Genomic DNA, 114635 nt, shown 5'->3' with positions numbered 1-114635 from the left:
GATGCAGTGCGTGATAGTTGCTGCCCTTATAGACGTCGTAATAGCCGATCACGTCGGCTATGAAAATGCCATCGAAAATGCCCTTCTCGAGCAGCTTCGCGAGATCCGTCCAGTATTCGAGGTCCTTGTACTGCCACGAGCGGTCGCGCGGATGCGACCACAAACCGGGCGATTGATGCCCGACGCAATTCATTTCGAAAGCATTGAAGCGGATCGTCTTGCTCATGGGTCGATACCTTTAGTGATGCTTTAGCGGTTGCTTTAGTGGTGCTTTAGCGAGGCTTTAACGATTCGGCGCAGCGCTGTTGCCGATCTGCCAGACGTACGGCGGCTCAGTGCCGTTGATCGCCCAGTCGCCGACGATGCGCGCCTTGTAAACAAGCGGGTTGTGCGATGCGACCGTGCGCGCATTGCGCCAATGCCGGTCGAGACCTTTCGCGTTGCTGATGGCCGACGCGCCCAGTGCGTCAAACAGATGCGTCGCCGCGCGCAGCACGAGGTCGGACACCGTCAGCTGCGCCTGCGCCGATTCGAGTTCGGCGGCCACGTTCGCTTCGTGTTCGGCATGGGCGTCGCCGGCAACATGCGCGTAATAGGCACGCTGCAACGCATGCGCGGCATGCAATGCAATCGCTTCTGCCGCATAAGCAGAGGCCGCAAGTTCGCCGACTACCTGCTGGATCTGTGCGTCGTCGCGCGCGAGCGGCGCATTGCCGTGGCTGTAGACGCGCGTGCGCTCGCGCACCAGCGTGGCGGCGTCGCGCTGCACGGCACGGCCGATGCCGGCCAGCGTCGCGACATGGAACAACTGGTAGAACGCAGTCTGGTAGCGAAAGCGTTGCGTGAATTCGATCACGTTGTGCGCGTCGACGTGTGCGTGTTCGAAGCGCGCGGTGCCGCTCGCCGTACCGACCTGGCCGAAGCCGTCCCAGTCGTCGTCGATAAGCACGCCCGGCTGATGCCGGTTGACCACCGCGATCACATCGCTGCCGTCTTCGGTGCGCGCCAGCACGTCGATCCAGTCCGCAAACAGACTGCCGGTCGTGTAGTACTTGGTACCGTCGAGCAAGCGGTTCTGTCCGTGCGTCGATAGCGTCGTTCTAATGTCGCCGATCGTCACGTCGCCTACTTCGGTCCATGCGCCGCCTACCAGCTGACCACTCGCAAAGCGGTCGAACCACGCGTTCTGCGCGGCATCGGCCGGCGCATTCAGGCGGTCTTCGACGAACGCGAAATGCGAGCGCAACGCTTGCGGCAGATTCGAATCGGCCGCACCAAGCTCGACGATCAACTCGAACAGTTGCGGCAACGTTGCCCCGGCGCCGCCGCGTGCAACCGGCACACGCAATGCGCCGAAGCCGGCGTCCTTGAGCCAGCCGATTGCTTCGTAGGGCAATGCGCGGGTACGGTCGCGTTCGGCGCTGTGCTGCGCGATACGCTCGAACAACGGACCAAAGCGGGTGGAAAGCGGGCCGGCGCCCGTTGAAAGATCAGTAGCTCGTGGCAATGAAGTCATCGGCGCATCCCTGGCAAGGCGAAAAGAAGACGCCATGCCGCGCAGCCATCGCGCGGCGGCGGAACTTCGGCCATTAAACCAAGCCGAGTGTGCCGCGCCTACGATTGAATCTTCAGTTGCTAATCATGTTTTGTTGATTCGGCCACGCATGTGCCGCTTGTATCGTGCTGGTACGAACGCATGCGCCGGTGTCGTCGTATCGCCTAAAAAAACAGCAGCGCGCGCAACTCGATACTCGTGCGCGGCAGCGCATCCGCTGGCGACGACGGATCGTCGAATGCGGTATGCGCAGTCAGGCGCGCGATATCCACGCCGGCCGAATCGTAGATCTTGATCAGCACGAATTCGTCCGGCGTCATCAGCGGAAAGTAGTACCAGCGGTGACGCGGGTTGTGCACGAATGCATAGGTCTCGCCGACCTTGTCCCCGTAGACCAGGTCGGACGGCACCAGATCGCGCGGGTCGATGCTGCGCGAATCGCATAGCGCAAGCGGCGACGAAGCCGCCGTGTGATGAATGGGCCGCCACAGGTTGACGATCGCCACGCGGCCTTTCAGCAGCCGCCCGGCTTCGTCCGCGGGTAGATGGTCGCGCACGCGGCGCGGGCCCGACACGAAGGTCTGATCGTTGTGCACGTATTTGACCGGCTCGCGCACACCGGTTGCGCGCGTGTGCGAACCGTCGCGCACCGTATGGTCGAAAATCACCGCACGCGCGGCGCCGGTCCAGTGCCTGAGCAACCGTTCGGATTCCGGATAGTAGATCTGTTCGATCGCGGCATCCGACGAGAAATCGCGCAGCGCGCTCGCATGGCGATGCAATTCGAAGCCGTTACGGTCGAGCGACAGCCCGCCTGGCGGCGGCTCGAGCCGCGCATTGCGGATCGTCACCTCGTGCAGCCGGTATACGCCGCTGCGCTGCGGCACGCCCGGCGGCGGCTTGTGCGCATAGGTCACGGGCCGTTCGCCGTTGGGTACGAGGTAGTTCACGCCGGCCTGTACCGCCCGTTGCTGATCGATGACGATGTCGATGTCGCTCACACGCGCCCCTTCAGTTCGGATTATCCAAGGAAGGCGCGCGGCGCGCGCCGCCGCTACCGTCAATCCGGCATGATCTCGACGGGCATCTGCATCATGTCGAGTGTGGAGCTCATGTGGAAATAGCCGGCCTGCGCATAGCGTGCGATACGCGCGAGACGTTCCGCGGCGTCGCACGCAGCCGGCGCAGTCTTCGCAGCATCGCGCGGCGTACTGCTTTCGCCGCCATCTGCATGCACGAAACCCGCACGCATGAACCCCACAGGACGCAGCAGGCCGCGCCATGCCATTCTGGACAAGCGTGTCATGTCGCGCTCCGTCGCCGGGTTGGGTTCAGATCAATCTAGTCGCCGCGCGGCTGCAAGCCAAACAATCATTTATGCAATGCAATGCACACATCGACGCGTTGGCAACGCCGCCACATTAGCCGTGCGTCCAGCTGCCGGCCACTTCAATCACCGTCTTTACCGAATTCGCGAGATAGCACTCTTCGTGCGCACGATGGTGCAGATGCGCGAGCACCTCATCGTCCGGCCGCTTGTCGCCGCCGAACGCCACGGCGGGTTTCAGCAGCACATGCGTAACGACTTCCTTGCCCGCATCGTTTTTCGCCATCGTGCCTTCGGCTGCATCGCGGTACGCAGTCACCGCATACCCTTCTTCTGCGGCAATAGAAAGAAACCACAGCATGTGACAACTCGATAATGCCGCGACATAGGCCTCTTCCGGGTCGACGCCGGCCGGGTCGGAAAACGGCACGCGCACCACGTGCGGCGAGCTCGACGCCGGCACGACTGCGCCGCCGTCGAATTGCCATTGATGCGCGCGGCTATAGCGGTTGTCGGTGAACTTGCCGCCGTCGCCGGTCCACTCAATCTGTGCGGTGTACTTTGCCATCTTCGTTGTCTCCTCTGCCCGATCAGATCGGCGTCAATACCGGTTCGCCGGCAAAATGCCGCGTCGCATTTTCGATGAAATTGCTCACCGACGCGCCGATCGCTTCCGGCGACGTCCCCGCGACATGCGGCGTCAACACGACATTGCTGAGTGCAACCAACGCCTGTGGCGGCTTCGGCTCGCCTTCATACACGTCGAGCCCGGCGCCCGCGAGGGTGCCGGCCGTCAATGCTGCGGCAAGCGCGGCGGTATCGACCACGCTGCCGCGCGACACGTTGACCAGAAAACCGCGCGGCCCAAGCGCATCGAGTACCGCGCGGTCGATCAGATGCTGCGTCGCTGCGCCGCCCGGCGTCGCGATCACCAGGTAGTCGCTCCATTGTGCGAGGCTCAGCACGCTGTCGAAATAGCGCATCGTTTCGCCCGCGCGCGGCTTGCGGTTGTGATACCCGGTTTCGATATCGAAGCCGGCTGCGCGACGCGCCACCTTGCTGCCGATATTGCCAAGCCCGACGATGCCCAGGCGCTTGCCCGACACCGATGGCCGCATCGGCAGCGCGTCGCGCCACACGCCTTCGCGCGTCGCACGATCGCGCTGCGGAATATCGCGCACCACCGCGAGCAGCAGCGCGAACGCGTGATCGGCCACGCAATCGTCATTGGTGCCCGCGCCATTGCATAGCACGATGCCGCGTTTGCGCGCGTGATCCACGGCGATGTTCTCGTAGCCCGCGCCGAGCGCACTGACGAACTCGACGTTCGGCAGTTGATCGAGTTCGGCCGCGCTCAGCCCGTTGGTGCCGTTGGTCAGCACCGCGCGCACCGCCGCGCCATGCGCGGGGACGGCCGCGCTGCGTTCGGCAGGCGTGGGTGCATAGACTACGTCGAAACTTGCGCGAACTTGCGCAAGGCTATCGTCATGGAGAGGGATGAGAACCAGCAGCGAGGGTTGTGTCATGGCGTGGACAGGGATCGCAAAGCGTAGGAAACTGCAAGGAACTGGCGCACCCCGAAACATCGGGATACGCGAAACACGCGCAGTTTAGCAGCGCTGTACGCATGCATTCCCTCCATACCGTGCATTCTTGACATGCGCGTTAATACGCGAAGCACCGTCGCCATCATTCAGCCGTCAAACAATACTCACAAAATGACGTAGTCGGGATATTGACGCACGTACGTGTGGTCAAACGCTGCGCCACGCCGACCGACCGCGCGTCGGCGCCGGCGCTTTCGATCGATAAGGGTGTGTTGACATGGCTGACGAGATGGCTGACCAAGGCTCCGATACCGGCACCCCGCGCCAGCGTCTGCGCGCGCTTCTGGACGCGCATCGGCTGCCATTCACATCGGCCGACCCGGCCGCGTGCGTTGCCCAACCGGACTTCGACGCAATCTATATGGGCGGCGTCGACACGCCATCGGCACTGCTCGGCAATCCGGAGATCGCGCTGCTCGGCGAAACGGGCATGATCGAACACGCGCGGCGCATCGTCGAATCGGTCGGTCTTCCGGTGATTGCCGATGCCAATACGGACAAAAGCACCGGTTACGGCGGCGCACTCGACATTGTGCAAGACGTCGAGCGCATCGTGCGCGACTACGAGCAGGCTGGCATTGCTGCGTTGCAGTTGCACGATACTGCCAGCCCGGAAAGTGGCAGGCATATGTCAGGTAAAAGTCGACGCGTGATACCGGTGGACCAGATGCTGTCGAAACTGCAAGCCGCGGTTGCAACGCGTACCGATTGCGATCTGGTTCTGATCGCACGCACTGAAGCGCTTGCAGAGGAAGGGGTCGACGCAACCATCGAGCGCGCGCGACGCTATGTGGCAGCCGGTGCCGACGTATTGTGGGTCGAGGCACCCCGCAACGCGAGCGCTGCGGACGCGCGCATGCAGCTCGCACGCGTTGCGCTGGCGCTCGACACCCCTTTGCTGCTGAATCTGGCGCAACACGGCCACACGCCGGCACTCGATATCGAGCGCATCCACCGAATGAAATTTGCGCTTGTTTTGTTTCCACTCGGCGCAACGCTCGCACTCGCTGCACAACTGCGCGCCGAGGCTGCGGCGGCGCAGACCGCGTTGCCGCCCGCCACGCCGGCTGCACGCGGCGCAGTGCTGCAACCGCGGCCTCGCTTGCGTTTCGACAGCATTTCCAATGCAGGAGCCTTACGCGCACCAGGTACGCCAGTCACGCCCGGCATGCCCGACGCACCACCGCTGCCGCACCACTGAGCACCGACCGGGCACGCGCCATGCTGAATCGATAGCGCATGGTTCGCATGGTGGCTTTGGAGGCTGCGATGAATATCGTTCGTTCGCTCTGTCGCGTACAGATTCTCGCTTTATCGCAGCACGTCCCGCGCCGTTTCGCACTCGCCGCGCTCGGCGGCTTGTTATTTGCCACGTCGGTCGAAAGCCTTGCTCAGCGCGATAGTTCCGGCGGCGCGAATGCGCAGGACAATCGCAGTTCATCGATGGGTACCCAGCCGGATCCGGCAGCATCGGCAGTACACGAATCGCATGCGCCGCAGGCGAAAGAAGCGAAAGGCAAAAAACGCGGCCCGACCGCAAAGCAGGACAACAAGTCCGAAGGAGCCGGCGGCTTCGGCAATGGCTTGTACGGAACGGGTGCGGGCAGCAACAAATAACGGCACACGCTGCACGCGAATGCGCCTCTCGCGCCCCATCGCCGTGCAAGCCGCACCGCGCGATGACGTAACGATGCACCCTCATCAGGCGCGGCCTTTCAGGCAGCTTTTCAATGGCGCGCTGCCGCGCGCAACCCCTCCTCACAAACATTTTTGATCGGCTTGCCGGCTTATTTTGAGCCGTGCATTGTGCATTGTGCATCGCGTCATCGTAACCAACGTGGCCAACGCGGCCAACGATCACGCGCTGCGTTCCGCGATCGCGCATATGCGTTCGTGGAAATCGCTGAACCTTCATCCGATGCCGATGCCATGCCGATGCCTCCATCCTCTTTCCCGTCAGCGCGCGATGCCGCTGCGCCCGTTGCGCGGCTTTCCGTCACCGATCTCACGCACACGTTCGAAGCGGAACACGGCGGCGCGATACCGATTTTTGCCGGGCTCGACTTCAGCGTCGGCAGCGGCGAGATCGTGTCGATCGTCGGCCGTAGCGGCGCCGGCAAATCGACGCTGTTCAATCTGATTTCAGGCTTGCTGCCGCCACAAGCGGGCCGCATCGCAGTCGGCCCGCGCACGGACGGAACGCCCGGCCGCATCGCGTACATGTTGCAGAAAGACCTGCTGCTGCCGTGGCGCTCGGTGCTCGAAAACGCGGTGCTCGGCATCGAGTTGTTTCGCAAGGTCACCGCACACGATCTGGAACGCGCGCGCCACATGCTCGCGCGCTATGGCCTCGGTGCGGTCGCGCAAGCGTATCCCCACTCGCTGTCGGGCGGCATGCGCCAGCGTGTCGCGCTGACTCGCACGCTGCTGGTCGAGCCGACCCTGGTGCTGCTCGACGAGCCGTTCTCGGCACTCGATTACGAAACCCGCCTCGCCCTTGAAGACGACGTGATGGCGCTGCGCCAGAGCAACGGCACGAGCGTCGTGCTCGTCACGCACGACATCGAGGAAGCGATCGCGATGAGCGACCGCGTGATCATTCTCGGCGGGCGGCCGGCGCGCATCGAACAGGCGCTCGACATCAAGCTCACCGTCGAAGGCTCGCGCACCGCGATCAGCGCGCGCGAAGCGCCGGAATTCCGCATGTGGCACGCGCAGATCTGGGGCGCGTTGCGCGGCCACTCGACTCAACTCGGAGGACTTGCAGCATGAGCGACGTCACGCTTTCCAGCGCACCGCTGCCGCCGCGTGCGAAACGGCGCGCCCGACGCGATCTGACCAGCGTCGGCGCGGTCGCGGCAATCATGATCGTACTGGTCGCGCTGTGGCAGGTTGCCGCTGCGCGCGGCTGGATCAACGGCCAGTTGTTCGGCTCGCCGGCCGGCATCGTGAAGACCGCGCAAATCAGCCTTGCGCAAGGCACGCTGATACCCGATACGCTCACCACGCTCTATGAAACGGTGGTCGGCCTCGTGGTGGGCAGCGGTCTGGGCATCGGTCTCGGTCTGCTGCTGTGGTTCGTGCCGCGCGTGTCGGGCGTCGCCGAAGGTTTCTCGGTGCTGCTCAACAGCATCCCGAAGATCGCGCTCGGCCCGCTGATCGTGATCTGGTTCGGCTCCGACATGACCTCGAAAGTGTGGCTCGCCGCGATCTCGACCTTTGCGGTCGCGATGATCTCGTCGTGCGCCGCGGCCCGCGAAGTCGATCGCGATCTGCTGAACCTGTTCCGTTCGTTCAATGCACGGCCGTCGATGATCTTTCGCAAGCTGATCGTGCCCAGCGCGCTGCCGTGGATCTTCTCGACATTGCGCGTGAACATCGGCTTTGCGCTGATCGGCGCGGTAGTCGGCGAGTACATCGCATCGCAGGCCGGCCTCGGCCACGCGGTGTTCGTCGCCGGCTCGCTGTTCGACCTCAATACCGTCTGGCTCGGCATCATCGTGTTGACACTGATGGCTACGCTTCTCACCTGGATCGTTCAATTCGCCGAAAAAAGGATCGTCACATGGAAAACAAAACGGTAAAGCACCTGCGCGCGGCCTGCGCAGCGGCATTTGCTACGGGGCTCGTCGCGCACGGGGCATATGCCGCGCCGCCCGAGAAAGTCGTGGTCTACCAGGCGTTTCAGTCGATCCAGTATCTGCCGCTGTATGTCGGCATCGACAAGGGCATCTTCGCGAAGCACGGGCTCGATGTGCAGAAAGTCACCGCAGGCGGTGGCGCTGCCGGCGTGGCTGCGGTGATCGGCGGTCATGCGGACTTCTCGCTGCAAGACCCGATGACGGCGAGCCTCGCCAACCTGAAAGGCGCGACGCTCGTGAACGTCGCAAACGTGGTGGCCGGCGTGCCGGTATGGGTGATCGCACCGGGCAATTCGCCGCTGAAAAACGCGTCCGACCTCGCCGGCAAGAATGTCGCAACCGCGCTGCCGCCGACCACCAGCACGTACCTGCTGCAGCGTCTGCTCAAGGAACAGAACATCGGCGACGTGAAGCTCAACACCGTGCAGATCGGCACCGAGCTGTCGCCGGTCGGTGCGGGGCGCTCGGATGCAGCCGCGCTTTACGAACCGCAAGCCGATGAAGGCCTCGCACAAGGCTACAAGATCCTTTACGCGTTCCCGAAGGCGTACCCGGGCGGCTACGCGTTCTCGACCATCGATACGCTTGCCGCGACGATCAAGGCCAGGCCGCAGATGGTCAGCGAATTCGTCAAGGCGATCGGCGAAGCGGAAGCGTTGATCCAGAGTTCGCCGACCACCGCGAAGGCAGTAGCCGAAAGCGAATTCCCGACGCTGTCGAAGGCGGTGGTCGATAGCGCAGTGGACCGCTTGATCGGCCAGAAAATCTACGCGGAAACGCCGGAGATTTCCGAGCAGGCGTTTCGCAATGCGCTCGATCTGCAGGAATTCATCGGCAATATCAAGCCCGGCAGCGTGACGTACGCGAGCGCTGTCGACAATTCGTTTGCGAAGGCGGCGAGCGGCAAATAGCCAGCCGGCGACGTGTCGCGGCGCTCGTACCGCGCAGAACGTCGTAGACTGGGCGCCACGCGCGCTCGCGCAGCAGTGCGCGTGGCGTGCGTGGTCCAGGCTGCATCGTCCCTTCTTCCACTTCGAACACCGTCATGAACATCGAAAACCCGTCATGCGCTGCTGCGCTGATCGCGAGCCGCGGCGATACCGACGCGTGCGAAGCGCGCCTCGCGCAGGCCGTCGCGCGCGCCGCCGAACGCGAGCCGCAACTGAAGGCATTCTGCTTTCGCCCCGAACGTTATGCGCCGATCGATGCGGCGACCGCGGCCAAACCGCTCGCCGGTTTGCCGATCGCCGTCAAGGATCTGGTCGCCACCACCGACATGCCGACCACCTACGGCTCGCGCATCTATCAAGGCCATCTGCCGAAGGAAGACGCCGAGATCGTCAAGCAGTTGCGCTCATATGGCGGCACCGTATTCGGCAAGACGGTGACCACTGAATTCGCGTGGCGTGAGCCGGGCCCGACGGTCAACCCATGGAACACCGCGCATACGCCGGGCGGCTCGTCGAGCGGCTCGGCCGCCGCAGTGGGCGCGGGCATCGTGCCGCTTGCGATCGGCACGCAGACGCTCGGCTCGGTGATCCGCCCAGCCGCGTATTGCGGCGTAGTCGGCTTCAAGCCGACGCATGACCGCGTGCCGAATGCGGGCGTGCATCCGCTGTCGCAGTCGCTCGACCACGTCGGCTTCTTTGCCAGAAGTGTCGATGATATTGCGCTTGCCCATGCGCTGTTCGCCGATCGCAAACCCGAAGTGCTCGCGTCGGCCGCCGCATGGAGCGGTTATTTCGCGCCGCAACGGCCGCACTCGGTCGGCGTGATCCGCACCTCGCTCTGGCAACGCGCCGACGACGAGCAGCAAGCCAACTTCAATGCATCGCTTGAACGGCTGCAGGCTGCCGGCGTGCAGACGCTCGAACTCGATCTGCACGTCGACCTGCCGGTGCTGATCGATGCGCTCAACACGATTCTGCAAGTGGAAGCGCTGCGTAACATCGGGCCGCTCGCCGCCGAGCATCCGGACAAGGTCAGCGACGTGATGAAGGCGCTGCTTGCGGCAGGCGCGCAAGTATCGGCCGCGCAGTATGACGACGCGCGTGCGCTGCAGACGGAGCTGAGCGCGCAATCCGCCGCGTTTCTCGGCGGCTGCGACATCGCGGTGTCGCCGCCCGCTACCGGCGCTGCGCCGCTCGGGCTCGATTACACCGGCGATGCGACGTTCTGCGCGGCTTGGAGTTTTCTCGGCATGCCTGCCATCACGTTGCCGTCGGGACGCGCAGCGAATGGCTTACCGCTTGGCTTTCAGCTGATCGGCGCGCGCGGCGCGGATCTGCGATTGCTGCAAGCGGCCGCGTGGGCGCAAGCAGCACTGCCGGCGTTTCACTAGACGATCCCGTTCATCCGCATAGCAGAGGCGCGCCCTTGGCCAGACACTTCCAGACCGCACAGCAATACGTGCTCAGCACGTTGCGCGCGGAAATCCTGAGCGGTCTTTATCCGGCGAACACGCGGCTGCGCCAGGAGGAAGTGGCCACGCGGCTCAATGTGAGCACGACACCGGTGCGCGAGGCGTTTCGCGATCTGCGTGGCGAAGGGTTGGTGTCGATCGATCCGAATAAGGGCGTCGTCACGCGTGGGCTCACCGCCGGTGATGTCGACGAGATCTACGAACTGCGTATGGTGCTCGAGCCGATGCTCGCGCAGAAAGCCTGCAGGCATGCGACGGCGTCGCAACTCGACGCCGCACAGGCCTGCCATCGCACGATGAGCGCGACTGCCTCGCCGGAAGCGTGGGCCGTGCTCAATGTGACCTTTCACGAGCATCTGGTTGCGTGCGAAGCGCACACGCGGCTGTTCTCGATGGTCAGCGCGCTGTCGGGCGTCGCGCGGCCGTACGTCGCGCTTGCGATGCACGTGCAGCAGGACATCATGGCCAGCAATAACGATGAGCATGCGGCACTGCTCGCTGCGTATCGCACACGCGACGAACCGGCGGTGTATGCGCAAACGCGTGAGCATCTCGGCAATACGCGGGCAGCTGTGGTGCGCTGCGTTGGGCATTGGGCGGCGGCCGCGGCTGAGCAGGCGTCGAACGCTGCGTGAGCGACAGACATCCGCATGTTCGTGCGGATCGGCGCATCTTGCGCACAAATACTTCGCACGGGATGCCGCCGCTTCCGATTCCGAACTCGATGGCCGACGTGGTGCGCTTCAATAGCGCTGCCCCGATTACGTGCCTCAGTGCGAAATATTCATGAAGAACCGCCCAGTATTGCAACGCCACCTCGACGCGCAGCCCACCGACGTGCGCTGTACGCGCATTTTCCAAAGCGAATTTCAGAGTGCGTTCGCCGCAGGCCGGAAACTTGCCGGCCTCGCCTTGTGCGCGGCGCTGGCGGGTTTAAGCGGCGCAGCGCAGGCAGCACCCGAGGCCAACACGCTGGCCGACTACGCGGCACTCGACCAGGCGCTTGCACAAGGCAATGCGATCAGTGTGCAAGTCGATCTCAGTCGCTGCACGTCCAAAGAAGGCGACCATGGCCCCAACGTGCGCGGCGGCGTGCGCATCGATTCGTACTTCGTTGGCCCAGACCGCGTCATCGTGTTTATCGACGCGCATCGCACGCTCGACGCGCAAAACCACCCGTCGACCAACTACGTGCGCTATCGTGTCGCACCGGATCAGAGCGTAACGGTGATTGTCGCGCTCGCTGCGGATAGCGCCGCTACGGCGACGCCACGCGGCGAATATCGTTGCGCGATCAACCAGGGCGTCCGCTTTATCGCCGTTTCTTCGCGCTAAGGTTCGGGCGGAGTTTCACGCGCATGCTGCCAACGCTGCGCGCAGCCGCGAAGCGCCGCACGGCATGCCGATGCATGCTCGAAGAACAACTCAGGGCGCAAAGCGCGTGAACACATAATCGCGGCTTTTCACGCGCGCCTCGTGGCATGCAAAGCAGGTCTTGTGTTGCGCCTCGTCGACCGGCTTGCCGTCGATAAAGCGTCCGAATCCCCAGCCGCCGGTCGCGGCATAGCGACGCGAATCCTTCACCATCACCTGCACGGTGGTCGGCTGGCCCGGCACGGTGGCAGCCGGAAAATCCGCCGACTGCTTGCGCTTGTACGCGAGCTTCACGAGAATCGTGCCGTCCGGATATGGCAGCGTGCTTTTCTCGATCGCCTTGATCGCCTGTGGATTGCCTAGCACGACGCGCAGTTCATCCAGTGGCGGCGCCTCCTGAGATGGGGCGATCACCTCCCACTTCCGATACCCTGGCGCAATCGTCACACCGTAGATCGGCGATGCATTCGGATTCGCGGTGTTCGCTTTGGGCTCGTCCGCATACGCGTTGGATTGCGCAGCCGACCATAGAAGCGCGACTGCAAGCGTCGCGCACACGGTAGTGGTTCGTTGCATCAGCTATTCCTCCCTGGCTGATTCCTTGCCGAAGAATTCGCGTCGTACCGGCGCGCATGCGCCGGGGCTTCCGCGATCGCGGAAACCCCGTAAGCAGCTCGACGGGGGTTCAAGCGCGCGGCCGTCCGCCGCGCGCCGCATCACAGATGCGTGACGGCGAGAATCGCGTCGGCGAACGCCTTCGGCGCTTCCTGCGGCAGGTTGTGGCCGATACCGCCGCCCACATTGATATGCCGGTACTTGCCGGTGAACTTCTTCGCGTATGCAGCGGGCTCGGGATGCGGTGCGCCGTTCGCATCGCCTTCCATCGTGATGGTCGGTACACCGATGGTCGGCCCCGCGGCCAGACGCGTTTCGAGTTCGTCGTATTTCGCTTCGCCCTGCGCGAGCCCGAGGCGCCAGCGATAGTTGCTGATCACCACCGCCACATGATCCGGGTTCTGGAACGATGCGGCTGTGCGCGCGTAGGTCGCATCGTCGAACTTCCATTTCGGTGATGCCAGTTGCCAGATCAGCTTGTTGAATGCATCGCGGTTTTCAGCGTAGCCGAGTGCGCCGCGCTCGGTCGAGAAATAGTACTGATACCACCACTGCAGTTCGGCCTTCGGCGGCAGCGGCTTTTTGTTCGCCGCCTGGCTGCCGATCAGATAGCCGCTCACGGAGACCAGTGCCTTGCAGCGTTCGGGCCACAGCGCCGCGATCGAGTCGGCTGTGCGGCCGCCCCAGTCGTAGCCGCCGAGCACTGCCTGATCGATCTTCAGCGCGTCCATCAACGCCACCGCATCGACCGCGGTCGCCACTTGCTGGCCGTTGCGCGGCGTATCGGCCGACAGGAAGCGCGTCGAACCGTAACCGCGCAGATACGGCACGATCACGCGATAGCCGGCCGCCGTCAGATGCGGCGTGACTTCGGCGAAGCTGTAGATGTCATACGGCCAGCCGTGCAGCAGGATCACCACCGGGCCATTCTGCGGGCCCGCATCGACATAACCGATGTTGAGCGCGCCGGCGTCGATCTGTTTGATGTCGTTGAACGCCGCGTCGAGCTTCGCGGCTTTGGCGCTGTGGGTGGCATGGCCCGACTGGGCGTGCGCAACTCCGCTCAATCCCAGCTCCATCAGGCTGACACCGGCTAGCGCGGTACCGAGCAGACGGCGCCGCTGGGTGTTCACGGGACGTGGCATGCAACTTCCTCCTTGCGTTGAAAAAATCGATTCCAGTATGGTGTGACCTGTTGGCGAAAATCAGGGAAGCGAATAAACAAAGAAGCAAAGCTTCGTTAGGCGAATCGATTTCTACGCGACGCTAGCGCGCACGTGCCGAACTCACCGGCTTTTCTTATTGCGCTCTTTTTATGATGCAGCAGTCCATAGCGATCGATGTTGCCACATCGATTTGATATCTGCGTTTGCTAATCAAGAGTTTTTTTAAGCCTTGCACGAATAACGTGATCATTCGATGCATCGATTTTCCCCATGCGACGAATTTTTGGTCGGCTTGTCAATAATTGGGATTTTTCACGGAGACCTGGCGCTCGTCACAGGCCTCGAAACGAGCGAGCCTCGATCATTTGATATCTTTGAAGCCTGACGTGCCTCACGCGGCACGCAGCCATCGATCAAGGATCGCGTCATGCCGCTTCGTCTACCGCCGCTTTCTTCACTGCGCTTTTTCGAAGCCGCCGCCCGGCATCAAAGCTTCAAGCTCGCCGCGCAGGAACTGAACGTCACGCCGAGTGCGGTCAGCCATGGCATCGTTGGTCTCGAGCGGACGCTCGGCGTCGAACTGTTCGTACGCGAGACGCGCAAGCTTTCGCTGACCGCCGCAGGCGCGCTGTATCTGCCGTATATCGCCGAAGCGTTCGAGCTGATTGCGATCGGCACGCAGCGCCTGCCGGACCGGCGCGCAAACCGTACGATCGCGGTGAGCTGCGCGCCGACGCTCGCGTCGCGCTGGCTGGTGCCGCGTCTCGCGCAGTTTCGCGAGCACTGGCCGAATGTCAGCGTGCGGCTCGACACCTCGCGACGCCAGGTGGCGTTTCCACTCGACGGTTTCGATTTCGCGCTGCGCCTGATGCGCGGACCGCCGCCGGGCGCGACCTGCGAGCGGCTGTTCGGCGAGCGTCTCGTGCCGGTGTGCAGCCCCGCTTATCTCGAGACGCTGCGCGACGCACAAGGGCGCACCGATCTGCGCCGCGCCACACTGATTCATGTCGATACCGCCAGCACGGACTGGCAGGCGTGGATCGATGGCACTGGCGCTGACGCTGACGCTGGCACTGGCACTGGCACTGGCACTGGCACTGGCACTGGCACCGGCACCGGCACCGGCACCGGCACCGGCACCGGCAACAGCACCGACACCGACACCGACACCGACACCGACAACGACAACGACACCGACACCGACACCGACACCGACACCGACAACGACAACGACAACGACAACGACAACGACAACGACAACGACAACGACAACGACAACGACAACGACAACGACAACGGCAACGGCAACGGCAACAGCACCGGCGACGACACCCTCGACGCGTCCGGCGGCCTGCGCTTCGATACCATAGCGCTTGCGCTCGAAGCGGCCGTGAACGGCCTCGGCGTCGCACTCGCCCGTCTGCCGATGACAGCCGCCGAGTTGAGCGCGCGCACGCTGGTAGAAGCAAGCGACAAGGTATTGCAGGCAGAATCCGTGTACTGGCTGATCAGCGCACCAGGCGCCGACCAGCGGCCCGATCTGCTGGCGTTCAGGCAGTGGCTGCTTGCCGAGGCCGCGACCATCGAACCCGTTGCGCAGGCCACCGGCGATGCAGCGCTTGCGCTGCCCGCGGTAGCGTCGAAAGCGCCGGCCGCGGCCCGTTGAAGGCGCGGCCGCGGCGAAGTCCACAACCGCCACCCCGGCCGCTCGCTGCAGTTGGACGGGTGAAATTCTTTCACCCGTCGTCAAAAACTTTTCCTTTGTCGCCGCTCCCCGGCACTGCCACCATGAGCAGTCAGGAGGACGCACAACCATGTCGACAGCACAGCGCGGCGGCTCGCCCGCCGCAACCCGGTTTGCACGCAACCAGACGTTATGGGTCATCGTCGCGGCCGGGCTGATCATGAGCGCCGCGATGGGTATACGGCAGACCTTTGGCCTGTTCATCGGCCCATTCTCGTTCGATCGAGGCATGCCGGTCACGCAGATCGCATTCGCCATCGCACTGCACAACCTCGTGTGGGGTTTCGCACAGCCGTTCGCGGGCGCCGCCGCCGACCGGCACGGCGCCGCACCGGTGGTTGCGTTCGGCGCTGCGACCTTCGCGGCAGGTCTGGCGCTCGCGGCCTATGCATGGTCGAGCTGGACGCTGGTGCTTGGGCTCGGGGTGCTGGTCGGCATCGGCATCAGCTGCACCAGCTTCGGCGTGGTGCTGAGCGCCGTCGGCCGCGTCGCAACCGCCGAGCAGCGCAGCCTCGCGATGGGCATCGCCAGCGCCGGGGGCTCGCTCGGCCAGGTACTGATGGTGCCGCTCGCGCAAGTGGTGCGCGAACATGGCGGTGTCGCGACTTCGCTGATCGTGCTGGCGTTCGTGATGCTCGCCGCCGCGCCGCTGGGCATCGTTCTGGATCGACGCGGTGGCGCGGGTGCGGGTGCGGGTGCGGGTGCAGGTGCGGGTGCGGGTGCGGGTGCGGGTGCGGGTGCGGGTGCGGGTGCGGGTGCGGGTGCGGGTGCGGGTGCGGGTGCAGATGCGGCGCTGGCCGCGCGAGGCAACGTGTCGGCAGCAACGACACCCACGGCGGCGACAACGACGGCAGCATCATCATCGCCATCGCTGCGCGATGCGCTCTCGCAAGCTGCGCACCACCGCGGCTATCGCCTGCTGACCCTCGGCTTTTTCACCTGCGGCTTCCAGCTCGCGTTCATCGCAACGCATCTGCCGGGATACCTGTTTCTGTGCCACATGCCGCTCGGTCTGGGCGCCACGGCACTCGCATTGATCGGCCTGTTCAATATGGTGGGCAGCTGGGCCTGCGGCTGGCTCGGCGGGCGGTTTCGCCAGCAATTCGTGCTCGGCTGGCTGTATCTGATCCGCGGTGCGGCGATCGCGGCGTTCTTCGTGCTACCGAAATCGACCTTATCGGTCGTGTTGTTCGCCGCCGTGATGGGGCTCACGTGGCTCGGCACCGTACCGCTGACCAGCGGGCTGGTCGCAAAGGTATTCGGCACCCGTCATCTGGGCACGCTATTCGGCGTGTGCTTTCTGAGTCACCAGCTCGGCTCGTTCCTCGGCGCGTGGCTCGGCGGCTATGTATTCGACGTGACCGGCTCGTATTCGCTGGTGTGGGGCGCGACGGCCATCGCCAGCCTCGTTGCCGCGCTGCTGCACTTCCCGATCGACGATACCGTGGCGAGCGATGCCCGCATCGCCTCGTCAGCGGCCCGTGTGTGACGAAAACACGCGACGGGCGCCCGCACGACGCATCGACACATGCAGCAAACGCTGCGTACTGCAGGCGCCACGTATAGCAAACACCGCATGCTGCAAGCGCCGCGTGCAATACGAGGCCCCGCCGGCGTGCCGCTACTGCACGGCAATCATGCAGCAGCAAAACCACACTGACCCAGCCCTACTCCACACCGCACGGCATACGGCGCGCGCCGTATGCCGTGACCGCCCCATCAGGCAGCAGGCTTGATGTTCTGATTGATCGAGAAGAAATTCGTCGGATCGTATTTCGCCTTCACCTGTGCGAGCCGCGTGTAGTTGTCGCCGAACGCGGCCTTGGTGCGGTCCAGCACTTCCTCGCTGCTGAAGTTCAGCAGATAGTCGCCGTTCGAGTGAGGCTGCAGCGCATCGAACGTGCCACGCACCCAGCCGATATGCTGGTCGTTTTCCGCCGGATCGGGCCACTGCCCGGTGATGCCGACGTTGTACAGCCCACTGCGCTGCGCGAATGCGGTATCCGCGTGCCCGACGCGCGACGCCGCGCCACCGTAGTATTCGACCAGCAGCCCGGACAGCGGCGATTTCATCAGCTCGGCCTGCGCCACCAGCGTATCGATTGCGTCATCGGAAAGCGCCTTCAGAAAGGTCGATTTCCAGTAGTTCTGCATGTTGTCCGGAAACGAATTGCCGACGATGGCCTGCATCGCCGGAAACGGCATCGGTTCGATCGCGTCGAGCACCGGCGTGCCGAACTTGCGTAGCGGCTCGAGCACGCGCTCGCCCTCCGCGATATCGCCGCACCAGCACACGAGCAGCCCCGCGACCGGAACACCATCCGGCGTACTGACCATGCCTGCGTACGCAGTCAGTTCTTCCGGCGCGCCCGGAATGAAATCGCGGTACATGCGCAGCAGCGCGCCCGCTTCGCTGCGCGGCCACAGGATCAGCCCGCCGAGCACGGTCTTGACCGGCTGCGCGCGAAACGTGAACGCCGTGACGATGCCGAAGTTGCCGCCGCCGCCACGCAGCGCCCAGAACAGATCGGGGTTGGTGCCGGCGTCCGCGGTGACGATATCGCCTTGCGCCGTCACGACTTCGCAGCCCAGCAGGTTGTCGATGCTCATGCCGTACTTGCGCACCAGCCAGCCGACGCCGCCGCCCAGCGTGAGCCCCGCGATGCCGGTCTTCGGCACGACCCCGGCCGGCACGGCGAGGCCATGCGGATGCGTGGCGCGGTCGAGGTCGTCGAGCAGCGCGCCGCCTTGCACGTGGACCTTGCGCGCTTCGACTTCGACGCTCACGCGGTTCATCGCCGACAGGTCTATCACGATGCCGTCGTCGCACAGCGCGCGGCCGCCGACGTTGTGGCCGCCGCTGCGCACCGACGCGAGCACGTTGTGCGCGCGCGCGAACTTCACCGCGCGCGCCACGTCGTGGCGGTTCGCGCAGCGCGCGATCATGCCGGGATGCTTGTCGATGCTCGCGTTCCAGATGCGGCGCGCGGTGTCGTAAGCGTCGTCGCCGGCCATCAGCACCTGCCCTTCGAATTCGCGCCGGAAAGTGTCGATGACCGCCTGGTCGACGGGCTGGCCGTCGCGATGCTTCAGTGTTGCCGTGTTCATTGTTGCGTTCCTGGAAGGGTTGTGCGAAGAGAACCGGGCGCCCGCCCGTACGGTCTGCCGTTGCAGCTGCTGCGGCCAATTGCTGCCGTTGCTGCCGCGGCCACCGCGCAGCCGCCGATGTCGCCAATGCCGCCGCGGCGATACCAGCACAACACCCGAATGAGCGCTTTATTCCGTTCGCGCAAGCTACACGTAAGATGGGCCGTGCGCAGCGCCGTGCGGGCGCACAGGGCATCTCCAGCAGACACTGAACAGAAACTGAGCAGACACTGAGCAAACACTGAAGTGCAAGACTCTCGATGCAAGGCAATGCCGCACCGTGCCGCGCCGCATGCCACGCGGCAAATACACAAGCGTTCCTAAACATCCGCCACGTCGGCGACATCGGCCACGAGACGCCCCGACGGATTGGTGCAGCGCATCCCCTTCGCCTATCATCGTGCAAGCTGGCACGCGCCGACGATGCGTCGCGTCGCGCTACGCGCCATTGGGCTGCCGCCGCTTCGCTCCACGCAAGGAAAAACACCACACACGGAGGCCACCGGATCATGAAAGATTCCACCGATGTGCTGATTGCCGGCGCGGGGCCGGTCGGCTTGCTGCTTGCCGCCGAACTGCGCCGCGACGGCATCGCCGTGCATCTGGTCGACCAGATGGCCGAGCGCACGTTCTTCTGCAAGGCGCTCGGCGTAACCGCCCGCACGCTCGAAATCTTCGACACCCTCGGGCTGGCCGATGCGGCAATCGATGCGGGCGTGTGGGTCACCGGCGTAGAGAGCTGGCAAGACGGTGCGCCCGCCGACGCAATGAGCCTGCAGGAAAGCGGCTTGCACGAAAGCGGCCTGCCGTACGGCGCGCTGTCGCTCGCGCAATTCGAAACCGAGCGGCTGCTCGAAGGCGCGCTCGGGCAGCACGGCGGGCACGTCGAATACGGCACTGTGCTCGAGGGCTTCAGCGAGCAGTCCGACCATGTGCTCGCCCGCCTGCGCGGCGCGGATGGTGCACTGCGCGAGATGCGCTGCCGCTGGCTGGTCGGGTGCGACGGCGCGCGCAGCACGGTGCGCACGCAACTCGATCTGCCTTATGAAGGCGGCCGTTATGCGCAGACCTTCGCGCTCGCCGATCTCGACGTCGACTGGCGCTTGCCGCGTGGTCCGATGTATCGCTTCAGCTGGTCCGGCAGCGCACGCGCGGTGTCGTCGCTCGCCGCGGTGCCGGTGCGCGGCTCGGTGCGGCGCTACCGGCTGTCGGTGATCGTCGAGGCGGAAGAACTCGCGGCGCAGTTGCTCGCGGCCGGTGCGCCGGATTTCGAGCAGCTCAACGCGATGATGCTGCCGGTGCTGCCGCCAGACACGCAGCTGTCGTCGCTGCGCTGGTCGTCGGTGTATCGGGTCAGCCATCGGATCGCGCCTTCCTATGGCCGCGGCCGCGTGCTGATCGCAGGCGACGCGGCGCATATCCATCCGCCAGTCGGTGGCCAGGGGATGAACACCGGGCTGCAGGATGCGCACAATCTGGCGTGGAAACTGTCGCTCGCGGCGCGCGGGCTCGCACAGCCTGCGCTGGTCGACAGCTACTCGGCGGAGCGGCGGCCGGTCGGACTCGATGTCGTCGAGGCGACGACCCGCGCGATGAACGCCGTGCTCGCGCAACGCGCTGCGCTGCCGGGCATGCGCGAAACGCAATTGCTGGTCGGCTATCGCGACAGCCCGCTGGTGGCCGACGCCTGCCCGCAGTTCGACGCTGCGCTGCCCGCGCCGGGCGACCGCGTGCCGGACGTCGATGGGCTCACGCAACCGTTCGTCGGGCATGCGACGCGGCTTCAGCAGCGAGTGGGGCGCGGGCGGCATACGCTGCTTGGCTATGTCGATGCGACGGGTGGCGACGCGACGGGTGGCGACGCGACGGGTGGCGACTCGATCGGCGTCGATGCGGTGCGCGTCGATGCGATCGGCGGCAAAGCAGCGAGCGGCAATATGGCGCGTGCCGACGCGCTGCACGGCGACGCGGCGCCTCACGATGCGACGGATGACGATGCGATGAGCAGCGATGCCTTGAATGGCAACCCGGACAGCGGCATCGCAGCGAACGCCACTACACCCGCCGCGCAGCTCGAGGCTTGCATCGACGGCTTTCGCACGCTTGCCGCTGTGCTAGGCAGCGCGGCCGACGCACTCATCATCGCCTCGCCTGACAGCGGATTGCCGCGTGATGAACGCATCCCCGTGTTCACCGATAGTGCGCGCGAATTCGCCGCAGCGTTTCGCGCGCCGGGCGGCACAGTGTGGGTGATACGGCCCGATGGGCATATCGGCTGGCGCAGCAAGGGCTGCACGGAGGCCGCGCTGAGAAACTGGATGCGCCAGGCAGCGCTGATCGAATAGCAACACGGTACGCGGCATCGCATGCATGAACGGCGACGGCTATCGCCTGCGGATGCCGATGCCGATGCCGATGCCGATGCCAGTGCCAGTGCCAGTGCCAGTGCCAGTGCATGTGCATGTGCATGTGCATGTGCATGTGCATGTGCATGTGCAAGTCCAGTATCAGCCCCGTGCTAGTCCCGTGCTAGTGCCAACGCCAACACCAGCGCCACCGCCAGCACAGGAATAATCGAAGCCCCCGTGCGTTCTCCTCTGCAAGACCGCGTTGCGTGCCACGCGCAACCAAACCCACGAGACGCAAGGACCTTCCCATGCTCGCTTCCGCCGGCACCGCGCCGCCCCGCTCCCACTGGCTTGCCGACACCTCGCGGCCAGTTCTCGAGCGCACGGTCGGCGATGCGCTGCGCGCCGCGGCACGCAGTTATCCCGGCCGGATTGCGCTGGTTGAGGGTATTGCCGCGCGCCACGCGCGCCGCTCGTGGGCCTACGCCGACCTGCTGGATGCGGCCGAACGTCTCGCGCACGGGCTGCTGCGGCGCCTGCAGCCCGGCGAGCACATCGCCGTGTGGGGCAACAACAGCCCTGAATGGCTACTGCTCGAACTCGGCGCGGCACTCGCCGGGCTGGTGCTGGTCACCGTGAACCCGGCGTTTCAGGCGGCCGAACTCGCCTACGTGCTCAGGCAGTCGAAGGCAGCTGCCTGCTTCGCGCCGCGCCGCTATCGCGAGCGCGACATGCTCGCCATCATCGAAGCCGTGCGCCACGACCTGCCGCAACTGCGCGAGATCGTGCCGTTCGACGCACTGCCATTCGCCGCCGACGAAGAAAACCTGCCAGCCAGACTCCCGGAAGTCGCGCCCGATGCGGTCGCGCAGATCCAGTACACGTCGGGCACCACCGGCTTTCCGAAGGGCGCGATGCTGCGGCACCGCGGGCTGGTCAACAATGCGCGCTTTTACGCCGAAGCGAGCGGCGCGCGCGAAGGCGACGTCTGGATCAACCCGCTGCCGCTGTTTCACACTGCCGGTTGTGGCCTCGTCACGTTGGGCGCGCTGCAGACCGGCGGCACGCACGTGCTGCTGCCCGGCTTCGACGCGCCGCTGATGCTGGACCTGATCGAAGCCGAGCGCGGCTCGCTGACGCTATTGGTGCCGACCATGGCCGTCGCGTTGCTCGAACAGCCGGGCCTTGCCATGCGCAACCTGTCCGCGTGGCGCCTCGCCGCGCTCGGCGGCGCGCCGGTGCCGGAAGCACTCGCGCGGCGCATCGAGCAGTTGACGCCGGCCCGCGTGACGATCGGTTTCGGCCTCACCGAGCACTGCCCGTACATCACCCATACGCGTGCCGGCGAACCGTTCGAAACACGTGCGATGACAGTTGGCCGGCCGCTGCCGAATACCGAAGTGAAGATCGTCGACCCGCTGAGCGGCGCGACTGTGCCGCTCGATACGGTCGGCGAGATCTACGCGCGCAGCTACGCGGTGATGCACGGCTATTTCGATAACGCCGACGCCAGCGCGCGCACCCTCGACACGGAAGGCTGGCTGCACACCGGCGATCTCGGCAGCCTCGACGTGCACGGCTATCTGCGCGTGTGCGGCCGGCTCAAGGACATGATCATCCGTGGTGGCGAGAACATCTATCCGCGCGAAATCGAGGATGTGCTGGTCACCCATCCAGGGGTCGCGGACGCCGCGGTAATCGGCGTGCCCGACGCGCACTGGGGTGAAGTGGTGGTCGCCTACATTCGCCCGGCCGCCGGCGCGCGGCCCGATGAAGCGGCGCTGTTCGCGCATTGCCGCGCGCATCTGGCGCCGTACAAGACGCCGCGCCACTGGCGTTTCGTCGAGCACTTGCCGCAAACGCCGTCGGGCAAGATCCAGAAGTACGTGCTGCGCGAGCAGTTCGCAAGCGAAGACAAAGGCACAACCGAAGGCGCAGGCGAAAGCGAAAGCGCTACCCGTTGATCGCCCGCGCCGGCGCCGGCCCGACCGATGCGCGCATCGTCACCGACACCGGAAACGCCCGTTCGATGTCCCACGACGTGCGGTAGCAGTGATTGATCAGCCAGCGCACCGCATTGCGGGTCAGTTCAGCGGTTGGAATATGTACCGAGGTCAACGCGGGCGCCGCATAAGCGGATGCGTAGTCGTCGTCGTAGCCGATCACCGACACGTCGCGCGGCACCGAAATGCCCTGCTGCTGGAAGCGCGCCAGCACGCTGATTGCCATCGTGTCGTTCGCACAGAAGATGCCGGTGAATGGCCGCTTCATATCGAGCAGCGTCTGCGCTGCCTCGTAGCCGCCTTCCGGCGAAAAGTCCGATTCGACTAGCGTCACGGTTTCGCGGCCGATGCCGTGACGCGCCAGTTCGTCGAAAAAACCGTCGAGACGCGCGATATTGTCCGACGCGCTGAACGGCCCGGACACCACCGCGATCTGCCGGTGCCCATGCTCGATCAGCGTGGCCGCGGCCAGCTCGCCGCCGCGCCGGTGATCGGCGCAGAACGACGCGTCGGGCAGCGCATCGAACGCGCGGTTCAGGAACACGATGCGCGGATGCAGCTGATGCAGCGCATGCAGGTCTTCGTCGTACAGATCGTGGCTGATCACCACCACGCCGTCGCAGTCGCGGCCGATCAGAAAGCGCACCGCCTCCATTGCCTGCTCGCGCGGCGACGACTCGCCGCAGCCGGTCGCCACCACCACGTGACGATGCACCGCGCGCAGCTGCGTATCGGTTTCTTTCAGGATCGTGCCGTAGTAGGAGCCGAAGAAGGTCGGCACGAACAGGCCGATGATGCCGAGCGACTGCGTGGCCATCGCGCGGCCGATCGACGATGGGCGGAAGTTCAGCTCCGCGATCGCCGCCTGCACCCGCGCAGCCGCTTCGGCCGAGACCGGGCCTTTGCCGGACAGCGCGCGCGACGCTGTCGATAGCCCTACACCCGCGCGTTCTGCGACGTCTTTCAGGGTTGCCACTGTGCCGCCTCCCGTGCCTTCGTGAGCGTGCCGGTCAGAGGCGGGTGCCGCTTGCCTCGCCGAACAGCGAAATATGCGCATCGTCGATCGCGAACGCCACCGAGTCGCCCACCGCAACCGGCGTTTTATGCTGATCGATCGATGCGATCTGCGCGTCATGATAATCGAGCCAGATTACCCGGTGGTTGCCCATCGGCTCAACCAGTTCCACTTTGGCTCGCTGCGCTGCGTCGCTGCCCGGCCGCAGGTGCACATCCTCGGGCCGCACACCGAGCACGCAGGGCTCGCCCGCGGCCGGCACGGCGCGAAACGGGTAGCGCGACACGTCGAGTTCGATATGCGGCGCGTGAAACCGCACGCTGTCGCCTTGCCGCGCCAGTGTGCCGCGCAGCAGGTTCATCGCCGGCGAGCCGAGGAAGGTCGCGACGAACAGGTTTTCCGGCCGCGCATAGACTTCCGCCGGCGTGCCGAACTGCTGGATCACGCCGCTTTTCATCACCGCCATGCGGGTGGCGAGCGTCATCGCTTCGACCTGGTCGTGCGTCACGTAGATCATCGTCGCGCCGAGGCGCTGGTGCAGCTGTTTCAGTTCGCGGCGCAGTTCGGTGCGCAGCTTTGCGTCGAGATTCGATAGCGGTTCGTCGAACAGGAACACGTCGGCCTCGCGCACGATCGCGCGGCCGATCGCGACGCGCTGCCGCTGGCCGCCCGACAGTTGCGCCGGCTTGCGCTTGAGCAGCGGGCCGAGCTGCAGCATGTCGGCGGCGCGCGCCACGCGCCGCTCGATCTCCGCCTTCGGCGTGCCGTTGATGCGCAGCGCAAACGACAGGTTGCGCTCCACGCTCATGGTCGGGTAAAGCGCGTACGACTGGAACACCAGCGCGACGCCGCGATCTTTCGGGTCGGCCCACGTCATGTCCTCGCCGCCGATCTCGATGCTGCCGCCGGCCACGTCGATCAGCCCGGCGATGCTGTGCAGCAGGGTCGACTTGCCGCAGCCCGACGGCCCGAGCAGCACGACGAATTCGCCGCCGTGCACGTCGAGATCGAGCGCGTCGATCACGGTGTTCGAACCCAGCTCGATTCTGAGGTCGCGCACGGCGACGTTGGTGAGATTCGGTACGGTAGCCAAACGTTGTCTCCTGCGCTGCGTGATTGCCTTGCGTTGTTTTGCGGTCAGCCTTTTACCGCGCCCTGCGCGATGCCGCGCACGAACCAGCGGCCCGACACGAAGTACACCGCGAGCGGCACCAGCGAAGTGAGAATGGTCGCCGCCATGTTCACGTTGTACAGGCGCTCGCCGGTAGTCGTGTTGATGATGTTGTTCAGCTGCACCGTCATCGGCAGGTTCTGCGTGCCGGCAAACACGAGGCCGAGCAGGTAGTCGTTCCAGATGTTGGTGACCTGCATGATGGTCGCGACCACGATGATCGGCAGCGACATCGGCAACATCAGTTGCAGGAAGATGCGCCAGAAGCCGCCGCCGTCGATGCGCGCGGCCTTGAACAGCTCGACCGGGATGCCGGCGTAGTAGTTGCGGAACAGCAGCGTCATCACCGGCATGCCGAAGATCGCGTGGATCGCGACGATGCCCGGCAGCGAGCTGAACAGATGCACGCTCGCCAGCACGCGCACCATCGGGTAGATCATCACCTGGTACGGGATGAACGCGCCGAGCAGCAGCACGCCGAACAGCAGGCCCGCGCCGCGCGGCCGCCAGAACGATAGCGCATAGCCGTTCACCGCGCCCACCGCGATCGACAGCACGGTGCTCGGCACCACGATGCGCACCGAGTTCCAGAAGCCGACGCGAATGCCGTTGCAGTCGAGCCCGGTGCACGCGGCCTGCCATGCATCGACCCACGGCCGCAAGGTGGCCTGCGCGGGCCATGCGAGCAGATTGCCGAGACGGATCTCGGTCATCGGCTTGACCGACGTGACCAGCATCACGTACAGCGGCAGCAGGAAGAACAGCGCGGCGATCAGCAGAAAGCCGTACACGCCGGCGCGCGCCGGCGAGAAGCGCGTGCGCCGGCGTGGCGCGCCGCCGCGGCGTGGCGGCATCGGCGTGGGTTGCGCCGGTTGCGCGGATTGCTCAGAGGATGAAGCGCCGAGCGTGCTCATCAGACATCCTTTCGCACAGCGCTGCGACTGCGCGCGTAGAAAAACGGCGCGAGGATCGCCAGCACCGTCATCAGCATCACCACCGATGCCGCCGATGCCAGACCGATATTCGCGCGGCCGAACAGGTAGTCCATGATGAATTTCGCCGGTACTTCGCTCGCGGTGCCCGGGCCGCCCTGCGTCATCGCGACCACCGCGTCGTACAGCTTCACGACCATCACGAACAGCAGCACGAACGCGGTCGAGATCGATGGCCCGAGCATCGGGATCACGATGCTCACGTAGACCCGCCAGCGCGGAATGCCGTCCAGACGCGCGGCTTTCCACAATTCGTCGTCGATGCCGCGCAGGCCGGCGAGCAGAAGCGCCATCACGAGGCCGGACGCTTGCCACACGGTGGCGATCACGATCGTGTAGACCACCGAATCCTGATCGACGATCCAGTCGACACGCGCATGCGTGAAGCCGATCCGGTGCAGCAGCGCCTGCGCGCCGAGCTCCGGATTGAGGATCCACTGCCACACCAGCCCGGTCGCGACGAACGACATCGCGTACGGATACAGGAACACCGTGCGCAGCACGCCCTCGCCCGCCACGCGCTGATCGATAAAGATCGCGAGCAGCATGCCGATCACGAGGCACGCGACGATAAAGCACGCACCGTACAGCACAATGTGCTGCAGCGACACCAGCCAGCGGTCGTTATGGAATAGCCGCACGTATTGCGTGAAGCCCGCGAAGTCGCTCGATGGAAAGGTGTGCGAGTTGCTGAGCGATACGCGCGCGGTCCACAGCATCGTGCCGAGATACGCGAACACGACGGTCAGCAGCATCGGCAACAACGCGACCCACGCGGCGAAGTGCCAGCGCGCACGGCGCGGGCGGCCGCGACCGGCTCTCCCCGCCGCGGCGGCCGATGCCGCGGGCCGGGTGCGCGCCGAAAGCTCCGGCAGCGCCGGCTTGAGCGTGCCCATCGCGCGCTTAGCCCTTCAGCGCGCTGGCGAAAGCCTTTTGCGCGTCGTCGACCGACTGGTTCTTGTTCCAGAAATTGGTGATCACGTCGGTCAGTGCGCCCTGCACGTCCGGCGGAATCAGCATCTCCGGGTTCGGCAGCTGACGCGCTTTGTCCTTCATGATCGCAATGCCCTCTTTCGCACAGATATCGAGCGGGCCCGTATCGACGTCCGGGCGGATCGGAATCGAACCTTTCTTCGCGCTGAACGCGACCTGCGCGGCCGGCGAGGTCATCACCGTGGCGAGCAGATCCTGCGCCTTGATCGCGTTGGCGTTGTCGGTTTTCGGGAACACGAATACGTCGCCTGCCACCATGTACGGCGAGTGCGGCCCGAAGCCCGGGAAGCAGCCGAAGTCCTTGCCCGCTGTCTGGTTGGCCGCCGAGAATTCGCCCTTGGCCCAGTCGCCCATGATCTGCACGCCTGCGCGACCGGTGATCACCAGCGCGGTCGCGTCGTTCCAGTTGCGGCCCGGCGACGCGGTATCGACATAATCGTGCAGCTTCTTGAACGATGCGAGCACTTTCTTGAACGCCGCGGAGTTAACCGCGTTCGCGTCGCGCTCGCGATACACCTTCAGATAAAGGTCCGTGCCGCCGACGTCCGCCAGCAATGCGTCGAAGGTGATTTTTTCCTGCCACGGCTGGCCGCCCAATGCGAGCGGAATCACGCCGGCCTTCTTCAGCTTGTCGAGATCGCCGACGAACTCGTCGAAGGTCTGCGGCTCGGCGGCGATGCCCGCTTTCTGGAACACCGGCTTCGAATAGAAGAACCACGCCTGCATATGGATATCGACCGGCGCCGCGTAGTAATGGCCTTTTACCTTGATGCTGTCGAGGATCGACGCCGGAAAGATGGCCGCCCAGTTTTCCTTGTTGGCCACCGTGTCGACGTTGTTTAGCAGCCCCTGGTCGATCAGGTCGTGAAACTGTTTCGACGTGTTGAATTGTGCGGCGGTCGGCGGATCGCCGCCGACGATCCGGTTGATTGCCGTGGCACGCGCCTGGTCGGCGCCGGCCACCGCGTTGTCGACCCACTGGCCGCCCGCCTTGTTGTACGCATCGGCGAACTGACGGATCGCCGCCGATTCGCCGCCCGAGGTCCACCAGTGAATCACGTTCGCCTTCAGCGCCTGCGCTTGTACGAAGCTGCTGGCGCAGGCCAGTGCCAGCGCCGTTGCGCCAGTGGCCAACCACCGTCTGCTGCTCATTGCGTCTCCTTCAGGCTGTCAGCCTGCCTTCTTGTGCAAGTCGGCTGCGGGCCGCCGCGCACGGCGGCTCGCGTCCAGTTTGTAGTGGGTCGGACAAATCGGACAACACGCAGGATCAGGTACGCGCGGCGCGCTCCTGCAGGAACTTTGAGATCAGCTGCGCACTGTGCTTGATGGTGCGCTGCTGGGTGCGGTAGTCGACATGCACCACGCCGAAGCGCCGTTCATAGCCGAACGCCCACTCGAAGTTGTCGAGCAGCGACCACACGAAATAGCCGCGCACGTCCACGCCGGCCTTGATCGCCTGATCGACCGCCGCGAGGTGGCGCTTCAGGAACGAGATGCGCTGCGGATCGTCGACGCGGCCATCGCTGACTGCATCATCGGAGGCCATGCCATTTTCGGTGATGTAGATCGGCGGCAGGTTCGCGTAGGTGCGGTGAAAGCCGGTCAGCAGGTCGCGCAGGCCGTCCGGGTAGACCTCCCAGCCCATCTGCGTGCGCTCGACATCGGCCAGCGGCACTTCGGTGAAGCCGTGCGCGCCGTCGCTCGCGACGTTGGTGCGGAAGTAGTAATTGATGCCGAGAAAATCGAGCGGCGCGGCGATCGTCTTCAGGTCGCCTTCGAGCACCAGCGGCTCGGCGCCCGGCCATAGCGACCACAGGTCGGCCGGATATTCGCCCTTGAGCAGCGGGTCGAGAATCCATGCGTTGTGCTGCACTTCGAACAGTTGTGCGGCGCGCACGTCGGCCGGGCTCGGCGAGTTCGCCGAACTTTTGCCGACGTTCGCGACGATGCCCTTTTTCGAGCCCGGATCGTTTTCGTGCAGCACGCGCGTCGCATGCCCGTGCGCCAGCAGCAAATGATGCATCGCCTGGGTCGCGTAACGCAGCTGCGCGAGGCCCGGCGCGTGATGGCCGTTGCCATAGCCGAGAAACGCCGAGCACCACGGCTCGTTGAGCGTCATCCATGCGTCGACGTGGCCGGCCAGTTCGCGGCTCATCAGGTCTGCGTAGTCGGCGAAGCGGTACACGATGTCGCGGTTCAGCCAGCCGCCGCGGTCTTCCAGATGCTGCGGCAAGTCCCAGTGGTAAAGCGTCACATAGGTCTGCAGGCCCTTGTCCTTCAGCTTGCCTAGCAGGCGCTTGTAGAAATCGAGGCCCTTGCGGTTCGGCCGTCCCGCTTCGTCCATCACGCGTGGCCACGCGATCGACAGCCGGTATGCCTCGAAATTCAGCGAGGTGAGCAGATCGATGTCGCTGTCCCAGCGGTGGTAGTGGTCGCACGCAATGGCGCCCGTGTCGCCGCGCAGCACCTTGCCGGGCGTCGCCGAGAAGGTATCCCAGATGGAGGGCAGACGACCGTCTTCGTGTACCGCGCCTTCGATCTGATACGCCGCGGTGGCCGCGCCGAACAGGAATTCCTTGCGCCATAGCGCCGAGTCGGAGGACGGCGCAAATGCGTCGCCGCGCTGCACTTCGAGAGATTCCACTGCGTGTTGAGCCACGGATACTCCTGTCGCAAGGTTGAGAGCGCGGGTGGTTCGACTGGATGCTTGAATCACCCTGAATGGATGCGCGATGGAAGCGCTTCCACCCGACCAGCGCACGATAGCAGTGGCGCTTTTGTAGCAGCAATCCGGGTTTGTCTGGATCACCGCCGGACGCGCTGTACACCCGCATGCACAGTGCATCGCACGCCGCCGCGTGCACCGCATTTTGCACGTTTATGCGCGGCGCGCGACAGCCCATCTCGAGCCCGCCTGAAAGCCGCCTGACGTTGCGTGTTCTGGCTCGCTGCCCGCGCCCACTGCGGCCGGCTAACCGGACTGACAGCGGGAGTGACAGCCAGCTCCCAACTGGCTTCCAGCGGTGCCAAAACGGAATAAAAAGACGAATACGCTGTTAGCTGTATAACGGCGCCGCCGATCGTTAGCATGCTGGACGAATCGGCACGCCACACCGCTGCAACGTGCAGCCGCTCGGCCAGACTCGCGGGCGAACACACAGCTGCATGGTCTTTGACACAGGAGAGGCAATTCAGTGGACCCCGAACAAGACGTGCACATCTGGAACGGCGCGCCGCTGAACCGGCACGCGTGGATCGACACGATGTCGCAGCAAGGCATTCAGTGTCGCATCGACACGGAGCACACCGCCCGCTCCAACGTATCGATCGGCAGCGCAGGCCGCACAGATGTGATCCACGCCGAGCTCGCCTGGCAGGTGGTTTCGCCGGATACCCACGGCGGCGCGGGCTGGGACGACGACACGTTGTTCCTGAAAATCGTGCGCGACGGCAGCGTGACGATCGAGCAGAAGGGACAACGCATGTCGTTCGGCGACGGCGCGCTGTTCTTTGTCGATCCGCGTTTCGGCTTCGATGAAGTGTTTCGCGAGCCGACCCGGATGACGATCCTGAAGCTGTCCAAAACGGCGCTGCGCGAACGCGGCCTACGCCACCGCTTTCAGTCGCTGCACGCGCCGGCCCAGGACGCGCCGGACGTGCGCGCGGTGCGCGATTTCGTGCTCGGCCTGGGCGCCCACGTCGGCAAGGCAAGCACGCCGCTGCTCGAGCGTCTGGGCGACCAGTGTCTGGATCTGATGGACGTCGTGATCGGCCCGGGCGCGCAGCCGGCCTCGACGCATTCGAGCGCGGCCACCGCGTTGCGCGCGCGGCAGCTAATTGCGCGCCGCATCGGCGACCCGGAGCTGAGCCTCGCCGGCATGGCCAAAGAACTGAATCTGTCGACCAGCACGCTGACCCGCTCGCTGAAGGCCAGCGGCCTGTCGCCGATGCGCTACGCGTGGTCGTTGCGGCTCGAGCGGGCGGCGCGGCTGCTGGTGCAGACGCCGAAAGGCGCGATTCAGGAAATTGCGTTCCAGTGCGGCTTCGCGAGTGCTGCGCACTTCAGCCGCGCCTTCAAGGAGCGTTATGCGATGACGCCGCGCGAGTATGCGATGAGCGCGGAGGTGAACTCGCCTGAAGCCAGCGCAGCGCCGGTTCTCGAAACCGCAGGTTTTTGACGCCGCCGCGGCAGGTGCTTGCAGGACGCTTGCCGCACGCCAACTGCACGCTTGCCGCGCGGCCCGTCAGACCAGCCGCTCGATCAGCCACGCACGCATCGCGGCGATCTCTTCCCCGCACACCGAATGCGGCATCGGATACGCGTGCCACTCGATGCTGCCGCCCTGCGCCAGCACGTAGTCGCGCGCGGCTTCGCCCAGACGCAGCGGCAGCACGTCGTCGTGCGTGCCGTGCGCGGCGAAAATCGGCGTGTTGCGGTTCGCGTCGCTTGAATGGCTTTCGACGTAGCGCTGCGACGGCAGATAGCCGGACATCACGATCAAACCCGCCAGCGCATCCGGATGCGTGAGGCCGGCCGAGTACGTCATCGCGCCACCCTGCGAAAAGCCCGCCAGAAAGATCTTCGAAGTCGCGATGCCGCGCCGGTTTTGCGCGTCGATCAGTTGCCGCACGGTCGCGCACGACGCTTCGATGCCGGCCTCGTCGACCTGCCGGTTCAGCCCTTCGAACGACAGGATGTCGTACCAGGCGCGCGTCACATAGCCGTTGTTCGCGGTCACGGCGATCTGCGGCGCGTTCGGGAACACGAAGCGCACGCCGGGCGCGTTGGCAAGGCGTAGCTCGGGAATCAGCGGCACGAAATCGTTCGCGTCGGCACCCAGACCGTGCATCAGGATCACGGCGAATTCCGGGTTCGGCGCGGTTTCGATTTCAATGGTCGACGATGGGTCGTTCATGTCGGACGGCTCCAGTAAGCGCAACGAAATTCAGAAAAGGACAGCTCGCAAAACCAGCAGGATACCCGCAAGCGACACGACCCATGCCAGCGAGCGCACGTACGGAATGCCCGCCGCGTAGAGCGGCACGTAGACGATGCGCGCCAGCAGGTAGAGCCATGCGCCCCACAGCGTCAGCGGCCCTTCGCGGCCCGCGACGTGCGCGATCAGGATCGCCGCGGCGAACACCGGCAAGGTCTCGAACAGGTTGCGCTGCGCGCGCTGCATCCGGCCGGTCAGCTTGCCGGCCGGCACGCTGGGCGTATCGCGCGGGCTCGCATTGTAGGGGATGCCGGTTTCGCGGTTGCGCAGCATCGCGGGCAGCAGGACCTGGATCAGCGCCAGCACGAGGGCCCACGCGAGTAGCGTCAGTTCGGTCGTCATACGGTGTTGCCTCCTTGTGGGCCGTGCGTTGGGCGTGGTATGGCCCTGCATCATGCCATTGCGCGAGCGCAGTGTGCGCACCGGTCGCGACGTATTGCTGCGCAGCCTTGCGGGACGCCGGGCTGCGGGCGCGGATGCCAGTGCGCAGCGGCTATCGCTGGCGCTAGAGCGCGACGTCCAGCGCCGCTGCTGTTGGCGGGCCCGCGACCCGCCTTAAAATAGCGCCTTACGTCATTACGGATGCCTTATGCCGAATTCCGATCTTGCCCGCGCCGCGCAGCCCGACCTTGCCACGCCGACCGACGACGCCGACATGTTCGAGCTCGCCCCCGTTTCGCTGTGGCTCGAAGATTTCAGCGGCGTGCGCGCACTGTTCGAGCAATGGCGCGCGGCCGGCGTCACGGACCTGCGCGCGTATCTGCTCGAAGACCCGCAGCGGGTGGCGGCCTGCGCGAGCCGGATCCGCGTGATCAAGGTCAACCGCAAGACGCTGGCGCTGTTCGAAGCGGCGGATTCCAGCATGCTGACCGACAACCTCGCCGCCGTGTTCCGCGACGACATGCTGAAAACCCATCTCGAAGAGCTGTGCCAGCTGTGGGCCGGCCAGCCGCACTTCACGAGCCAGACGGTCAACTACACGCTGGGCGGCCGGCGTCTGAACGTGCTGCTCAAGGGCCAGTTGCTGCCGGGCCACGAGGCGCGCTGGGACCGCGTGCTGGTGTCGGTCGAGGACATCACCGAACTCGACAGCGCGCATCAGCGCATCACGCTGGCCGAGCAGTACGCGCGCGGGCTATTCGAGCATTCGCCGGTGTCGCTGTGGGTCGAGGATTTCAGCTCGATCAAGCGGCTGATCGACGATGCGCGCGCCGCCGGCATTGTCGATTTTCGCGTGTTTACCGACGTGCATCCGGAATTCGTCGAGCGCTGCATGCAGGAAATCCACGTGCTCGACGTGAACCAGCACACGCTCGACATGTTTGCCGCGCCTGACAAGAAAACGCTGTTTGCGCGCCTCGCCGACGTGTTTCGCGATGACATGCGGCCGCATTTCCGCGAGCAGTTGATCGACCTGTGGGACAACAAGCTATTCCAGCAGCGCGAAGTGCTGAACTATTCGCTCGACGGCGGCGAAGTACATGTGCATCTGCAATTCTCGGTGCTGCCGGGCCATGAAAGCACCTGGGATCTGGTGCTGGTCGCGCTGACCGACATCACCGCGCGCAAGAAGGCCGAGGCGTATCTGGAGTTTCTCGGCAAGCACGATGTGCTGACCAAGCTGCGCAACCGCTCGTTCTACGTCGACGAACTGAACCGGCTCGATCGCAAGGGCCCGCATCCGGTGACGGTGATCATGGCGGACCTGAACGGCCTGAAACGCGTCAACGACCAGTTGGGTCACGCGGCCGGCGACGCGCTGCTGCGCCGCGCCGGCGAGGTGCTCGCCAAGGCGATGGAAACGCCGTTCAACGCCGCGCGCATCGGCGGCGACGAGTTCGCGGTGCTGCTGCCCGGCACCGACGAGCGCGGCGGCGCGGCGATGATCGATACGATCCGGCAGTTGGTCGAGCTGAATAACCAGTTTTATCCGGGCGCGCTGCTCAGCTTCTCGATGGGCGCGGCCACCGTGCAGCACGGCGAGCGCATCGAAACCGCGGTGCAGAAGGCGGATTTGCTGATGTACGAGGAAAAACGCGCGCAGCACGCGAATCGCGATGAAGTGAAGCGGGACGAATGATGCGCGGCGTGGTGGTTCAGCCCGGCGACGAGCGAACCGGCACGCCGTACATCTCGACGATGCGCCGGTCCTGCTCGCTTGCCGGGAACAGCTCCCATTCGATGCCGTTGACATCGCGCGTGCTCGTGAAGCCTGCGGCGGCATCGTCTTCGAAGCCGAGGTGACGTAACTGGCCGGCGCGTTGCGGGTTCTCGTTGATCGAAAAATTCAGCAGATCGGTGCGCCACATTGCATAGTGGCCCGGCACCACCGCGGCGGGCGCTTGCCCGAGGCGCGCGGTGTAGTCGGCGATCGACGCGTCGAGGTTCGCTACCGCGAGCGCGATGTGAAAGCGTTTCATGCCGGTCTCCTTTGAGTGGATGTCAGGACCTACCGGCGCATCGTACGAAAGCCGCATCGGCTTAACCAGTCAAGCAGGCATGCTGGTATAGCGATTACCCGGCTTAGGCACCGGGCAGGCCCACCACCTCAGCGGGCCGCCACCAGATGCCGCGGCGGCGGCGCAATGCTGACCGGTGGCGCCTCGAGCGCTGCGCGCACACGGCGCACTTCGTCGGTGGGCGACAGGCCGAACAGCCGCTTGAACTCGCGGCTGAACTGCGACGCGCTCTCATACCCCACCCTTGCCGCAGCCAGCCCCGCGTTCAAACCGTCCTGCACCATCAGCAGCCGCGCATGGTGCAGCCGTGTGGTCTTCACGTACTGCATCGGCGATGTAGCCGTGACGGTCTTGAACTGCGCGTGGAACACCGCGAGGCTCATGCCGGCCTCGCGCGCCAGCGTATCCACGTCGAGCACGCTGTCGTAGTCGCTATGAATGCGCCGCAGCGCCTTCGCGATACGCCCGAAATGCTGCTGGTGTGTAAGCGCCGCACGCACCGCATGGCCCTGCTCGCCGGTCAGCACGCGGTAGCAGATCTCGCGCACGATCGACGGCGCGAGCACGCGCGCATCGAGCGGCGCGGCCAGCGCTTCGAGCAGCCGCTCGACCGCATCGGACAGCAGCGGATCGAGCGGTGTCGAATAGATGCCGCGCGGCTCGGCGCGAATGCCGGCGTGATTGTCGTCGAGCAGCATCAGCAGTTCGGCGACCATCGTCAGATCGAGATCGATGCCGATGCCGAGGAACGGTTCGATTTCGCTGGCCTCGGTCTCGCATTCGAACGGCAGCGGCACCGACAGCACGAGGTACTGCTGAGCGTCGTACGCGAACGACTGGCTGCCGAGAAAGCCGCGTTTGCGGCCCTGGCAGACAATCACGATGCTCGGCTCATACATCACCGGCCGGCGCGGCATCGGCCGGCTCGCGCGCAGCAGCTTGACACCGCGCACGCACGATTGCGTGAAGCCGTCCGTCGGCGCGAGCCGGCCGAACAGCTCGACCATGTGCCGCTGCGCGCGGCTCACCGGACGAGGTGCATCGAGAACAGGTGCATCGAGAATATCTGGGATGAACGTCATGGCGAAGGTTGGATCGAAACTGTGCAGCGCGTCTGGCTGCGCTACAGAATAAGGCTTGAAATCTAGCACCAAATGCTCGTCAGCGTTTGACGCGACGAGAAATAGGCAAATCTTCGAGACCTTCAGGTATTCCCGGGCATGCGCGCGATGCTTACTATGGGAACCCTGACGAAATACCGTTCTCAAGCGTTTCCCCAGCGTTTTAAAGGCCGCTCGCGCATTCGCTGCAACCTCGCGTTGCAACGCCGCGCACCCCGGCTCGACGCTACCCACTTCAACGCTACGGAGTTCAAGCTACTCATCCGCAGGCTTCGTTCGCAGGAATCCGGATCAACCTCGAGCGGGCGCATCTCGAACGCGCCGCGCACCGGACCTTCGCGCATCGCAAGCCATCGCGCAGCGGCGGGTCGTGAAGATCGTCACGACCGGCAGAAACAGCAAGAACGGTTTGAAGTCTCGCTCGCAGTATCGCTTCATCATCGTTTCGCTCAGGCAGTAACCGGGCAGCAGGACGCACGCTTTTCTCCCTCATATGCGCCGCATGCAGCGCAGCGGCACCCCTGCGTTTTGCGTTTGCTGTGCCGGCGCGCGTTTCCATTGGAAGCGCGCGCCGGCCGCTCAGCCGTTGCCGGTTCGCCGTGCGTTGCCTCGATGATTCATCGGCATTGTTTTGACAGGAGAAGTCACGTGATTGACCGTATCCAGGCTATGCGTACGTTTATCCGCATCGTCGACACCAACAGCTTCACACGCGCCGCGGAATCGCTCGGCATGCCGCGCGCCACCGCCACCACGATCGTCCAGAACCTCGAAGCGATGCTCGGCACCGCATTGCTGATCCGTACCACGCGGCGCCTGAGTCTCACGCCGGAAGGCGCCGCCTACTACGAGCGCTGCGCGCAGATTCTCGCGGACATCGACGAGATGGAAGCGAGCCTCAAGCAGAGCAATGCCAACCCAAGCGGACGCTTGCGCGTCGAGATGCCGGGCGCGGTCGCCACTGCGCTCGTGCTGCCGGCGCTCGACGACTTCCATGTGCGCTTCCCGAATATCGATCTGGCGATCGGCATCAGCAATCGCGCGGTGGATCTGGTCGGCGAAGCGGTGGACTGCAGCATCCAGTTGGGCGAACTGCCCGATTCAGGTCTCGCCGCGCGGCGCCTCGGCACGCTCGAACATGTGACCTGCGCGAGCCCCGCGTATCTGGAACGCCACGGCATGCCGGAGAGCCTCGACGATCTCGCACGGCACGTTGCGGTGAATTGCATCTCGCGGCACAACGGGCGCGTGGTCAACTTCGATTTCGACGTGGAGGGCAGCGTGCTCGCGGTGAAAGTGGATGGCTTTGTCAGCGTCAACGACGAGCAGGCTTACCTCACGTGTGGGCTGCAAGGGCATGGGCTGATTCAGCCTGCGCGCCTCGCCGCGCAGCCGTGGCTCGAGAGCGGCTTGTTGCGTGAAGTGCTGCCTGAGTGGAAGCCGGTGCCGATGAGCGTGTCCGTCGCGTATGTGAAGGGGCGGCGCGTGTCGCCGCGGGTGCGCGCGTTCGTCGACTGGTTGGCGGAGCTGTTCGAGCAGGCTGGGCATGTCGAAGCGGATATGTCGCGGGTGCGCGAGCTGATGCGCGGCGGGTTGCATACGGCTTGATGGGGTGCAGCGCGGTTGGGGTGCAGCTGAGGCTGACGGTGCGTGTCGGTGCGTGTCGGTGCGTGTCGGTCCGCGTCGGTCCGCGTCGGTCCGCGTCGGTCCGCGTCGGTCCGCGTCGGTCCGCGTTGGTCCGCGTCGGTCCGCGTCGGTCCGCGTCGGTCCGCGTCGGTCCGCGTCGGTCCGCGTCGGTCCGCGTCGGTCCGCGTCGGTCCGCGTCGGTCCGCGTCGGTCCGCGTCGGTCCGCGTTCAGCATGCCGGCAACGGCACGTTGGGCACACCGCGGAATGTTCCTACCCCGGCGCCGAAGAGCTGGAACGCAGCCCGTTCAGCCGGCGCTCAACAGCAGCGCCGCCGGCCTGCCCGGCCCGGCGGCGCGCTGCTGCGGCCAAATGCTTACGACTCTTCCGACCACACCATATTTTCCCGCGCCATCAGCGCGGTCGAGGCGCCCGGCCCGAAGGTGCCGGCCGTATAAGGACGCGGCCGGTCGCCGGCCTGCTTCCAGCCTTCGATGATCGGATCAGCCCAAGCCCACGCCGCTTCCAGTTCGTCGCGGCGCATGAAATGGGTCAGGCGGCCGCGCACCACGTCGATCAGCAAACGCTCGTACGCTTCCGCGCGACGCCCCGTGAAAGCCTGCTCGAGGTCCAGATTCAGGTTCACCGGCAACGTGCGCATGCCGCTGCCCGGCTCCTTCGCGAGCATCTGCAGCTGGATCGACTCAGCCGGCTGCAGCTGGATGACGAGCCGGTTGCCGCAATTGCGCGGGCCGCACGGGCTGTTCGGCATGATCGAGAACGGCAGATCGGCGAACTCGATGACGATTTCCGACTGCTTCTTCGCGAGGCGCTTGCCGGTGCGCAGGAAGAACGGCACGTGCGCCCAGCGCCAGTTGTTGATGTACGCGCGCAGCGCGACGAAGGTTTCCGCGCGGCTTTCCGGCGGCACGTTCGCCTCGTCGAGATAGCCCTTGACCGGCTCGCCGCCCACCGCGCCCGCCGTGTACTGGCCGCGCACCGTGTCGCGCGCGATGTCTTCCGCCGACATCGGCCGCAGCGAACGCAGCACCTTCAGCTTTTCGTCGCGCACCGCGTTCGGGTCGAGCGACACCGGCGGCTCCATCGCGACGATGCACAGCAGTTGCAGCAGGTGGTTCTGCACCATGTCGCGCATCGCGCCGGTCTGGTCGTAGAAGCCGGCGCGGCTGCCCACGCCCACCGTCTCCGCCACCGTGATCTGCACGCTGCGGATATACGGCGCCTGCCACAGCGGCCCGAAAATCGCATTGCCAAAGCGCAGCACCATCAGGTTCTGCACCGTTTCCTTGCCGAGGTAATGGTCGATCCGGTAGATCTGCGTTTCGTCGAAATGTTTGCCGACCGCGTTGTTGATCGCCTGCGCCGACGCGAGGTCGTGGCCGAGCGGCTTTTCAAGCACGACGCGCGAGCTCTTGTCCACCAGCTTGTGCGCGTCGAGGTTGTCGCAGATCGTCGTGAACAGTTCGGGCGAAGTCGCCAGATAGAAGATGCGCTGTGCGTTCGGCCGCGAGGCTTCGGCGAGACGGGCGTAATCGGCGGCCTCGTCAACGTTCACGCGCACGTATTCGAACAACGCGAGAAATTTGTCCCATGCGGCGGCGTCGAACGCCTTGCTCTCGATAAATGGGCGCGAATGCTCGTCCATGAACGACACATATTGTTCGCGCGACCACTCGCGCCGGCCGATCGCCAGGATGCGCGTGTCGGCCGGCAGATTGCCGTGCGAATGCGCCATGAACAGCGCGGGCAGCAGCTTGCGGGCGGACAGGTCGCCGGCGCCGCCGAAAATGATCATGTCCAGCGGAAGGTCAGGCGTGGCGGAAGCGTTGGAGGTCGTCATAGCGCAGTCGCGTCAAGGTAAGAAGAGCGGGGAGAGACTGAAACGGCAGGCAAACGCGCCGGCTGCAGTGGCGGACCCGGGTCCGGCCGCGGCGCTGCTTTGCGAGACGCCTATGGTGCAACGTTTTCGGCTTGTTTGCACGTAGAACGCTCGTGCTGCAGATAATGAGCGCCTCGCGCGCCGTCAGTTTGCAGACGCCAGCGACGCTCGCGCCACCCGCCCTGTCGCCAGATCCCACGCCGCGCAGCCTACCGTCTTGAAGACGCGCGGCGCGCTGTCGTCCGCCACGGGCGTGGCCGCTCCGGACGCCGCGTCGAGCGCCGTCGCCAACCCGCGCACCTGCGCCCAGTCCACCCCGGCCTGCAGCAGATCGCCCGCCTCGTGACGCGCGCCAGCCGGATCGTCGACGAAAATGGCGCTGCCGGCCAGCGTGCGCGCGCCGATTTCCGCCATCTCCGGCTTGAATGCGCCGACCCCGACCACGAGCCGTCCGGCCCGCGCCGCTTCGTCGTACACCGGCTGACGGCTGGTGGTCAGCGCGATCACCAGATCCACCGAATCCGGCACGTCGCTGCCGGCGAGCACCTCGAGATGGCGCGCGCTGCCCGCGTGCGCGTCGCAGAATGCCTGCGCGCGCCCCGGCGCGCTGCCGCGCACCCGGATGCGCGCCTGCGGATATAACTCGCCAAGCGCCTGCAGATGGTTCGCCGCCTGCGTGCCGGTGCCGATCAGCAGCACGTCGCGCGGCGCCGCGCGCCCGAGCGTGCGCACGCCGAGCAGCGTGATCGCCGCGGTGCGGCGGCCGGTCACCGTCGGCCCGTCGAGAATGAACAGCGTCGCGCCGGTATCCGGTTCGATCGCCATCACCTGGCCGTGAATCGTCGGGATGCCGCGCTCGCGGTTGCGCGGGCACACGTTGACCAGCTTGTGAATCGCCAGATCCTGCGCGGTAGCCGGCATCGACAGCAGCACGCCGTCGTCGTTGAGCGGCACCACGAGGCGCTCCGGGCTCGTGATGCGCTGCTGCGTGTAATCGAGCACCGCGCGCTGCAGCGCGTCGACCAGGGCCGGATAGGGCGTGAGCCGCGCGGTTTCGGCGGCATCGAAAATCGGTGTGTGGCTGGGGGTGCTGCCCGTCATGACGTCTCCCGCAAACGCGGTGCGCTCAGCGCACCAGGAACCCGTAGGTCAACGGATCGCGTTCATCGACGATCCAGTTCGCAAAGCCGCAAATAAACGCATCGCCTTCGATTTCAGGAATCACCGCGTCGAAGCGCTCGAGCTTCGTTTCGCGCAACACGCGGCCGCGAAAGATCGTGCCGATCACCGATTCGTTGACCAGCGTCTCGCCCGCTTTCAGCGCGCCGCGCGAGTAAAGCTGCGCGACGCGCCCCGCCGTGCCGGAGCCGGTCGGCGAACGGTCCACTTCGCGGTCCGCGAACACGCAGCAGTTCGCCTGGGTCGAGCCCGCGTGCCGCGGCGCGTTATCGATAATCGTGCCGTAAATATGGTCGATCTCGGGAATCAGCGGATGCCGTACCTTGAACGCGTCATTGGCGGCGCGCTTGACCTCCGCGCCGAAGCGGATCAGCCGCTCCACTTCGGTCTCGCGCACCGCGAGGTCGAATGGCACGCCCGACGTGTAGAAATAAAACGCGCCGCCGAACGCGATATCGCCGTGCACCGTGCCGAAGCTCGGCGTCTCGACGCTCACGTCGCGCTGCCAGACAAACGAAGGCACGTTCACGAAGCGCACGCTGCCCGCATGGTTGCCGTCCCATTTGACGAACGCTTCGATAAAGCCGCACGGCGCGTCGATGCCCACCCGCGTTTCCGGCTCGGTGCGCTCGACCCAGCCGAGCGACACGGCCGCGGTTGCCAGCGCGATCACGCCGTGTCCGCAATGGTCGCTATACCCTTCGTTGTGGACAAAAATGATGCCGAAATCCGCGTCGTCGCTGACGGGATCGGTCAGATAGCCGGCGTACATGTCCGCATGCCCGCGCGGCTCGAAAATCAGCGCGCGGCGGATCGGCTCGGCATGCTCTTTCAACCACGCGCGGCGCTCGACGATCGTCTTGCCGGGAATCTTCGGCAGCCCGCTCGTGACGATCCGGAACGGCTCGCCGCCGGTATGCACTTCGACCGTGCTGATCACGCGATTCAGTTTCATGAATGCGGTGCTCCGATGGCTCCCGCAGCACGGGTGGCTTCGATGGCTGCGCTTGTTCTGCTTGCTGCCCACGTCGCTCGTGACGACGCGCCAGCATGATCCCGCGTGCAGATCATTAATGTCTCCTTCCGCATGGCTGCTCTATACTGGCGCTGAATGTAGACCAGCTTTGGTTGCGCATCAACCAATATCAAAAATAATCACTGAACTGGTCAGATTCTGGAACAACCTTATTGCACAAGGCCATGACGCTCCTGCCGCCAGACTATCCGTTCCGCCCCAAGCAGATCTATGAGCAGGTTGCCGAGCGGATGCGTGCGGATATCCGCGCCGGCCAGTTCCCGCCCGAGGCGCGGCTGCCGTCGGAACGCGAGCTGGCGGCCCGCTTCGGCGTGGGCCGGCCGGCGGTGCGCGAGGCGCTCGGTGCGCTGCAGAACGAGGGGCTGGTGCATACGCGCCGCAATTCCGGCACCTACGTGAACGCCGACGCGCCGCAGCGTCTCGCCACGGTGCCGGCGGCGGGCACCGCGCCGGCGCCCGACGCCGACATCAGCCCGAGCTCCGCGCTCGACGTGCGCATCGTGCTGGAGCCGGCGATCGCGCGGCGTGCCGCGGCGCACGCACAGCGCGACGCGATGGCCGAGCACTATCTGGCGCAGATGGATTCGATCGTCGACGTAACGGACGCCGCGCAGCGCGTGTTGTGGAACGATAGCGACCGGCTGTTTCACCGTCAGCTTGCCGTGATGACCGGCGACGCACTGCTGGTCAAAATCGCCGACGAAGTGGCGAAGGCGATGAACCAGCCGCTGTGGAAGCGGTTGAAGGACGACGGCATTTACGATCTGAGCCGGGTACGGCTTTACGTGTCGGAACACCGGTTGATCTACGAGGCGATCGTCAACGGCGATGCCGATGCGGCGGCCTTTTACGTCGAGCAGCACATCATCCGGGTGCGGCGCGATATCGCACCGAAATGACGGCGCGCCGGACGCAAACACGGCGCAAGCACCACCCCAACCCGACGCGAACACGGCGCGCGCAACAGAAACGCAACACATGCGCGGCCCTGCACAGCGGTGCTGCACCCATTTGCAGCAATCGGGTAGTCATCCTGATGCATTTTGCATCAGCTTACTCGTTAGAATAGCGTGACGCGCACCTTATGCCCGATGAATAACTCGACAATCGAAAAAACAGCCAGCATGCCCAACGAAGCTCAATCACCGGACTCCCTTGCCGTCGCCGAGCGTGTGCGCGAACTGATGAGCCGGCACGGTATCGCCAAGCGCCAGCAGACCAGCGAGCTGTGCCGCATTCTCGACCTGAGCTTTTCGCAGGGTCATCGCAAACTGCGCGGCAACAGCCCGTGGACGCTATCGCAGATCCGCAAGGTCGCGGAAGTGTTCGGCGAGCCCGCCGCGCAGCTGTTCGGCGCGCAGACGCTCGATCCGGGCATGGTCGGCGCGACCGCGCAGGAGGCGCTGTTCAGCGTCGGCACGCTGGAGCTGGCGTGCATCGCGTGGGTCGGCTCGCCGGTCGAAGCCGGCAGCCGGCCGGAATTCATCGCGTGGTCGAAACAGGACCAGTGGCGCGTGGTGCGGCACGACGGCGCGCTGTACCAGAACGCGTTCGAGGTGCACAAGATCGAGATCTACCCGCGCCGCGCGGAGGCCGACAAGCCGCTGATCGCGGTGGTCGACGACGATCGCGCCTCCGCCGACAACCTGCGCGACTATCTGGAGCGCAGCGGCTTTGCGGCGATGGCGATCTACGGTCTCGCCGCCTTTGCGGAGACGCTGCAGACGCAGGTGTTCGATGGTGTGGTGATCGACTGGCTGTTCGGCAGCCAGACCTCGGCGGACGCGATCCGTTCGGTGCGCGCGTCGGAAAACCCCGACGCGCCGATCTTCGTGCTGACCGGCGAACTGCTGACCGGCAAGGCCAGCGAATCGGAAATCAGCGAGATCGTGCGCGGCTATGACGTTGCTTGCTATGAGAAGCCGGCGCGCATGGCGATTCTGGTTGCGGATCTGTCGAAGCGGCTCGGGCGGCCGTAGCGGCGCACGACACGCTGCTACCGGGCTATGTCCCGACCATTCGCCGCTGCCGCGTAGCGCGCCGCAAGCGCACGGTCCACCGCTGCGCGCAGCACGTCGTAGTGCACGGGTTTGCTCAGGCTCTCAAAGAACAGACTGGCGGCGGCGCTGCCCTGCAATTCGGGCGCATACGCGCTCACCGCGATCACCGGCGCACGCGGCGCCGGCGCGCCGCGCGGCGCGTACTCGGCCATGAACGCGTAGCCGTCCTTCTCCGGCATCTGCAGATCGAGCAGGATCAGCTCGCACGTGTGGGCGCGCAGCCATGCAAGCGCCTCGTCGACGCCGCCCACCGCTGCCGCGTCATAGCCCATGTGCGCAACCATTTCCGACAGCGATTCGCGCACCAGCTGGTTGTCGTCGACTACCAGCACGTGCGGCTGCGCCCCACCCTCCTGCGCATGCGCCGCGACGCTCGCCGCCACACCCGGCTCGACCGATTTCACCGGAATCGTCACCGTGAAGGTCGTGCCGACGCCGACCCGGCTGTCCACGTCGATCTCGCCGCCGAACAGATCGATCAGTCCCTGCACGATCGCCAGACCCATCCCCGCGCCGTCGAAGCGCCGCGTGCGCGCATCCTCGAGGCGCGTGAACTCCTTGAAGATCAACGGAATCTGCGCGTGCGGCACGCCGCAGCCGGTATCGCTGACGACAATCACGAGCGCGTGCTCGCGCTGCTCGAAATGCAGCTCGACGGTGCCCCGCTCGGTGTAGCGGATCGCGTTGATCACCAGGTTGTTGACGATCTGGCGGATCCGGTGAGGGTCCGATTCGACCAGCCCGACGCGCCCGATCGCGCCGCAGCGGAACACCAGCCCGCGCGCGGCCGCGGTCGGCTCGCTGACGTCGGCGATCGACGCCAGCAGCTCGCGCGGATCGAACTGCTCGTGACGCAACTCGAGCTTGCCGGCGCCGAGGCGCGCGTAGTCGGTCAGGTCCTTCATCTGCGTTTCGAGCTGGCGCGCCGCGGTATCGAGCCGGCGGATCACTTTCTGGTCCGCTTCCGAATGCGAGTTGAAGCTGAGCAGTTCGATCGATGAAACGATCGCGTGCAGCGGCGTGCGCAACTCGTGGCTGATCATGCCGAGAAACGCGTCCTTCGCGAGGCTGGCTTCGCGCGCCGCGCGGCTCGCCTGGTGCTCGGCTTCGAGCGCCGCGCGCTGCTGCTTGATCAGCTTGGTGCGGCGCCGCGCGTTGACCACCAGCTGCGCGCTGGCCGCGGCCGACAACATCAGCAGCAGCAGGCCGCCGGCGAACAGCATGCGGCGCTTGGCGATGAAGTCGCTGTTCATCGCTTCGCGATCCGCCATATCGGCAAAACGCCGGCCGAGCGCGAGGTCGTTCACCTCTTCCCAATGGCCGCGCAACTCCAGCACGATGCGATCGGCCAGCTTCGGCTCGCGCGGCAACGCATCGAGGGTCGGCTCGAGATCGCTCAGCATGGTGGTCAGCGATTCGATCTCGCGCCGCTGCTGGTCGATCAGCGAGGCCTGCGCGGCGAGCTGGCGCGTCGAGCCGGCCATCACGCGCAGCTTCGACTGCAGCACGTGGTACTGCAGCCGTAGCGCGTCGTAGTCGGAGTCGACTCCGGTCTCGTATTGCAGCAACTGGCTTTCGAGGCGCGCGTACGCGATCTGCAGCTGCGCGGCGTCCCAGTAGAAGCCGTCGTACGTGCCGGTGATGGTTTGCGTCTCGCGCGGATTCAGCAGCGCGGTGTACAGCAGATAGCCGATCGCCGCGGTCGGTGCGGCAAGCGCCGTGAGCCAGATCAGCACATAGACGAGACGGCGCGACAGCCGGTGCTTCAGCAGCCCGCGCTGCGGTAACCCGCGCTTCACTTCACGATCAGGGACTTGATCTGCCATACGAATTTCGCGTCCGCGGCGCCGCCCGTCAGTTCAGACGGGTAAGCATCGCGCGGATAAATCAGAAAGAGCGGGCCGAAGTCGCTGACCTTGAGCCGCTTGCCGTTCATGCTGTATGCGACGACGACCCCGTAACGGTCGGAATCGGCGATCGGCACGGTGTAGGTGTAATCGTCGTAGGTGTGAAACTCGAGGTTCTGGCCGTAGGCACCCACCGTCTTCAGGATATCCGCGAGCAGCGGGCCGGTGAAGGTCGATTTGGGCGTCCAGGTGGTCGACGTCGAAATCGAATGAGTCGGCAGCGCGAGCAGTTCGGCCTCGGAAAAATGAAAAACCTGGTGTGCCGCATCATTGGTGTGCCCGATCTTGCCTGTCACGTCGAGCGACAGCTGGCTCGCGTTGACCGCAAGTGCATCGATGGTCCCAAAAGCAAACACACCGCACAACAAACCGTACCGCATCCACCGGCCGAGCCGGCCGTTCCCGTGTTGTTTCTGCATTGTCTGGCCTTTTATTTTCCGTTTGTTCGTGCTTGTTCACGCTTGTTCGCACTCGTGTTCGCGAGGGTACCGGGGCTTGCCTGTATTGCGCGCCGACCCGCGAACCGCGCCTGTCAGAGCACAGAATCTGTGAACCGCATGCATAATATCGCCTCCACCTCAAAAAAGCCGTCACGCCGGCGGTTGCAACTATCGAAACCATCGGCCTAATGACCGCAAGCGAACGTCAGCCATGAACAAGCCCGTTCTCCCGCTTTCTTATGAACAGCTCGATCACTGGATCGAATCGCTGCAGCCGGCCCTGCTGGCAGAAGACTTCGCGGCCGCAATCGGCATCCTGCGCGGCGGCGCCCCGCTCGCGCTGATGGCCTCGCACAGCATCGGCGTGCCGGTCGCCTTCCTCAGCTACGACCGCCGTGCGCGCCACGTGACGTGGGATTCCTCGCTGCCGCTGCCCGCGCCGGGCTCGAAAATCCTGCTGTGCGAAGACATCGCGGGCCGCGGCTTCACGCTGATCGACTGCATCGCGTTTCTCGAGCAGCACGGGCTGGTCGTCAAGACGCTGACCGGCGCCTTCGACGAAATCAGCCGCATCCGTCCCGATTACGCGAACGACGCGTCCGGCTACTTTGCGTTATTCCCGTGGGAGCGTCAGGCCTATACCGACCGTTATCGCGAAGACTGGCTGCAGGTCGAAGCCGGCGACATGCCGGAGATGGCGCAGGATCACGAATACGCGACCTATGCGATCGACCTCGACGGCGTGCTGCTACCCGATGTGCCGCTCGAACGCTACGGCGAAGATCTGAGCGCCGCGCTCGCCGAACGCGACGATCTGAAGCCGTTCGATGTGTTGCCGGAAATCGACTTGCAACAGGTCCGTGCGGTGATCACCGGGCGCCCGCATCACGATGTCGAACGCACCCGCGCGTGGCTCGAGCGGCATGGCTTCGGTCATCTCGAGCTGGTGATGCGGATGCCCGATGCGCACGACGACACGCCAGCCGGCGCCGCCGCACACAAGGCGGCTGCGGCGCTGCGCTGCGGCGTCACGCATTTCATCGAGAGCGATCCGGTGCAGGCGCTGCGTATCGCGCAGGCGGCGCCGCTGTTGCGCGTGATCTGGTGGGATGCGGCCACGCGCAGCGGCACGCTGGTCAATGCGTTGCCGTGGCGGGCCGACGCCTGAACGCGGCAGGCTGAACGCGCGTGCGCGCGGCGGGGCGTGCGAACGTTGGTGCGTGATTTACATTCTTCAGCCCGCAACGCTCGACGCTCGAGCGTCAATCAGCCGTCAATCCTGTGCATCCGCCAGATGCAGATGCTTCGCGGCGCGCCGCGAAGCCACCACGATCAGCTTCATCGTCGCGCGCGTCGCGCCGACGAACAGCTTGCGCGCGCTGCGCTCGTCGAACGCGGCGAAGTCGACTTCGGTCAGGATCACGCATGGCGCGGCCTGGCCCTTGAAGCGGTAGATCGATTCGAGCAGCACGTCGCCTTCGCGGTACTCGGGGTTGCCGAACAGATCGTACTTGCCGGTAAAGCTGCGCACACGATGCGGGCCCAGCTGATCGAGCGCGGCCAGCACCGAGCCCTCTCTACCGCGGAACGACAGCACCACGATGTCCTGCTTGCGAAAACCGAGCGACAGCGCCTGCGTGATCGCACGCTTGGTCATGTCGATGCAGCTGTCGGCGGGGTTCGTTTCGTCGTAGATCGATAGTGCGATGTCGGAACCGTCGAACGGGCTTGCGGCCGCCAGTTGTGCGGCGAGCGGCACAGTCGCGCCGAGCAGCTCGCGCAGATAATCGAGAATATCGCGCGGGCTGCGATAGTTGGTCGCTTCCTTCAGCGTGGTCCAGCCCGGCAACGCGACCGGCGCACGCATATACAGGTTCTGCAGCGGGTCTTCGAGCCACCACCACGCGCCACCCGGCCGCAGCATGCGCTCGAGCGCCGGCACCCAGGGCTCGCGGAAGTCCTGGCCTTCGTCGACGATCAACACATCGGATTGCCAGCGCGCGTCGATCGGCGTTTGCGCGAATGCGGTTTCGAGTTGCTCGAACACGTCCGGCGCGGCGAAGTCGGGCGCACGGCCAGCCTCGCGCGCGACCGCGTCGCACAGCTGGTGATAGTTGAGCACCTTCGCCTCAGGCGGCGCGACCCGCGCGATGTGATCGGCCAGCGGCCGGTTGAAGCACACGTACAGCGGCCGCTCGCCGCGTGCGACCGCGTCTTTCATTACCTGCACTGCCAGTTGCGTCTTGCCGGAGCCCGCCGTGCCCACTACGCGCAGCCGGAACGGCGCGAATTCCAGACGCCGCGCCCATGTGGCCAGACCGCCGGACAAGCGCGTGACCAGCGTGCCCGCCTGACCGACCAGCGCGCTGGTATCGGGCGTCAGCGCCAGTTCGTCGGCGAGGAAGTGATGGATTTTCGCGGCGCACGGCAGGCGCGGCTCGTCGGCGGGCAGCGCGGCGCGAATGATCGCGGCGAGCCGGTCCTTGCGCGTCGCATCGACGATGCGCGCCGGGTCTACGCCGGCAATCGACGCATCCTTGACCGCATGATCCGGGCAGTACAGCAGCTCTTCGATGAAATACGTGCCCGCGCCGAATGCGGCGGTAAAGCGCCGGTGCAGACTTTCGATGGTGCGTGCCAGCGCGATCGCCACATTACGTTCGGTTTGCAGATAGGCCTTCACCAGCCCCTTCGGGGTTTCACGCAGAAAGCCGGTTTTCTGCTCGACGATCATTACGCGGCCCGACGGCGACACGATCACATAGTCGGCTTCGCCGAACACCGAGAAGCCGCCCTGATTCAGACGCGTCCAGTGCACGCCGTGATACACGGTGTAATCGGCGGGCAGTGTCTCTTCGAACAGCGCAAGCGTCTCGCGTTCGCGCGCGGCAGCGCCGGTGGCGGCAAGACTTTTCCAGTCGTCGGGAACGATGCGGGCCATGCGGTGCAACTCCGGTTAGCGCGCGAAAGTAACGCAAAGGGGACGCGCGGGCAAAGCGCGCGAAGCGCTCATTGTACGCATCGCAAACCGCGCTTTCAGCGTCGGGCCGGTAAGATAAGTGCGCTTCGTGTATCGTTACCGGTTGAACGCAAAACGCCGCGCCGCCGCGCGGCTTGCCAACTGCCAAGTCAGGAGATTTTTGCCGGTGATTACGATCTGGGGACGCGCCAATTCCGTCAATGTTCAAAAAGTGATGTGGTGCTGCGACGAACTGGTGCTGCCGTACGACCGCATCGATGCGGGCATGCAATTCGGCCGCAACAACGAGCCGTCGTATCTCGCGATGAACCCGACGGGAAAGATTCCAACCCTCGTCGACGGCGACTTCGTGCTGTGGGAATCGAATTCGATCCTGCGTTATCTGGTGATGCAATACGGGCAGTCGAGCACGCTGTACCCGGACGATGCGAAGACCCGCGCGAGCATCGACCGCTGGCTCGACTGGACCATCACGACACTCGCTCCGGCCGAGCGCTCCGTGTTCCTGACGGTGGTGCGCACGCCCGCCGACAAGCGCGACCTCGCGAAACTCGCGGTGGATGTCGACGCCGTCGGCGCACTGTGGAAAATGCTCGATGCGCAACTGCAAACGCGCTTCTTCATCAATAGCGACACGTTCACGCTGGCCGACATCGTGCTGGGTTCGTATGCGAAGCGCTGGTTCGGGCTCGAGGGCGTCGAGCGCCCGTCGCTGCCGAGTCTCGAGCGCTGGTACTCGCGGCTTGCGACGCGCTCCGGCTTCAAGAAATACGTGGATCTCCCGCTCACCTGAACGCGCCGCGGCCGGCGACCGGCCACCCCGCCCCGCAGCATCGACACGCTTACCTATCATGACCATCACGCTATACGCCTGGGCCACACCCAACGGACGCAAGATCAGCGTCGCGCTTGAAGAAATGCAACTGCCGTACACGGTCAAGCCGGTCAACATCGGCAAGAAGGAGCAGTTCGAGCCGGATTTCCTCGCGCTCAGCCCGAACAACAAGATTCCGGCGATCGTCGATCCGGATGGCCCCGACGGCAAGCCGATCAGCGTGTTCGAATCGGGTGCGATCCTGCTCTATCTGGGCGAAAAAACCGGCAAGTTCCTGCCCAAAAGTTTGCGCGAGCGCGTACCGGTGCTGGAATGGCTGATGTGGCAGATGGGCGGCTTCGGGCCGATGCCCGGCCAGGTTCATCACTTCGCCGCGCTGCAGGACGAGAGCGAACGCCGTTATGGACTCAAGCGCTTTCACGACGAAACCCGCCGCCTGTACACGGTGCTAAATACGCGCCTCGGCGTCAGCGAATTCGTCGCCGGCGAACTGTCGGTGGCCGATTTCGCGATTCTCGGCTGGGCCTGGCGCCACGAGCGGCACAAGGTCGATCTGGCCGATTACCCGAATGTACAGCGCTGGTACCAGACGCTGTTTGCACGGCCCGCGGTGCAACGCGGTTTCGACGTGAAGCTCGACTAAGCCGGCGCGCGCGCCGGACCTTTATAATCAAGCCTATGAAGAATGCAAAGGCCTCCGCGGCGGCCGGGAAACCGGTTCCGGCACGCGCACACCCTCATCCCGATCCGCAGCACGCGGCGCATCACGCGCATGCGCCGCACGACGCTGCGCATGACCATGACGCGCACGACCCGGCGTCACATCCACAGGAAGCGGCGCTTGCGCTGGCCGATGCCTACTGCCGCGAACGCGGCGAGAAACTCACGCCGATTCGCCGCAAGGTGCTCGAGTTGCTGCTGGAATCCGGGCGCGCCACCAAAGCCTATTCGCTGCTCGACGATATGCGGGCCATCCACCCGGGCTCGGCACCGCCCACCGTGTATCGCGCACTCGATTTCCTGCTGTCCGCCGGTCTCGTGCATCGCATCGAATCGATCAATGCGTTCACCGTCTGTCACGATCTGACGCAATGTCAGCATGGCATTCTGGTGGTCTGCCAGCAGTGCGGCAACGTCACCGAGCTGCATCAGCCGAAGCTGCGTGCAGCGCTCGTCGCGCAAATCGAAGATGCGGGGTATCGCCTCGCCGGCGAGGAAATCGAACTGAAAGGCTTGTGCGCGGCCTGTCAGGCCGCGCAAGCGGCCAGCGATACCGAAGCCCATAGCTGAACGGCGCAGAGCTGGGCACATAGCGGGTCTGCGCGCGCATACCGCACTGCGTACGCGGCGCTCGCGCGGCACGCCTGCTGCCGTGCCGCACCTGCATCAACCCGCCCCAACCTGCCTCAACCTGCCGCACGCGCACCGATTGCGTTGTGCAGCAACGTCACCAACGTCTCCGGCCGGGCCGGCTTCGTCATGAAGTGCTGGAATCCTTCGCCGATACTGCGCAGCCTGTACGCTTCATCGGTATGGCCGGTCAACGCAACCGCCACCGCAGGTGCATGATCGCCGCGTATCTCGTGATCGCGCAGCCGCTGGATCAGGTAGAAACCGTCCATCGCAGGCAAGTCGATGTCACATACGACTGCGTCAGGCATCACACGTACCGCGGCTTCGACTCCCTCCTCCGCATCCGCCACGGCCACCACGAGGGCGCCTTCCGATTCGAGCAAACTCTTCAGCGATTCCCGGTTTTGCGGGTCATCTTCTACAAGCACGATCGTCGCCTGATCGAGCCTTAATCCACCGTTCATTTTTGCGTTGTTACCAAAAAAGCTGTTATGCATCCTGACGTAGCCGTGAGCTTTTAGCACTCATGCCGCGTCAGAGCCGGCAGCGGAAAAGATGGCATGCGTTGCACACCCTGCATGACGTTGTTACATCGACCGCCAGCGCGCTGTTCGCCGGCCGCCTGTTTTTCTGTCTACCGCTAATCGACCAGGTTGTGTCCGACGAGTTGCAGTGAAGTGTACGCTGCTGCTCAGTGCACCGCAGCGAAGCATACGTGCTTCGGCGTGCAGTTTCGTGCCCACACTACGCACGAAATGAGGCGCTTGCGTGACCGTCGAGGCACTGACGCGGCTGCCGGCACTGCATGGCGCCGCAGCAACCGGCCGCTGTGCACAATGCTCAATTTCGCGCGAGATTGCTGTCTCGATAGCCCAGTTGTGCGGAAATTGCACGCCCGGCATCTTTCAGCAATGTCACGTAATGTGCCTTCGTATCGGCCCCACAGCGCATGCTGGGAAACGAAATCGAAAGCCCCGCGACAACTCGCCCGAAACGGTCGAACACCGGCACTGCGATGCACTGCAGCCCCTCTTCCTGCTCTTCGTTGTCCTCGCCGTAACCTTGCTCACGCACACGCGGCAGGATGCTCAGTACGGCATCGGCCGACGCCAGGGTCTTCTGCGTCGACTTGCGGAACACGACATCAGTTAGCACATTGCGTGCCTCGACCGGATCCATCGAGGCGAGCAGCACCTTGCCGATCGCGGTGCTGTACAGCGGATTGCGGCGGCCGATGCGCGATTGCATGCGCAGGTCGTAGTCGGCGTCGATCTTGTGGATGTAGACGATGTTGTTGTCGTCGAATGCGCCCAGATGGATCGCTTCGCGTGTGAGCCTTGAAAGATGGCGCATCTGTACGTCCGCTTCGCGCACGAGGTCGACGCTTTCCAAAGCTTTCGAACCGAGTTCGAACAGCTTGATGGTCAGACGATAACGGTCGGTGTCTTCTTCCTGCGCGACGTAGCCGAGCCCTTTGAGCGTCTGCAGAAAGCGGTGCACCGTGCTCTTCGACATCACGAGGCGCTGCGACAGTTCGCTGATGCCGATCTGGCTGTTCTCGCCGAGTGCCTGCAGGATCGCGAATACCTTGTTGACTGCGGCGACCGATTCGCCGCGCTCGACACCGCCTTCCGCAGCAAGCTCCGCACTGCCGGGCAACGCGATTTCGTTGGACGGGGTGTCGGCCTTCAGCTTTCTTGCTGCCAAGCGGGTGTTCGGCGTATTCGACATGTTCGATGATCCGTTGTTACTTTTTCCCAAGGGCTGTCGCGCGCCGCCTGCCGCGCATTAGAGCATGAATCGATTATTTCCGGAACGTCGGTCCGAAATTATGGAACCCATATGATGGGACCTCAAGATTATGCCGCCGGAATAGCTTAAAAATAGGTGTAAACGATCACCGTCGAACATCGATTTTTTTAGAACGCTGTTCCGGGCCCGATGCTAAATTGCAGTCCAGCGGCGCTCCGGACACCTCACGGTCCAGCCCGTGCACAACAACAACCGATCGGGCATACCCGTCCCGTGGAGGAGCACTCTGGCATGAACATCAAGAAGACCATCGACCGTATTCCCGGCGGGCTGATGCTGGTTCCGCTGCTGCTCGGCGCCTGTCTGCACACCTTCGCGCCGCATTCGGGCAAATACTTCGGCTCGTTCACCAATGCACTGATCACCGGTACGCTGCCGATTCTTGCCGTCTGGTTCTTCTGCATGGGCGCGAGCATCAGCCTGAAAGCGACGCCAGTGGTACTGCGCAAGAGCGGCGTGCTGGTGCTGACCAAGGTGGCGACGGCTGCGCTCGCCGGTGTAATCGCGTCGCGCTTCCTGCCGGCCGGCGGCATCACGTCGGGCTTTCTGACCGGGCTGTCCGCGCTCACCGTGATCTGCGTGATGAACGAGACCAACGGCGGTCTGTATATGGCGTTGATGCAGCAGTACGGCACCAAGGAAGAAGCCGGCGCGTTCTGCCTGATGTCGCTCGAATCGGGACCGTTCATGACGATGGTCACGCTCGGCATCGCAGGACTCGCGAGCTTTCCGTATGCCACGCTGGTCGGTGCGCTGCTGCCGTTTCTGATCGGCTTTGCGCTCGGCAATCTCGACCCCGAACTGCGCCGCTTCTTCACCGCGGCGGTGCCGGTGATGGTGCCATTTTTCGCGTTCGCGCTCGGCAACAACCTCGATTTCGCGGTGATTCTGAACACCGGCCTGCTCGGCATTCTGGTCGGCGTGTGCGTGATGCTGGTGACCGGTACGACGCTGGTGCTGGCCGATATCTTTCTGGCGAAAGGCAATGGCACGGCGGGTATCGGTGCTTCGTCGACCGCTGGGGCGGCGGTGGCGGTGCCGCAGATCATCGCGGGTATCGAGCCGCGTTACGCGGCAGTCGCGCCGGCAGCGACTGCGCTCGTGGCGACTTCGGTAGTGGTCACCGCGCTGCTCACGCCGATCGTGACGTCGCTGTGGGCGCGGCGCTGGGGCGTGCTGTCGGCGAAGTATCGCGATGCTGCGTTCGCTTCGCTCGATGCGCTGACGGATACGCATGCGCTCGATGCGTCGCTCGAGCATCGCACCGCGGAGTAGTGCGGCGTAGCGCGCGCTGCGCTGTCAAACCTCGGTCGCGGGCCCCACGCCATGCTGCAACACCGCCAGCGCATGGCGTGCGATATCGTCGGCGGTCAGCTTGCGGCGTGCCGGATCGCTGCGCCATGTGGCCGACGTGGCGAGCGGCAACACCGTCAAACCCAGTATCGACAGAAACAGCAGCGACGGTTCGAGTTGCGCATTGAGCTTGCCCTGCTTCTGCCACTTCGCGATCAGCGTGAGCGTTGCTTTCTGCCGCGTATCGCCGAAGCGTTCGTGCATGCGCTGCTTGAGCAGGCCGCCGTCGCTGATCACTTCACGCACCCATAGCGACGGGAACCACGGATACTCGCCCGACAATTCGACGAGCCGGCGCGCGAACTGCGTGACGGCCGCCACCGGGTCGTCGACGTGATCGCGAAACGGTTCGCGCAACGCCATGCGCAGCGGCTGGAAGCGTTCGTCGATCAGCACGTCGAGCAGTTGATCGCGCGTCTTGAAGTAGTAATGGACCATCGCCGGCGTGTAGCCCGCTTCACGCGCAATCGCGCCGAGCGTGGTGTCGACGATGCCTTGACGCGCAAACTGCGCGAGCGCGACGTCGAGCAGGCGCTCGCGCTGTTCGGGGCCGCGTGAAGTGCCGGCCGGACGACCGGGGCGGCGTGGGTTGGGTGCCGGAACATCGGTTGCCGCTGCTGCCGCCGCACTACGCGGCCGCGCCCTGCCTGCCGTCCGTTGATTCACACGTTCTGCCATAGGGTTTCGCAATTGACGAAATAGCTAACGACGATTATATTAATCTTCGCGTTAATTAATTTCAAGACAGTCCAACGTCAGCACCAACATTATGGAACTGCAACCCCCTTCGGAACTGCACCACACCGTGCCACCAGACCTCGCCGTCGAGCGCCCGCCCATTCGCCTGCTGTTCGCAGCACTGCTGCTCGTCATGCTGCTCGCGGCGCTCGACCAGACCATCGTCTCCACGGCCTTGCCCACCATCGTCGGCGAGCTTGGCGGCCTGGGCAGCCTGTCATGGGTGGTCACCGCGTACCTGCTCACATCAACCATCGTCGTGCCGCTATACGGCAAATTCGGCGACCTGTTCGGCCGCAAGATCGTGCTGCAAACCGCGATCGTGCTGTTCCTGATCGGCTCCGCGCTATGCGGCGTGGCGCAGAACATGACCCAGCTCGTGCTGCTGCGCGCGCTGCAAGGTCTCGGCGGCGGCGGGCTGCTGGTCATCGCGGTGGCCGCGGTCGGCGACGTGATCCCGCCCGCCGAGCGCGGCCGCTACCAGGGCATATTCGGCGGCGTGTTCGGCGTTGCCACCGTGATCGGCCCGCTGATCGGCGGCTTTCTGGTCGATCATCTGTCGTGGCGCTGGATCTTCTACATCAACGTGCCGCTCGGCATCCTCGCGCTGCTCGTGATCGGCGCGGTATTCAAACCGCGCGTGGTGCACGTCAAGCACAAGATCGACTACATGGGCGCCGCATTCCTCGCCGGCGCCCTCACCTGCATCATCCTGTTCACCAGCGAAGGCGGCGGCCTGCTGCCATGGTCGTCGGTGCAGTTGTGGTGCACGCTGCTGCTCGGTGTGATCTGCATCGCCGGCTTCATCTACGAAGAGCGCGTCGCCGCCGAACCGATCCTGCCGCTCGAGTTGTTCCGCCAGCGGACGTTTCTGCTCAGCAGCGCGATTGGTTTCATCGTCGGCGTGTCGCTGTTCGGCTCCGTCACGTTTCTGCCGATGTATCTGCAGGTGGTCAAAAACTCGACGCCTTCGCAAGCCGGCATGCAGATGTTGCCGATCATGGGCGGCGTGCTGTTGATGTCGATCATCAGCGGCCGGCTGATCAGCCGGATCGGCAAGTACCGGATGTTTCCGATCATCGGCACGCTGCTGGTCGGGCTCGGCATGTCCTTGCTCGCCACGCTGCAGCTCGATACGCCGATCCGCCTGATGTACCTGTATATGGGGCTGGTCGGCTGCGGTCTCGGCATGGTGATGCAGGTGCTGATCCTGGCGGTACAGAACACCGTCGAATTCAGGCATCTCGGCACTGCTACGTCGGGCGCCACGCTGTTTCGCTCGATCGGCGGCTCGGTCGGTGTCGCCGCATTCGGCGCGATCTTTTCGACGAATCTCGCAACACGTCTGTCAACCTCGATACCCGCCGGTACGGAACTGCCGCACGCACTTGGCCCGGTTGCGATTCGCCAGTTGCCTGCCGCGTTGCATGACGGCTATCTGCATGCGTTCGCAGGCGCGTTGCACACGGTGTTTCTGACAGCCGCGTGCATCGTGGTGCTGGCATTCGCGCTGGCGTGGCTGCTGCGCGATCACCCGCTACGCAAGACCTGATACGGCACGGAACTGACGAACGGCCGGCGCGTGCACGCCGGCCGTTCGCTTAGCTATTCTTATGATCAACAGACGAAAGCACCACCGCACATTGGCGCTGTAAAAACACCCTCTTTCATTCGTCCTGCGATGGAGTAGCCGAACGCGAATGTGCGGTAGGTAACAACGTCGATTGACGCGCCAGGTGAAACAAACCATATTGGCCTCAGCGGTCGACCCGGTCCGGTAGGCCGCGTTCCAGCGCATGTTGATCGTGAGTTCCGCGTCGCGCCGCCGTCGCTTCAACGACGATCCTGAGCATGCCGAAATGGCATCCCCCATCCTGGTGGGTCGACCGCATGTCCGCTCAGACTACTCCTGACCAGAGTTTCCCCACACCGTGCAAACGCTGTGGCGGCGTGCTCTACCAGCAAGTCGATTTCTGCCCGTATTGCGGCGCAGATCATCCACTCGACACGGTTGTACGCAAACGTGCGGAGGCGCCGTTGAAAGCCATGAGTCCACCGATTTCGCCACCGCCCGCCGCGCTGTCGGCGCCGGATGTCGCGAACCCGGAACTGCCGCCGGTCGCGCCCGACCAGCGGCAAATCCATCCGCTCGAAGCGCCTGCGCCGGTGTGGCAAAGCGCCGGGCGCTGGATTTTCACGAAGGGCATGCTGGCGGTGTGGTTCGTGCTGGCGCTGGCTTACGCTGCGTATCTGCTGCTTGGCGAGAGCCGTAAGCAGGAGCCCGCCAGCGACGAACCGTCGACCAATTCGTCGGGCGGTTCGATTTCGCCGTATCCGCCGCAGGCCAATCTCGCGCCGCGTGCCGGCACCGACGGCGCAACGGCAGTCGCACCGAAACCACGCGTGATGCCGCAATACAAGGATGTCGCGGACAGCCTGCGCGCCGCGCGCGCGAGCCTGCAGGACAACAATCTGTCTGACGCCAAAGCGGCGACGCACGCGGCGCTCACGCGCGAAGCGAACAACGCGGACGCGCTGGCGCTCGAGCGCGACATCGAAGCACGCGAGCAGCGCCGCGACGGCGCACTGCAGTCTGCGGACAAGTGCGCGAGCGAACGCGCGTGGGCATGCGTGCAGCAATACGCATCGGCCGCGCTGGCGGTGGATGCGAGCAGCGTGCACGCGCAAACGCTGATGGAACGCATGATTCTGTCGACCGGCTGGTCGCCGCCGGCGAGCCTAGCCGCGCCGTCGGCGGCGGCAGTTGCTCCGGCACGGGCGCCGCGCAGCGCGAAGCGCACCGGCTTGCCGTCGTCGCGCGACTGGGGCGCGGCCGCGCCGCCTGCGGCGCCCGGCGGGTCCACGTCGACTTCGCTGCCGCCGCTGCCGCTCGCCACCAGCATGCCGCCGGCTACAACGGCCACGCGGGCGACACCAGGCGCGCCCGCGGCGCCGGCCGCCAAGGCCGCAGCGGCGGACGAAGACACGACATCGGCACTGCGCACGGCCCCAGCCGCTGCTCCTGCTATTTCCGCGCCGGCAAGCAACGACAGCAGCAGCAACGACAACGCGACCAGCGCCAGCGGCAACAGCAACACGAACAACACCACCAGCACCGACAGCGGCACCGACGCCGCCGAACGCGCGATCAAGGAATCCGGCTGGAAGCATGCGGCGCCGTCGAGCGCGCCGCGCTGAACCGGCCCGCCACCCGCGATGTAGCACACCGCCGCACATCGACACGAAGACTGGAGAGAGACCATGCTAACGAAAACACTGACGGGACTGGCGGCACGGATTGCGCCGATTTTTGCGGCACTCTTTGCGCTGCTGTTCGTCACGCTCGCGGTGGCAGCCCCTGCGCACTACAAGATCGTCACGGGCCCGGAGCGCGGCACCTATATCCAGATCGGTCAGGATCTGTCGAAATGGGTTGCGCAGCCGGCCGGCATCGAACTTGAAGTGATTCCATCGAAAGGCTCGGCGGAAAACGTGCAACGCATGCGCTTCGAGCCCGGCGTCAAGCTTGCGCTGGTGCAATCGGATGTCTACCAGGCCTACGTCGACATGGCGAACACAGGCAATGCCGACGCTGGAACGACGATTCGTCCGCTGCGGCTCATCATGCCGCTCTACGACGAGGAGATTTACTTTGTGGTGCGCAACGACTCGCCGCTCAAGACGATCAACGAGATCAAGGACAAGAACATCAGTGTCGGGCTGATCGGCAGCGGCACCGCACAATCGGCGACCACGCTGTACCGTCTGATGTTCAACCAGACGATTCCCGAACAGAACATGCAGCATCTGAGCAACGAAGACGCGCTGGCCGCGCTGATCGTGAAGAAGATCGACGTCGCGATCGTGGTTGCGGGGCAGCCCGCCAAGCTGTTCACCGAGATGAACCCGGAACTGCTGCAGCAGATCCGCTTTCTGCGCGTGGACCCGAATGCGCCCGAAACGGCGCGCGCGAAGCAGACTTATTTCCCCGCGACGATCCGCGCATCGAGCTACCCGAACTGGCTCAAGGAAGACGTGCCGACGTGGACCGTGAAGGCATTTCTGGTGACCTACGACTACAACCTGCGCGACACGGTCGGCAACCTGAACCGCTTTGCCGATTCGCTGTGCGACAACTTCGACAATCTGCAGGACCATGGCCACCCGAAGTGGAAACAGGTGAAGCTCGAACTGCCGGGGCTCGGCAAAGGCTGGCAATACTATCCGCCGGTCGAGCGGCGCCTTAAAGCCTGCCTCGCCAAACGCGCGTCGCTGCAGGCGGCGGGCGCCGCGGGCGGTACGGGCGCCGGCGCCACGCAGCGCGCGGCGGCCGAGCAGAAGGTCAACCGGCGGCCGTGCTCCGAACAGGAGCGGCTGCTTTTGTTGTGCGGCAAATAGGAAACACGAAAAGCCCGCAACGCACCTGCGCGAGACAGGCGGACGCCACCCACATTACAAATGAAAGCGCCAAAACGGGCGGTGGCTCGCCTGTCGCCGACCTGGCCAGTCAAGTGTGTGCACACGCACGACAAGAGATGCACTTGGATGCGCGCACAACATTCCTGTCAAACGCGCAACGCACTGTTGCGCTTTAGCCGCGCGCATGCCGTCAGGCGATCGCCGCGGCCCATCCGCGATGCAATCTCGCCAAGGCCACCGAGGCGTGACGCGCGTGCGTCTGCGGACCCTCGCCTGTCTGGCTTCATCGTTCCGGGAACCATGCTGCATGCGGGTTTCGGCGATCACACCCCCACCTCGGAAATACCCAACATGCCCAAAGTATTTTGCGTAAAGCAGAAGACTTTTTTATCTGGCACATTTCGGTTCAAACGTAACGTGGAGACTGCTAACCCAGCCGCATCTACAGCTAATCGAAACACTCAGTAAACTAAACCTCTGGGCATAAATACACGCTTAGCGTCTAGAATCGCCGGATGCGCCAATTGCGGTCTCTTTGGAGCACCGTTCGGAGGCGAAAGTTATATTTCAAATTCATTTCAATTTGCTGTCTATTCCTTTACAGGAAACACGCATTGAATAACGAGTCACTCTCCGTCGCCCACCCTCGCGGCAAAGCGCCACCGTTTTCGCAACGCCGCGCGCTGCAGGCGTGCACGGCCGGCATTGCCGCGTTGTGCCTCGCCGCCTGCGCGGTCGGCCCCGACTACCGCAAGCCCGTCGTGGAAGTACCGCAAAGCTTCAAGGAAGGCGCCGACTGGCAGCGCGCACAGGCGAATCCACAAGCGTCGCTCGCAAGCGACTGGTGGCGCCTGTATCACGACGACAAGCTCACTGAACTCGTCGAGCAGTCGCAGAAAGCCAACCAGTCGATCGCCGCATCCGAAGCCGCGTACCGGGTCGCCCAGGCCATCGTGGAGTCCAACACCGCATCGCTGTTCCCGGTGGTCGGCGCTGATCTATCGGCTGCGCGCAGCGGCACACCGTCGAACGCGTCGTCGCGGCTGTCGCCGGGCTCGCGCTCGGTGACCGGCACCAGTGCAGCGGGCGTGTCGAACAACTTCATCGGCAGCGTATCGGCGAGCTGGGAACTCGACCTGTGGGGCGCGTTCCGCCGCCAGATCGAAGCGGCCAAGGGCAACGCCGAAGCCAGCGACGCGCAGCTCGCCGGCCAGCGGCTGTCGATCGCGGCAAGCGTCGCAACCGACTACTTCCTGCTGCGCCAGGCCGACGTCGACATCGAGCTGCTCAAGCAGCAACTCGACGTCGACACGCGCCTTCTCGACATCACGCGCACGTCGTTCCAGCAGGGCCTCGCGTCGAGCGACCAGGTGCTGTTCGCGCAGGACACGCTCGAAGTGGTGGTGGCCAATCTGCAGGCAACCGAAGCGACCCGCGAACAGGACGAGCATGCGATCGCGGTGCTGCTCGGTGTGCCACCGGGCAACTTCTCGATTGCGCCCGATCCCCACTATGGGTTCGACGAACCGGATGTGCCGCTCGGCGTGCCGTCGCAGCTGCTCGAGCGCCGCTATGACGTGGTCGCGGCCGAACGTACCGCGGCGTCGTCGAACGCGCTGATCGGCGCGGCCATCGCCGCGTTCTTCCCGACCGTCACGTTGTCGGCGCAAGGCGGCTTCCAGCACAACACGTTCGCGAATCTGTTCTCGCTGCCGAACCGCTTCTGGACGCTCGGCCCCGACATCGCCGAAACGATCTTCGACGGCGGCGCGCGGACCGCCGCGGTGCACGAAGCGCGCGCAACCTACGACCAGAACGTCGCGGTTTATCGCAACACGGTGCTCACCGCGTTCCAGACGGTGGAAGACAGCCTGTCGTCGGTGAACCACCTGCGCCAGCAGTCGCACTCGTTCCAGGACATCCTGCAGCGCAACCAGCAGCTGTTCGCGAGCCAACGCGCGCAGTTCGATGCCGGTGCGGCCAGCCAGCAGGATGTGCTGACGCAGCAGCTCACGCTGCTGCTCGCCGAGCAGAACCTGAGCGACACCCGGGCGCTGCTGACGCAGAGCAGCGTGACGCTGATCCGCAACCTGGGTGGCGGCTGGAGCTGGAACGACGTGCAAACCGCCGATGCGGGCACGACGCACCCAGCGGCAGACAATGCAGCCAAACCGCAGGAAACGGCCACGCCGCCGCCGCAAGGCGCCGCCGTTACGCCGCAATGAACTCGCAGCACTCGCATTAGATCCCGCTTCTCGCCGCCGCCGCGCAGCGCTTCGCGCCCCACGCCCGAATGCCCATGCACGCCGCGCCGCAGGCTGCGAGTCATGATAATCACTGCCGTCCAAGCAAGAATGGAGTCTTCATGAAGTCATTCCCGCTCAGCGGGCCGTTGCTGTGCCTCTCTCTCGTGGTGCTCGCGGCTTGCAGCAAGAACAAACCGGCCGCGCCTCCGCCGCCCAAAGTCGCGGTGGTGACGGTGCATAAACAGAACGTGCCGCTCACGCGGCAGCTGATCGGCCGCCTGTCGCCGTACTACAGCGCAAATGTGACCGCACGCGTGTCCGGCCTGCTGCTCAAACGCACCTACAAGGAAGGCAGCACGGTGCGCGAAGGCCAGGTGCTGTTCCTGATCGACCCGACCTTCTACCAGGCGCAGCTGAACAGCGATATCGCGCAGCTCGCGCAGGACCAGGCGACCTACGTGAACGACCACATCACCGCCGAGCGCAATCGCAAGCTGCTGCCGGTCGGTTCCGTGTCGCAACAGACGGTCGACAATTCGGATGCCGCGGAACGCAGCGCTGCCGCGAAGCTGAAAGCGGACCAGGCGCAGATCCAGAGCGCGCGCATCAATCTCGACTACACGCGCGTGACGTCGCCGATCACCGGCATTGCGAGCCAGCAGCTCGTCACGGCGGGCGCGATCGTCGGCAGCAGTGTCAGCGATACCGGCTCGTCCGGCACGCTGCTCACCACCGTGCAGCAGATCGACCCATCGTACGTGAACTTCACGATCAGCTCGGCCGATCTGGTCACGCTGCGCCACGCACAGACCACCGGCTCGGTGGCGCTCGCGCAGCAGGACAAGACCACCGTGCAGATCGATCTGCCCGACGGCAGCCGTTACGGACGGCTCGGCACGCTCGACTTCTCGGACGTGACGGTCAACGCGGCGACCAATGCGGTCAATCTGCGCGCGCTGGTGGCGAACCCCGACCGCGTGCTGCTGCCCGGCATGTACGTGACGCTGACGGTCAACATGGGCCAGCAGAACAACGTGATCCTGGTGCCGCAGCAGGCGCTGTTGCGCGACACGGTGGGCGCATACATGTACGCGGTCGGCCCGGACAACAAGGTCAAGCGCCACAACATCACGACGGCCAACAGCTATCAGAACCAGTGGATCGTCACCGACGGTCTCGACGATGGCGACCGCATCCTCGTGAACAACCTGCAAAGCGTGCACGAAGGCGAGCCGGTCGAACCCGCCGCGTGGCAGCCGCCCGCAGCCGCTTCGGCAAGCGCGGCCGCGTCTGCACCCGCGGCGGCACCCTCAGCTGCACCCACAGCGGCACCGGCAGCGACTGCATCCGCACCGGCACCGGCAAGCGCAGCTAGCAGCGCGCAATAGGAGCACGCGTAATGCCGAGTTTCTTTATTAGCCGTCCGATCTTCGCATGGGTCGTCGCGATCCTGATCTCGCTGTTCGGTTATCTCGCGATGCGCTCGATGGGGATCGACTCGTACCCCGACATCGCGCCGCCGCAGGTCACCGTCACCGCGACCTATCCAGGCGCCAGCGCGGAGACGATGGAGACGACCGTCACGCAGGTGATCGAGCAGCAGCTGACCGGCCTCGACAACCTGCTGTACTTCAGCTCGAAGTCGGCTTCGAATGGCCAGACCGTCATCACGTTGACCTTCGCCACCGGCACCAATGCGGACATCGCGCAGGTGCAGGTGCAGAACAAGGTCACGCTGGCGCAGCCGCTGTTGCCTGCGCCGGTGGTGCAGGAAGGCGTGGTGATCGCGAAGGCGAGCCCGGACATTCTGCTGTTCATCGCGCTGCGTTCGGACAACCCGACGATCGACGCCGCGCGCCTGTCCGACATTCTCGCGTCCGATATCCAGCCGGCGATCGGCCGCCTGAACGGCGTGGGTAACACCACGCTGCTCGGCTCGGAATACGCGATGCGCATCTGGCTCGACCCGGACAAGCTGCAGGCGTACGGACTGTCGACCACCCAGGTGCTGAACGCGGTCAGCGCGCAAAACGCGCAGTTCGCAGCCGGCGCGCTCGGGGCCGACCCAGCCCTGCCCGGCCAGACGTTTACCGCGACGATTTCCGGCGATACGTTGTTCTCGACGCGCAAGCAGTTCGAAGACATCATCATCCTGTCGAACAGCAACGGCACGATCGTGCGTCTGAAAGATGTCGCGCGCATCTCGTTCGGCGCGCAGACCAACGGTATCGCGCCGGTCTACGACGGCAAACCGGCCGGCGGTCTGGCGGTGTTTCTGCTGCCTGGCGCGAATGCGCTGCAGGTTGCGAAGGCGGTCAAGGCGGAAATGGGTTCGCTCGCGCGCGACCTGCCGCAAGGCGTGTCGTGGGACATCCCGTACGACACTACGCCGTTCATTACGGCGTCGATCGCCGACGTCGTGCACACGCTGGCCGAGGCCATCATCCTCGTGTTCCTCGTGATGCTGCTGTTCCTGCAGAACTTCCGCGCCACCATCATCCCGACGCTGGTGATTCCGGTCGCGCTGCTCGGCACCTTCGTCGGTCTGTCGGCGCTGCATTACACGCTGAACCAGCTCACGCTGTTCGGCATGGTGCTCGCCATCGGTATTGTGGTGGACGATGCGATCGTCGTGATCGAGAACGTCGAGCGGATCATGACCGAGGACGGCACCGATCCGCGCACCGCCACCCGCAAGGCGATGAAGCAGATCACCGGCGCCATTATCGCGATCACGGTGGTGCTGTCCGCGGTGTTCGTGCCGTCCGCGTTGCAGCCAGGCGCGACCGGCATCATCTATGCGCAGTTCGCGCTGACCATCGCGGTATCGATGTGCTTCTCGGCGTTCCTCGCGATGTCGTTCACGCCGTCGCTGTGCGCGGCGATCCTGAAGCAGGACCATTCGACCAAGGAGAACTTCTTCTTCCGCTGGTTCAACCGCCACTTCGAGCGGCTCACGAACTGGTATGTCGACCACGTCGGCAACTCGGCGCGCAAGGCGCCGTGGTGGATGGTGCTGTTCGTGGTGCTGGTGGTGCTGACCGGCTTCCTGTACACGAAGCTGCCGACCGGCTTCGTGCCGGACGAAGACCAGGGCTTCGCGCTGGCGCTGATCAACCTGCCGCCGGGCGCGACCATCGAGCGCACCAACCACGTGATGACCGAGGTGCGCGAAACGCTGCTGAAGAGCCCGGTCGGCAAGGACATCGTCGGCATCTTCCAGCCGGAAGGTTTCAGCTTCGTCGGTACCAGCGAAAACGTCGGTATGGCGTTTATCAAGCTGTCGCTGTGGGACAAGCGCTCGAAGACCGCGATGCAGCTGATTCCGCAGATGAACGGCATTCTGCACAGCATCCCCGATGCGCAGATCTTCGTGACCAACCTGCCGACGATTCGCGGTCTGAGCCAGTTCGGCGGGATCGACATGTACCTGCAGGCGCGCGCCGGCCAGTCGCGCGACGAGCTTACGCAAGCGCAGCAGACACTGATCGGCGAGGCGACCAAGAGCCCGGTGCTGTTCGGCATCCGGCCGAACTCGCTGCCCACCGCACCGCAGCTGAACATCGCGGTGGATCGCGACCAGGCCCAGGCGCTCGGACTGTCGCTGTCCGATGTGTACGCGACGATCCAGGCCGAACTGGCGCCGTCCTTCGTCAACCAGTTCACGTATGGCGGCCGGGTGAAGCGCGTCTATATCCAGGCCGATGCGCCGTACCGGATGAACTTCGACGCATTCCAGCATCTGTACACGCCTAGCAACCTGACCGGCAATGGGCTGACCACGGCTTCGGGCTCGTCCTCATCGTCGTCGCGCAGCAGCAGCAGCAGCGCGGGCTCGACCAATAGCAGCGGCTATCTGACCCAGGTCAATCCGTCCGCGGCGAACACCGCGATCAGCCCGTACAACATGGTGCCGCTGTCGAGCGTGGTGCAGGCGAAATGGGGCATCGGTCCGCTGGTGCTGCCGCGTTACAACGGCTATGCGGCAGTCGAAATCGTCGGCAACTCGGCGGCGGGCTATTCGACCGGTCAGGCCATCGACACGCTGCAGAACATCGTCGATAACAAGTTGCCGAACGGCTTTGCCGCTGACTGGACCGGCCAGTCGTATCAGGAACTGCTGGCCGGCAGTTCGGCGACCGTGCTGACCGGGCTGTCGATCCTCGTGGTGTTCCTGTGTCTCGCCGCGCTGTACGAAAGCTGGTCGATTCCGGTGGCGGTGTTGCTGGTGGTGCCGCTCGGGATGCTGGGCATGCTCGCGTTCTGCTTGTGGCGCGGCGTGCCGAACGACATCTACTTCAAGATCGGTCTGGTCACCGTGATCGGCCTGGCCGCGAAGAACGCGATTCTGATCGTCGAGTTCGCGGTGGAAGGCCAGGCGCGCGGCATGACGCTGTTCGATGCGGTGGTCGAAGCGGGCCGCCTGCGATTGCGGCCGATTCTGATGACCTCGATGGCGTTCATACTCGGCGTGTTTCCGCTGGTCGTATCGAGCGGTGCGGGCGCGGCGTCGCGGCACGAAATCGGCATCGGCGTGATCGGCGGCATGCTGTTCGCGACGTTCTTCGGCCTGTTGCTGATTCCGGTGTTCTACGTGGTCGTGCGGCGTCTGTTGGGTGACAAGCTCGATGAAGTGTCGAAGAAGATGCCGCATCACGATGCCGACCCGGGCGACCCGCAGGACGCGCACGTGTAAGCGATGAGACGCACTCGCGAAGATGCGCTGAAGACGCGCGAGCAGATCCTCGATGCCGCCGAAGTGACGTTCTTCGAACACGGCTTCGCACAGACCTCGCTCGCGCAGATTGCAGAGCACGCCGGCCTCACGCGCGGCGCCATCTATGGACACTTCCGCAACAAGGGCGAAGTGTTCAACGCGATGGCCGAGCGCGTGAAGCTGCCGATGGAGATGCTGGTGGCCGCCACCTTCGATCCGCTCGAAGCGGACCCGCTGGGGCGGGTGCGCGACCTGTTCATGTTCTGTCTCGCGAAGGCGGCGATCGAACCGCACAGCCGGCGCGTGTTCGAAGTGCTGTTCACCAAGTGCGAATACAACGACGATATGCAGTTGGTGATCGAACGGCTGCGCACCGCCGCGCACGACGGCCGTGCACGGCTCGTGCTGGGCTTGCGCAATGCGATCGACAAGGCGCAATTGCCGCAGGATCTCGATACGACGCGTGCGGCGAGCGTGATCCAGATGTTTCTCGGCGGCGTGTTGCGCGACTGGCTGATGGGTTTGGGCTCGGTCGAGTTGCCGCGCGACGCGAAATATCTGGCGGATGCGTGTATCGGTATGTTGCGTAATTCGCCGGCGCTGCGGCAGGCGGAGATGCCGGCGCGTTGAAGCGCCAGCTGCGATGCTATAGCGTCATATCGGCAAGCAGCTTTAGCAATCCACACAAAGTTATTTGTCAGCTGCCTTGCGTATTCCTTAGGATGCCGCTCATGTTCCACTCACATGAGCCACGCATCCAATGAAAAAAAGAACCTTTACCACCGCCCTTCTGGCCACACTGCTGGTTGGCTTCAGCGTGGCGACGCTACAGTTTTCGAACGCTGCCGAAAAAACCTTGCGCATCGGCATCATGTCCGGCGAGGACGAAGACGTCTGGCGCGTGGTGGCAGCGAACGCGGCAAAACATGGGCTCGCGATCAAGGTCACGACGTTCTCCGACTATACGCAGCCGAACGAAGCCCTGTCGGTACACGATCTCGATGCGAACTCGTTCCAGCACAAGCCGTATCTGGAAGCGCAGGTGAAAGCGCGCGGCTACCGGATCGTGCCGGTCGGTTTCACGTATGTGCAGCCGATCGGGCTGTATTCGCGCAAGGTGAAGTCGGTGGCCGAACTGCGCGACGGCGCGATCGTCGGCGTGCCGAACGATCCGAGCAACGAAGGCCGCTCGCTGTTGCTGCTGCAGGCGCAAGGGCTGATCGCGTTGCGCAAGGACGTCGGCCTGCTGCCGACCGCGCGCGACATCGCGAACAATCCTCGCCATTTGCAGATCAAGGAACTGGATGCGGGCATCGTCGGACGCGCGATCGGCGATCTTGACGCAGCTGTCGTGAATACCGACTGGGCGATCAAGGCGGGCATCCGTATTCCGCAGGAACGCATCGCGCAGGAACAGGTGGGCGGCAATCCTTATCGCAACTTTATTGCGGTCAACGAGAAAGATGTGGATTCGCCGTGGGTGCACGCGCTGGTGGAAAGCTACCAGCAGCCGAACGTGGCCAAGGAGATTCTGAGCGTGTATCACGGTGCGACGCTGCCCGCGTGGAACGGCGCGCCGCAATAAGGCGATCGATACGGGCTGCGCGCTTGCGTTGCGCGCAGCTTGAACTGACGGTTCAATATTGATGCGCTTTAGTTCGCGCGGGATCGCTGGCATAGTGAGTTTTTCTTTGCACTGCCAGCCCTGATCACGATGAGCGAACCTGCCACTGCCACGTCGTTGACGATTCGCGATGCGACCCGCGACGACTTCCCCGCCATTCAGGCGATCTATGCGCATCACGTGCTGACGGGTGTTGCGTCGTTCGAAGAAACGCCGCCCTCCACCGATGAGATGCGCACGCGGCATGCGTCTGTGTTGTCGCATGGCTTGCCATACCTGGTGGCTGAGTTCGATGGGCGGATTGCCGGGTATTGCTATGCGACGCCGTATCGGCCGCGCGCGGCGTATCGCTTCACGATTGAAGACTCGGTGTATGTCGACGATACGTTGCGCGGCCGCGGTGTGGGCCGTGCGTTGTTGCAGGCGTTGATTGCGCGCTGCGAGCAAGGGCCGTGGCGGCAGATGATCGCGGTGGTCGCCGATAACGGTGGCGGCGGGTCGCTGTCGCTGCATACGGAGGCCGGCTTCGAACTGATCGGCACGCTGCGCGCGATCGGCTTCAAACATGGGCGATGGATCGATACGACGCTGATGCAGCGTCGGCTGGGTGTGGGGGATCGGGTGAGGCCGGAGGGGGCTGATAGCGTGCTTTAAAGCCGATTGTTCACGCCAGTATTGGCTCTTGCATCCACTGATCGACGCGTACGTCGCCGCCTGTCACGAAACCAGAGGTGGTTTGTCGCACTGCGTTGCAGTGGAGGCACTCGCACACGTGTAGCGCTGCAAGGCCCGCTTCTGCAGGGAAACGGAATTTATGAGACTGAAAATACGGAGTTGATGATACTGCCGGGAACGCTGTCCCCGGCAAACCCGCGGCAGGCTGCGATAACGACCAGCAGTCTGAAGTGCTCGCCGAACTCAAATCATGTGTCGGACCGACTGAAAGCGACCCCCGGAGCGGCCGTTCAATATCGCCGACACCGGACATTCAGAGGGTTGACTACTTCAACGCCCAGTGCCAGTTGCCCGCGTAGTCTCGCTCCACAGTTTCCTGTGACTGGAACGTGAACGTTAAACCCTGAACGATTTCGTCAGGGCACTCGCGCGCCCGAAACACCGCCTTGAATTCTTTCAGAAGCCCCTCGTTTCCTGTAAGCAGGTCACGCTCCACATCTGTTTTTGTTTCGACCAGAAACCATGGCCGGGTCGGCTCAAGGTCGAGCGCCGATACGGCGCAATCTGCCACGTAGTGTCTAGCAAGCGAGCGTATTTCAGCTTCGGCATATATTGCTATCAAGCGAAAACTGGCTGTCATTGATATTTGGCTTTGTCGGGAAGCGGAACTGCTCCGGAGTATTCCGGATCGATGCCCGGAACTTGTCGTGACGATGACCGCATTGTTAATGATTTGGTCGCCTACGTCGAATGACCGCTTCTGGCCGATTGCACCTCGCCGCATACCCTCACTAGACGATCCCTGCAGACTACCCCTGATCAGCCAACGCCTGCCGCAACATCGGTCTGGTGTACTTTTCGGCAGGATGGACCTCTCGCGAGTCCTCCGGATGGTAGAACTCACCATTGTCGAATGCGTGGAAAACGGACCACGCGAAATCAGTGAGATTCCATTCCGCAAGCGGCATCATGTTGTTGGCGGCGCTATCGCAAAACGTGAAATCGCGCCGGCCTTCAAGAAATTCGATGGCAAGCCAGCGGGCAAGCTCGTCGAAGAAATCGAGCCTCGATATTTTCGAGGCTTGGCAAGCAGCATCAACGTCCTGCAAGCTTAACTTTTGATCTGCACATCGAGTCGCGATTACCTCAATGTTCATGTAAGTACCTCGATGTGATGGTGTTACATTCAAATGCTCAACCCAAGCATAGTCTTCCCCAAGCTGCGGGAAGTCATTCGACCACAATTGTCAACGATTCAGGTCATCACGTCGAACGTCTCTTCTTGGCCGACTACCGTCATATGCGAACGCATGAATCGACCCGCTATCGACATTCAACCTTGGCGAATCAGCGACCGCTGTCGGGCACGAAGCTGACATGCGAGCGTCAATGCCGCGACGGCCCTGAACACGCTCGAATACCAACCAGTCTCCGATGCCATTTCCGTCTGGATGCCAAAGTAAAGAAGCCCTACTCACCCGTCGCCCAGCAGACTCGTCAATCCACACAACACGATCTCAAGTCCCTTTCGAAACTCTTCGTCAGGTCTAACCCGTCTCGCAACGCGCGCTGTCGCCGACAGCAGCGGGTACTCGCTGCGCGGTGTATCGACCATTGCGCCCGTGCCAGGCCCGTCGAGCGGAGCCAGATATTGCGCCTGGAGTACACCACTGAGATAGCTGACCAGGGTACGTAATGCAATGACTCGCCGTGTGCCATTGAACCCAGCGTTGGTCAGTATCTGCAGGAACGTTTCCGCACATCGCTTCACTGCCTGCGAGTCATGACGGTGAAGCATGAGCAGCGGCACGATAGACGGATGTGCCCCCACGGCATTACGTATTCTTGCCGCGAGCTGGGCGATTTGCCGATCCCACGATGTAGCAAGCCCCGATTCCGTTTCTACGCTCGCCAGCACTTCGTCGACCACAAGCCGCTCCATGGCTTCGCGATCCTCGACATAACGATACAGTGACATGGCTCCTACACCCAGTTCCGCCGCGACGGTACGCATGGATAGTGCCGACAGCCCATCACGGTCGATGACCCGGAGGGCTGCGGCGGCAAGGTCGGAGTGCGTGAGAGAACGTGAACGTGGCATGGCCTGGACGATGGAATTGCGTTATGCAATCGCGTAAGCGTACACTGTACTCCAACAATGGAAAAAGGTCATGCACACGTTACGTACGCGCCTGCTATTCGAACCCGGCCAACTGGTCACAAGTCGGCAGCTTGTTGCGCTAAACGAAGTTGTGACGTTGCCCGACCCAAATCTGTTGGTTCATCTGCAATTCCGGCGCTTCGCCGGTTGCCCCGTCTGCGATATGCACTTACGCTCGGTCGCGGAACGGCACGACGAGATCGTATCCGCCGGCATTCGAGAAGTAGCTGTATTCCACAGCGCCGCCGACGACTTGCGTCCGTTTACAGTGGAATTGCCGTTCGCAGTCGTTGCCGATCCGCAGAAGACCCTATATGCAGCATTCGGTGTCGAGGCTTCGCCCCGGGCACTGTCGAGTCCTCAGGCATGGTTTCCGATTATGCGCGGCGTGATGCGCAGTCTCGGCAGGATTATCTGCGGAAAACAGCCTGTCACGTCTTTCCATCCTGAAGGCGGCAAGCTGGGCTTGCCTGCCGATTTCCTCATCGACGTGGATGGGCGGGTTCTCGCATGCAAGTATGGAGAGCATATTTACGATCAGTGGTCCGTCGATGACCTGCTGTCCCATGCCCGGAATAGCCGATAAGTGTATGACGACCGCCTCGGGCGGCTACGGACTCTCTGTTTTACCTGCTCGTGAGGGCGAAAAGCGTGACGACAACTCGCTCTTGCAGAGTGCTGCTGGTGCTACGCACACTGACAGTTTAGAGCTCGTCAAAAGAGATAATAGATTCAAGCATTGTCCCTTTTGATGTTTTGGACTCGGCTTTGCGTTTAACGGAATTTACGCAACGGTGAGCGACGCGCGCCTACCGTTGGGTGCCCTTCAGCGTTATGGATCTCGCATGCATTAACGGCAAGCAAATTAGAAAACTTGAGCGGCCCGGCGAGTGACAGTCGAATTATCGGCAAAGCATGACACCGTGAGATAAACATACAAGTTTCGCCTGATGCCATATCCCACAGAAAGGTTGTATAGTGCCGAGCCAACGCAGGGCGATAACCTTAAGAACTCCACTTTGGCAATTGGGAAAATCGATGCGAATCGCAAATGTGTGGATGGTCGCGGCGGCAGCGGTGGCTGTACTGGCCGGTTGCGGTGGGGGTGGAGGGGAAGCGGCTTCGACAGCCGCTACCGCGTTCTCGGCTTCCGTGCCGGTCGCTTCGTCATCCAAAACGCCTCAATGGGTTCCGAGTCGGAACGACACATGGCAATGGCAGCTAAGCGGTTCGATCAACACCAATTATCCTGCGCAGGTCTACGACATCGATCTGTTCGATGCGCCGCAAGCGACCATCAACCATCTGAAAGCACAAGGCCACAGGGTTATCTGCTACTTTTCCGCGGGCAGCGCGGAAAACTGGCGGCCTGACTACAAGCAGTTTGCCAGCTCCGATAAGGGCAACAATCTGGCGGGGTGGGCCGGCGAGCGCTGGCTCGACACCCGATCTGCCAACGTGCGCAACATCATGCAGGCGCGTCTTGCGCTGGCGGTAAGCAAGGGCTGCGACGGCGTCGAGCCTGACAATGTCGATGGCTACACTAACAAGCCGGGATTTCCGCTGAACAGCTCAACCCAGGCCGACTACAACCTGTTCATTGCGAACGCCGCGCATGCACGTGGGTTAGCGGTCGCGCTGAAAAACGATCTGGAGCAGATCGACAAGCTGGGCGCGAGCTTCGACTTCGCGATCAACGAGCAGTGTCATGAACTGGACGAATGCGACGGCTATGACGCTTTCCTTGCTTCGGGAAAAGCAGTGTTCAATGCCGAATATGCGAAGTCCTATGTGAAAAATACGCGCGGCGCGCGTGATGCGCTTTGTCGGTCGGCTAAAGCAGCGCAGATGCGCACGTTGGTGTTGCCGGAAGCGCTTGACGATAGTTTTCGGTTTAGCTGTGACTAACAGGTTGCGCCGGGAAGGCCTGCCAGCAGGACCTTCCTTCTGCTCCACTGCGTCAGGCGCGACTCGACAGAGCACGCTCAATCTTCTTGTCGGTCTTGTACTGGCTCAGTGCGTAGACCGACCAGATTGCAGCAGGAATCCAGCCAATAATCGTAAGCTGGAGCAGAAGGCAAATAATTCCCGCAAAGGGCCGGCCGATCGTAAAGAACTGGAACCACGGCAGAATCAGGGCAAGCAAAAGGCGCATTTAGGTCCTCGTTTGGTCAATATTTTATACATGGCAGCCAACTTTATATGCAAATAGTATGGATCTGCTTTGAAAGTTGATTCCGTGCGCATCACCAGTTAACGGCATCAACGAATCAATCTTTATATCAAATTGGATTGAATGCCGCGTGTCCCGCCGCTTGTCACCTCCTGGTTAGGTACAACGTGGTCCAGATGGGAATGCCCTGCCCCGGGAATCTGAGACGCCGAGATCAGAGATCGATCTGTTGCGATCATCTAATCTCTCGCATCGGCGACGGGCGCGTTCCATAGAGTTCATTTTCTGCCACCGGATCACCTGCTACACGGCGGACCGGACCAGGTCACGCGACATCCATTGCGGTTACCGCACGTTGCCTCTGCTCCTGCGCATACCGCGTGGGCGACAGTCCGACGTGGCGGGTAAACGCGACACTAAAGGTGCTCCCAGAGCTGTAGCCGACCCGTTGCGCCACCTCGGCAACACTGTGCTCGTTAAACCGCAGCAAGCTCCTCGCCATTGCCATACGCCAGGCGAGCAGGTACTCAATCGGCGCGACCCCCACCGCGCGGCTGAAGCGCTCGAAGAATGCCGAGCGGGACAGGGCTGCTTCTTTCGCCAGTTGCGCAACCGTCCAGGGCCGGGCCGGGCTTTCGTGCATTCGTCGAATTGCGAGTGCGAGACGTTCGTCGGCGAGGGCGCTGGTCAACAATGCAGGGATCGGCGTGCTGGCTGCGCTGGAAGGCACCTCGATGCACGTGGTTCGCGAGATTTTCGAAACGAACACGCTTGGGACAATCGCGATGAGTCAGGCTGTGCTGCCTCAGTTCCGCCAACGTAAGGCTGGCGTGATCGTGAACGTCACGTCGAGTGTGACTTTTAAATCGCTCCCTCTTCTGTCCGTGTACACGGCGAGCAAGGCAGCGGTCAACGCGTTCACCGAGTCTCTGGCGCTGGAACTGGAGCCGTTCAATGTGAGGGTGAGTCTCGTGCTGCCAGGCCGGGCGCCGGAAACATCCTTTGGTGAAAATGCGCGGCCCCGAATGCAGGGTAACGTCCCGGAAGCGTATACCGCCTTCGTCCAACACGTCTTGGCGGGATCGGGGCAGTCGTCGCCGGTCACGCGGTCGCTGGATGTGGCGGAAGCCGTGTGGCGCGCAGTGAATGACGCATCGTGTCCGGTTCGCATTGCCGCTGGCGCCGACGCCGTGATGTTGGCAGAAGCATGCTGAACGTGAACGCCCGTGATCGTCGGCCGGCGCGCGTCAGTCGACCGGCGGAACCGCGCCTTCCGACAGGGTCTTGATGAGCCTCATGCGACGACGCTCCAGATCCGCGATCTGGCGATCGATCGCTTCAAGGCGTTGCCGCTGGACATCGGTGATCTGATCGCATGAGCGCGCGCCTTCGATCAGCAACATGCAGTCCGGAAATCCGCGAATGTCTTCGATGGTGAAACCGGTCGCGATCATGCGCTGAATCTGCTTGACCTGAGTGACCGCCTTGTCGGGGAACATACGGTAGCCATTGCTCGCGCGCGCCGACGCAAGCAGACCGTGTTCGTCGTAGTGCCGGATCGATCGCACGCTCGCGCCGGTGCGCTGCGAAAGTTCTCCGATCGTCAGCAGTTCCTGAGAAGGCATTCCGTTCATGAAAAGCAGGTTAGCACAAACCGCTTGACCCTCACATTGGCGTGAGGGTTGAGACTGAGCGCCTGTCCACTCTTGAGGAAGGCGTCATGCAGGCTAAAATGCTCTTTCATTGGTTGATTGCCGCGGTCTCGGCGGCAACATTGTTCGCGTCCGTACCCGATGCGGTCGCTGCCCCTACGACCTACACGGTTACATCGAAGGATGGGGTAAAGCTAGCGGTTCAGGAAAGCGGAAACCCCAACGGCCCGCCGATCGTTTTCATTCACGGTCTGCTCGGCAGTCGCCTGAACTGGGACGCGCAAGTGCAGAGCCCCGAATTGCGCCAATACCGGATCATCACGTACGACCTGCGTGGGCACGGTCTGTCGGACAAGCCGTCGGGTGCCGCGCCATATCATGACGGGCGCCGCTGGGGCGACGATCTCGCGGCCGTGATCAAAGGCTCGCATGCGCAACGACCGGTCGTGGTCGGTTGGTCGCTTGGCGGTGTGGTGATCTCCAACTACCTCGCCACCTATGGCGACCGTGACATTGCCGGCGCCGTGTACGTCGATGGCGTGGTCGAACTGACGGCCAAACAGATCGTCGACCACTCCCAGGTCTATCGGGACATGAATTCGCCAGAGCTGAAGACGCACCTGGACGGTGAGCGCAGCTTCGTCGGACTATGCTTCAACCGCCGGCCCGACGCCGACACGTTCGAACGGCTGCTCGCTAATGCCGCGATGGCATCGTGGGACATGCAGAAAGCAATTCCGACGATGACGGTATTCGCCGCAGAGGGACTCGGGAAGGCGCGCATACCACTTCTGTTTATCTATGGCGGCCGTGACGCGCTGGTCGACACGCGCGCTACACTCGCCCGCGCGAGCGCGCTGAATCCGCGCGTCGCGAGCAAGGTGTACGCCGAGTCGGGCCACGCACCTTTCATTGAGGAACCTGATCGATTCAATCACGATCTGGCTGGATTTGTCGCGTCGACGTCCAGGCAATAACGGAGCATTGCATGTCTATTAATCGCGAGCTCTTCCGCGGCGCCCTTGAACTCGAACAAACCGGACGGGGCGTGATGCCACACCGCCTGCCTGCTCGAGCACGCGCTCAATGTACGGACCCGCAGTTGGCGATGGCCGAGTCGCAGCCCTCCGGAGTACGGCTGGTGTTTCGCACCGAGGCGACGGACATCGAGCTCGATGTCCTGCCGACACGGTACGCCTATGCAGGTGTCCCGCCGCGGCCGGCCGGTGCGTACGACCTGCTGGTCGACGGCCGCCTCGTCCATCAAAGCAGCGCAACGGGTGGCGACACCGTGACGATCGACATGGCTAGCGGCGCCGTTTCGAAGCAGTCTGGGTCACCGGTTACCCTACGGTTCACCGGCCTGTCCAACCATGACAAGAAAGTCGAGATCTGGCTGCCGCACAACGAAACCACGGAGCTTGTCGCGCTGCGCGCCAACGCCCACGTCGAGCCCGTTATCAACGAGGCTAGAAAAGTCTGGATGCACCACGGCAGCTCCATCAGCCATGGCTCCAACGGAGATAGCCCGACTTCGATCTGGCCGGCGATTGCCGCTTCCCTCGGCGACGTGGAACTGGTCAATCTTGGATTCGGTGGCGGCGCACTACTCGATCCCTTCACCACCCGAACGATGCGCGATACGCCTGCCGACATGATCAGCCTTAAGATCGGCATCAACCTCGTCAATACGGATCTGATGCGATTGCGCGCCTTTACGCCAGCGGTTCACGGTTTTCTCGACAGTATCCGGGAAGGCCACCCACGCGCGCCGTTGCTGGTTATCTCGCCGCTCTATTGCCCGATTCACGAGAATACGCCGGGCCCAGGAGCGTTCGATTTAAATGCGCTGGCCGCAGGAAAGATTTCGTTTCGTGCGACCGGTGACCCAGCTGAATGCAGAGCCGGAAAGCTGACGCTGACCATCATCCGGGATGAGTTGCGACGCATCGTGCAGCAGCGGGCCGCGAACGATCCGTATCTACGCTACCTCGACGGGCTTGAACTCTACGGCCAACAGGATTTCGCCGATCTGCCTCTTCCCGATCAACTGCATCCGGATGGGCCAGCGCACCGCCGCATTGGCGCGCGGTTCGCCAGCTTTGCGTTTGGCGATGGAGGCCTTCTCACTGTTGATCGGTCAGCACGGTGACGTTCGGAAGTGCTGAAACCGGACACTCAGGCGATACGGTTGAATGTCCCTCTCTGAAGCGAGGCATGCCGCCGCGCTAAAATCCCCGCATGCCGAAAACGCGCCCTTCTCCCGCCTCCAACACCCGCGATGCTCCCGACGCAGCGCGCAACGAATACACCGTCGACGATCTGGCGCGCGTCGCCGATTCGACGGTGCGCAACATACGCGCCTATCAGGACCGCGGGCTGCTGGCGCCGCCGGAGAAACGCGGCCGCGTCGGCGTCTACGACGATACGCATGTCGCGCGGCTAAAGCTGATCAACCATCTGCTCGCGCGCGGCTATACGCTCGCCAATATCCAGGATCTGATCAAGGCGGTCGACGAAGGTCACGATCTGCGCTCGATTCTCGGTCTCGAAAGCGCGATCGGCAGCCGCTGGTCGCATGAGCGGCCCACACACTATTCGCTCGCCGAACTCGCGCGGATGTTCGGCGGCAAGGCACCCGGCGCGCTCGCGCAAGCGGTCGAACTCGGGCTGATCGAACGCGACGGGCTGCACTTCGTCGCAATCAGCCCCGCCACGCTCGCCGCCGGCGAGACGATGGCGCGCGAAGGCATCCTTCCCACCGATCTGCTCGAAGCCGTGCGTGTGTCGCGGCCGCATTTCAATGCGGTGGCCAAGGCGCTGGTCGAGTTGGTCGTGCGGCGCCTCGACCGCTACGACGCCGATGCATTGCCGCCGCCCGCCGATGTGCCCGCACTCGTCGAAGCGATCTGGCGCATCCGGCCGCTCGCGATGGTGCTGGTCGAAAGCGAAATGAATCGCGCGCTCGAAGAGGCGTCCGGCGATTATCTCGGTGATCGTGTTGCGGCGATTCTGGAAAAAGTCGAGCGCGAACGCGGCTCGAAAGATGCACAGGGCGCGCGGAAAACCGTCGCGAAACGCCGCGGTCTGGCGTCGCTGAAGTTCACGGGCAGCGGCAAAGGCAAGGCAAAAGCGAAGCGTTGATGCCTGGCGGCTTGGCGCGAGACATCCACGTGCATTGCGAACAGACGTTTTGCCCTCAGCCTCGCAAGTGGCGGCGACTTGGCCGCCTTGCCATGTTGCGACTTTACGCAAGCCGCCCGGCATCGTCTGCGCACTCGATCTTCCGTATCACCGCCGCCGCGCCACACACAAAACGCATAGAGCCCGCCGTCTAGTCACCCGCTTGCGCGACATCACGCGAACCACTATCGTTACATCGTTCAATGTAACAGTCATAGCTGCACGATCACGGAGAGCCCGCGGATGACTTCCAGCCCGACGCCCGCAGACGCCCCCACGGCCGTCCCGCACTTGCCATGCGCGATCGTGCAGACGGACATCGCGATCATCGGCTCGGGCTTCGCCGGTCTCGGCATGGCGATCAAGCTCCGCGAGGCGGGCTTCACAGATTTCATGATCGCCGAACAAGCCGGCTCCGTCGGCGGCACCTGGCGCGACAATCACTATCCCGGCTGCGCGTGCGACGTGCAATCGCACGTCTATTCGTTCTCGTTCGCGCCGAACCCGCGCTGGTCGCGGATGTTCGCGCAACAGCCGGAAATTCGCGCGTATCTCGAAGACTGCGTGCAACGTTTCGACATTGCGCCGCATCTGCATTTCGAGCATCCCCTCACCAGCGCGGTCTACGACGAAGTACAGCACCGCTGGCAACTGCGCTTCGCAAACGGCGCAGCATGGTCCGCGCGCGTGCTGATCTTGGGAATGGGCGGGCTGTCGCGCGCCGCGCTGCCCGAATTTCCTGGCCTCGCGCAGTTCGAAGGCAAAACCTTCCATTCGCAGCAGTGGGACCATGCGTATCCGCTCGATGGCAAGCGCGTCGCCGTGATCGGCACCGGCGCAAGCGCGATCCAGTTCGTGCCGCAGATCGCGCCGCACGTCGCGCAACTCGATCTGTATCAGCGCACGCCGCCGTGGATCATGCCTAAAGCGGATCGCCCGGTGAAGCCGTTCGAACAGTGGCTGTTTCGCCATCTGCCGTTCACACAGGCGCTGCTGCGTGCGGGCCTCTACTGGATGCTCGAGGCGCGCGCGTTCGCGTTCACGGTGCGCCCCGCGCTGATGAAAACCGCGCAGAAAGCCGCGCTGCGCCATCTGCGCCACCAGATCGTCGATCCGCAACTGCGCGCCGCGCTGACGCCGAATTACACGCTCGGCTGCAAGCGCATCCTGATCTCGAACGACTACTACCCCGCGCTGTCGCGCGCCAACGTCGCGCTGCATACCGCTGGCATCGCGCGCATCGAAGCCGATGCCGTCGTCACCGACGATGGTGTGCGTCACCCCGCCGACGTTCTGATCTTCGGCACCGGCTTTCAGGTGGCCGATCCTTTCCCGCGCGGCGTGATACGCGGCCGCGACGGGACCGACATCGTCGATACGTGGCGCGACGGTGCGCATGCGTATCTCGGCACGACGCTGCCCGGCTATCCGAACCTGTTCATGATCGTTGGCCCAAACACGGGTCTTGGCCATAACTCGATGGTGTACATGATCGAGTCGCAGGTTGAATACATCCTGCGCGCGCTGCAGACGATGCGCGCCGAGCGCGCCGCCGCGCTCGAAGTGCGGCCGTCGGTCGAGCGCGCGTACAACGAACGCATCCAGCAACAACTCGGCCGCGCGATCTGGTCGATCGGCGGCTGCCGCAGCTGGTATCTCGATCCGCGCAATGGCAAGAACACCACGCTGTGGCCGGGCTTTTCGTACCGCTTCCGGCAAGCGACGCGGCGCTTCGAGATCGGCGACTACTTTGCATATGCGCCGGCGAAGCAGACGTCGCAGCAGACGCAGGCTAGCGATGCAGCGCCGCACGCCGCACACGGTCGACGCGCAACGTCCACCGAAATAACGTCCTGAAACGGCGTGCTTAAGTAGCGTCCTTAAGCGGTCGTTTGCAACTCGCGCGTCCCAGCACGTGCTTTGTCGTACTGCGAGCGTTATCGCGCCGCGTCACACGCGTTACACGCATCGCAAGCACCACACGCGTTACCGATAACGCAACCGACAGATTGCTCCACGAATCCAGGAGGCCCGATGAAAAGCTTCACCGGCAAAGTCGCCGCGATCACCGGTGCGGGCTCGGGCATGGGCCGTTCGCTTGCGCTCGCACTCGCCCGCGAGGGCTGCCACCTGGCGCTCGCGGACCTCAACGAAGCGACGCTCGCGCAGACCGCGCAGCTCGCACGCGCAGCAGCACTGCGCACGGTGGGCGAAGTGCGCATCACGACACGCGTCCTCGACGTCGCCGCGCGCGCCGCAATGTTCGACTGGGCCGCGGACACCGTTGCGCAGCATCAGTATGTGAATCTGGTGTTCAACAACGCCGGCGTCGCGCTGTCGAGCACGATCGAAGGGATGGAGTATGCCGATCTCGAATGGATCGTCGACATCAACTTCTGGGGCGTCGTACATGGCACGAAGGCCTTTCTGCCCTATCTGAAAGCCACCGGCGAAGGTCACATCGTCAACACCTCGAGCGTATTCGGACTGTTCGCGCAGCCGGGCATGAGCGGCTACAACGCGACCAAGTTCGCGGTGCGCGGCTTCACCGAAGCACTGCGCCAGGAGCTGGACCTGATGCGCTGCGGCGTATCGGCCACCTGCGTGCATCCGGGCGGCATCCGCACGGCGATTGCGCAAGCGAGCCGCATCGCGCCGAACATGATCGGCTTCATGGTCGATAGCGAGCAGCAAGGCAAGGACGATTTCGAGAAGTTTTTCATCACCAGTGCGGACGACGCGGCGCGCACGATCCTCGACGGCGTGCGCAAGAACCGGCGCCGCGTGCTGATCGGGCGCGACGCGCGCGCCGCGGATTGGCTGGCGCGCACCTTGCCGGCCGCGTATCAGGCGCTTGTCGTGCTGCAGACGCGGCGCATGCGCCGCATTGCGCAAGCGCGTGCGCGCGGCACATCAGCGGCCAATACCGCGAATGCGCGGCCCGATGCGCAGGCATCGCGAGACGACGCTACCGCCAACCGCGCGCGGTCCTAGCGCGTGCCCGCGTGTCGCCCGTGAAACGAACAACACGCCCTCTCAGCCGATCAACCTCAACGGAGAACACCATGATGCCCGTGCGCCGCGACCTGCGTTTCGCGCTGCCTGCCGAACGCGCCTGCGACTGGCACCGGCTCGGTTCGCACGTCACGCATTTCTTCAATGCACTGTCGCTGCTGTTTCCGGCCGGCGAGCGCTTCTTCATGGACAGCGTGCGCCACTATCGCGACCGCATCGACGATCCACAGCTGAAAAAGCAGGTGCTCGGCTTTATCGGCCAGGAAGCCATGCATACGCGCGAGCACGTCGAATACAACGAACTGCTGCAGGCAGCCGGCCTGCCCGCACGCGGCCTTCAGCGACGCGTTGCGTGGCTGCTCGACGTCGACCGCAAGATCCTGCCGTCTTCGTTTCAACTGGCGATGACCGTGGCGCTAGAACACTACACGGCGATGCTCGCAAGCTTGCTGCTCGAAGACGGCTCACGTATCGAAGGCTCGGTCGAAGGCTACGTGCAGATGTGGACATGGCACGCGCTCGAAGAAACCGAACACAAGTCGGTCTCGTTCGACGTGTGGAACGCCGTGCTGCCGCGCGGGCCCGCGCGTTATCTGATCCGCACCGGCACGATGCTCATCGTGACGCTGCTGTTCTGGCTGCTGGTGTTCGACTTTCACGTGCGTCTGATCGTCGCCGATCGCCGGCACGGGGGCCATCTGCGCGGCATGTGGCAGGTCGCGAAGTTTCTGTATGGTCCGCGTCACGGTGTGTTCCCAGGCATTGCCTTAGAATGGCTACGCTTTTTCAAGCCCGGTTTTCATCCATGGGACCACGACAATCGCGCGCAGCTCGCCCGCATCGATGCACTGGTAGCCTCAGTGGCCGCGGTTGCCGAGACCACCGGCACGTCGCAAGCGCAGCACCCCGATCTCAACGGATAACCCTCCGCCGATCCGCCAGCACACACGATGGAATCTGAAACGCACACCGTCATCAGCGCCGATGGGCTGCGGCTCGCCGTCTACGTGAGCGGCCCGCGCGACGCGACGCCCGTGGTGCTGGTGCATGGCTATCCGGACTCCGCATTGATCTGGGAGGCGGTGCGCGCACAACTGGATGCGCGCTTTCGCGTGATTGCCTACGATGTGCGCGGCGCCGGCGCATCGGATGCGCCCGCCGGGCGCACTGGTTATCGGCTCGAAGCGCTCGTGGCCGATCTTGCCGCAGTAGCCGACGCGTTGATCGGCACCCGGCCGTTTCATCTGGTCGGGCACGACTGGGGCTCGATTCAATGCTGGGAAGCGGTGACCACCACGCCGCTCGAGGGGCGCATCGCGTCGTACACGTCGATCTCGGGACCTTGCCTCGACCATGCAGCGGCACGCACGCGCGGCCTGCCCCGTTCCGCAAACGACGCCGATACGCGGCACGCCGCGAGCAGGCGCACTTCGTTCGGTAGCACGATCGCACAGTTGCTGAAGTCCTGGTACATCTATTTCTTTCACCTGCCGCTGTTGCCGGAGCTGTACTGGCGCCTGCTTGGAGTGCCCGCGTGGCCGTGGTGGCTGCGCGTCAGCGAACGCTTGCAAGCGGTGCGCGATCCGGCGCAACTGCGCAACGCGCTGAACGGCCTCGAGCTTTACCGCGCGAACTTCGTGTCGCGTATGCTCCACCCGCATCCGCGCTCAGCACATGCACCCGTACAGTTCATCGTGCCGCTGCGCGATCCGTATGTCGGACCGGCGCTTTCCGTCGGGCTCGAAACATGGCTCGGCCCCTACCGGCGCGAAGAAATCGATGCCGGCCACTGGGTCGTCCTGCGCGAGCCGATGCGCGTCGCCGCGAGCATCGCACGTTTCATTGCGCGCCACGAGCCCGCAGAGGCTTCCACGCAGGCCGATCAGACGCGCGACGCTCAGACGACCGACGGCACGCGTGTGAACAACATCGGGTAGTCGATCACCAGACCATCTGCATCGACCGGCAGATTCGCCGCGAAATGAGTGGAAATGCCTTCGTAGCGATACTCGGCATCCGGCTCGATGCACGTGTACGCCTGCTCGACGCGTTTGACCTGCAGATCCGGCGCTGAAATAAACGCGACCGGAATCGTCTGCCGTGCGCCGCGCGCGAGTTGCAGCCGGCGGATCGGCAGCGTGTTCGTGAACGGCGTCGCCGTGATGTCGATATCGATGCAGCCGGCCAGTTGCGTCAACGCGAGCCCGTGTCCGTCGTGCCAGTTGCCTGCGCCATCTCCCGTCAGTTCGAGCGTGGCGCCGCCGGTCACCTTCAGGTAAGCATGCAGCGTGCGCCATTGCGGATCGCAGCGCACGGTGTAGAACAGCCCGTAGTTTTTGCCATCGCTTTGCCCGACTATCACGCTTTCGATACGAAAGCCGTCCGGGCGCTCGTCGAACGCGAGATGCTCGACGCCGCCGCCTTCCTCAGAAACCCATCGCACTTCACGCATCGCGTGTTCCTCCTTGCGGTTGTGCACGCGCCACTTGTCGACGTGGCGCAGCGCGTCCCGGATGCCGGTCGCCGCGCGCTGCCGGATGGCATCATCGGCAATGCGCGAAGCACTCTACGTTCGCGCCGCCGATAGCCGTTATCATCGCTGCTGCACGCCGCCGCGCGATACAGGCGTTTATGCTCACGGTTCAGCGCCGCAATTTCCATGCACGCGATACGCGCCGACACACCAAGGCGCGGCAGCACGCAAACGCAGCGCCGCCCGCTCGTCCCGCGGCGCAGCCACATTGCCCCCATATAACCGCAGGAGATGTCATGTCGTTCGCTCATGTCCCCGCCGGCCGCGTATCCGGCGCAGGCCCGATGTCCGACGCCGAGCGCAGCACGCGCGCCGATCTGGCCGCCGCATACCGGCTCGCGGCGCTCAACGGCTGGGACGATCTCGTCTATACGCACATCTCCGCGAGCGTGCCCGGCGAGCCCGGCCATTTCCTGATCAACCCGTTCGGCCTCAGCTTCGAAGAAGTGAGCGCGTCGAACCTCGTGAAGATCGACATCGACGGCAACGTGGTCGGCACCAGCGTGCATCCGGTCAACGCAACGGGTTTCGCATTGCACGCCGCCGTGCACGCCGCGCGCAGCGACGCGTTCTGCGTGATGCATCTGCACAATAGCGCCGGCATCGCGGTGTCGATCCAGCCTGAAGGGTTACAGCCGGCTTCGCAGCATGCGTTGCGCTTTCACGGCTACCTCGCGTACCACGACTACCAGGGCCTCGCGTTCACGCCCGCCGACGCAGAACGCCTGATCGTCGATCTCGGCAGCCGGCCCGCGATGCTGTTGCGCAATCACGGCACGCTGACGCTCGGCCGCACGGTGGCCGAGGCGTATGTGCTAATGGCGACGCTGATCAAGGCTTGCGAAATCCAGCTGCAAGCCCAGGCGGGCGGCGCGCCACTCGTGCTGCCGTCGCCGGCCGTGGCGGCGCGCGCCGCCGAACAGCTATACGACGGCGGTGCGATCGAAGGTACGCTCGAGTGGCCCGCGCTGCTGCGCAAGCTCGATCGCATCGATCCCGCGTTTCGCGACTGAACCCAGCCTCTCTCTCAACCAAGAGCCCGTTATCCCTAAAGGAGCCGTTGTCATGCCAACCTTTCGCATCGAACTGTTCGAAGGACGCACCGTCGAGCAGAAGCGCAAGTTCGTCGAAGCGATCACCCAGGCGACCTGCGAGTCGCTGAACGTCGAGCCGAATTCGGTCGACATCATCCTGGTCGACGTACCGCGTGAAAACTGGGCCACCGGCGGACGCCTGTGGTCCGACCCGCAGACATAGCCGATCTGAATCCGGCTCGCGAGCGGGAAGCGAGCCGCGACTCATGCTGCAGCGCGGTGTATTGACGCATCGCGCATCGCCCCGCGCACCGCCCTCCCAATTCGCATCGCGCGATTTTTTCAATCGCAATCAAAGCCTTACTTAAAAAAACGCGATGCGGCAAAGCGCCTCGCTGCGTGATTTCGACGCACGCGGCAGCGCAGCACAGCGCTGCACGTTAACCCCAACTTCCCCTACGCTTGCGCCATCTGCTTCGTGCAGTGCGCGCCGACGCTGGTCGCCGTGCGTAGTCCGGATTCGGGTACCGAAACATGCACACCTCCCTTTCTGCATTTGATCTGGCGCGGCTCCAGTTCGCGTTCACAGTTTCCTTTCATATCGTCTTCCCGGCATTGAGCATCGGCCTTGCGAGCTTTATCGCGGTGCTCGAATGGCGTTGGCTGCAAACCGGCAAGGCCTACTACAAAGACCTTTGTCTGTACTGGTCAAAGATCTTTGCAGTCGCGTTCGGCATGGGTGTCGTGTCGGGCGTCGTGATGAGCTACGAGTTCGGCACCAACTGGGCCGGCTTTTCGTCGTTTGCCGGACCCGTCACCGGGCCGCTGCTGATGTACGAAGTGATGACCGCGTTCTTCCTCGAAGCGGGCTTCCTCGGCATCATGCTGTTCGGCTGGCAGCGCGTCGGCCCGCGCGCGCACTTCGGCGCCACGCTGATGGTGGCAATCGGCACGCTGATCTCGACCTTCTGGATCCTCGCGTCGAATAGCTGGATGCAGACGCCGCAGGGCGTCGAGATCGTCGATAACCATGTAGTGCCGGTCGACTGGTTCAAGATCGTGTTCAACCCGTCGTTCCCGTACCGGCTCGCGCATATGGCGATCGCCGCGTTTATCGTGACCGCGCTAGTCGTTGCCGCGGTCGGCGCATGGCATTTGCTGAAGGGCCGCCGCGACGCCGCAGTGAGAAAGATGTTCTCGATGGCGCTGTGGATGCTGCTGATTCTCGCGCCGATCCAGGCATTCGTCGGCGACCAGCACGGCCTGAACACGCGCGAATACCAGCCGGCCAAGATCGCCGCGATCGAAGGCCTGTGGAATACGGAAAAAGGCGGCACGGCGCTGAACCTGTTCGGGATCCCGGACATGCAGGCGGAAACCACCCGCTATGCGGTGTCGGTCCCGCATCTGGGCAGCCTGATCCTGACGCATTCATGGGATGGCGAGATCAAGGGCTTGAAGGACTTCCCGAAGGAAGACCGGCCCAACTCGACGCTGGTGTTCTGGACGTTCCGCGTGATGGCGGGCCTCGGCATGCTGATGATCGCGTTCGCGCTGGCCTCATGGGCGCTGCGTCGCGGCAACCGGCTGTATGAAGCGAAGTGGTTCCAGCGCTTTGCCGTCGCGATGGGGCCGACCGGCTTTATCTCGTTGCTGGCCGGCTGGATCACCACCGAAGCGGGCCGTCAGCCGTGGGTGGTCTACGGCATGAAGCGCACCGTCGAAGCCGTGTCGCCGCTGACCGCGCAACAGGTCGGCATCTCGCTGATGGCGTTCGTCGTCATCTACTTCCTCGTGTTCGGCACCGGCATCTACTACCTGCTCAAGCTGATGCGCAAAGGCCCCGCGCTGCCCGGCGAAAGCCGTGACGGCGTGCCCGGCGGCGTGCGTGGTCGGCCGTCGCGCAATGCGTTGCCGGCAGCCTGATTCCCGGAAATTTTTGAATCCTTTGCGAGTTAAATGATGGACGTCACTCTGGTATGGGCCGCGATTCTCGCGCTAGGCCTTTTCATGTACGTGGTGCTCGACGGCTTCGATCTGGGCATCGGCATTGTGTTTCCGTTCTTTCCCGACGAGAAGGAACGCGACCTGATGATGAACACCGTCGCGCCCGTGTGGGACGGTAACGAAACCTGGCTCGTGCTCGGCGGCGCCGGCCTGTTCGCGGTGTTCCCGACCGTTTACGCGACGGTGCTTTCCGCGCTGTATCTGCCGCTCGTGTTCATGCTGATCTGTCTGATCTTCCGCGGCGTGTCGTTCGAGATCCGCGCCAAGGCGAACCGCACCAAACACCTGTGGGATCTGGCGTTTATCGGCGGCTCGGCGGGCGCGGCGTTCTTCCAGGGCATTGCGCTCGGCGCGTACCTCGAAGGGATTCCGGTGGCGCAAGGTGGCGGCTTCGCCGGCGATGCGTTCGGCTGGCTCACGCCGTTCAGTCTGTTGACCGGCCTTGGCCTCGTCGCGACTTATGCGCTGCTTGGCTGCTGCTGGCTGGTCGGCAAGACCGAGGGCGATCTGCAGCGGCGCCTGCACCGCGTGGTGTGGCCGCTGACGATCGTGCTGCTTGCGTTTATCGCGGTGGTAAGCCTGTGGACGCCGCTGCAGGACCCGAACATCGCTCAGCGCTGGTTCGATTCGGGGCTGCTGTATCGTCTGTTGCCGGTGCCGTTCCTCGTCGCGCTGTGTGCGGTGTTCATGTATCGCGCAGTGCGCGGGCGCGAGCACCATACGCCGTTCATGCTCGCGCTGGCGCTGGTGTTGCTCGGCTATGTCGGCCTGCTGGTCAGCGTATTCCCGTATGCGATCCCGTCGAGCGTGACGCTCTGGCAAGCGGCCGCGCCGCGTTCGAGCCAGATGTTCACGCTCGCCGGGGCCGCGGTGATTCTGCCCATCATCATCGCGTACACGACTCTCGGTTATTGGGTATTCCGCGGCAAGGTGCGTCATGGCGAAGCTCATTATCACTAACGCTCACACCCACACCGGCGTCAAAGCCCACGCCGACGGCAACCCGCGCCGCGTGCCCGGCTGGCTGTGGTTCATCGCGCTGTGGTGCGTCGGCGTAGGCAGCGCAGTGTCGGTGGGCTACGCGTTCAAGCTGCTGATGAATGCGACGCTGTTTGCGGTGAGCCGCTAAGCGGTCGGACAAACCCCACCCATCACGCCGACCACCCGACGGATACCCCATTCGTCTATACCCTCGCGCCGCGCCGCCGCTCTTCAAAATGGTCGAGACCCGCTCGTCTACGTAGCAGGTCGCGGCGGCAAACTTCGCCGCGCCGGGCGACGCCGCTGCCGCGACGGTCCGAGACAGGGCCGCGCGGTACGGACCTGAGAGACGGCGCACGAGACCAGCCTTCGCAACAGGCGCGATCGGGGTGCGATTGCAATCGCTGCAAAGGACGACAACAATAGCCGGAACGTACGACGGACGCGGTAGCGATAACCGCGCCGCCGTGCCACCGGAAGCAGAAGCGTCGGCGGCAAAAGCGGCAGCGACCGGGTACACGGCCGCGCCGCAGGGCAAACCCGGTCAGCACGACGGGCGAGCCCCGGATGGGTGCTGTAACGGTCCGCGTGGCGCGGGCCGCGGGGAACGCAGCAGGCGGCGGCGCGCGGCATCGGGTACGATGCTGCGCGCCGCGCTGAAGGCGCACGGAAGGCGCACGTCGTGCAGGGCGCCTTCCGCTGCGGCCCCGGCGGATGATTGCGTCGCGGCAGCCTCGACGCTGCGGCGCAGCGGCAATAACGAACCGGCAGGGCCAACTCGCGGAGACATCATGAAGTTTCTTGTGGCCGACGACCATGAACTGATCCGCCAGGGCGTCAAGGGACTGTTGCGCGGGCTCGATCCCGATGCGCAGTTCGATGAAGCCGACAGCTGGGAGAGCCTCGCGGCGCTTGCGCGACCCGATGCGAACCACGATCTCGCGATCGTCGACCTGCACATGCCCGGCATGAGCGGCGCGGCGTCGCTCGCCGGCCTGCTGAAGGGCAACCCCGCACTACCGGTGGTCGTGCTGTCGGCCGAAGAGTCGCCCGACGAGATGCGCGGCGTGCTCGCGGCCGGCGCGCTCGGCTTCGTGCCGAAGCGGCAGCCGGCCAGCGTGATGCTAAAGGCCATCGAACTGGTGTTGTCGGGCGGCGCGTATGTGCCGATGGAGGCGTTGAGCCTGCTCGGCGCGCGCGAGACTGCGAGCGTCGGTGCGGGTGCGGGCGCCGTGCCCGCGCCGGCTTGTCCGGAACCCGAACCGCCGCCCGCGCGGATCGAGGCGCTGCAGCCGCATCAACAGCATCTGCTCGAACACCTGTCGCCGCGTCAGCAGGAAATCATGCGGCTGGTGCACCGCGGCTGGACCAACAAGATGATCGCGCGCGATCTCGGCGTCGCCGAGGGCACCGTAAAGGTGCACCTGTCCGTGATCTTTCGGGCGCTTGGCGTGCACAACCGCGCTACCGCGATCGCGGTGATCAACGGGTGGCTCGAGACGGGCCGGACGCTGTAGCCGTCGCGGTCATGCCGGGGCTGAGGTAGCCGCGACAGCGAGCGGTTGTCGCGATGCCTGCCACAGCCGCAGCAGTCCGCTGTAGCGCTGCGCCCGGATGCGCCCGCCGAGCGTCGCTCCTGCCCTCACCCCTGCCGCCCGAACGCCGCTTGCGGCAGCGTCTGAACCACGCCTTGCCCCACTTCGGTCAGCTGCTCCTGCGTCAGTTCCGGCTGCTGCCACAGCAATTCCAGCGTGCGCCGCAGGCGCGCCGCCGTCACCGGCTTGTGCAGCACCGGAATGCCCTGCGCCGCAAGCGCGTGCAACTCCGCCGACGCCATATCGCCGGTGATCAGCAGCGTCACGACCTGCGCGCGGCCGCGCCGTTGCAATGCTTCGCGCACGGCGGCCAGCGCCTGTGCGCCGCTGCGGTGGTTGGCGAGCTGGTAGTCGCACAGCACCGCGTCCGGCTCGAAACCTTCATCGATCGCCCGCAGCGCCAGCGCCTCGTCGGGCACCCCGCGCACCGTGCAACCCCAGCGGCCGAACAGGCTTTTCAGGCCTTCGAGAATCGCCGGTTCGTCGTCGATACACAGCACGTGGCGCCCCTGCATCGCCACCGCGCCGCTCGCCGTTTCGTTGAACCCCGCGACGATGCGCGCCGCGTCGCCGGCCTCGACGCTGAAGCGGAACACCGAGCCGCGCCCGGGCGCTGAGCGCAGCCGCAGCGCGCTGCCATGCAATTCGACCAGCCGCTTGACGGTCGGCAGACCGAGGCCGTGCCCCTGGCGCGCGTCGCGCAGCGGATTGGTGACCTGGTAGAACTCTTCGAAAATGCGCTCCTGCTCGTCGGGCGCGATGCCGATGCCGGAATCGCGCACCTCGATGTGGCCGCCCGTCGCGCGACCGGCGCGCCGGTAGCCCATCCAGATCGCGCCGCTCTCGGTATAGCGCACCGCGTTCGACAGCAGATTGCTCAGAATCCGTTCGAGCAGCACCGGATCGCCGTGAATCACCGCCGGGGTCGGCGCGATCCGCAGCGCGAGGCCCTTCGCGGCCGCCTGCGGCCAATACTGGTTGCCGACCCGGTCGAACAGTTCGGAAAGCTTGAAGTGCATCGGCATCACCTGCGCGACGCCGCTTTCCAGCCGCGCCAGATCGAGCACCTGATTGAACAGCTGGTTGAGCGCCTCGACGTTGTTGACGATGTAATCGACGGTTTTCGCGTGCTGCGCGCGGGTCGCTTCCGGGTCGTTCAGCGACGCGGCGAGCAGGCCGATCGCGTGGAGCGGCTGACGCAGGTCGTGGCTGGCGGCCGCGAAGAAGCGCGTCTTCGCGAGGTTCGCCTCTTCGGCGACGAGCTTCTGCTCGGCCAGCGATTCGGCCAGCGTCTGCTGGTCGACGCGCGCCTGCACGACGCGCTGGAACAGCTTGCGGTAGCTCACCGCATAGACGTTGATCGCGCAGAAGAAGAACGCCAGCACGCTGGCGATCAGCGTGCGGTCGAAGGTGTGCACGCCGAAGTGCATCGCGATGGTCGGCAACAGCAGAAAGGCGATCGAGGTCGTGAAGTTGATCACGTCGAAGCCGTTCGACATGAACACGCCGGCCGCGAGCGTCAGCAGCATCACCGTGTGCAGCAGCGGCAGATCGGTCTGCGCGCTCTGGAACGCGAACCAGATGGAAAGACCCGGCGCCGCGTACAGCAGCACATTGCGCAGCGCATGCAGATAGATCCACACGCGCGGCTGCAGCGTGTCGGGCCAGCGCCGATGGCACATCCACAGTACGAGGCCGGCGCAGTTCGCGAGGCCGTAGAAAATAAAGCACGCCGCAAACAGCTGCGGATGCGGAATGTTCGTCCAGTACGGTGCGACCAGCACCGTGATCGAGAACCAGTGCGTGAAAAAAGCGATTGGATCCTGCGCGTACAGCACGCGCACGAGGTCTTCGTCCATCGCACGCTGAATGGGGTCGACCCGCATCGGGCGGTCTCCTTTTGGCCCGGACGGCGCTCGCGGCGGCTGGCGGCGCAGGTCAGGCCCGGGTTCGGTCTGGGTGGGCTGGGCAAGCGCCCGGCAAGTGGCCCGCAAGAATCCCCGGCAGGCACGCTGCACGGCACGGCAGCGCCGGGCGGCCGGCATCAGGCGGGCGGGCTCCCGTACGCATGTTCTTCGAATCTGGTCGACGGCTGGCTTCAATCTTCGGAGTTTAGCGCCGCCGTAGTTTACCCGTGCCGGACTTTACGGCTGTGACGGCGGTCGATTCCATGCATTACGCATTAAGAACCGACCCCACGCCGGATGGTTTACCCGACGGTTTACCCATCGGTTTACCCTTCAGCTATCACTTAATCCATATAGTCGGCGCCGCGTGCAAAAACCATACTGCATACCAATCACAGCGCGGCATGCGGTCTTCCGAAGCAACGCGAAGACCGATTCGATTGCCTTGTCATCAAGGTGCCCCCCGGCGGTTATCCGCCTCTTACCGCGCTTGCAGGCCCTAACACCACACGGAGGCTTTCATGAGCGCGGTACCGAGTCACGCATTCGCACGCATCCCCGACGAGACAGTCCTTCCCGATCTGTGGCGCCGCCGCACGCAGCTCTCCGATGACGAAATGGTGTCGATGTACGGTCTCGTGAAGCGCGCGCTGCGCAGCTACCATCCGCTCGAGCTGCATGCGCTCGGCGAAGACAAGGAAGAGCTGGTCCACCAGTTCATCTACACCAAGGTGCTGCGCCTCGCGCCCGGCCATATGGATTCGCGCGCCACACCGGAAAGCGCACCGTCCAACGGCTATGCGATCTGCGCCTACTTTCGCCGCTATCTGATCGACTGCCTGCGCAGTGCCAGCCACCAGCGCAATGTGTCGATGGAAGCCGACGGCATGGCGCAGGAAATCGACCTGCACGCACATGCGCTCGACGATCCGATCGACAGCGTGCTGCTACAGCACAATCTCGACGAAGCCAGCGTGCGCGCCGCAGCCCGCGCGTTTATCGCCGGTCTCGACGAGCCCGAGCGGGTGGTGTTGTCCGGCACGCTCGGCGGCTACTCGGAATGCAAGGGCGGCCTGTCGGCGGTGGCCGCGCGGCATCGCGTGCCGTCGTATCACTATCGCGCCGTCAAACTCGGCGTCACCATGAAGAAGACGGCTGGCGCCGACGAATTTTCCAATACCAAGATCGGCCGGTGGCTTAGCGACGATCTCGGCATTGCAATCGACGTCGATAATCGCGACGCCATCCTGATTGTGTTGAACCTGCTGGCGGTCGTGTCGTGCGAGAGCGAAGCGTTCGAAGCCGACGACGAACCGCTTGAAGCGGCCGCGTAAGAGCCGCGTGTCTGTCGAGCCGCCACGCGGTTCGTGCGGCGCGCCGGCGCACCGGCGGACTCCGTCGAAGCTGATCACGCGCTCGACATCGAAGCCGTGTAAAACACTCGCCTGAGCGCGGCGCCGACATACGAGGCACGGCGAAGGCACCGGCAAAGGCGCCGCGAAAGCGCCCGCGAAGGCACGCCAAACGGACGGCACACCAGCACCGCAAAGGCACCGCAAAGGCATAGCGAGAAATGCCCGCGCGTGCCGCCCCGCATCGCCAACCCGCTGCGCGCATCGCGGCACCACCTGGAAGGCAGCACCCGAAAGGCCTCGCCAGGCTCCGCACGATCTGCTTTGCTTTTTCTTTTGCAACGTTCAGGATATCCAGGCTGCGCGCGCCCAGCCGCCGTCGACGCCCGGGTCCCCCCGCCCTGCTGATTCGAATAATGAGGTGGTCGTATGAACCGCTTGTCCAGCGCCCTTGAGGCGATGAAGCCGCATTACGAGGTAGTTGTCGTCGGATCCGGTTATGGTGGCGCGATCGCCGCGAGCCGCATGGCGCGCGCGCAGCGCGACGTCTGTCTGCTCGAACGCGGCCGCGAATTCATGGCCGGCGAGTATCCCGCCACGCCAGTCGAAGGACTCACGCAGGTGCAGTACAACACCGGTCTCGGTCAGTTGGGCTCGCCGCTCGCGCTGCTCGAAGTGCATGTGAACCCCGAGGTCAACGTGGTGGTCGGCTGCGGTCTCGGCGGCACCTCGCTGATCAATGCAAACGTTGCGCTGCAGCCCGACCCGCGGCTATGGGACGACCCGCGCTGGCCCGCCGCGCTGCGCGCCGACGAGGCCGGCCGCGACCACGGTTATGTGCGCGCGCGGCAGATGCTGCAGCCGTCGCCGGTGCCCGACGACTTCCCGACACTGCCCAAGCTGAAGGCGCTCGAACTGTCCGCGCAAAAGCTCGGCATGGCAGATCGCTTCTACCGGCCGCCGATCACCGTCACGTTCAAGGACGGCAAGAACGCCGCGGGCGTCGAGCAGCAGCGCTGCATCGGCTGCGGCGACTGCAATTCGGGCTGCAATCACGGCGCGAAAAACTCCACGCATATGAACTACCTGCCCGATGCGGTTGCGCACGGTGCGCAGATCTTCACCGGCGTGGCGGTTCATTCGGTGGTGCGCGACGAAGCGCAGCAGGTCTGGCGCGTGCGCTATCAACCGGTCGAGCTCGATCGCGATATTTATGGTGCGCCGGAGATGTCGCTGACGGCCGACATCGTGATTCTGTCTGCCGGCACACTCGGCTCGACGTCGATCCTGCTGCGCTCGCGCGAAGCGGGTCTCGCGGTGTCCGCGGAACTGGGCCGGCACTTCACCGCCAACGGCGACGTGCTCGCATTCGCGTTCAACACCGATCAGGACATCAACGGCGTCGGCTGGGGCGCGCAGCGGGCCGGCGTAATCCCGCCGGTGGGCCCGACCATCGCCGGCATCATCGATCATCGCAATACGCCCGACGTGCGTGACGGCTTCGTGATCGAGGAAGGCACGCTGGCCGCGCCGATCGGCGAGTTCATGCTCGGCGTGCTCGGCATTGCGGCGCCGGCCGAAGGTGTGTCGATGCCCGATCCGGAAGGCGACGCGCCGCTCGCCGACGAAGCACGCATCGCGCAAAGCGTGTTGCGCGGCCCGCACTTCGGCGCGATGCGCAATACGCAAACCTTTCTGGTGATGGCGCATGACGACGAAAGCGGCCGCATCACGGTCGACGATGGCCGCCCGCGCGTCAGCTGGCCCAACGCCGGCAAGCAGGCGATTTACGGCGTGGTCGAACACACGCTCGAGGCGGCCACCGCGGCGCTCGGCGGCGAGTACGTGCGCAACCCGGTGTCGATCGATGCGTTCCGCGACCGCACGGTGACCGTGCACCCGCTCGGCGGTTGCGCGATGGCCGAGAACGCCGAACATGGCGTGGTCGATCACACCGGCCGCGTGTTCTGCGATACCACGGGCGCGGCGGTGCACGACGGCCTGTACGTGATGGATGGCGCGGTGATGCCGCTATCGCTCGGCGTGAATCCGCTGCTGACGATCTCGGCGCTGGCCGAGCGCAATTGTGCGCAGCTGGCCGCCGCGCGAGGCTGGCAGATCGACTACGACGCAGCCGGCGAGGTCGCGCCGCCGCCCGCGCCGAAGATCGGCCTGCGCTTCACCGAAACGATGAAAGGCAGCTACGTGCCGGCCGGTGAGCCCGCCGAACGCGGCTTGCCGATGAGCTTCACCTTGACCGTCGAATCGGCCGATCTCGAAGACATGCTGGCGAATCCGCAGCACGAAGCGCGCATGGTCGGCACGCTGACCTGCGCGGCGCTGTCGCCGGAGCCGCTGATGATCTCGAACGGCCGCTTCAATCTGTTCGTGGTGGACGAGGCGCACGTCGAGCGGCGCAACATGAACTACCGGATGACGCTCGACTCGACCGACGGCAAGCACTATTACCTGTTCGGCCAGAAGATCATCACGCGCTCGTCGCTGCTCGATTTATGGACGCAGACCAATACGTTGTACGCGGAAGTACGTGAGTCCGAAGCGGCGGATGCGCCGTTGCTTGGCAAGGCCACGCTGATCATCACGCCGGAAAACTTCCTGAAGCAGTCGCGCACGATCGAGGTGACCAATGCACCCGATCTGGAAACGCGGCTCAAATGGACGAAGAAGTTCGGCGAATTTTTCGCGGGCGTGCTGTTCACCGAGTACGGCGGGCTAGCTGCGCCGTTGCAGTTTGCCGATCCGGATGCGCCGCCGCGTGTGAAGCGCGCACTGCGTGCGCCCGCGCCGCAAGTGACCTACTTCACCACCGCCGAGCCGGACAACAAGACTTTGCGGCTCACCCGCTATAAGGGAGGCGAGCGTGGCCCGGTATTGCTGGTACACGGCTCCGGCGTATCGAGCCGGATCTTTTCGACCGATCTGATCGATACCAACCTCGTCGAATTCTTGTGCGCGGCGGGCTACGACGTGTGGCTCATCGACCTGCGTGTCAGCATCGAATTGCCGAGTGCCGCCGAGCCGACCACCGCCGATGCGATCGCGCGCTACGACCTGCCGGCCGCCGTCGCGAAAGTGCGCGAGTTGAGCGGCGCGGCCGAGATCCAGGTGGTCGCGCATTGTCTCGGCGCGGTCGCGACCACGATGGCGCTGCTGACCGGTCTTACCGGCGTGCGCTCGGTAGTGCTGTCGCAAGTGTCCGCGCATCCGGTGCCGGGACTGCTGCAGCGGGTCAAGGCCGGGCTGCATACGCCGCAAATCCTGCAGCATCTGGGCGTGAAGGATCTGACGGCCTACACGAGGCACGCGAACTGGCCGCATAACCTGCTCGATGAAGCGCTGCGGCTGTTCCCGGTCGAACACGACGAGGAATGCAACAACGCGGTGTGCCATCGCGCGACCTTCCTGTACGGTCTCGTCTACGAACACTCGCAGTTGAACGAGCCAGTGCACGCGAACCTGCACGAGCTGTTCGGCGTGCACGACGTCGAACTGTTCAACCAGCTCGCCGCGATGATCCGCGCGGGTCATCTGGTCGATGCGAACGGCGACGATGTGTATCTGCAGGATCTCGACGGCATGAAGCTGCCGATCGCGTTTATCCACGGCACGGAGAATCGCTGCTATTTGCCGGAAAGCACGCAGATGACTTACGACATGCTGGTCGAACGGTTCGGCCCGGATAACTACGAGCGGCATCTGATTGCCGGTTATGGGCACATCGACTGCATCTTCGGCAGGAATGCGGCGGCGGACGTCTATCCGACGATCGCGCGGCATCTCGAAGCGCATTAGCACATTCGCGCATCGACTTCGAAACGCGGCGTGCGCGTAGGTGCGCTACCAGATATGCGGCACGAACCGGTAGCGCACACGCGCCGCGTATTCGCGATAGCCGTCGAGTTGTTCCATCAGTTGCCGCTCCTCGAGCACCGCGCGGTAGCCGATCAGCGCCACCAGCAGTGGCACGAACGCAAGCCCCCACCAGGAACCCAGCAACAGCGGCGTGCCCACGATGAACAGCAGCGCAACCCCGTACATCGGGTGACGCACGTACGCATACGGCCCGCTATCGATCACCTTGTGGCCGCGTTCGCGCTGGATCTTGACGACCGGCGCCGCATAACTGTTCGCGCGAAACACCGGCTGCACGCCAACGATGCCCGCGCAGATCGCCAGCGCGCCAAAGACGTTGAGCCATAGCGGCATTGCCGACCATTGCAGACGCACGGCGTCGACGCCCATCAACACTAGCCAGCCGTACCAGCCGAGGCCGGCTGCGGCCATGAACAGCTTGTCCCAGGAGCGCTGCTCTGCCTGCACGAACGGTGCGAGCCGCTCGGCCAGCAAGGCGGGATCGCGGCGCGCGAGCCACAGCCCCATCCATACGCCGAGCACGCCGATTTCCAGCAGGTAGAGCCAGGCGGCCGGCCAGTGGAGCGTGCCAGCTGCGCCGAATAGCGCGAGACCCATCGATGCGAGCCAGACGATCGTCTGGATCAGCAGGCGTGCGATCATCGCGTGCCTTCGGCTGGCGCCTGGGGCTTGTGTGCCTCGTGTGCCTCGTGTGCTGCTTGCTCGGTTCGTGGATCGCGCGCTGCTTGCTGCTCGCTGCGGCTCACAACGCGCTCGAACAGCTCCGCCAGATCGATACCACGCGCATCGATACCGAATTCGTCGCGCAGACACGCATCGAGCTCGAGCGCGCCTGTAATGCGCCGCTCTTCCTTGCGGCCGTCCGGCGTGCGTTCGGTGTACAGGTCGTTGAACAGCACCCGTCGCGCCGCCGGCGCGATCCGGCATGCGACCAGGTTCGCAACGAAAAACGAGTCGGGATGCGTCGACACATACCAGTTCATCACTTCGTAATCGATCGGTTCGGTGCGTTGCAGATCGAAGCGATACACCTTCGCCCACAGGTCGCCGGTTTTCACTTCGAGATCGAACGCGTCGCGCGCCGCGGCGGCGAAACGGTATGGCTCGAGCGTGGTTGGCTGCGCTTCGCCGGCCACCAGCCGCAGCGGCGCCGTCGGCGTGACGAGGCCGAAGCCGACGTCGGTCATCCATGCGTCGTCGCCGATATCGACGCGCAGCGTCATATGCGTGCGGGCCGGAACCGTGGCCGGATCGCGGCGCCATAACACTCGCGCGGACAGCGGCGTCACCGCGAAACCGAGTTGCGTCAGCACCTGCGCAAACAGCAGATTGTGCTCGTAGCAATATCCGCCGCGACGCTGCTCGACAAGCTTGGCGACGAGCTCGGGCAGCGCCAGCAGCACGCGCCGGCCGGTCAGCGGGTTCAGGTTTTCGAATGGAATGGTTTGCGTATGCAGCCGCTGCAGATCGCGCAATACATCGAGCGTGGCAGCGCGGGGGCCGTCGTAACCGATGCGCGCGAAATAGCGATCGAGATCCAGCGGGGAAGACATGGTGTGGCTCCATGACTGATCGGGTGTGCCGCGAACCGGCAGTGTGGCATAGCGGCGGGCGCGAGCATAGGGGCGCTCGTCCGTGGCGTTGAGCAATGCATGAGCCAACGCGTGTGCAATGCGGATACCTGTCGGTGCCGCGCCGGATCGACGCCATGCGCTCTGTGCGCTTCGCGGGTCATCAACGCACGTCGAAGATCGCGGGCGCCGTGGATTCCGATGCGCTTAACGCCTCGCCACGAAGCCGGTCGATGTCGCGCACAGTCATTGGCGGACGCGCGCCGCGAAACCGCAGTCGCACGACGCGCGCCGCCTCACGTCCCGTTGCGCGATCAGATGCCCGTCAGACCCTGCAGGCTGATCTTCGACACGGTATCGGCCGGTTGCTCGCCGAGCTTCGTCAGCGCGCCATTGCTGCCGATCGAATACGCGACGATCTTGTCGTCGCCCGCGTAGTCCTGATACAGGAATTTGCCATCAGGACTGATCCACGAGTCGTTCGCGAAACTCGACGACGATGCCGCCGGTTGCGTCGCCGCTTCGGTCGCTGCAGTCACGTTGGCGAGCGTCAGATGGCCGGACGTATCGACCGTGAATAGCGACACCACCCCGCTACCGCTGCTGACGTACGCAAAGCGGTTGTCCGGCGTGATCACCACCCAGCACGGCGCGGTCTGCCCCGTCACGCTCACCGGACCGCTCACCACACTGAACGCGCCGTTGCTTGCGAATGCATACGAACTCGCGGTCGTACCGGCGGCCTCGGTCACGAAATACGTGCTGGATAACGCACCATTGCCGAAACGTCCACCGAACGGACCGACGCCGGCCGACGCACTCGTGACGACTGTGCCGAGCGTGCCGTCAGCGTTGATCGGAAACGCGAGCAGCTGGTTGGCCGGCTGGGTCGGCGTCACCGTCTTCAGGAAACCGTTGACGACCACGAACTTGCCGTCAGGGCTGATGCTGACTTCAGTCGGCAACGCGTCTTGCTGGACCACTGTCGACTGACCGATCTGCGTCAGCTTGCCGCTCGTCGCGTCGACCCGAAAAGCGCCCAGTTCCTGCGCTCCCTTCTGATGCGTGACGTACAGCACGCCATTCTGAAACGCGAGCGAGGTCGGCAGCACGCCGTTGGTCGGCGACACGGCCAGCAGCGTCAGCGTACCGTTGGCCGCGAGCGCGAAGGTGCTGACCGTGGCATCGCCTGCGTTGGCCACGAACAGCCGGGTCTTGTCGGGCGTGACGATCACGCTGTTGTTGCTGGTCAGCGCGTCGGGGGAGACCGTGTTGCCCGCGAAGAAGTTGACGCCATTGGTGCCCTTGCCGCCGGTCGGAATGTCGCCGCGCGAAGCCAGCGTGCCGTCCGGGTTGCGCGTGAAAACGATCAGCTGGTTGGTCGCGTCGTTGGTCTGCGCGAACAGCAGTTGCGCGGCAGCCGCCGCGGGCGGTGTGGGCGTGGCCGGCGTCGGGTTGTGGTTGTCGTCGCTGCCGCATGCGGCAAGCATGACCGCGAAGGATAAAGCGCCTGCGAGCTTGAGTCTCATGTAAGCCTTGGTCGTGGGAGGTGGAAACGCGTCGTGCTTCGCTCGCCGGATCACGCGCATGCCGCAGCTGCACCGGTCCGCGAGGGAAACGGTGCGTCGCCAGGCGTGTTGCCTGAATCGGTGAGGTGGTGAAGCAGTGAAGCGCGGCTTAGTCGAGGTGGCCGCGAAGATATGACAGAGCGGCAGTGTTTTTTATGAGCGCGCGAATGCCTGGCCCGATGCGGCTATGCGATGGGGTTGATCGCGTAAATGCTTACGCGCCCGTAAAGCGATGACAGGTCGTAGATATGTGCGTGTGTTGCGTGTGTTGCGTGTGTTGCGTGTGTTGCGTGTGTTGCGTGTGTTGCGTGTGTTGCGTGTGTTGCGTGTGTTGCGTGTGTGGCGTGTGTGGCGTGTGTGGCGTGTGCTGTGCGGCTACAGGCAGATATCGCAGGTGGTCTTACGACCTCTCTGCTCCCACGCAAGCCGATGCATTGCGGCAGTGACCGCGCGCGCATATGCATGTGCGTCACCGCGCGTGCACCGCCGCACTCAGCATGTCGCCGCAGCCTTAGAGTCCTTTGAGCGCCGAGGTCGCGATCGACGGTACGCTGATGCCGTGGCTGGTCGCGAACTGTACGGCCTGGCTCAGTGTCGACGTGAGCGACTGCAACTGCCCCGGCGCGGACTTCGCAATATACGATGCGGCCTGCGCGGTCTGCGGATTGAGCCCAGACTGCAGCAGCGACGATGGGTCCATCTGGCCAACGCTGCCAAGGCTCGACTGCAGGCTCGAGTATTGGCTCACGCCGCCGCCGAGCGAAGCGAGGCCGCTGGAGAACGCCTGCTTGTCGACGTTGCCGGAAGCCGCTGCGCTGCTCGGGTTCGCGAAGGCCTGTGTGAGCGTCTGCGACAGCGACTGCTGCGTGTTGCCGACTTGCGTGAGCTGACTCACCGACGGCGTGCCACCGCTCAGCAATCCCGCCGCCTGTTGCGCCTGGCCAGCCGGGCCGCTCAGGCCCATCGCCGATGCAAGACTCGACTGGCCCGCCAGCACCTGCTGGTTCGCACCGACATAGTTCTGCAACAGCTGCGTGACGCCGCCCGTCGACGCCGCACCGGTGGCGGCACCGGCGTTGCTGTCGCCACCACCGCCAATGCCGAATTGCTTCAGGTTCAGTTGCGCATACGCTGCGCTGCCTGTTAGCGCGACGGCGCTGGCAAGCAATGCGGCAGAGAGAAGACGTGACTTCATGCTGCACCTCCTGATCGGGTTGCTGTGTGCCGATTTACGCTGTGCGCTTTCACCGCGGCGCGCAGCGCGGATTCGTACGGATTGCGTTGCCGCGTGTGCCTTGCGTGTGACGCAGTGCGGAGCAATGACACGTTGTGAAATGCGCTGATCGATTCGCTGCGCATCGACACGGCTTGTACGCCTGGAAAAACTCACCCTCCTGGATCGTCTCACCTTGTCTGCAGTATCGAGCTTTAGCGTGCCGCGCGACCGACGACGCCCGCTGCTTCGTCACGCGCAGCGTGCCAGCACCTGTCCATCTGTCGTGCGTCGAAACGAAACGACGCATGGCAAAGACTACTCCTGGAAAGGCTCACTATCCTGGAAAGACTCACCCTCCTGGAAAGACTCACCTTGCAGTGGCAATGCCGCAAAAGGCAATTGCCGTACCTGCGTACGGTACTGCTGGGAACGATGTTTTGTTTGCCTGATGTCGACGGGTATCGACCGGGGTCACGTGCATCGACTGCTAACGTCGATACAGATGCGAGCAGCAGAGAATCGGACCACGCGATGCGCGCCGAAACAGAAGCCGAAACAGAAAAAGGAGCGGAAGCAGAAGCAACCGGCCGCGCACAGCGAGCGCACGAGACCGGGCCCCGGGGAACCGCGCACCGTCGCGGCATGGCGCCGCGACGGTGCACATCTCGAGCGTCACTGCGGCAGCACTTCGCCCTTCGTCTCCGGAGCGAACGGAATAATGAACAGCCCGACGATGAACGCGATCGCCGTCAGCGCTACCGGCACGCCGAGCGTATGCATGTTCAGCACCGCCGCGCCGAGCAGGAAGTTCACCCCCGCGCCGACGAAGCGGCCGAACGACGTGCAGAATGCAAACGCCGTCGCCCGCACGCGTGTCTCGAACTGCTCCGGCAGCCACAAGCTGAACAGCGCGAAATTGCCACCGAAGAAGCCCATCACGAACAGCAGCGCAATGAACGGCATAAGCCCGTTCGGTAGATAGAACGCCCAGCCGAAGCTCAACGCAATCGTCACCGCCATGCCGACAAAGTAGATCGCCAGCGTCTTCTTGCGGCCGATGCGCTCGGCGAGCGGCGGCAGCGCGAGGCAGCCGAGGATCGTACCGATCGACAGCAAGCCGGTGGCGACCGACGCCATCCGGGTCGCGTCCAGCTTGTCCATGCCGGCGCGCGTCGCGAGCTGGATCACCGCCGACGGCTCATACACCGCACCCGCCCACAAACCGATAATCGCAATCGTCAACAGCGCGCATGCAACCCACGTGCGGCGTCGATAGGTCGGCCCGAAGATGTCGTGCAGCGGCTTGGTGCGCACCGCGTTTGCCTCGGCCTTCTGCCACTTCTCCGATTCCTTCACGCGCGTCAGGATCAGGATGGCGACCACCACCGGCACCGCGCCGGTCAGGAACATCGCGCGCCAGCCGAAGTGCACACCGACCGTATAGTTGAGCGCCGCGGCGAGAAAGAAACCTGCGTAATAGCCGGTCTGCAGATAGCCCGCGCCCATCTTGCGCCGGTCTTCCGGCCAGGCCTCCGCGACGTAGGTGCCCGCCAGCGCCCACTCGCCGCCAATCCCAACACCCGCGATAAAGCGATAGATGCCCAGTTCCCACACGTTATGCGCGGTGGCCGACAGCCCCGTGAAGATCGCGAACACGAAGATCGTGCCGGCCAGCACCTTGGTGCGGCCGAAGCGGTCCGCCAACGGCCCCCAGATGAACGACAAGCCCCAGCCGACCAGAAACAGCGCAAACAGGATCGAGCCGGCAAGGCCGATGTTGGCGGGCGTCGCCGCGTAGCCCGAACGGGGTAAGAGTTCGGTCAGCGCCGGGGTCAGGACCAGCGCGTAAATAAACGAGTCCATCCCGTCGAGCGTCCAGCCGGCCCATGCGCCCCAAAAGCCTGCAATCTGCGAACGGTTGAGCGGCGTTCGGCGTCGCGCAACGCCGGCGCGGTCGGTCATTGAATCCATGATGCTCCTCCAGTACTGCGGTTGTGATGCGTACGCCGCGTGATCACGCGGATGCGGCGCGCGCCTTGGTCCCCCGTTCCCTGATGCTGACCGTGCGAGCCATATGGCAAGCCATACGGCAAGCCGGACGACGAGCCGCACTGATACGAAAAGCTCGTGCCTGCGTTCAGGTGAATTGCAAAAACCGTAGATCGATCGGGCTGGTAATTTGCGATTTTTATATATAATATTTGATGTCATGAACAACGCAACCGATGGTTTTCCCCTGGCAAGCGGCCCGCGCGCCTCGCGCACGCCGTTTCTGCCCACCGCCAGCGCGCCGCGTGCCAGCACGTCGCGGGTGATCGCGGACGCGTTACGCGCCGCCATCGTCGACGGTACGCTAGCGCCCGGAGCGCCGCTGCGACAGGACGCAATCGCACGCCACTTCTCGGTCAGCGCGATTCCGGTGCGCGAGGCGCTGCGCCAGCTGGAGAGCGAGGGCTGGGCCAAGGCGGCGGTTCACAAGGGCGCGACGGTCGCACCGTTGTCGGCCGACGAAGCACGCGAGATCTACGAAATCCGCTCGGCGCTCGAGAGCCTCGCGCTCGGGCTTGCGATTCCTCATCACACGGATGCAACGCTTGCCGAAGCCAGGCGCCTGTGCAAAGCCGCCGAGGGCGAGCCGGACCCGTCGCTGTATGTGGCGGGCAACGAGGCGTTTCATATGAGTCTTTATGCGCCGTCGGGCCGCCCGCAGCTGATCGACATGATCGCCACGCTGCATCGGCGCGGCGAGCGTTACCTGCGGCTCAAATTCGGCTTTCCCGAATACAAGGGCGAGTCCGACCACGAACACGTCGAGTTGCTCGACGCGATCACGCGCCGCGACGTCGCGGCCGCGCAGGTGCTGGTCGCCGCCCATCTGATCGGCACCGGTGAATTGATCTATCGTTTCCTTACCGAACGCGCGCAGGCAGAAGCCGCAGCGGCGCCGCAACGAAAAGCGCGCAAGCCACGCACGCCCCGTGCGGCGCGCGCGCACCATTCAACTGCAACTTCTTCCGGGAGCTGATCTGCCCATGAATCCACGACTCGAACCGGCCAGTGCGAGCGCGGCCACCAGCACGGCTGCCCAGACACCCGCCGCGCGCTCATGGACCACGCGGCGCGACGAAAAGGCACGACGCCTCGCCGCCATCGCCCCGTGGCTCAAAGACGGCATCCTGCCCAGCGAACGCATCGTCGACGCGCTGCAGTTGCTGATCTGCTCCGGCGACCGCGTCGCGCTCGAAGGCGACAACCAGAAGCAGGCCGACTTTCTGTCGCGCTCGCTCGCGCAGCTCGACCCCGCCAAGGTGCACGACGTCCATCTGCTGATCTCCAGCATCAGCCGGCCCGAGCATCTGACGCTGTTCGAAAAGGGCATCGCGCACAAGATCGACTTTGCGTTTGCCGGCCCGCAGAGCCTGCGCGTCGCGCAGCTGCTCGAAGACAAGAAGCTCGAGATCGGTTCGATCTATACGTATGTCGAACTGTATGCGCGGATGTTCGTCGATCTGACGCCGCATGTCGCGCTGCTGTGTGCCGAGAAAGCGGACCGCCACGGCAATCTGTACACCGGCCCGAATACCGAAGACACGCCGACCATCGCCGAAGCAGCCGCGTTCCGGCACGGCATCGTGATCGTGCAGGTCGACGAGATCGTCGATGAACTGCCGCGCGTCGATATTCCGGGCTCGTGGGTCGACGTGGTCGTGAAGGCCGACCGGCCGTTCGCGGTCGAGCCGCTGTTCACGCGCGACCCACGCCACATCGGCGATCTGCAGGTGCTGACCGCGATGATGGTGATTCGCGGCATCTATGAACAGTACGGTGTCAGCGCGCTGAATCACGGCATCGGTTTCGATACCGCGGCAATCGAGTTGTTGCTGCCAACGTATGGCGAATCGCTCGGGCTTAAGGGCAAGATCTGCCGCAACTGGACGCTCAATCCGCACCCGACGCTGATTCCGGCAATCGAATCCGGCTGGGTCGAAAGCGTGCATTGCTTTGGCAGCGAAGTGGGCATGGAAGCGTATATCGAAGCGCGGCCCGATGTGTTTTTCACCGGCCGCGACGGCTCGCTGCGCTCGAACCGCGTGCTGTGCCAGCTGGCCGGTCAATACGGCGTCGATCTGTTTATCGGCTCGACCTTGCAGATCGACGCGGATGCGAATTCGTCGACGGTCACGCGCGGCCGGCTGGCGGGCTTTGGCGGCGCGCCGAACATGGGTCACGATCCGCGCGGCCGGCGTCACTCCAGCGAAGCGTGGCTGAAGCTGCTCAAGCAGGGGCAAGGGCCGATCGCGCGCGGACAGAAGCTGGTCGTGCAGCTCGCCGAAACCTACAAGAAAGGCGGCGAACCGACCTTCGTCGACGAGCTCGACGCGGTAGCCGTCGGTGCGAAAAGCGGCATGCCGATCGCCCCGGTGATGATTTATGGCGACGACGTCAGCCATGTCGTCACGGAAGAAGGCATTGCGTATCTGCACAAGGCAGAAGGCGTCGACGAGCGGCGCGCGGCGTTGGCGGCAGTGGCCGGCGTCACGCCGATCGGTTTGCGCGCGAAGCCTGAGAAGACTGCGGAACTGCGCCGCCGCGGCGTGGTGGCTTATCCGGAGGATCTCGGGATTCGCCGTGGCGAGGCGAAGCGCTCGCTGCTGGCTGCGCGCAGCATCGACGATCTGGTGACGTGGTCAGGCGGGCTCTATGCGCCGCCGGCTCAGTTCAGAAGCTGGTGATGCATGATGAGCGCGGCGACGATTTCCATGGGTTGTGCGGATGCGGTGGATGCCGCGAATCGCGTGGCGGACGATGCAGGTGCGAAAGGCGACGCACAGCAGCGCTCCGCTTCGCGGGATGGCATGCTGGACAGCGCGACGCCAATGCCGATGCGTAGCGCGCGTCGCAGCGCGTCGGCGCGGCGTACATGCTCCGACGCGGATCTCGCGCAGCACGCCGTCGCGGCGCTGATCGAAGAAGCGGAGCTGACGCCCAAACCGGCACTCGTCGACGGTCGCGGCAGCGGTGCGCATCGCGATCTCGATCTGCCGCTGATGCGGCGCTCGGCACGCGCGCTCGAAGCAACCTTCGATGCGCTTGCGCGAGCAGCCCGGCACCGTATTCCGTCGGGGACACTGCGCGCCGAGCTGGCACAGATCGGCCGTGCCGGCGAGCAGGCGATGCTGCAGGCAACGCATGGCAGCAATGCGCATCGCGGCGCGATCTGGATTGTCGGGCTGCTGGTGGCGGGTGCGGCGATGGCCGAGGCGGCGCTGTGCGGCGCTGCCACCCTGCCCGCTGGCTCCGACACCCTGGCACACGCCGCAAGCATCTGCTCGCTCGGCGCGCAGATCGCCTGTTTCCCCGATCGTTTCGCGCCGCCCGCCGATAGCAACGGCGAGCGGGTGCGGCTGCGCTATCGCGTCGGCGGTGCACGCAGCGAGGCGCAGCACGGCTTCCCGCATGTGATCGAGGTCGGCCTGCCGGCGCTGCTGCACGCCCGCGCACAAGGCATCGGCGAAAACGCAGCGCGCGTCGACGCATTGCTCGCGATCATGGCGGCACTCGACGACACCTGCCTGCTGCACCGCGCCGGCCGCACCGGCCTGCAGGCGGCGCAGCGCGGCGCGCAGCGCGTGCTGGCGGCCGGCGGCAGCTCGAGCGAGGCCGGCAAGGCAGCGCTCAACGTACTCGAGCGCACGCTGATCGCGCTCAACGCATCACCGGGCGGCGCGGCAGACCTGCTCGCCGCGACGCTTTTCCTCGACAAACAGTTACGTCAAGCCTTCACCGGGAGTACCTCAACATGGAACACCTGACGTTCGAGTATCCGGCGCAACGCGCCCTCAAGGCCCGCGCGCATGTCGGCGTGGTCGGCTCCGGCGACCTCGAGGTGCTGCTGTCGCCCGCCGCCGCGATGACGGCGACGGTCGAAGTACGCACCAGCGTCGACGGTTACGGCCATATCTGGAAGAGCGTGCTCGACCGCTTCTTCCAGCGCTATGACGGCGCGGCACACATCGAAATCAACGACTTCGGCGCGACGCCGGGCGTGGTCGCGCTGCGGCTCGCCGAGGCAATCGAGACGCTTGACGCCAACGGCGGAGGAAGCAACCCATGAACACCCTTGCCAGCCCTGCTGCACCGCGTCTTGCGGACAGCTTCATCGAATTGCCGGCACGCGAGCGCGTTCGCGCGCTGCTCGACGCCGGCACGTTCCGCGAACTGCTCGGTCCGTTCGACCGGATCGAGTCGCCGTGGCTGCCGCTGCAAGGCATCGTCTGCCAGGCCGACGACGGCGCGGTGATCGCGCGCGGCACCATCGACGGCCAGCCGGCCGTGGTCGCCGCGCTGGAATCCGCGTTCCAGGGCGGCAGCATCGGCGAGGTGTCGGGCAGCAAGATTGCCGCGGCACTCGAGCTCGCGCTGCGCGACTGCGAACGCGGCCGGATCGTGCGGCCGGTCATCCTGTTCGAAACCGGCGGCGTGCGGCTGCAGGAAGCCAATCTCGGGCTCGCGGTGATCGCCGAAATGCAGGCGGCCATCGTCGCATTGCGCCGCCACGTGCCGGTGGTCGGCGTGATCGCCGGGATGGTCGGCTGCTTCGGCGGCATGTCGCTCGCCGCTGCGCTGACTTCGCATCTGGTCGTCACGCGCCAGGGGCGGCTCGGCATGAACGGCCCCGAAGTGATCGAACAGGAAGCCGGCATCGAAGAACTCGATTCGAGCGACCGCCGCCGCGTGTGGCAATTGATCGGCGGCGAGCAACGCGCGGCTACGGGCCTTGCCGACAGTCTCGTCGAAGACGATGCGCACGCAGTGCGTGCGGCCGTCGCGCAGGCATTCGCGCAGGGCCTCGCCAGCGCGCCGCGCACCGAACAGGTCGAGACGTATCTCGCGCGGCTTGCCGAGATCGATCCGCAAAACGTGACGCCCGAATCGATGCGTGCAGTGTTTCATGGCGCGTCCAAATCAACGCGCAAGGAGTAATCGTGAGCGACACTCAATTGACCCGTGGCGCGCGCTGGTTCCGCGCGCTTGCCGGCGATGCCACAACCACTACGCCGGCTCCCGTGTGGAGCGGTGATGCGCCGCTCGGTGGCGAGGCCACGCGCTTCATCACCGTCGTGCCCGATCCGCAGAACCGCTTTGTGCGCGCCACCGACAATGTTGTTGGACTCGAACAGGGCTGGCTGCTGGCTCGCGCGGTACGCGACGCGATCGCGCAGGATGCGCATGCGGAGCGGCGGCGGCCAATCGTCGCGATCGTCGACGTGAAAAGCCAGGCCTACGGCTACCGCGAGGAGATGCTTGGCGTCCACCTCGCGTGTGCGGCGGCTGTCGATGCTTATGCGACTGCTCGCGACGCCGGCCACCCGGTGATCGCGCTGATCGTCGGGCCGGCGATGTCGGGCGCGTTTCTCGCGCATGGCTATCAGGCCAACCGGATTCTCGCGCTCGATGCGCCCGGCACGCTGGTCCACGCGATGGGCAAGGAAGCCGCCGCACGCGTGACGCGGCGCACCGTCGCCGAACTCGACAAACTCGGCGAAACGATCGTGCCGATGTCGTATTCGATGACGTCGTTCGCCAAACTCGGCCTGCTCGACGAACTGATCGACAGTATCGATGCGGATGCGCCGACTGCTGCACATATTGAACGCGTGCGCGTCGCGCTCGCCCGGGCGGTGAGCGACGCGCGCGGCGACTCGCGCGGGCTGGCGAGACGGCTCGATAACCCGGCCGCGCAGAAGAATCGCGCGGCGTCGATCGAGGTGCGGCGGCGGCTCGCCGAACAGTGGGACGCTGCGTGATGCAGGTCTGCTCGGCGCCGCCGTTTACTGCTGATGATGTGCGGGCGGCGGCTGAAGGGGCGGGATGTGGGGTGTCTGGGGGGAGGCCCGCTGGTGCCTGTGGTGACGTATCCGGCGATGTCCGTGATGGGCCGCCCGGTGGCGTGCCAGACGGTGCCTCATCTGGTGACGTGTCCGGCGGCGTGTCCGGTGTGGTGCCCACCGGAGTTGCTGGTGGGGCGTCAGGTGCAATGCCCGGCGGCGCCTCTGGTGCGGCGTCCGGCGATATGCCCGGCGCCGCCGTTAGTGGCGTGCCCGGTGGTACAACCGGTGCAGCGGCTGATGATGCGTGCGGAGGGACGCCCGATAGTACGCCCGGCAAGATGCACGACGCCAGCGTGCGCTGGCAGCCGCACGATGTGTTGCGGCTCGCGCGCCTACCGTCGCTGGAAGGCGAGCCCGCGTGGGTACGCGATTCGTTTTCACGCGCGCCCTATGCCGTCGTGCGGCGCGCGCGAAGCGCGGCGGGTTTCGTCGCGATCGGCATACGCGGCGCGACCCGCTCGCATCGTTACGGCACGTGGGTGGCAGCCAGCGACGTCGAGTGCGCATTCGCACCAGAGGCGCTGCTGGCACATCAGCCCGCCGCATCACGCAGCGTACTGCCTGTTTTCGTCGCGCTTGCGGCCATGCGTGCTGCGCCCGGCTGTCTCGCGCAGTTCTCGTGGGGTCCGGCGGGTAGCGCCGGCTTCGAGCTCGCAACGCAAGTGCCGACCGTCACCACATCGAGCGATCTCGATCTGCTGATTCACGCGCCCGACAGGCTGGCGGTGAGCGTAGCGCAGCAACTGCTGGGCGAACTGCACATGCATGCTGAACGCGCGCAAACACGTGTCGACGCGCAACTCGAAACACCTGCTGGCGGTGTTGCGCTCGCCGAACTCGCCGCGGACAAACCACACGTGATGGTACGCACCGCGTACGGCCCACGGCTTATGACCGACCCGTGGGCCCCGATAACGGAGCCGGCTTGATGCTCGCCTATCTGTTCCCCGGCCAAGGCGCCCAGACCGAGGGCTTCCTGCATGTGTTGCCCGACCATCCGGCGGCCACGGCGACGCTCGACGAAGCGTCCGACGTGCTCGGCCTCGACGTGCTGACGCTCGATACCGCCGCGGCGCTGCGCTCCACGGTTGCCGTACAGATCGGCATTGTGGTGGCCGGTGTGGCAATCACCCGCGCTCTGGCCGCAGAACAACTGACGCCTGAAATCAGCGCAGGCCTCTCCGTCGGCGCGTATCCCGCAGCGGTCAGTTGCGGCGCGCTGGCATTTGCGGATGCACTGCGGATGGTTCGCAAGCGCGCCGAACTGATGCAAGCCGCTTACCCATCGGGCTATGGCCTCGCCGCCATCGCCGGACTAACCGAGCACCAGGTGGAGACGCTCGCAGCATCCAGTACGCACGCTGGCCGCCGCGACGTGTTCGTGGGCAACGTGAACGCGCCCCGCCAAATCGTCGTAGCCGGCGCGACGGCCGCCCTCGATCTATTCGTTGAGCGCGCGCTCGCAGCAGGCGCGCGCAAGGCAACGCGACTTGCTGTCAGCGTGCCGTCGCATTGCGAACTGCTCGCCGATGCCGCCGACGAACTCGCAGCGTGGTCGCGCGACCTGCCCTTTCACGCGCCGAGCAGTATCTACGTCGGCAACCGCGGCGGCCGGCCGCTGCACACTGCCGATGCGATTCGCGATGATCTCGTCACGAATATGCGCCACACGGTTCGCTGGTTCGATGCGCTGACCGTGATGATCGAAATGGGCGCCAATGTTTTGCTCGAGGCGCCGCCGGGGCAGGTGCTAACCGATATCACGCGCGAGCAGTTCCCCGATACCGTCGCGATCGCCGCGAGTACGCTGACCTTCGACCGTCTTGCTGCGACGCTGAAACGGCGCATCGGCATCAGCTGAAACCATCGAATTCGCGATGCCGCTGCCGTTCGCCTAGTCGACGAAAATTTCCTGCAGCGTGGACAATGTCGATGCAAGCGCAGCGTCGGAAATCGTGCCCATTTTTTTAATCAGTCGATCTTTGTCCACCGTGCGAATCTGATCGAGCAGAATCAGCCCGCGCTTGCGCGCGAAGGTCAACTGAACGCGAAAGGGCGCCGGGCGGCTGCCGGTTGTCATCGGCGCGACGATGACGGTACGCAGATATTCGTTCAACTCCGGGGGCGATACGACGACACAAGGCCGCGTTTTCTGAATCTCACTGCCGACGGTAGGATCCAGCGCAACGAGCCAGACCTCACCGCGCTCTACCATTTGAACCCCGCATCGTCCGCGTTCGGAAACTCGCCCATGACGAGGCTATCGTCGCCCGCCGCGGCGACCGACCGGCTTGCTTCCGCCCAGCCTTCGCGCGCACGCTTTTGCGGACGGCGCAGCACCAGCGCATTACCTTCGATTTGCATGTCCACTTCGTCCTCCAGCCCAAGCTGAACCAAGATCGGTTTCGGGATCAGTACACCATGTGAATTGCCCATCTTGCGAATCGTGGTTTTCATGGTGACCTCGATGTGAGAAATGCTAAGTGAAGCGAAGGGAAAAGTAAATACATTGTATGCACATCATAGCATGGCCGAATGGCATAGGCAGGATCTGATGCCCACATGCGCGTCAGAAGTTTATGCGCATAATTTTTAAAAAATATTTTCCTTTTTACCGTAAACGACAGCGTCAGGCTTCGCCAATCCGGGCGGCCGCCAGCGTTCAGGCGCGAGGTGTTACAAAGCGGAACGTCAGATTGATGCGCTCGCCCTGCACTTTCAGCTCTTTTGGGACCCGGTGCCGCCATTCCAGCTGGGTATCGCCGCGCATCACCAGCAGGCTGCCGCTCGTCAACCGGAACGATTCCGTCCTGCCCGTGCGGTTGTGCTGCAGGTCGAAGCGGCGCGCGGCGCCAAGACTTATCGACGCAATCACCGGACGCTTGCCGAGTTCGGCCTCGCGGTCCGCATGCCAGCCCATGCTGTCTGAGCCGCTGCGATAGCGATTCAGCAGCACACTGTTGAAGGATGTGCCGCACGTAGCCTCGGCTTGCGCCTTCAATTGCGCCACCGCCGGTGTCCATGCATCGGGCACGTTCCGAATCCCCGAGTACACATAGATGGCGTCCGGCTCGCCCTGCCATGCCGTCAGCCGCGGCAGCGGCACACGGCCCGCAGGCGTGTTCATCGTGTCTTGACGCCAGACGACCTCGTCGACCAGCCGAGCCATGATTGACGCTGCCGCGTCGGCGGCTAGCCAGTCCGGGTACCACGCGACATCGGGCGTGGGCAAATCGTCGAATAGATCATGCATCTGTGGAACACCGACTATGTCGTGCAATGTTGGTCGAAACGCAGACTATTATGGATCTGGCGTGCGTAGCGATCTGCAAAAAGTGCATGCGCCACTGCCCGCGCCCCTCTTCTTTTCCAGCCCTCATCATGACGCTAACCGACGACGACCTCGACATCATCTTCCGCCGCGCGCGCACCCACAACGCCTGGCAACCCAAACCAGTCGACGATGCGCTGCTCAAGCGCGCCGTCGAACTCGCCCTGCTGGGACCAACATCCGCGAATTGCAGCCCTGCGCGATTTGTCTTCGTCAAGACAACCGACGCGAAGGAACGCCTGCGCCCGGCACTCGCCGCAGGCAATGTCGACAAAACGATGGCCGCGCCCGTCACGGCGATCGTCGCGATGGACATGGCGTTCTACGATCATTTGCCGAAGCTGTATCCGCACGCGGACGCGCGCAGCTGGTTCGCCGGCAACGAGCGCGCGATCGCCGACACCGCGTTTCGCAACTCGACGTTGCAAGGCGCTTACCTGATTGTCGCGGCTCGCGCGCTCGGGCTGGATGCGGGGCCGATGTCGGGCTTCGACAACGACATGGTGGATGCGGCGTTCTTCGCCGGCTCGCCCGTGAAATCGAACTTCCTCGTGAATCTGGGCTATGGCGATGCGTCGAGGCTTCATCCTCGCAGCCCGCGTTTTACCTTCGACGAGGTTGCACGGATCGCCTGAGCGAGCGCGTCAGGCGAGCGGGTGATCAAGCGATCAGGTGGTCGGCATCGCTATGTAAAGGGCCAGTTGGATGGTCAGGGAGCTCAACGCCTACTTAACGTCCGCTTGACGTTGACATGAATGCGCACCTGATCGGCCCCGATGCCGCGCGCGCCGCATCGCAAGGCGCCATGGGCTGTCAGCGGACATCGCGCCGCGCTGGCGTTCTGCCGGTAGAATGATTGGCCGGCCAATCGATGACTCATTCATCAGCGCGGACACCGCGGCAGTGTCCGCCTCTTCGCGCCCGCTCACTCTTCTATGCGCATATCCGCTTTTTTTGTTCGCCTGATTTCGATCGGCGTTCTGCTGCATGTCTATGTTGGTTTTCGGCTGATTCCGGACTTGCCGGTTGGCATGGCGGGCCGTTGGTTAGCGGTACTGTGGCTGGTGCTGTCGTGTTTGCTGATTCCGCCAGGCATGATGGCACGCAGGTTCAAACGGCAAGCGCTCGGCGACCGGTTCGCATGGATCGGTCTGCTGGCGATGGGGTTCTTCTCATCGCTGCTGGTGCTGACGTTCGTGCGCGACATCTTTCTCGCGTCGCTGTTGACCGTGGATGCTATCTGGGCTGGCTCGGTACCGATCGCAAATTGGCGGCCAGCCACTGCGGCTGCAGTACCGTTGCTCGCGCTGCTTTCTACCGCGGTTGGTTTTTTCAATGCACGGCGGCGAGCGCGAGTCGTCAACATCGAAGTGCCGATCGCGGATTTGCCCGAAGCGCTCGAGGGCTTCACGATCGTGCAGATCAGCGATATCCACGTGGGACCGACGATCAAAAGCCGATATGTTGATGCGATCGTCGACGCGGTGAATCGTCTAAAGCCCGACTTGATCGCAGTGACCGGCGACGTGGTGGATGGCACAGTCGCACAGCTCTGCGCGCACACTCAACCCTTGTCGAGGCTGAAAGCGCGGCACGGTGCGTACCTGGTAACGGGCAACCACGAATACTATTCCGGCGCGAACGCGTGGATCGCGGAGTTTCAGCGTCTCGGGCTGCGCGTCTTGCTCAACGAACACGTCGTGGTGAATCACGACGGAGCGCAAGCGGTCATCGCAGGCGTCACCGACTACACGGCCGGACACTACGACCCAGCGCACCAAAGCGATCCGGCAGCCGCGCTGGAAGGCGCCCCCGGCGACGTTCTGATCAAGGTGCTGCTGGCACATCAGCCGCGCAGCGCTGAAGCTGCGGCAGATGCCGGGTTCACGCTGCAACTGTCTGGCCACACGCATGGCGGCCAGTTTTTCCCGTGGAACTTCTTTGTACGGCTGCAGCAGCCGTTCACGGCAGGGCTCGCCCGCCTCAATGGGCTTTGGGTCTACACCAGCCGGGGCACCGGCTATTGGGGGCCGCCCAAACGCCTCGGCGCCCCTTCTGAGATTACGCGCGTGAAATTGACGAGTGGAGTTTAAGTGAAGCAGCCGGGTCGACGATGATGTTGCGCGAGGTGCGAGGCACGCGCCTCGCGTCGCCGAACACCGTGTGCACCGCCTATTGCGCAGCCGCTACCGACACGGTTGCGGTTGCCGCGTAATTGACCTGTACGTGCATGCCCGACGCCAGATCTCGGGTTTGCGAAGCGTCGCTTACCTGAATGTGGAACGTGTTGCCTTTAGGACCCTTTAGGGCGACGACGCCAGTTTTGCGATCAACCGTGACGATCTCCGCTGCGGCCATGGCATTGTTCTGAGCGGCATCGCCCTTTGAAGAACCAGCCGGCAAGATGACCGCGGCGCGCGTCATTCGGATGCGGACGTTATCTCCAGCGCGCAGATCCGACAACTTCGTGGTTTCGGGACTGACGTTGAACGTGGCCTGACCGCTAGCCGCGTCTTTCACGGTGATGGTGTGTGCGACGGGGTCGATCGCCTGCACGATACCCTCGGCCTGCAATACGCTGATGCCAGCGATGGGGGCCGACGACGCGGAAGATGAGACAGCTGGTTGAGCTGCCTCGGAGATCCATGGCGCAACAGCGATCAACGCTCCGGACATTACAGCGGCAACAGCAAGCTTTTTCATGCGAACCTCGGTTAGTAGTCAGCAATGTAACAACGGTTCGCAGCAGTTTGTTTTTCGAGATGTGTTATGTCAATTTTTGGGATCCGAATCATTTCGAGATTGGGACCCTCGACGGATGTCGCTGGAAAGAGGCGCCTGCGATGGTCTAAGGTGATTCGAGATTTCGAGCCGTAAACGCACAAACCCCGCCATTTATGGGGCGGGGTTTGTGGTGCTGCATAAGGAGCCTGACGATTACCTACTTTCACACGGGCAATCCGCACTATCATCG

At 64.3% G+C, this 114635-nt stretch carries 101 protein-coding genes and 3 pseudogenes (1 of these 104 running past the window's edge); 59 read left to right on the top strand and 45 right to left on the bottom strand.

Features of this window, described 5'->3' with window-relative positions:
* The 6 genes from ACYVNQ_RS12445 to ACYVNQ_RS12420 form a co-directional block, all read right to left on the bottom strand.
* On the bottom strand, positions 1-226 hold the 5' portion of the coding sequence (locus ACYVNQ_RS12445) for an LLM class flavin-dependent oxidoreductase (protein ID WP_460902801.1). The gene continues 1208 nt to the left of window position 1, outside the view; only the first 226 of its 1434 coding nucleotides appear in the window; it begins with the start codon at positions 224-226; its stop codon lies off the left edge, out of view.
* A gap of 57 nt (positions 227-283) precedes the next feature.
* Positions 284-1516, bottom strand: coding sequence for an acyl-CoA dehydrogenase family protein (locus tag ACYVNQ_RS12440; RefSeq protein WP_460902800.1), 1233 nt, complete (start codon positions 1514-1516; stop codon positions 284-286).
* Positions 1517-1719: 203 nt separating this feature from the next.
* Positions 1720-2547 carry a CmcJ/NvfI family oxidoreductase gene (locus ACYVNQ_RS12435; RefSeq protein WP_460903567.1) on the bottom strand — a complete coding sequence of 276 codons (828 nt, stop codon included), beginning with the start codon at positions 2545-2547 and terminating at the stop codon, positions 1720-1722.
* Between the two features lie 68 nt (positions 2548-2615).
* Positions 2616-2861, bottom strand: a complete 246-nt coding sequence (locus ACYVNQ_RS12430) for a hypothetical protein (protein ID WP_460902799.1) — start codon at positions 2859-2861, stop codon at positions 2616-2618.
* A gap of 115 nt (positions 2862-2976) precedes the next feature.
* Positions 2977-3450, bottom strand: a complete 474-nt coding sequence (locus ACYVNQ_RS12425) for an OsmC family protein (protein WP_460902798.1) — start codon at positions 3448-3450, stop codon at positions 2977-2979.
* Between the two features lie 22 nt (positions 3451-3472).
* On the bottom strand, positions 3473-4408 hold the full coding sequence (locus ACYVNQ_RS12420) for a 2-hydroxyacid dehydrogenase (protein ID WP_460902797.1): 936 nt from the start codon (positions 4406-4408) through the stop codon (positions 3473-3475).
* 310 nt (positions 4409-4718) lie between these two features.
* Between ACYVNQ_RS12420 and ACYVNQ_RS12415 the strand changes: the two genes are divergently transcribed.
* The 8 genes from ACYVNQ_RS12415 (at position 4719) to ACYVNQ_RS12380 (ending at position 11887) form a co-directional block, all read left to right on the top strand.
* Positions 4719-5690 carry an isocitrate lyase/PEP mutase family protein gene (locus tag ACYVNQ_RS12415; RefSeq protein WP_460902796.1) on the top strand — a complete coding sequence of 324 codons (972 nt, stop codon included), beginning with the start codon at positions 4719-4721 and terminating at the stop codon, positions 5688-5690.
* Between the two features lie 68 nt (positions 5691-5758).
* Positions 5759-6106, top strand: a complete 348-nt coding sequence (locus ACYVNQ_RS12410) for a beta-xylosidase (protein WP_460902795.1) — start codon at positions 5759-5761, stop codon at positions 6104-6106.
* 318 nt (positions 6107-6424) lie between these two features.
* Positions 6425-7261 (top strand): ABC transporter ATP-binding protein, encoded by an 837-nt coding sequence (locus tag ACYVNQ_RS12405; protein ID WP_460902794.1) that lies wholly within the window; start codon positions 6425-6427, stop codon positions 7259-7261.
* Positions 7258-8073: an ABC transporter permease gene (locus ACYVNQ_RS12400; protein WP_460902793.1), complete on the top strand. Its 816-nt coding sequence runs from the start codon at positions 7258-7260 to the stop codon at positions 8071-8073. The genes ACYVNQ_RS12405 and ACYVNQ_RS12400 overlap by 4 nt, the downstream gene beginning before the upstream one ends.
* On the top strand, positions 8055-9041 hold the full coding sequence (locus ACYVNQ_RS12395) for an ABC transporter substrate-binding protein (RefSeq protein ID WP_460902792.1): 987 nt from the start codon (positions 8055-8057) through the stop codon (positions 9039-9041). The genes ACYVNQ_RS12400 and ACYVNQ_RS12395 overlap by 19 nt, the downstream gene beginning before the upstream one ends.
* Before the next feature lie 134 nt (positions 9042-9175).
* Positions 9176-10471, top strand: coding sequence for an amidase (locus ACYVNQ_RS12390; RefSeq protein WP_460902791.1), 1296 nt, complete (start codon positions 9176-9178; stop codon positions 10469-10471).
* 35 nt (positions 10472-10506) lie between these two features.
* On the top strand, positions 10507-11187 hold the full coding sequence (locus ACYVNQ_RS12385) for a GntR family transcriptional regulator (protein WP_460902790.1): 681 nt from the start codon (positions 10507-10509) through the stop codon (positions 11185-11187).
* A gap of 151 nt (positions 11188-11338) precedes the next feature.
* Positions 11339-11887: a VirK family protein gene (locus ACYVNQ_RS12380; protein ID WP_460902789.1), complete on the top strand. Its 549-nt coding sequence runs from the start codon at positions 11339-11341 to the stop codon at positions 11885-11887.
* Positions 11888-11977: 90 nt separating this feature from the next.
* Here the strand turns inward: ACYVNQ_RS12380 and ACYVNQ_RS12375 are convergent, their stop codons facing one another.
* A complete protein-coding gene (locus tag ACYVNQ_RS12375; RefSeq protein WP_460902788.1) occupies positions 11978-12502 on the bottom strand; it encodes a cytochrome P460 family protein in 525 nt (174 codons plus the stop codon).
* 140 nt (positions 12503-12642) lie between these two features.
* Positions 12643-13686, bottom strand: coding sequence for an alpha/beta fold hydrolase (locus tag ACYVNQ_RS12370; protein WP_460902787.1), 1044 nt, complete (start codon positions 13684-13686; stop codon positions 12643-12645).
* A 448-nt stretch (positions 13687-14134) separates the two neighbouring features.
* On the opposite strand from ACYVNQ_RS12370, the pseudogene ACYVNQ_RS12365 reads away from it, so the two are divergent.
* A pseudogene (locus ACYVNQ_RS12365) lies at positions 14135-14785 on the top strand (LysR substrate-binding domain-containing protein); the annotation flags it as partial.
* A gap of 736 nt (positions 14786-15521) precedes the next feature.
* Complete coding sequence (locus ACYVNQ_RS12360) at positions 15522-16940, top strand: MFS transporter (RefSeq protein WP_460902786.1); 1419 nt, start codon at positions 15522-15524, stop codon at positions 16938-16940.
* A gap of 230 nt (positions 16941-17170) precedes the next feature.
* Here ACYVNQ_RS12360 and ACYVNQ_RS12355 read toward each other — a convergent pair whose 3' ends face one another.
* Positions 17171-18559 carry an FAD-binding oxidoreductase gene (locus ACYVNQ_RS12355; RefSeq protein WP_460902785.1) on the bottom strand — a complete coding sequence of 463 codons (1389 nt, stop codon included), beginning with the start codon at positions 18557-18559 and terminating at the stop codon, positions 17171-17173.
* Positions 18560-19107: 548 nt separating this feature from the next.
* On the opposite strand from ACYVNQ_RS12355, the gene ACYVNQ_RS12350 reads away from it, so the two are divergent.
* Both ACYVNQ_RS12350 and ACYVNQ_RS12345 read left to right on the top strand, forming a co-directional pair.
* Complete coding sequence (locus ACYVNQ_RS12350) at positions 19108-20943, top strand: FAD-dependent monooxygenase (protein WP_460902784.1); 1836 nt, start codon at positions 19108-19110, stop codon at positions 20941-20943.
* Between the two features lie 311 nt (positions 20944-21254).
* The gene (locus tag ACYVNQ_RS12345; RefSeq protein ID WP_460902783.1) at positions 21255-22910 is read left to right on the top strand and encodes an AMP-binding protein; all 1656 of its coding nucleotides are present in this window, start codon (positions 21255-21257) and stop codon (positions 22908-22910) included.
* Here the strand turns inward: ACYVNQ_RS12345 and ACYVNQ_RS12340 are convergent.
* From ACYVNQ_RS12340 to ACYVNQ_RS12315, 6 genes are all read right to left on the bottom strand, one after another.
* Entirely contained in the window at positions 22900-23925 is a 1026-nt protein-coding gene (locus tag ACYVNQ_RS12340) for a LacI family DNA-binding transcriptional regulator (RefSeq protein ID WP_460902782.1), read from the bottom strand. The two genes, ACYVNQ_RS12345 and ACYVNQ_RS12340, sit on opposite strands and share 11 nt — an antisense overlap.
* Positions 23926-23959: 34 nt before the next feature.
* Positions 23960-25057: an ABC transporter ATP-binding protein gene (locus ACYVNQ_RS12335; RefSeq protein ID WP_460902781.1), complete on the bottom strand. Its 1098-nt coding sequence runs from the start codon at positions 25055-25057 to the stop codon at positions 23960-23962.
* A gap of 44 nt (positions 25058-25101) precedes the next feature.
* The gene (locus ACYVNQ_RS12330; RefSeq protein WP_460903566.1) at positions 25102-25989 is read right to left on the bottom strand and encodes a carbohydrate ABC transporter permease; all 888 of its coding nucleotides are present in this window, start codon (positions 25987-25989) and stop codon (positions 25102-25104) included.
* A 59-nt stretch (positions 25990-26048) separates the two neighbouring features.
* Positions 26049-26882: a carbohydrate ABC transporter permease gene (locus ACYVNQ_RS12325; protein ID WP_460903565.1), complete on the bottom strand. Its 834-nt coding sequence runs from the start codon at positions 26880-26882 to the stop codon at positions 26049-26051.
* A gap of 148 nt (positions 26883-27030) precedes the next feature.
* Positions 27031-28272, bottom strand: a complete 1242-nt coding sequence (locus ACYVNQ_RS12320) for an ABC transporter substrate-binding protein (RefSeq protein ID WP_460902780.1) — start codon at positions 28270-28272, stop codon at positions 27031-27033.
* A 115-nt stretch (positions 28273-28387) separates the two neighbouring features.
* Positions 28388-29779, bottom strand: a complete 1392-nt coding sequence (locus tag ACYVNQ_RS12315) for a GH1 family beta-glucosidase (protein WP_460902779.1) — start codon at positions 29777-29779, stop codon at positions 28388-28390.
* A gap of 535 nt (positions 29780-30314) precedes the next feature.
* Between ACYVNQ_RS12315 and ACYVNQ_RS12310 the strand changes: the two genes are divergently transcribed.
* Positions 30315-31298: an AraC family transcriptional regulator gene (locus tag ACYVNQ_RS12310; RefSeq protein WP_460902778.1), complete on the top strand. Its 984-nt coding sequence runs from the start codon at positions 30315-30317 to the stop codon at positions 31296-31298.
* A 66-nt stretch (positions 31299-31364) separates the two neighbouring features.
* Here ACYVNQ_RS12310 and ACYVNQ_RS12305 read toward each other — a convergent pair whose 3' ends face one another.
* Both ACYVNQ_RS12305 and ACYVNQ_RS12300 read right to left on the bottom strand, forming a co-directional pair.
* On the bottom strand, positions 31365-32036 hold the full coding sequence (locus tag ACYVNQ_RS12305; protein ID WP_460902777.1) for an alpha/beta hydrolase: 672 nt from the start codon (positions 32034-32036) through the stop codon (positions 31365-31367).
* 30 nt (positions 32037-32066) lie between these two features.
* The gene (locus tag ACYVNQ_RS12300; protein ID WP_460902776.1) at positions 32067-32459 is read right to left on the bottom strand and encodes an MAPEG family protein; all 393 of its coding nucleotides are present in this window, start codon (positions 32457-32459) and stop codon (positions 32067-32069) included.
* Between the two features lie 247 nt (positions 32460-32706).
* Between ACYVNQ_RS12300 and ACYVNQ_RS12295 the strand changes: the two genes are divergently transcribed.
* Positions 32707-34197, top strand: coding sequence for a sensor domain-containing diguanylate cyclase (locus ACYVNQ_RS12295; RefSeq protein ID WP_460902775.1), 1491 nt, complete (start codon positions 32707-32709; stop codon positions 34195-34197).
* Between the two features lie 16 nt (positions 34198-34213).
* Here the strand turns inward: ACYVNQ_RS12295 and ACYVNQ_RS12290 are convergent, their stop codons facing one another.
* Both ACYVNQ_RS12290 and ACYVNQ_RS12285 read right to left on the bottom strand, forming a co-directional pair.
* A complete protein-coding gene (locus ACYVNQ_RS12290; RefSeq protein WP_460902774.1) occupies positions 34214-34537 on the bottom strand; it encodes a VOC family protein in 324 nt (107 codons plus the stop codon).
* Positions 34538-34665: 128 nt separating this feature from the next.
* Positions 34666-35583: an AraC family transcriptional regulator gene (locus ACYVNQ_RS12285; protein ID WP_460903564.1), complete on the bottom strand. Its 918-nt coding sequence runs from the start codon at positions 35581-35583 to the stop codon at positions 34666-34668.
* 762 nt (positions 35584-36345) lie between these two features.
* Between ACYVNQ_RS12285 and ACYVNQ_RS12280 the strand changes: the two genes are divergently transcribed.
* Positions 36346-37305 carry a LysR family transcriptional regulator gene (locus ACYVNQ_RS12280; protein WP_460902773.1) on the top strand — a complete coding sequence of 320 codons (960 nt, stop codon included), beginning with the start codon at positions 36346-36348 and terminating at the stop codon, positions 37303-37305.
* A 393-nt stretch (positions 37306-37698) separates the two neighbouring features.
* On the opposite strand, the gene zwf is transcribed toward ACYVNQ_RS12280, so the two are convergent.
* The 3 genes from zwf to lhpH all read right to left on the bottom strand — a co-directional run bounded on the left by zwf (position 37699) and on the right by lhpH (position 41356).
* Positions 37699-39183, bottom strand: coding sequence for a glucose-6-phosphate dehydrogenase (gene zwf, locus ACYVNQ_RS12275; RefSeq protein WP_460902772.1), 1485 nt, complete (start codon positions 39181-39183; stop codon positions 37699-37701).
* 183 nt (positions 39184-39366) lie between these two features.
* Positions 39367-40323 carry a bifunctional Delta(1)-pyrroline-2-carboxylate/Delta(1)-piperideine-2-carboxylate reductase gene (gene lhpI / locus ACYVNQ_RS12270; RefSeq protein WP_460902771.1) on the bottom strand — a complete coding sequence of 319 codons (957 nt, stop codon included), beginning with the start codon at positions 40321-40323 and terminating at the stop codon, positions 39367-39369.
* 25 nt (positions 40324-40348) lie between these two features.
* Complete coding sequence (lhpH, locus tag ACYVNQ_RS12265) at positions 40349-41356, bottom strand: trans-3-hydroxy-L-proline dehydratase (protein ID WP_460902770.1); 1008 nt, start codon at positions 41354-41356, stop codon at positions 40349-40351.
* 245 nt (positions 41357-41601) lie between these two features.
* On the opposite strand from lhpH, the gene ACYVNQ_RS12260 reads away from it, so the two are divergent.
* Positions 41602-42336, top strand: coding sequence for a FadR/GntR family transcriptional regulator (locus ACYVNQ_RS12260; protein WP_460902769.1), 735 nt, complete (start codon positions 41602-41604; stop codon positions 42334-42336).
* 225 nt (positions 42337-42561) lie between these two features.
* Positions 42562-43416, top strand: a complete 855-nt coding sequence (locus tag ACYVNQ_RS12255) for a helix-turn-helix domain-containing protein (protein ID WP_460902768.1) — start codon at positions 42562-42564, stop codon at positions 43414-43416.
* Positions 43417-43433: 17 nt separating this feature from the next.
* On the opposite strand, the gene ACYVNQ_RS12250 is transcribed toward ACYVNQ_RS12255, so the two are convergent.
* Both ACYVNQ_RS12250 and ACYVNQ_RS12245 read right to left on the bottom strand, forming a co-directional pair.
* Entirely contained in the window at positions 43434-45323 is a 1890-nt protein-coding gene (locus tag ACYVNQ_RS12250) for an ATP-binding response regulator (protein WP_460902767.1), read from the bottom strand.
* The gene (locus ACYVNQ_RS12245; protein ID WP_460902766.1) at positions 45293-45823 is read right to left on the bottom strand and encodes a putative pterin-binding protein; all 531 of its coding nucleotides are present in this window, start codon (positions 45821-45823) and stop codon (positions 45293-45295) included. Before ACYVNQ_RS12245 ends, ACYVNQ_RS12250 begins: the two co-directional genes overlap by 31 nt.
* Positions 45824-46055: 232 nt before the next feature.
* Between ACYVNQ_RS12245 and ACYVNQ_RS12240 the strand changes: the two genes are divergently transcribed.
* Positions 46056-47012 (top strand): phosphoribosyltransferase, encoded by a 957-nt coding sequence (locus tag ACYVNQ_RS12240; RefSeq protein ID WP_460902765.1) that lies wholly within the window; start codon positions 46056-46058, stop codon positions 47010-47012.
* Positions 47013-47117: 105 nt separating this feature from the next.
* Here ACYVNQ_RS12240 and ACYVNQ_RS12235 read toward each other — a convergent pair whose 3' ends face one another.
* Positions 47118-48785 carry an ATP-binding domain-containing protein gene (locus tag ACYVNQ_RS12235; protein WP_460902764.1) on the bottom strand — a complete coding sequence of 556 codons (1668 nt, stop codon included), beginning with the start codon at positions 48783-48785 and terminating at the stop codon, positions 47118-47120.
* Between the two features lie 205 nt (positions 48786-48990).
* Here ACYVNQ_RS12235 and ACYVNQ_RS12230 point away from each other — a divergent pair, with 205 nt between their 5' ends.
* Genes ACYVNQ_RS12230 through ACYVNQ_RS12220 form a run of 3 tightly spaced genes read left to right on the top strand, consistent with a single transcriptional unit; the run spans position 48991 to position 50949 of the window.
* The gene (locus ACYVNQ_RS12230; RefSeq protein WP_460902763.1) at positions 48991-49617 is read left to right on the top strand and encodes a glutathione S-transferase family protein; all 627 of its coding nucleotides are present in this window, start codon (positions 48991-48993) and stop codon (positions 49615-49617) included.
* Between the two features lie 58 nt (positions 49618-49675).
* Positions 49676-50302 (top strand): glutathione S-transferase family protein, encoded by a 627-nt coding sequence (locus ACYVNQ_RS12225; RefSeq protein ID WP_460902762.1) that lies wholly within the window; start codon positions 49676-49678, stop codon positions 50300-50302.
* 35 nt (positions 50303-50337) lie between these two features.
* On the top strand, positions 50338-50949 hold the full coding sequence (locus ACYVNQ_RS12220; RefSeq protein ID WP_460902761.1) for a Fur family transcriptional regulator: 612 nt from the start codon (positions 50338-50340) through the stop codon (positions 50947-50949).
* A gap of 116 nt (positions 50950-51065) precedes the next feature.
* On the opposite strand, the gene ACYVNQ_RS12215 is transcribed toward ACYVNQ_RS12220, so the two are convergent.
* On the bottom strand, positions 51066-51509 hold the full coding sequence (locus ACYVNQ_RS12215; protein ID WP_460902760.1) for a response regulator: 444 nt from the start codon (positions 51507-51509) through the stop codon (positions 51066-51068).
* 343 nt (positions 51510-51852) lie between these two features.
* On the bottom strand, positions 51853-52743 hold the full coding sequence (gene kdgR / locus ACYVNQ_RS12210) for a DNA-binding transcriptional regulator KdgR (RefSeq protein ID WP_460902759.1): 891 nt from the start codon (positions 52741-52743) through the stop codon (positions 51853-51855).
* 312 nt (positions 52744-53055) lie between these two features.
* Between kdgR and kdgT the strand changes: the two genes are divergently transcribed.
* Positions 53056-54099, top strand: coding sequence for a 2-keto-3-deoxygluconate transporter (gene kdgT, locus ACYVNQ_RS12205; RefSeq protein ID WP_460902758.1), 1044 nt, complete (start codon positions 53056-53058; stop codon positions 54097-54099).
* A gap of 24 nt (positions 54100-54123) precedes the next feature.
* Here the strand turns inward: kdgT and ACYVNQ_RS12200 are convergent, their stop codons facing one another.
* Entirely contained in the window at positions 54124-54855 is a 732-nt protein-coding gene (locus ACYVNQ_RS12200) for a TetR/AcrR family transcriptional regulator (protein WP_460902757.1), read from the bottom strand.
* 91 nt (positions 54856-54946) lie between these two features.
* Between ACYVNQ_RS12200 and ACYVNQ_RS12195 the strand changes: the two genes are divergently transcribed.
* The 9 genes from ACYVNQ_RS12195 to ACYVNQ_RS12155 all read left to right on the top strand — a co-directional run bounded on the left by ACYVNQ_RS12195 (position 54947) and on the right by ACYVNQ_RS12155 (position 68575).
* The gene (locus ACYVNQ_RS12195; protein ID WP_460902756.1) at positions 54947-56467 is read left to right on the top strand and encodes an MDR family MFS transporter; all 1521 of its coding nucleotides are present in this window, start codon (positions 54947-54949) and stop codon (positions 56465-56467) included.
* A 299-nt stretch (positions 56468-56766) separates the two neighbouring features.
* A complete protein-coding gene (locus ACYVNQ_RS12190; RefSeq protein ID WP_460902755.1) occupies positions 56767-58113 on the top strand; it encodes a zinc ribbon domain-containing protein in 1347 nt (448 codons plus the stop codon).
* Between the two features lie 63 nt (positions 58114-58176).
* Positions 58177-59313 carry a TAXI family TRAP transporter solute-binding subunit gene (locus ACYVNQ_RS12185; protein ID WP_460902754.1) on the top strand — a complete coding sequence of 379 codons (1137 nt, stop codon included), beginning with the start codon at positions 58177-58179 and terminating at the stop codon, positions 59311-59313.
* Between the two features lie 635 nt (positions 59314-59948).
* Positions 59949-61559, top strand: coding sequence for an efflux transporter outer membrane subunit (locus ACYVNQ_RS12180; protein WP_460902753.1), 1611 nt, complete (start codon positions 59949-59951; stop codon positions 61557-61559).
* 140 nt (positions 61560-61699) lie between these two features.
* Positions 61700-62968 carry an efflux RND transporter periplasmic adaptor subunit gene (locus ACYVNQ_RS12175; protein WP_460902752.1) on the top strand — a complete coding sequence of 423 codons (1269 nt, stop codon included), beginning with the start codon at positions 61700-61702 and terminating at the stop codon, positions 62966-62968.
* A gap of 11 nt (positions 62969-62979) precedes the next feature.
* Complete coding sequence (locus ACYVNQ_RS12170) at positions 62980-66276, top strand: efflux RND transporter permease subunit (protein WP_460902751.1); 3297 nt, start codon at positions 62980-62982, stop codon at positions 66274-66276.
* A 3-nt stretch (positions 66277-66279) separates the two neighbouring features.
* Positions 66280-66927, top strand: coding sequence for a TetR family transcriptional regulator (locus tag ACYVNQ_RS12165; protein WP_460902750.1), 648 nt, complete (start codon positions 66280-66282; stop codon positions 66925-66927).
* Positions 66928-67057: 130 nt separating this feature from the next.
* On the top strand, positions 67058-67882 hold the full coding sequence (locus ACYVNQ_RS12160; RefSeq protein ID WP_460902749.1) for a MetQ/NlpA family ABC transporter substrate-binding protein: 825 nt from the start codon (positions 67058-67060) through the stop codon (positions 67880-67882).
* A gap of 129 nt (positions 67883-68011) precedes the next feature.
* The gene (locus ACYVNQ_RS12155) at positions 68012-68575 is read left to right on the top strand and encodes a GNAT family N-acetyltransferase (RefSeq protein ID WP_460902748.1); all 564 of its coding nucleotides are present in this window, start codon (positions 68012-68014) and stop codon (positions 68573-68575) included.
* Positions 68576-68921: 346 nt separating this feature from the next.
* Here ACYVNQ_RS12155 and ACYVNQ_RS12150 read toward each other — a convergent pair whose 3' ends face one another.
* From ACYVNQ_RS12150 to ACYVNQ_RS12140, 3 genes are all read right to left on the bottom strand, one after another.
* The gene (locus tag ACYVNQ_RS12150; protein WP_460902747.1) at positions 68922-69236 is read right to left on the bottom strand and encodes a hypothetical protein; all 315 of its coding nucleotides are present in this window, start codon (positions 69234-69236) and stop codon (positions 68922-68924) included.
* Positions 69237-69405: 169 nt separating this feature from the next.
* Positions 69406-69753 carry a hypothetical protein gene (locus tag ACYVNQ_RS12145; RefSeq protein WP_460902746.1) on the bottom strand — a complete coding sequence of 116 codons (348 nt, stop codon included), beginning with the start codon at positions 69751-69753 and terminating at the stop codon, positions 69406-69408.
* Between the two features lie 317 nt (positions 69754-70070).
* The gene (locus tag ACYVNQ_RS12140; protein WP_460902745.1) at positions 70071-70697 is read right to left on the bottom strand and encodes a TetR/AcrR family transcriptional regulator; all 627 of its coding nucleotides are present in this window, start codon (positions 70695-70697) and stop codon (positions 70071-70073) included.
* A gap of 70 nt (positions 70698-70767) precedes the next feature.
* Between ACYVNQ_RS12140 and ACYVNQ_RS12135 the strand changes: the two genes are divergently transcribed.
* Positions 70768-71343 (top strand): peroxiredoxin-like family protein, encoded by a 576-nt coding sequence (locus ACYVNQ_RS12135; protein WP_460902744.1) that lies wholly within the window; start codon positions 70768-70770, stop codon positions 71341-71343.
* A gap of 473 nt (positions 71344-71816) precedes the next feature.
* Complete coding sequence (locus ACYVNQ_RS12130) at positions 71817-72665, top strand: endo alpha-1,4 polygalactosaminidase (protein WP_460903563.1); 849 nt, start codon at positions 71817-71819, stop codon at positions 72663-72665.
* A 52-nt stretch (positions 72666-72717) separates the two neighbouring features.
* Here ACYVNQ_RS12130 and ACYVNQ_RS12125 read toward each other — a convergent pair whose 3' ends face one another.
* The gene (locus ACYVNQ_RS12125) at positions 72718-72912 is read right to left on the bottom strand and encodes a YqaE/Pmp3 family membrane protein (protein WP_460902743.1); all 195 of its coding nucleotides are present in this window, start codon (positions 72910-72912) and stop codon (positions 72718-72720) included.
* 343 nt (positions 72913-73255) lie between these two features.
* Positions 73256-73615: pseudogene (locus ACYVNQ_RS12120) on the bottom strand (helix-turn-helix transcriptional regulator); the annotation flags it as partial.
* On the opposite strand from ACYVNQ_RS12120, the pseudogene ACYVNQ_RS12115 reads away from it, so the two are divergent.
* Positions 73614-74144, top strand: a pseudogene (locus tag ACYVNQ_RS12115) (SDR family NAD(P)-dependent oxidoreductase); the annotation flags it as partial. The pseudogenes ACYVNQ_RS12120 and ACYVNQ_RS12115 sit on opposite strands and share 2 nt — an antisense overlap.
* 33 nt (positions 74145-74177) lie before the next feature.
* On the opposite strand, the gene ACYVNQ_RS12110 reads toward ACYVNQ_RS12115, so the two are convergent.
* A complete protein-coding gene (locus tag ACYVNQ_RS12110) occupies positions 74178-74564 on the bottom strand; it encodes a MerR family transcriptional regulator (RefSeq protein ID WP_460902742.1) in 387 nt (128 codons plus the stop codon).
* Between the two features lie 86 nt (positions 74565-74650).
* Between ACYVNQ_RS12110 and ACYVNQ_RS12105 the strand changes: the two genes are divergently transcribed.
* The 7 genes from ACYVNQ_RS12105 (at position 74651) to ACYVNQ_RS12075 (ending at position 82717) form a co-directional block, all read left to right on the top strand.
* A complete protein-coding gene (locus ACYVNQ_RS12105; protein WP_460902741.1) occupies positions 74651-75559 on the top strand; it encodes an alpha/beta fold hydrolase in 909 nt (302 codons plus the stop codon).
* Between the two features lie 11 nt (positions 75560-75570).
* Entirely contained in the window at positions 75571-76734 is a 1164-nt protein-coding gene (locus ACYVNQ_RS12100; RefSeq protein ID WP_460902740.1) for an SGNH/GDSL hydrolase family protein, read from the top strand.
* An 89-nt stretch (positions 76735-76823) separates the two neighbouring features.
* Entirely contained in the window at positions 76824-77726 is a 903-nt protein-coding gene (locus tag ACYVNQ_RS12095; RefSeq protein WP_460902739.1) for a MerR family transcriptional regulator, read from the top strand.
* Between the two features lie 282 nt (positions 77727-78008).
* Positions 78009-79622, top strand: coding sequence for a flavin-containing monooxygenase (locus ACYVNQ_RS12090; protein ID WP_460902738.1), 1614 nt, complete (start codon positions 78009-78011; stop codon positions 79620-79622).
* 177 nt (positions 79623-79799) lie between these two features.
* A complete protein-coding gene (locus ACYVNQ_RS12085; RefSeq protein WP_460902737.1) occupies positions 79800-80759 on the top strand; it encodes an SDR family NAD(P)-dependent oxidoreductase in 960 nt (319 codons plus the stop codon).
* Positions 80760-80830: 71 nt separating this feature from the next.
* On the top strand, positions 80831-81703 hold the full coding sequence (locus tag ACYVNQ_RS12080; RefSeq protein WP_460902736.1) for a metal-dependent hydrolase: 873 nt from the start codon (positions 80831-80833) through the stop codon (positions 81701-81703).
* A gap of 27 nt (positions 81704-81730) precedes the next feature.
* Complete coding sequence (locus tag ACYVNQ_RS12075) at positions 81731-82717, top strand: alpha/beta fold hydrolase (RefSeq protein WP_460902735.1); 987 nt, start codon at positions 81731-81733, stop codon at positions 82715-82717.
* Here the strand turns inward: ACYVNQ_RS12075 and ACYVNQ_RS12070 are convergent.
* On the bottom strand, positions 82678-83232 hold the full coding sequence (locus ACYVNQ_RS12070) for a putative glycolipid-binding domain-containing protein (RefSeq protein ID WP_460902734.1): 555 nt from the start codon (positions 83230-83232) through the stop codon (positions 82678-82680). The two genes, ACYVNQ_RS12075 and ACYVNQ_RS12070, sit on opposite strands and share 40 nt — an antisense overlap.
* Positions 83233-83549: 317 nt before the next feature.
* Between ACYVNQ_RS12070 and ACYVNQ_RS12065 the strand changes: the two genes are divergently transcribed.
* From ACYVNQ_RS12065 to ACYVNQ_RS12040, 6 genes are all read left to right on the top strand, one after another.
* Entirely contained in the window at positions 83550-84326 is a 777-nt protein-coding gene (locus ACYVNQ_RS12065) for a class II aldolase/adducin family protein (protein WP_460902733.1), read from the top strand.
* Between the two features lie 52 nt (positions 84327-84378).
* A complete protein-coding gene (locus ACYVNQ_RS12060; RefSeq protein ID WP_460902732.1) occupies positions 84379-84570 on the top strand; it encodes a 4-oxalocrotonate tautomerase in 192 nt (63 codons plus the stop codon).
* A 311-nt stretch (positions 84571-84881) separates the two neighbouring features.
* Positions 84882-86273, top strand: coding sequence for a cytochrome ubiquinol oxidase subunit I (locus ACYVNQ_RS12055; RefSeq protein WP_460902731.1), 1392 nt, complete (start codon positions 84882-84884; stop codon positions 86271-86273).
* A gap of 36 nt (positions 86274-86309) precedes the next feature.
* The gene (gene cydB / locus ACYVNQ_RS12050; RefSeq protein WP_460903562.1) at positions 86310-87314 is read left to right on the top strand and encodes a cytochrome d ubiquinol oxidase subunit II; all 1005 of its coding nucleotides are present in this window, start codon (positions 86310-86312) and stop codon (positions 87312-87314) included.
* Positions 87292-87483 carry a hypothetical protein gene (locus ACYVNQ_RS12045; protein WP_460902730.1) on the top strand — a complete coding sequence of 64 codons (192 nt, stop codon included), beginning with the start codon at positions 87292-87294 and terminating at the stop codon, positions 87481-87483. The genes cydB and ACYVNQ_RS12045 overlap by 23 nt, the downstream gene beginning before the upstream one ends.
* Positions 87484-88126: 643 nt before the next feature.
* On the top strand, positions 88127-88852 hold the full coding sequence (locus ACYVNQ_RS12040; protein ID WP_460902729.1) for a response regulator transcription factor: 726 nt from the start codon (positions 88127-88129) through the stop codon (positions 88850-88852).
* Between the two features lie 125 nt (positions 88853-88977).
* Here the strand turns inward: ACYVNQ_RS12040 and ACYVNQ_RS12035 are convergent, their stop codons facing one another.
* Positions 88978-90816, bottom strand: a complete 1839-nt coding sequence (locus ACYVNQ_RS12035) for an ATP-binding response regulator (RefSeq protein ID WP_460902728.1) — start codon at positions 90814-90816, stop codon at positions 88978-88980.
* Between the two features lie 542 nt (positions 90817-91358).
* Here ACYVNQ_RS12035 and ACYVNQ_RS12030 point away from each other — a divergent pair.
* Both ACYVNQ_RS12030 and ACYVNQ_RS12025 read left to right on the top strand, forming a co-directional pair.
* The gene (locus ACYVNQ_RS12030; RefSeq protein ID WP_460902727.1) at positions 91359-92171 is read left to right on the top strand and encodes a hypothetical protein; all 813 of its coding nucleotides are present in this window, start codon (positions 91359-91361) and stop codon (positions 92169-92171) included.
* A gap of 447 nt (positions 92172-92618) precedes the next feature.
* The gene (locus tag ACYVNQ_RS12025; protein WP_460902726.1) at positions 92619-96002 is read left to right on the top strand and encodes a GMC family oxidoreductase N-terminal domain-containing protein; all 3384 of its coding nucleotides are present in this window, start codon (positions 92619-92621) and stop codon (positions 96000-96002) included.
* A 45-nt stretch (positions 96003-96047) separates the two neighbouring features.
* Here the strand turns inward: ACYVNQ_RS12025 and ACYVNQ_RS12020 are convergent, their stop codons facing one another.
* The 5 genes from ACYVNQ_RS12020 to ACYVNQ_RS12000 form a co-directional block, all read right to left on the bottom strand.
* Complete coding sequence (locus ACYVNQ_RS12020; RefSeq protein WP_460902725.1) at positions 96048-96725, bottom strand: methyltransferase family protein; 678 nt, start codon at positions 96723-96725, stop codon at positions 96048-96050.
* Positions 96722-97636 carry an arylamine N-acetyltransferase family protein gene (locus ACYVNQ_RS12015; protein ID WP_460902724.1) on the bottom strand — a complete coding sequence of 305 codons (915 nt, stop codon included), beginning with the start codon at positions 97634-97636 and terminating at the stop codon, positions 96722-96724. The genes ACYVNQ_RS12020 and ACYVNQ_RS12015 overlap by 4 nt, the downstream gene beginning before the upstream one ends.
* Positions 97637-97968: 332 nt before the next feature.
* A complete protein-coding gene (locus tag ACYVNQ_RS12010) occupies positions 97969-99183 on the bottom strand; it encodes a lactonase family protein (RefSeq protein WP_460902723.1) in 1215 nt (404 codons plus the stop codon).
* A 550-nt stretch (positions 99184-99733) separates the two neighbouring features.
* On the bottom strand, positions 99734-100417 hold the full coding sequence (locus ACYVNQ_RS12005; protein WP_460902722.1) for a hypothetical protein: 684 nt from the start codon (positions 100415-100417) through the stop codon (positions 99734-99736).
* Positions 100418-101110: 693 nt separating this feature from the next.
* Positions 101111-102409: an MFS transporter gene (locus tag ACYVNQ_RS12000; protein WP_460902721.1), complete on the bottom strand. Its 1299-nt coding sequence runs from the start codon at positions 102407-102409 to the stop codon at positions 101111-101113.
* Between the two features lie 238 nt (positions 102410-102647).
* Between ACYVNQ_RS12000 and ACYVNQ_RS11995 the strand changes: the two genes are divergently transcribed.
* From ACYVNQ_RS11995 to mdcH, 8 genes are all read left to right on the top strand, one after another.
* Positions 102648-103463: a GntR family transcriptional regulator gene (locus ACYVNQ_RS11995; RefSeq protein WP_460902720.1), complete on the top strand. Its 816-nt coding sequence runs from the start codon at positions 102648-102650 to the stop codon at positions 103461-103463.
* A 7-nt stretch (positions 103464-103470) separates the two neighbouring features.
* Positions 103471-105171: a malonate decarboxylase subunit alpha gene (gene mdcA / locus ACYVNQ_RS11990; protein WP_460902719.1), complete on the top strand. Its 1701-nt coding sequence runs from the start codon at positions 103471-103473 to the stop codon at positions 105169-105171.
* A gap of 144 nt (positions 105172-105315) precedes the next feature.
* Positions 105316-106251 (top strand): triphosphoribosyl-dephospho-CoA synthase, encoded by a 936-nt coding sequence (locus tag ACYVNQ_RS11985; protein WP_460903561.1) that lies wholly within the window; start codon positions 105316-105318, stop codon positions 106249-106251.
* Positions 106239-106553: a malonate decarboxylase subunit delta gene (locus ACYVNQ_RS11980; RefSeq protein WP_460902718.1), complete on the top strand. Its 315-nt coding sequence runs from the start codon at positions 106239-106241 to the stop codon at positions 106551-106553. Before ACYVNQ_RS11985 ends, ACYVNQ_RS11980 begins: the two co-directional genes overlap by 13 nt.
* Complete coding sequence (locus ACYVNQ_RS11975) at positions 106550-107422, top strand: biotin-independent malonate decarboxylase subunit beta (protein WP_460902717.1); 873 nt, start codon at positions 106550-106552, stop codon at positions 107420-107422. Before ACYVNQ_RS11980 ends, ACYVNQ_RS11975 begins: the two co-directional genes overlap by 4 nt.
* A gap of 2 nt (positions 107423-107424) precedes the next feature.
* Positions 107425-108246, top strand: a complete 822-nt coding sequence (gene mdcE, locus ACYVNQ_RS11970; protein WP_460902716.1) for a biotin-independent malonate decarboxylase subunit gamma — start codon at positions 107425-107427, stop codon at positions 108244-108246.
* Positions 108247-108608: 362 nt separating this feature from the next.
* On the top strand, positions 108609-109259 hold the full coding sequence (locus ACYVNQ_RS11965; protein ID WP_460902715.1) for a malonate decarboxylase holo-ACP synthase: 651 nt from the start codon (positions 108609-108611) through the stop codon (positions 109257-109259).
* Positions 109259-110191 (top strand): malonate decarboxylase subunit epsilon, encoded by a 933-nt coding sequence (gene mdcH, locus ACYVNQ_RS11960; protein WP_460902714.1) that lies wholly within the window; start codon positions 109259-109261, stop codon positions 110189-110191. The genes ACYVNQ_RS11965 and mdcH overlap by 1 nt, the downstream gene beginning before the upstream one ends.
* Before the next feature lie 33 nt (positions 110192-110224).
* Here the strand turns inward: mdcH and ACYVNQ_RS11955 are convergent, their stop codons facing one another.
* The 3 genes from ACYVNQ_RS11955 to ACYVNQ_RS11945 form a co-directional block, all read right to left on the bottom strand.
* Positions 110225-110545: a type II toxin-antitoxin system PemK/MazF family toxin gene (locus ACYVNQ_RS11955; RefSeq protein ID WP_460902713.1), complete on the bottom strand. Its 321-nt coding sequence runs from the start codon at positions 110543-110545 to the stop codon at positions 110225-110227.
* On the bottom strand, positions 110539-110787 hold the full coding sequence (locus ACYVNQ_RS11950; RefSeq protein WP_460902712.1) for an AbrB/MazE/SpoVT family DNA-binding domain-containing protein: 249 nt from the start codon (positions 110785-110787) through the stop codon (positions 110539-110541). The genes ACYVNQ_RS11955 and ACYVNQ_RS11950 overlap by 7 nt, the downstream gene beginning before the upstream one ends.
* A gap of 205 nt (positions 110788-110992) precedes the next feature.
* Complete coding sequence (locus ACYVNQ_RS11945) at positions 110993-111583, bottom strand: alpha-ketoglutarate-dependent dioxygenase AlkB family protein (protein WP_460902711.1); 591 nt, start codon at positions 111581-111583, stop codon at positions 110993-110995.
* A 128-nt stretch (positions 111584-111711) separates the two neighbouring features.
* Between ACYVNQ_RS11945 and ACYVNQ_RS11940 the strand changes: the two genes are divergently transcribed.
* Positions 111712-112296: a malonic semialdehyde reductase gene (locus ACYVNQ_RS11940; RefSeq protein ID WP_460903560.1), complete on the top strand. Its 585-nt coding sequence runs from the start codon at positions 111712-111714 to the stop codon at positions 112294-112296.
* A gap of 300 nt (positions 112297-112596) precedes the next feature.
* On the top strand, positions 112597-113754 hold the full coding sequence (locus ACYVNQ_RS11935; protein ID WP_460902710.1) for a metallophosphoesterase: 1158 nt from the start codon (positions 112597-112599) through the stop codon (positions 113752-113754).
* Between the two features lie 79 nt (positions 113755-113833).
* Here the strand turns inward: ACYVNQ_RS11935 and ACYVNQ_RS11930 are convergent, their stop codons facing one another.
* Complete coding sequence (locus tag ACYVNQ_RS11930; protein ID WP_460902709.1) at positions 113834-114364, bottom strand: hypothetical protein; 531 nt, start codon at positions 114362-114364, stop codon at positions 113834-113836.
* Between the last annotated feature and the right edge of the window lie 271 nt (positions 114365-114635).

It is taken from the genome of Paraburkholderia jirisanensis (genome assembly GCF_054782355.1).
The sequence above is the reverse complement of the archived record's forward strand: the minus strand, read 5'-3'. Positions and strand labels throughout refer to the sequence as shown.

Bases quoted from the DNA above. Each gene is read 5' to 3' on its own strand.
- ACYVNQ_RS12425 (WP_460902798.1), bottom strand. From the start codon at position 3,450: ATGGCAAAGTACACCGCACAGATTGAGTGGACCGGCGACGGCGGCAAG.
- ACYVNQ_RS12375 (WP_460902788.1), bottom strand. From the start codon at position 12,502: ATGCAACGAACCACTACCGTGTGCGCGACGCTTGCAGTCGCGCTTCTA.
- ACYVNQ_RS12145 (WP_460902746.1), bottom strand. From the start codon at position 69,753: ATGAACATTGAGGTAATCGCGACTCGATGTGCAGATCAAAAGTTAAGC.
- zwf (WP_460902772.1), bottom strand. From the start codon at position 39,183: ATGACGACCTCCAACGCTTCCGCCACGCCTGACCTTCCGCTGGACATG.
- ACYVNQ_RS12300 (WP_460902776.1), bottom strand. From the start codon at position 32,459: ATGACGACCGAACTGACGCTACTCGCGTGGGCCCTCGTGCTGGCGCTG.
- ACYVNQ_RS12135 (WP_460902744.1), top strand. From the start codon at position 70,768: ATGCACACGTTACGTACGCGCCTGCTATTCGAACCCGGCCAACTGGTC.
- ACYVNQ_RS12040 (WP_460902729.1), top strand. From the start codon at position 88,127: ATGAAGTTTCTTGTGGCCGACGACCATGAACTGATCCGCCAGGGCGTC.
- ACYVNQ_RS12005 (WP_460902722.1), bottom strand. From the start codon at position 100,417: ATGAAGTCACGTCTTCTCTCTGCCGCATTGCTTGCCAGCGCCGTCGCG.
- ACYVNQ_RS11930 (WP_460902709.1), bottom strand. From the start codon at position 114,364: ATGAAAAAGCTTGCTGTTGCCGCTGTAATGTCCGGAGCGTTGATCGCT.
- ACYVNQ_RS11985 (WP_460903561.1), top strand. From the start codon at position 105,316: ATGCCGATGCGTAGCGCGCGTCGCAGCGCGTCGGCGCGGCGTACATGC.
- ACYVNQ_RS12360 (WP_460902786.1), top strand. From the start codon at position 15,522: ATGTCGACAGCACAGCGCGGCGGCTCGCCCGCCGCAACCCGGTTTGCA.
- ACYVNQ_RS12045 (WP_460902730.1), top strand. From the start codon at position 87,292: ATGGCGAAGCTCATTATCACTAACGCTCACACCCACACCGGCGTCAAA.
- ACYVNQ_RS11935 (WP_460902710.1), top strand. From the start codon at position 112,597: ATGCGCATATCCGCTTTTTTTGTTCGCCTGATTTCGATCGGCGTTCTG.
- ACYVNQ_RS12030 (WP_460902727.1), top strand. From the start codon at position 91,359: ATGAGCGCGGTACCGAGTCACGCATTCGCACGCATCCCCGACGAGACA.
- ACYVNQ_RS12055 (WP_460902731.1), top strand. From the start codon at position 84,882: ATGCACACCTCCCTTTCTGCATTTGATCTGGCGCGGCTCCAGTTCGCG.
- kdgT (WP_460902758.1), top strand. From the start codon at position 53,056: ATGAACATCAAGAAGACCATCGACCGTATTCCCGGCGGGCTGATGCTG.
- ACYVNQ_RS12440 (WP_460902800.1), bottom strand. From the start codon at position 1,516: ATGACTTCATTGCCACGAGCTACTGATCTTTCAACGGGCGCCGGCCCG.
- ACYVNQ_RS11965 (WP_460902715.1), top strand. From the start codon at position 108,609: ATGCACGACGCCAGCGTGCGCTGGCAGCCGCACGATGTGTTGCGGCTC.
- ACYVNQ_RS12235 (WP_460902764.1), bottom strand. From the start codon at position 48,785: ATGGCCCGCATCGTTCCCGACGACTGGAAAAGTCTTGCCGCCACCGGC.
- ACYVNQ_RS11945 (WP_460902711.1), bottom strand. From the start codon at position 111,583: ATGCATGATCTATTCGACGATTTGCCCACGCCCGATGTCGCGTGGTAC.
- ACYVNQ_RS12090 (WP_460902738.1), top strand. From the start codon at position 78,009: ATGACTTCCAGCCCGACGCCCGCAGACGCCCCCACGGCCGTCCCGCAC.
- ACYVNQ_RS12070 (WP_460902734.1), bottom strand. From the start codon at position 83,232: ATGCGTGAAGTGCGATGGGTTTCTGAGGAAGGCGGCGGCGTCGAGCAT.
- ACYVNQ_RS12400 (WP_460902793.1), top strand. From the start codon at position 7,258: ATGAGCGACGTCACGCTTTCCAGCGCACCGCTGCCGCCGCGTGCGAAA.
- ACYVNQ_RS12190 (WP_460902755.1), top strand. From the start codon at position 56,767: ATGCCGAAATGGCATCCCCCATCCTGGTGGGTCGACCGCATGTCCGCT.
- ACYVNQ_RS11955 (WP_460902713.1), bottom strand. From the start codon at position 110,545: ATGGTAGAGCGCGGTGAGGTCTGGCTCGTTGCGCTGGATCCTACCGTC.
- ACYVNQ_RS12240 (WP_460902765.1), top strand. From the start codon at position 46,056: ATGAACAAGCCCGTTCTCCCGCTTTCTTATGAACAGCTCGATCACTGG.
- ACYVNQ_RS12370 (WP_460902787.1), bottom strand. From the start codon at position 13,686: ATGCCACGTCCCGTGAACACCCAGCGGCGCCGTCTGCTCGGTACCGCG.
- ACYVNQ_RS11975 (WP_460902717.1), top strand. From the start codon at position 106,550: ATGAACACCCTTGCCAGCCCTGCTGCACCGCGTCTTGCGGACAGCTTC.
- ACYVNQ_RS12295 (WP_460902775.1), top strand. From the start codon at position 32,707: ATGCCGAATTCCGATCTTGCCCGCGCCGCGCAGCCCGACCTTGCCACG.
- ACYVNQ_RS12345 (WP_460902783.1), top strand. From the start codon at position 21,255: ATGCTCGCTTCCGCCGGCACCGCGCCGCCCCGCTCCCACTGGCTTGCC.
- ACYVNQ_RS12430 (WP_460902799.1), bottom strand. From the start codon at position 2,861: ATGACACGCTTGTCCAGAATGGCATGGCGCGGCCTGCTGCGTCCTGTG.
- ACYVNQ_RS12305 (WP_460902777.1), bottom strand. From the start codon at position 32,036: ATGAACGACCCATCGTCGACCATTGAAATCGAAACCGCGCCGAACCCG.
- lhpI (WP_460902771.1), bottom strand. From the start codon at position 40,323: ATGACGGGCAGCACCCCCAGCCACACACCGATTTTCGATGCCGCCGAA.
- ACYVNQ_RS12200 (WP_460902757.1), bottom strand. From the start codon at position 54,855: ATGGCAGAACGTGTGAATCAACGGACGGCAGGCAGGGCGCGGCCGCGT.
- ACYVNQ_RS12185 (WP_460902754.1), top strand. From the start codon at position 58,177: ATGCTAACGAAAACACTGACGGGACTGGCGGCACGGATTGCGCCGATT.
- ACYVNQ_RS12150 (WP_460902747.1), bottom strand. From the start codon at position 69,236: ATGACAGCCAGTTTTCGCTTGATAGCAATATATGCCGAAGCTGAAATA.
- ACYVNQ_RS12130 (WP_460903563.1), top strand. From the start codon at position 71,817: ATGGTCGCGGCGGCAGCGGTGGCTGTACTGGCCGGTTGCGGTGGGGGT.
- ACYVNQ_RS12020 (WP_460902725.1), bottom strand. From the start codon at position 96,725: ATGATCGCACGCCTGCTGATCCAGACGATCGTCTGGCTCGCATCGATG.
- ACYVNQ_RS12170 (WP_460902751.1), top strand. From the start codon at position 62,980: ATGCCGAGTTTCTTTATTAGCCGTCCGATCTTCGCATGGGTCGTCGCG.
- ACYVNQ_RS12060 (WP_460902732.1), top strand. From the start codon at position 84,379: ATGCCAACCTTTCGCATCGAACTGTTCGAAGGACGCACCGTCGAGCAG.
- ACYVNQ_RS12015 (WP_460902724.1), bottom strand. From the start codon at position 97,636: ATGTCTTCCCCGCTGGATCTCGATCGCTATTTCGCGCGCATCGGTTAC.
- mdcA (WP_460902719.1), top strand. From the start codon at position 103,471: ATGAATCCACGACTCGAACCGGCCAGTGCGAGCGCGGCCACCAGCACG.
- ACYVNQ_RS12195 (WP_460902756.1), top strand. From the start codon at position 54,947: ATGGAACTGCAACCCCCTTCGGAACTGCACCACACCGTGCCACCAGAC.
- ACYVNQ_RS12245 (WP_460902766.1), bottom strand. From the start codon at position 45,823: ATGCAGAAACAACACGGGAACGGCCGGCTCGGCCGGTGGATGCGGTAC.
- ACYVNQ_RS12390 (WP_460902791.1), top strand. From the start codon at position 9,176: ATGAACATCGAAAACCCGTCATGCGCTGCTGCGCTGATCGCGAGCCGC.
- ACYVNQ_RS12095 (WP_460902739.1), top strand. From the start codon at position 76,824: ATGCCGAAAACGCGCCCTTCTCCCGCCTCCAACACCCGCGATGCTCCC.
- ACYVNQ_RS12160 (WP_460902749.1), top strand. From the start codon at position 67,058: ATGAAAAAAAGAACCTTTACCACCGCCCTTCTGGCCACACTGCTGGTT.
- ACYVNQ_RS12410 (WP_460902795.1), top strand. From the start codon at position 5,759: ATGAATATCGTTCGTTCGCTCTGTCGCGTACAGATTCTCGCTTTATCG.
- ACYVNQ_RS12105 (WP_460902741.1), top strand. From the start codon at position 74,651: ATGCAGGCTAAAATGCTCTTTCATTGGTTGATTGCCGCGGTCTCGGCG.
- ACYVNQ_RS12325 (WP_460903565.1), bottom strand. From the start codon at position 26,882: ATGCTGCTGACCGTCGTGTTCGCGTATCTCGGCACGATGCTGTGGACC.
- ACYVNQ_RS12140 (WP_460902745.1), bottom strand. From the start codon at position 70,697: ATGCCACGTTCACGTTCTCTCACGCACTCCGACCTTGCCGCCGCAGCC.
- ACYVNQ_RS12255 (WP_460902768.1), top strand. From the start codon at position 42,562: ATGCCCAACGAAGCTCAATCACCGGACTCCCTTGCCGTCGCCGAGCGT.
- ACYVNQ_RS12395 (WP_460902792.1), top strand. From the start codon at position 8,055: ATGGAAAACAAAACGGTAAAGCACCTGCGCGCGGCCTGCGCAGCGGCA.
- ACYVNQ_RS12080 (WP_460902736.1), top strand. From the start codon at position 80,831: ATGATGCCCGTGCGCCGCGACCTGCGTTTCGCGCTGCCTGCCGAACGC.
- ACYVNQ_RS12085 (WP_460902737.1), top strand. From the start codon at position 79,800: ATGAAAAGCTTCACCGGCAAAGTCGCCGCGATCACCGGTGCGGGCTCG.
- ACYVNQ_RS12285 (WP_460903564.1), bottom strand. From the start codon at position 35,583: ATGGTCGAGCTGTTCGGCCGGCTCGCGCCGACGGACGGCTTCACGCAA.
- ACYVNQ_RS11940 (WP_460903560.1), top strand. From the start codon at position 111,712: ATGACGCTAACCGACGACGACCTCGACATCATCTTCCGCCGCGCGCGC.
- ACYVNQ_RS12420 (WP_460902797.1), bottom strand. From the start codon at position 4,408: ATGACACAACCCTCGCTGCTGGTTCTCATCCCTCTCCATGACGATAGC.
- ACYVNQ_RS12380 (WP_460902789.1), top strand. From the start codon at position 11,339: ATGAAGAACCGCCCAGTATTGCAACGCCACCTCGACGCGCAGCCCACC.
- ACYVNQ_RS12225 (WP_460902762.1), top strand. From the start codon at position 49,676: ATGACCATCACGCTATACGCCTGGGCCACACCCAACGGACGCAAGATC.
- ACYVNQ_RS12035 (WP_460902728.1), bottom strand. From the start codon at position 90,816: ATGCGGGTCGACCCCATTCAGCGTGCGATGGACGAAGACCTCGTGCGC.
- ACYVNQ_RS12355 (WP_460902785.1), bottom strand. From the start codon at position 18,559: ATGAACACGGCAACACTGAAGCATCGCGACGGCCAGCCCGTCGACCAG.
- ACYVNQ_RS12100 (WP_460902740.1), top strand. From the start codon at position 75,571: ATGTCTATTAATCGCGAGCTCTTCCGCGGCGCCCTTGAACTCGAACAA.
- ACYVNQ_RS12110 (WP_460902742.1), bottom strand. From the start codon at position 74,564: ATGAACGGAATGCCTTCTCAGGAACTGCTGACGATCGGAGAACTTTCG.
- ACYVNQ_RS12320 (WP_460902780.1), bottom strand. From the start codon at position 28,272: ATGAGCAGCAGACGGTGGTTGGCCACTGGCGCAACGGCGCTGGCACTG.
- ACYVNQ_RS12175 (WP_460902752.1), top strand. From the start codon at position 61,700: ATGAAGTCATTCCCGCTCAGCGGGCCGTTGCTGTGCCTCTCTCTCGTG.
- ACYVNQ_RS12405 (WP_460902794.1), top strand. From the start codon at position 6,425: ATGCCTCCATCCTCTTTCCCGTCAGCGCGCGATGCCGCTGCGCCCGTT.
- ACYVNQ_RS12065 (WP_460902733.1), top strand. From the start codon at position 83,550: ATGTCGTTCGCTCATGTCCCCGCCGGCCGCGTATCCGGCGCAGGCCCG.
- ACYVNQ_RS12250 (WP_460902767.1), bottom strand. From the start codon at position 45,323: ATGGCAGATCAAGTCCCTGATCGTGAAGTGAAGCGCGGGTTACCGCAG.
- kdgR (WP_460902759.1), bottom strand. From the start codon at position 52,743: ATGTCGAATACGCCGAACACCCGCTTGGCAGCAAGAAAGCTGAAGGCC.
- lhpH (WP_460902770.1), bottom strand. From the start codon at position 41,356: ATGAAACTGAATCGCGTGATCAGCACGGTCGAAGTGCATACCGGCGGC.
- ACYVNQ_RS12350 (WP_460902784.1), top strand. From the start codon at position 19,108: ATGAAAGATTCCACCGATGTGCTGATTGCCGGCGCGGGGCCGGTCGGC.
- ACYVNQ_RS12415 (WP_460902796.1), top strand. From the start codon at position 4,719: ATGGCTGACCAAGGCTCCGATACCGGCACCCCGCGCCAGCGTCTGCGC.
- ACYVNQ_RS12220 (WP_460902761.1), top strand. From the start codon at position 50,338: ATGAAGAATGCAAAGGCCTCCGCGGCGGCCGGGAAACCGGTTCCGGCA.
- ACYVNQ_RS12155 (WP_460902748.1), top strand. From the start codon at position 68,012: ATGAGCGAACCTGCCACTGCCACGTCGTTGACGATTCGCGATGCGACC.
- cydB (WP_460903562.1), top strand. From the start codon at position 86,310: ATGGACGTCACTCTGGTATGGGCCGCGATTCTCGCGCTAGGCCTTTTC.
- ACYVNQ_RS11950 (WP_460902712.1), bottom strand. From the start codon at position 110,787: ATGAAAACCACGATTCGCAAGATGGGCAATTCACATGGTGTACTGATC.
- ACYVNQ_RS12000 (WP_460902721.1), bottom strand. From the start codon at position 102,409: ATGGATTCAATGACCGACCGCGCCGGCGTTGCGCGACGCCGAACGCCG.
- ACYVNQ_RS12290 (WP_460902774.1), bottom strand. From the start codon at position 34,537: ATGAAACGCTTTCACATCGCGCTCGCGGTAGCGAACCTCGACGCGTCG.
- ACYVNQ_RS12075 (WP_460902735.1), top strand. From the start codon at position 81,731: ATGGAATCTGAAACGCACACCGTCATCAGCGCCGATGGGCTGCGGCTC.
- ACYVNQ_RS12260 (WP_460902769.1), top strand. From the start codon at position 41,602: ATGACGCTCCTGCCGCCAGACTATCCGTTCCGCCCCAAGCAGATCTAT.
- ACYVNQ_RS11980 (WP_460902718.1), top strand. From the start codon at position 106,239: ATGGAACACCTGACGTTCGAGTATCCGGCGCAACGCGCCCTCAAGGCC.
- ACYVNQ_RS12125 (WP_460902743.1), bottom strand. From the start codon at position 72,912: ATGCGCCTTTTGCTTGCCCTGATTCTGCCGTGGTTCCAGTTCTTTACG.
- mdcH (WP_460902714.1), top strand. From the start codon at position 109,259: ATGCTCGCCTATCTGTTCCCCGGCCAAGGCGCCCAGACCGAGGGCTTC.
- ACYVNQ_RS12025 (WP_460902726.1), top strand. From the start codon at position 92,619: ATGAACCGCTTGTCCAGCGCCCTTGAGGCGATGAAGCCGCATTACGAG.
- ACYVNQ_RS12215 (WP_460902760.1), bottom strand. From the start codon at position 51,509: ATGCATAACAGCTTTTTTGGTAACAACGCAAAAATGAACGGTGGATTA.
- ACYVNQ_RS11995 (WP_460902720.1), top strand. From the start codon at position 102,648: ATGAACAACGCAACCGATGGTTTTCCCCTGGCAAGCGGCCCGCGCGCC.
- ACYVNQ_RS12330 (WP_460903566.1), bottom strand. From the start codon at position 25,989: ATGCCGCCACGCCGCGGCGGCGCGCCACGCCGGCGCACGCGCTTCTCG.
- ACYVNQ_RS12165 (WP_460902750.1), top strand. From the start codon at position 66,280: ATGAGACGCACTCGCGAAGATGCGCTGAAGACGCGCGAGCAGATCCTC.
- ACYVNQ_RS12010 (WP_460902723.1), bottom strand. From the start codon at position 99,183: ATGAGACTCAAGCTCGCAGGCGCTTTATCCTTCGCGGTCATGCTTGCC.